Annotated in this window: 107 protein-coding genes, 1 tRNA gene and 6 pseudogenes; 35 read left to right on the top strand and 79 right to left on the bottom strand. The window is 58.6% G+C overall.

The genetic code is table 11. The features are described 5' to 3' along the window. Positions 1-135 precede the first annotated feature (135 nt). From VH599_11460 to VH599_11450, 3 genes are read left to right on the top strand one after another with little or no spacing between them, the layout of a single operon-like run. A complete protein-coding gene (locus tag VH599_11460) occupies positions 136-2274 on the top strand; it encodes a PQQ-binding-like beta-propeller repeat protein (protein HEY7348918.1) in 2139 nt (712 codons plus the stop codon). 52 nt (positions 2275-2326) lie between these two features. Then, positions 2327-4987, top strand: a complete 2661-nt coding sequence (locus VH599_11455; protein HEY7348917.1) for an SNF2-related protein — start codon at positions 2327-2329, stop codon at positions 4985-4987. Positions 4988-5002: 15 nt separating this feature from the next. Then, the gene (locus VH599_11450) at positions 5003-7327 is read left to right on the top strand and encodes a hypothetical protein (GenBank protein ID HEY7348916.1); all 2325 of its coding nucleotides are present in this window, start codon (positions 5003-5005) and stop codon (positions 7325-7327) included. Between the two features lie 23 nt (positions 7328-7350). Here VH599_11450 and VH599_11445 read toward each other — a convergent pair whose 3' ends face one another. Beyond that, positions 7351-7962: a molybdenum cofactor guanylyltransferase gene (locus VH599_11445; GenBank protein HEY7348915.1), complete on the bottom strand. Its 612-nt coding sequence runs from the start codon at positions 7960-7962 to the stop codon at positions 7351-7353. Between the two features lie 133 nt (positions 7963-8095). Between VH599_11445 and VH599_11440 the strand changes: the two genes are divergently transcribed. Beyond that, the gene (locus VH599_11440) at positions 8096-8884 is read left to right on the top strand and encodes an MBL fold metallo-hydrolase (protein HEY7348914.1); all 789 of its coding nucleotides are present in this window, start codon (positions 8096-8098) and stop codon (positions 8882-8884) included. A 13-nt stretch (positions 8885-8897) separates the two neighbouring features. Here the strand turns inward: VH599_11440 and VH599_11435 are convergent, their stop codons facing one another. Both VH599_11435 and VH599_11430 read right to left on the bottom strand, forming a co-directional pair. Next, on the bottom strand, positions 8898-10832 hold the full coding sequence (locus VH599_11435) for an LCP family protein (protein HEY7348913.1): 1935 nt from the start codon (positions 10830-10832) through the stop codon (positions 8898-8900). Between the two features lie 251 nt (positions 10833-11083). Next, positions 11084-11590, bottom strand: a complete 507-nt coding sequence (locus VH599_11430) for an HIT domain-containing protein (GenBank protein ID HEY7348912.1) — start codon at positions 11588-11590, stop codon at positions 11084-11086. 133 nt (positions 11591-11723) lie between these two features. Here VH599_11430 and VH599_11425 point away from each other — a divergent pair, with 133 nt between their 5' ends. Next, positions 11724-12578: a PHP domain-containing protein gene (locus VH599_11425; protein ID HEY7348911.1), complete on the top strand. Its 855-nt coding sequence runs from the start codon at positions 11724-11726 to the stop codon at positions 12576-12578. Between the two features lie 81 nt (positions 12579-12659). After that, positions 12660-14474, top strand: coding sequence for a protein kinase (locus VH599_11420; protein HEY7348910.1), 1815 nt, complete (start codon positions 12660-12662; stop codon positions 14472-14474). A 7-nt stretch (positions 14475-14481) separates the two neighbouring features. On the opposite strand, the gene VH599_11415 is transcribed toward VH599_11420, so the two are convergent. Together VH599_11415 and proS are read right to left on the bottom strand one after the other, a co-directional pair. Next, entirely contained in the window at positions 14482-17307 is a 2826-nt protein-coding gene (locus tag VH599_11415) for an FtsX-like permease family protein (GenBank protein HEY7348909.1), read from the bottom strand. Positions 17308-17875: 568 nt separating this feature from the next. Beyond that, a complete protein-coding gene (proS, locus tag VH599_11410; GenBank protein ID HEY7348908.1) occupies positions 17876-19333 on the bottom strand; it encodes a proline--tRNA ligase in 1458 nt (485 codons plus the stop codon). A gap of 242 nt (positions 19334-19575) precedes the next feature. On the opposite strand from proS, the gene VH599_11405 reads away from it, so the two are divergent. From VH599_11405 to VH599_11395, 3 genes are read left to right on the top strand one after another with little or no spacing between them, the layout of a single operon-like run. Then, complete coding sequence (locus tag VH599_11405; protein ID HEY7348907.1) at positions 19576-20160, top strand: hypothetical protein; 585 nt, start codon at positions 19576-19578, stop codon at positions 20158-20160. After that, the gene (locus VH599_11400) at positions 20157-20315 is read left to right on the top strand and encodes a hypothetical protein (protein HEY7348906.1); all 159 of its coding nucleotides are present in this window, start codon (positions 20157-20159) and stop codon (positions 20313-20315) included. Before VH599_11405 ends, VH599_11400 begins: the two co-directional genes overlap by 4 nt. Then, on the top strand, positions 20309-20443 hold the full coding sequence (locus VH599_11395; protein HEY7348905.1) for a hypothetical protein: 135 nt from the start codon (positions 20309-20311) through the stop codon (positions 20441-20443). The genes VH599_11400 and VH599_11395 overlap by 7 nt, the downstream gene beginning before the upstream one ends. On the opposite strand, the gene VH599_11390 is transcribed toward VH599_11395, so the two are convergent. The 11 genes from VH599_11390 to gyrA all read right to left on the bottom strand — a co-directional run bounded on the left by VH599_11390 (position 20440) and on the right by gyrA (position 35499). Next, positions 20440-21687, bottom strand: a complete 1248-nt coding sequence (locus VH599_11390) for a cation:proton antiporter (GenBank protein ID HEY7348904.1) — start codon at positions 21685-21687, stop codon at positions 20440-20442. The two genes, VH599_11395 and VH599_11390, sit on opposite strands and share 4 nt — an antisense overlap. 20 nt (positions 21688-21707) lie before the next feature. After that, the gene (locus VH599_11385) at positions 21708-23270 is read right to left on the bottom strand and encodes an NAD-binding protein (protein HEY7348903.1); all 1563 of its coding nucleotides are present in this window, start codon (positions 23268-23270) and stop codon (positions 21708-21710) included. Positions 23271-23287: 17 nt separating this feature from the next. Next, positions 23288-24097 carry a 4-hydroxy-tetrahydrodipicolinate reductase gene (gene dapB / locus VH599_11380; GenBank protein HEY7348902.1) on the bottom strand — a complete coding sequence of 270 codons (810 nt, stop codon included), beginning with the start codon at positions 24095-24097 and terminating at the stop codon, positions 23288-23290. Between the two features lie 102 nt (positions 24098-24199). After that, positions 24200-26188 carry a S9 family peptidase gene (locus tag VH599_11375; protein ID HEY7348901.1) on the bottom strand — a complete coding sequence of 663 codons (1989 nt, stop codon included), beginning with the start codon at positions 26186-26188 and terminating at the stop codon, positions 24200-24202. Between the two features lie 144 nt (positions 26189-26332). Beyond that, positions 26333-27493, bottom strand: a complete 1161-nt coding sequence (tsaD, locus tag VH599_11370) for a tRNA (adenosine(37)-N6)-threonylcarbamoyltransferase complex transferase subunit TsaD (protein ID HEY7348900.1) — start codon at positions 27491-27493, stop codon at positions 26333-26335. Positions 27494-27496: 3 nt separating this feature from the next. After that, on the bottom strand, positions 27497-28132 hold the full coding sequence (gene rimI, locus VH599_11365) for a ribosomal protein S18-alanine N-acetyltransferase (GenBank protein HEY7348899.1): 636 nt from the start codon (positions 28130-28132) through the stop codon (positions 27497-27499). A gap of 46 nt (positions 28133-28178) precedes the next feature. Then, on the bottom strand, positions 28179-29249 hold the full coding sequence (tsaB, locus tag VH599_11360; GenBank protein ID HEY7348898.1) for a tRNA (adenosine(37)-N6)-threonylcarbamoyltransferase complex dimerization subunit type 1 TsaB: 1071 nt from the start codon (positions 29247-29249) through the stop codon (positions 28179-28181). Positions 29250-29360: 111 nt separating this feature from the next. Further along, the gene (tsaE, locus tag VH599_11355; GenBank protein HEY7348897.1) at positions 29361-29948 is read right to left on the bottom strand and encodes a tRNA (adenosine(37)-N6)-threonylcarbamoyltransferase complex ATPase subunit type 1 TsaE; all 588 of its coding nucleotides are present in this window, start codon (positions 29946-29948) and stop codon (positions 29361-29363) included. 176 nt (positions 29949-30124) lie between these two features. Continuing rightward, positions 30125-30610: a zinc ribbon domain-containing protein gene (locus VH599_11350; GenBank protein HEY7348896.1), complete on the bottom strand. Its 486-nt coding sequence runs from the start codon at positions 30608-30610 to the stop codon at positions 30125-30127. A gap of 97 nt (positions 30611-30707) precedes the next feature. Then, positions 30708-31118: a YraN family protein gene (locus VH599_11345; protein HEY7348895.1), complete on the bottom strand. Its 411-nt coding sequence runs from the start codon at positions 31116-31118 to the stop codon at positions 30708-30710. A 289-nt stretch (positions 31119-31407) separates the two neighbouring features. Then, entirely contained in the window at positions 31408-35499 is a 4092-nt protein-coding gene (gene gyrA, locus VH599_11340) for a DNA gyrase subunit A (protein ID HEY7348894.1), read from the bottom strand. A 477-nt stretch (positions 35500-35976) separates the two neighbouring features. Here gyrA and VH599_11335 point away from each other — a divergent pair, with 477 nt between their 5' ends. Both VH599_11335 and VH599_11330 read left to right on the top strand, forming a co-directional pair. Next, positions 35977-36540, top strand: coding sequence for a hypothetical protein (locus VH599_11335; GenBank protein ID HEY7348893.1), 564 nt, complete (start codon positions 35977-35979; stop codon positions 36538-36540). Positions 36541-36591: 51 nt separating this feature from the next. Continuing rightward, a complete protein-coding gene (locus VH599_11330; protein HEY7348892.1) occupies positions 36592-38118 on the top strand; it encodes a PH domain-containing protein in 1527 nt (508 codons plus the stop codon). Positions 38119-38122: 4 nt separating this feature from the next. Here the strand turns inward: VH599_11330 and rlmD are convergent, their stop codons facing one another. From rlmD to uvrC, 12 genes are all read right to left on the bottom strand, one after another. Further along, positions 38123-39460, bottom strand: a complete 1338-nt coding sequence (gene rlmD / locus VH599_11325; GenBank protein ID HEY7348891.1) for a 23S rRNA (uracil(1939)-C(5))-methyltransferase RlmD — start codon at positions 39458-39460, stop codon at positions 38123-38125. Between the two features lie 266 nt (positions 39461-39726). Then, positions 39727-40722 carry a polymer-forming cytoskeletal protein gene (locus tag VH599_11320; GenBank protein HEY7348890.1) on the bottom strand — a complete coding sequence of 332 codons (996 nt, stop codon included), beginning with the start codon at positions 40720-40722 and terminating at the stop codon, positions 39727-39729. Then, positions 40719-41417 carry a zf-HC2 domain-containing protein gene (locus VH599_11315; GenBank protein ID HEY7348889.1) on the bottom strand — a complete coding sequence of 233 codons (699 nt, stop codon included), beginning with the start codon at positions 41415-41417 and terminating at the stop codon, positions 40719-40721. Before VH599_11315 ends, VH599_11320 begins: the two co-directional genes overlap by 4 nt. Then, positions 41389-42087, bottom strand: a complete 699-nt coding sequence (locus VH599_11310) for a sigma-70 family RNA polymerase sigma factor (GenBank protein ID HEY7348888.1) — start codon at positions 42085-42087, stop codon at positions 41389-41391. Before VH599_11310 ends, VH599_11315 begins: the two co-directional genes overlap by 29 nt. A 118-nt stretch (positions 42088-42205) precedes the next feature. Continuing rightward, positions 42206-44311 carry a thiamine pyrophosphate-dependent enzyme gene (locus VH599_11305; protein HEY7348887.1) on the bottom strand — a complete coding sequence of 702 codons (2106 nt, stop codon included), beginning with the start codon at positions 44309-44311 and terminating at the stop codon, positions 42206-42208. Positions 44312-44566: 255 nt separating this feature from the next. Further along, on the bottom strand, positions 44567-45526 hold the full coding sequence (locus VH599_11300; protein HEY7348886.1) for a Rieske 2Fe-2S domain-containing protein: 960 nt from the start codon (positions 45524-45526) through the stop codon (positions 44567-44569). Positions 45527-45885: 359 nt separating this feature from the next. Continuing rightward, the gene (leuS, locus tag VH599_11295; GenBank protein ID HEY7348885.1) at positions 45886-48351 is read right to left on the bottom strand and encodes a leucine--tRNA ligase; all 2466 of its coding nucleotides are present in this window, start codon (positions 48349-48351) and stop codon (positions 45886-45888) included. Positions 48352-48514: 163 nt separating this feature from the next. After that, positions 48515-48590 (bottom strand) — tRNA-Ala (locus tag VH599_11290). Between the two features lie 297 nt (positions 48591-48887). Beyond that, the gene (gene dtd / locus VH599_11285) at positions 48888-49379 is read right to left on the bottom strand and encodes a D-aminoacyl-tRNA deacylase (protein ID HEY7348884.1); all 492 of its coding nucleotides are present in this window, start codon (positions 49377-49379) and stop codon (positions 48888-48890) included. Between the two features lie 51 nt (positions 49380-49430). Then, positions 49431-49763 carry an FmdB family zinc ribbon protein gene (locus tag VH599_11280; protein HEY7348883.1) on the bottom strand — a complete coding sequence of 111 codons (333 nt, stop codon included), beginning with the start codon at positions 49761-49763 and terminating at the stop codon, positions 49431-49433. A gap of 202 nt (positions 49764-49965) precedes the next feature. Then, positions 49966-50496, bottom strand: a complete 531-nt coding sequence (locus VH599_11275) for a peroxiredoxin family protein (protein ID HEY7348882.1) — start codon at positions 50494-50496, stop codon at positions 49966-49968. A 46-nt stretch (positions 50497-50542) separates the two neighbouring features. Beyond that, a complete protein-coding gene (gene uvrC / locus VH599_11270) occupies positions 50543-52609 on the bottom strand; it encodes an excinuclease ABC subunit UvrC (GenBank protein ID HEY7348881.1) in 2067 nt (688 codons plus the stop codon). 191 nt (positions 52610-52800) lie between these two features. On the opposite strand from uvrC, the gene VH599_11265 reads away from it, so the two are divergent. Beyond that, entirely contained in the window at positions 52801-53766 is a 966-nt protein-coding gene (locus VH599_11265) for a peptidylprolyl isomerase (GenBank protein ID HEY7348880.1), read from the top strand. 61 nt (positions 53767-53827) lie between these two features. Further along, positions 53828-54340: a peptidylprolyl isomerase gene (locus VH599_11260; GenBank protein ID HEY7348879.1), complete on the top strand. Its 513-nt coding sequence runs from the start codon at positions 53828-53830 to the stop codon at positions 54338-54340. A 90-nt stretch (positions 54341-54430) separates the two neighbouring features. On the opposite strand, the gene VH599_11255 is transcribed toward VH599_11260, so the two are convergent. After that, positions 54431-55402, bottom strand: a complete 972-nt coding sequence (locus VH599_11255) for a ParB/RepB/Spo0J family partition protein (GenBank protein HEY7348878.1) — start codon at positions 55400-55402, stop codon at positions 54431-54433. After that, positions 55395-56159, bottom strand: coding sequence for an AAA family ATPase (locus VH599_11250; protein ID HEY7348877.1), 765 nt, complete (start codon positions 56157-56159; stop codon positions 55395-55397). The genes VH599_11255 and VH599_11250 overlap by 8 nt, the downstream gene beginning before the upstream one ends. Before the next feature lie 303 nt (positions 56160-56462). Between VH599_11250 and VH599_11245 the strand changes: the two genes are divergently transcribed. From VH599_11245 to selA, 6 genes are all read left to right on the top strand, one after another. Next, complete coding sequence (locus VH599_11245; GenBank protein HEY7348876.1) at positions 56463-57167, top strand: hypothetical protein; 705 nt, start codon at positions 56463-56465, stop codon at positions 57165-57167. 158 nt (positions 57168-57325) lie between these two features. Beyond that, the gene (locus VH599_11240) at positions 57326-59092 is read left to right on the top strand and encodes an ATP-binding protein (GenBank protein ID HEY7348875.1); all 1767 of its coding nucleotides are present in this window, start codon (positions 57326-57328) and stop codon (positions 59090-59092) included. 15 nt (positions 59093-59107) lie between these two features. Continuing rightward, positions 59108-59476 carry a hypothetical protein gene (locus VH599_11235; protein HEY7348874.1) on the top strand — a complete coding sequence of 123 codons (369 nt, stop codon included), beginning with the start codon at positions 59108-59110 and terminating at the stop codon, positions 59474-59476. A gap of 174 nt (positions 59477-59650) precedes the next feature. Further along, positions 59651-59854: a hypothetical protein gene (locus VH599_11230; GenBank protein ID HEY7348873.1), complete on the top strand. Its 204-nt coding sequence runs from the start codon at positions 59651-59653 to the stop codon at positions 59852-59854. Between the two features lie 14 nt (positions 59855-59868). Then, positions 59869-60306: a type II toxin-antitoxin system PemK/MazF family toxin gene (locus VH599_11225; GenBank protein HEY7348872.1), complete on the top strand. Its 438-nt coding sequence runs from the start codon at positions 59869-59871 to the stop codon at positions 60304-60306. 42 nt (positions 60307-60348) lie between these two features. Next, positions 60349-61800 carry an L-seryl-tRNA(Sec) selenium transferase gene (selA, locus tag VH599_11220; protein HEY7348871.1) on the top strand — a complete coding sequence of 484 codons (1452 nt, stop codon included), beginning with the start codon at positions 60349-60351 and terminating at the stop codon, positions 61798-61800. On the opposite strand, the gene VH599_11215 is transcribed toward selA, so the two are convergent. From VH599_11215 to VH599_11205, 3 genes are all read right to left on the bottom strand, one after another. Continuing rightward, entirely contained in the window at positions 61801-62820 is a 1020-nt protein-coding gene (locus tag VH599_11215; GenBank protein ID HEY7348870.1) for a DMT family transporter, read from the bottom strand. 214 nt (positions 62821-63034) lie between these two features. Next, entirely contained in the window at positions 63035-63472 is a 438-nt protein-coding gene (locus VH599_11210; protein ID HEY7348869.1) for a hypothetical protein, read from the bottom strand. A 195-nt stretch (positions 63473-63667) separates the two neighbouring features. Beyond that, on the bottom strand, positions 63668-64705 hold the full coding sequence (locus tag VH599_11205; protein ID HEY7348868.1) for an ROK family protein: 1038 nt from the start codon (positions 64703-64705) through the stop codon (positions 63668-63670). A 295-nt stretch (positions 64706-65000) separates the two neighbouring features. Here VH599_11205 and VH599_11200 point away from each other — a divergent pair, with 295 nt between their 5' ends. The 6 genes from VH599_11200 to VH599_11175 all read left to right on the top strand — a co-directional run bounded on the left by VH599_11200 (position 65001) and on the right by VH599_11175 (position 69661). Then, complete coding sequence (locus tag VH599_11200) at positions 65001-65924, top strand: DMT family transporter (protein ID HEY7348867.1); 924 nt, start codon at positions 65001-65003, stop codon at positions 65922-65924. A 101-nt stretch (positions 65925-66025) separates the two neighbouring features. Then, entirely contained in the window at positions 66026-66802 is a 777-nt protein-coding gene (locus tag VH599_11195) for a SurA N-terminal domain-containing protein (GenBank protein HEY7348866.1), read from the top strand. A gap of 43 nt (positions 66803-66845) precedes the next feature. Continuing rightward, positions 66846-67175, top strand: coding sequence for a hypothetical protein (locus VH599_11190; protein ID HEY7348865.1), 330 nt, complete (start codon positions 66846-66848; stop codon positions 67173-67175). A gap of 179 nt (positions 67176-67354) precedes the next feature. Further along, the gene (locus tag VH599_11185; GenBank protein ID HEY7348864.1) at positions 67355-67684 is read left to right on the top strand and encodes a response regulator transcription factor; all 330 of its coding nucleotides are present in this window, start codon (positions 67355-67357) and stop codon (positions 67682-67684) included. A gap of 107 nt (positions 67685-67791) precedes the next feature. Continuing rightward, positions 67792-68955, top strand: a complete 1164-nt coding sequence (locus tag VH599_11180) for a hypothetical protein (protein HEY7348863.1) — start codon at positions 67792-67794, stop codon at positions 68953-68955. A 91-nt stretch (positions 68956-69046) separates the two neighbouring features. After that, entirely contained in the window at positions 69047-69661 is a 615-nt protein-coding gene (locus VH599_11175; protein ID HEY7348862.1) for a hypothetical protein, read from the top strand. A gap of 3 nt (positions 69662-69664) precedes the next feature. Here VH599_11175 and VH599_11170 read toward each other — a convergent pair whose 3' ends face one another. From VH599_11170 to VH599_11155, 4 genes are all read right to left on the bottom strand, one after another. Beyond that, on the bottom strand, positions 69665-70480 hold the full coding sequence (locus VH599_11170; protein HEY7348861.1) for a ScpA family protein: 816 nt from the start codon (positions 70478-70480) through the stop codon (positions 69665-69667). Between the two features lie 25 nt (positions 70481-70505). Then, the gene (locus VH599_11165; GenBank protein HEY7348860.1) at positions 70506-70997 is read right to left on the bottom strand and encodes a hypothetical protein; all 492 of its coding nucleotides are present in this window, start codon (positions 70995-70997) and stop codon (positions 70506-70508) included. A gap of 11 nt (positions 70998-71008) precedes the next feature. After that, a complete protein-coding gene (locus VH599_11160; GenBank protein ID HEY7348859.1) occupies positions 71009-71800 on the bottom strand; it encodes a site-2 protease family protein in 792 nt (263 codons plus the stop codon). Positions 71801-72002: 202 nt separating this feature from the next. Next, entirely contained in the window at positions 72003-72998 is a 996-nt protein-coding gene (locus VH599_11155) for an MBL fold metallo-hydrolase (GenBank protein HEY7348858.1), read from the bottom strand. A gap of 376 nt (positions 72999-73374) precedes the next feature. Between VH599_11155 and VH599_11150 the strand changes: the two genes are divergently transcribed. Together VH599_11150 and VH599_11145 are read left to right on the top strand one after the other, a co-directional pair. Beyond that, a complete protein-coding gene (locus tag VH599_11150) occupies positions 73375-75234 on the top strand; it encodes a penicillin-binding transpeptidase domain-containing protein (GenBank protein ID HEY7348857.1) in 1860 nt (619 codons plus the stop codon). A 23-nt stretch (positions 75235-75257) separates the two neighbouring features. Next, entirely contained in the window at positions 75258-75914 is a 657-nt protein-coding gene (locus VH599_11145) for a CDP-alcohol phosphatidyltransferase family protein (protein ID HEY7348856.1), read from the top strand. 17 nt (positions 75915-75931) lie between these two features. On the opposite strand, the gene mtnP is transcribed toward VH599_11145, so the two are convergent. The 3 genes from mtnP to tyrS all read right to left on the bottom strand — a co-directional run bounded on the left by mtnP (position 75932) and on the right by tyrS (position 79829). Further along, positions 75932-76804, bottom strand: a complete 873-nt coding sequence (gene mtnP / locus VH599_11140; protein HEY7348855.1) for an S-methyl-5'-thioadenosine phosphorylase — start codon at positions 76802-76804, stop codon at positions 75932-75934. Positions 76805-76878: 74 nt separating this feature from the next. Continuing rightward, positions 76879-78447, bottom strand: coding sequence for a protein kinase (locus tag VH599_11135; GenBank protein ID HEY7348854.1), 1569 nt, complete (start codon positions 78445-78447; stop codon positions 76879-76881). 155 nt (positions 78448-78602) lie between these two features. After that, entirely contained in the window at positions 78603-79829 is a 1227-nt protein-coding gene (tyrS, locus tag VH599_11130; GenBank protein HEY7348853.1) for a tyrosine--tRNA ligase, read from the bottom strand. 302 nt (positions 79830-80131) lie between these two features. On the opposite strand from tyrS, the gene VH599_11125 reads away from it, so the two are divergent. Continuing rightward, positions 80132-81211: a gluconeogenesis factor YvcK family protein gene (locus VH599_11125; GenBank protein ID HEY7348852.1), complete on the top strand. Its 1080-nt coding sequence runs from the start codon at positions 80132-80134 to the stop codon at positions 81209-81211. A gap of 162 nt (positions 81212-81373) precedes the next feature. Here the strand turns inward: VH599_11125 and VH599_11120 are convergent, their stop codons facing one another. Next, a complete protein-coding gene (locus VH599_11120) occupies positions 81374-82084 on the bottom strand; it encodes a ribonuclease HII (protein HEY7348851.1) in 711 nt (236 codons plus the stop codon). A 12-nt stretch (positions 82085-82096) separates the two neighbouring features. Continuing rightward, positions 82097-82444 carry a 50S ribosomal protein L19 gene (gene rplS, locus VH599_11115; GenBank protein ID HEY7348850.1) on the bottom strand — a complete coding sequence of 116 codons (348 nt, stop codon included), beginning with the start codon at positions 82442-82444 and terminating at the stop codon, positions 82097-82099. 317 nt (positions 82445-82761) lie between these two features. On the opposite strand from rplS, the gene pyrR reads away from it, so the two are divergent. The 5 genes from pyrR to carB all read left to right on the top strand — a co-directional run bounded on the left by pyrR (position 82762) and on the right by carB (position 90496). Further along, entirely contained in the window at positions 82762-83322 is a 561-nt protein-coding gene (pyrR, locus tag VH599_11110; GenBank protein HEY7348849.1) for a bifunctional pyr operon transcriptional regulator/uracil phosphoribosyltransferase PyrR, read from the top strand. 88 nt (positions 83323-83410) lie between these two features. Continuing rightward, positions 83411-84484 (top strand): aspartate carbamoyltransferase catalytic subunit, encoded by a 1074-nt coding sequence (locus tag VH599_11105; GenBank protein HEY7348848.1) that lies wholly within the window; start codon positions 83411-83413, stop codon positions 84482-84484. 67 nt (positions 84485-84551) lie between these two features. Further along, positions 84552-85958, top strand: a complete 1407-nt coding sequence (locus VH599_11100) for a dihydroorotase (GenBank protein HEY7348847.1) — start codon at positions 84552-84554, stop codon at positions 85956-85958. Between the two features lie 47 nt (positions 85959-86005). Next, a complete protein-coding gene (carA, locus tag VH599_11095; GenBank protein HEY7348846.1) occupies positions 86006-87199 on the top strand; it encodes a glutamine-hydrolyzing carbamoyl-phosphate synthase small subunit in 1194 nt (397 codons plus the stop codon). A 21-nt stretch (positions 87200-87220) separates the two neighbouring features. Continuing rightward, positions 87221-90496, top strand: coding sequence for a carbamoyl-phosphate synthase large subunit (gene carB / locus VH599_11090; protein ID HEY7348845.1), 3276 nt, complete (start codon positions 87221-87223; stop codon positions 90494-90496). Here the strand turns inward: carB and VH599_11085 are convergent. Next, positions 90493-92184: a peptide ABC transporter substrate-binding protein gene (locus tag VH599_11085; protein HEY7348844.1), complete on the bottom strand. Its 1692-nt coding sequence runs from the start codon at positions 92182-92184 to the stop codon at positions 90493-90495. The two genes, carB and VH599_11085, sit on opposite strands and share 4 nt — an antisense overlap. 203 nt (positions 92185-92387) lie before the next feature. Here VH599_11085 and rocF point away from each other — a divergent pair, with 203 nt between their 5' ends. Beyond that, the gene (gene rocF, locus VH599_11080; protein HEY7348843.1) at positions 92388-93281 is read left to right on the top strand and encodes an arginase; all 894 of its coding nucleotides are present in this window, start codon (positions 92388-92390) and stop codon (positions 93279-93281) included. Positions 93282-93515: 234 nt separating this feature from the next. Then, entirely contained in the window at positions 93516-94493 is a 978-nt protein-coding gene (locus VH599_11075; protein HEY7348842.1) for a branched-chain amino acid transaminase, read from the top strand. Between the two features lie 62 nt (positions 94494-94555). Here the strand turns inward: VH599_11075 and rpsI are convergent, their stop codons facing one another. The 36 genes and pseudogenes from rpsI to rpsJ form a co-directional block, all read right to left on the bottom strand. Continuing rightward, entirely contained in the window at positions 94556-94951 is a 396-nt protein-coding gene (gene rpsI, locus VH599_11070; GenBank protein ID HEY7348841.1) for a 30S ribosomal protein S9, read from the bottom strand. Between the two features lie 68 nt (positions 94952-95019). Then, positions 95020-95493: a 50S ribosomal protein L13 gene (gene rplM / locus VH599_11065; protein HEY7348840.1), complete on the bottom strand. Its 474-nt coding sequence runs from the start codon at positions 95491-95493 to the stop codon at positions 95020-95022. Positions 95494-95539: 46 nt separating this feature from the next. After that, a complete protein-coding gene (truA, locus tag VH599_11060; GenBank protein HEY7348839.1) occupies positions 95540-96361 on the bottom strand; it encodes a tRNA pseudouridine(38-40) synthase TruA in 822 nt (273 codons plus the stop codon). 11 nt (positions 96362-96372) lie between these two features. Beyond that, positions 96373-96927, bottom strand: coding sequence for a 50S ribosomal protein L17 (rplQ, locus tag VH599_11055; protein HEY7348838.1), 555 nt, complete (start codon positions 96925-96927; stop codon positions 96373-96375). 131 nt (positions 96928-97058) lie between these two features. After that, a complete protein-coding gene (locus VH599_11050; GenBank protein HEY7348837.1) occupies positions 97059-98066 on the bottom strand; it encodes a DNA-directed RNA polymerase subunit alpha in 1008 nt (335 codons plus the stop codon). 12 nt (positions 98067-98078) lie between these two features. After that, the gene (gene rpsD / locus VH599_11045) at positions 98079-98708 is read right to left on the bottom strand and encodes a 30S ribosomal protein S4 (GenBank protein HEY7348836.1); all 630 of its coding nucleotides are present in this window, start codon (positions 98706-98708) and stop codon (positions 98079-98081) included. A gap of 45 nt (positions 98709-98753) precedes the next feature. Further along, positions 98754-99155, bottom strand: a complete 402-nt coding sequence (gene rpsK / locus VH599_11040; protein HEY7348835.1) for a 30S ribosomal protein S11 — start codon at positions 99153-99155, stop codon at positions 98754-98756. Between the two features lie 21 nt (positions 99156-99176). After that, positions 99177-99569: a 30S ribosomal protein S13 gene (rpsM, locus tag VH599_11035; GenBank protein HEY7348834.1), complete on the bottom strand. Its 393-nt coding sequence runs from the start codon at positions 99567-99569 to the stop codon at positions 99177-99179. A gap of 35 nt (positions 99570-99604) precedes the next feature. Further along, a complete protein-coding gene (gene rpmJ / locus VH599_11030; GenBank protein ID HEY7348833.1) occupies positions 99605-99721 on the bottom strand; it encodes a 50S ribosomal protein L36 in 117 nt (38 codons plus the stop codon). 306 nt (positions 99722-100027) lie between these two features. Then, positions 100028-100249 (bottom strand): translation initiation factor IF-1, encoded by a 222-nt coding sequence (infA, locus tag VH599_11025; GenBank protein ID HEY7348832.1) that lies wholly within the window; start codon positions 100247-100249, stop codon positions 100028-100030. 158 nt (positions 100250-100407) lie between these two features. Continuing rightward, positions 100408-101175 (bottom strand): type I methionyl aminopeptidase, encoded by a 768-nt coding sequence (gene map, locus VH599_11020; GenBank protein HEY7348831.1) that lies wholly within the window; start codon positions 101173-101175, stop codon positions 100408-100410. 18 nt (positions 101176-101193) lie between these two features. Next, on the bottom strand, positions 101194-101838 hold the full coding sequence (locus VH599_11015; protein HEY7348830.1) for an adenylate kinase: 645 nt from the start codon (positions 101836-101838) through the stop codon (positions 101194-101196). A gap of 197 nt (positions 101839-102035) precedes the next feature. Then, positions 102036-103370, bottom strand: a complete 1335-nt coding sequence (gene secY / locus VH599_11010; GenBank protein HEY7348829.1) for a preprotein translocase subunit SecY — start codon at positions 103368-103370, stop codon at positions 102036-102038. Between the two features lie 174 nt (positions 103371-103544). Further along, the gene (gene rplO, locus VH599_11005; protein ID HEY7348828.1) at positions 103545-104048 is read right to left on the bottom strand and encodes a 50S ribosomal protein L15; all 504 of its coding nucleotides are present in this window, start codon (positions 104046-104048) and stop codon (positions 103545-103547) included. Further along, entirely contained in the window at positions 104045-104230 is a 186-nt protein-coding gene (gene rpmD / locus VH599_11000; protein ID HEY7348827.1) for a 50S ribosomal protein L30, read from the bottom strand. The genes rplO and rpmD overlap by 4 nt, the downstream gene beginning before the upstream one ends. 407 nt (positions 104231-104637) lie before the next feature. Further along, positions 104638-105138, bottom strand: a pseudogene (gene rpsE, locus VH599_10995) (30S ribosomal protein S5). A gap of 11 nt (positions 105139-105149) precedes the next feature. Continuing rightward, positions 105150-105284 (bottom strand): annotated as a pseudogene (locus VH599_10990) (50S ribosomal protein L18). Positions 105285-105506: 222 nt separating this feature from the next. Further along, a pseudogene (locus tag VH599_10985) lies at positions 105507-105719 on the bottom strand (50S ribosomal protein L18). A gap of 52 nt (positions 105720-105771) precedes the next feature. Beyond that, the gene (gene rplF / locus VH599_10980; GenBank protein HEY7348826.1) at positions 105772-106329 is read right to left on the bottom strand and encodes a 50S ribosomal protein L6; all 558 of its coding nucleotides are present in this window, start codon (positions 106327-106329) and stop codon (positions 105772-105774) included. A gap of 79 nt (positions 106330-106408) precedes the next feature. Continuing rightward, on the bottom strand, positions 106409-106804 hold the full coding sequence (rpsH, locus tag VH599_10975) for a 30S ribosomal protein S8 (GenBank protein ID HEY7348825.1): 396 nt from the start codon (positions 106802-106804) through the stop codon (positions 106409-106411). 20 nt (positions 106805-106824) lie between these two features. Beyond that, positions 106825-107010: a type Z 30S ribosomal protein S14 gene (locus VH599_10970; protein HEY7348824.1), complete on the bottom strand. Its 186-nt coding sequence runs from the start codon at positions 107008-107010 to the stop codon at positions 106825-106827. Between the two features lie 4 nt (positions 107011-107014). After that, the gene (gene rplE / locus VH599_10965; protein HEY7348823.1) at positions 107015-107560 is read right to left on the bottom strand and encodes a 50S ribosomal protein L5; all 546 of its coding nucleotides are present in this window, start codon (positions 107558-107560) and stop codon (positions 107015-107017) included. 5 nt (positions 107561-107565) lie between these two features. Continuing rightward, the gene (rplX, locus tag VH599_10960; GenBank protein ID HEY7348822.1) at positions 107566-107952 is read right to left on the bottom strand and encodes a 50S ribosomal protein L24; all 387 of its coding nucleotides are present in this window, start codon (positions 107950-107952) and stop codon (positions 107566-107568) included. Positions 107953-108098: 146 nt separating this feature from the next. Continuing rightward, complete coding sequence (gene rplN / locus VH599_10955) at positions 108099-108467, bottom strand: 50S ribosomal protein L14 (protein ID HEY7348821.1); 369 nt, start codon at positions 108465-108467, stop codon at positions 108099-108101. A 101-nt stretch (positions 108468-108568) separates the two neighbouring features. Continuing rightward, positions 108569-108844: pseudogene (gene rpsQ / locus VH599_10950) on the bottom strand (30S ribosomal protein S17). A gap of 9 nt (positions 108845-108853) precedes the next feature. Next, the gene (gene rpmC / locus VH599_10945) at positions 108854-109300 is read right to left on the bottom strand and encodes a 50S ribosomal protein L29 (protein HEY7348820.1); all 447 of its coding nucleotides are present in this window, start codon (positions 109298-109300) and stop codon (positions 108854-108856) included. After that, positions 109287-109715, bottom strand: coding sequence for a 50S ribosomal protein L16 (gene rplP, locus VH599_10940; GenBank protein ID HEY7348819.1), 429 nt, complete (start codon positions 109713-109715; stop codon positions 109287-109289). The genes rpmC and rplP overlap by 14 nt, the downstream gene beginning before the upstream one ends. 502 nt (positions 109716-110217) lie before the next feature. Then, positions 110218-110853: pseudogene (gene rpsC, locus VH599_10935) on the bottom strand (30S ribosomal protein S3). A 63-nt stretch (positions 110854-110916) separates the two neighbouring features. Then, positions 110917-111279 (bottom strand): 50S ribosomal protein L22, encoded by a 363-nt coding sequence (rplV, locus tag VH599_10930; GenBank protein ID HEY7348818.1) that lies wholly within the window; start codon positions 111277-111279, stop codon positions 110917-110919. Positions 111280-111291: 12 nt separating this feature from the next. Beyond that, complete coding sequence (gene rpsS, locus VH599_10925; protein ID HEY7348817.1) at positions 111292-111579, bottom strand: 30S ribosomal protein S19; 288 nt, start codon at positions 111577-111579, stop codon at positions 111292-111294. Between the two features lie 6 nt (positions 111580-111585). Continuing rightward, positions 111586-112422, bottom strand: a complete 837-nt coding sequence (gene rplB, locus VH599_10920; GenBank protein HEY7348816.1) for a 50S ribosomal protein L2 — start codon at positions 112420-112422, stop codon at positions 111586-111588. Between the two features lie 23 nt (positions 112423-112445). After that, positions 112446-112751, bottom strand: a complete 306-nt coding sequence (gene rplW / locus VH599_10915) for a 50S ribosomal protein L23 (protein ID HEY7348815.1) — start codon at positions 112749-112751, stop codon at positions 112446-112448. Between the two features lie 4 nt (positions 112752-112755). Further along, on the bottom strand, positions 112756-113535 hold the full coding sequence (gene rplD / locus VH599_10910) for a 50S ribosomal protein L4 (protein ID HEY7348814.1): 780 nt from the start codon (positions 113533-113535) through the stop codon (positions 112756-112758). Positions 113536-113577: 42 nt separating this feature from the next. Beyond that, positions 113578-114168, bottom strand: coding sequence for a 50S ribosomal protein L3 (gene rplC, locus VH599_10905; GenBank protein HEY7348813.1), 591 nt, complete (start codon positions 114166-114168; stop codon positions 113578-113580). A 219-nt stretch (positions 114169-114387) separates the two neighbouring features. Then, a pseudogene (locus tag VH599_10900) lies at positions 114388-114582 on the bottom strand (50S ribosomal protein L3). Between the two features lie 310 nt (positions 114583-114892). Then, complete coding sequence (gene rpsJ, locus VH599_10895; GenBank protein ID HEY7348812.1) at positions 114893-115210, bottom strand: 30S ribosomal protein S10; 318 nt, start codon at positions 115208-115210, stop codon at positions 114893-114895. Between the last annotated feature and the right edge of the window lie 133 nt (positions 115211-115343).

The following is a 115343-nucleotide window of genomic DNA, read 5'->3' as shown; positions in this document are numbered from 1 at the left end:
CCCCAATAGTTCGTGGAACCCGCGCCTTTCTGGGGCTTTACAGCAAGCCGAGAGCCGCGATATACTGTAGCTGTGCTATTTTTGCGCAGGTATCTGCGGTTCCGGCCCAAGTGGGCCACAGTCTGGAATCCATCCATGCAAGCCTCGAATCGCTCCTATGTCTATTGCCCTGGCTGCGGCTACATTGCTCCATCAACCGCCCGCTTTTGTGTCAAATGCGGCGCGTCAGTCGTTGGCGCTCCACAGGCGAGCATTCCGGCCCCAGCCGCCGACACGAACGGACCCCTCATACAGGCGCCGCTGGCTCCAGCAATGGGTCTGTGCGGCGGACGCTATACCGATGTCTTGCCGCTCTCTGATCGCGGCGGCATGGGGCTGATCTTCCGCGCCTGTGATAGCCGTCGCGGGCAGCAGCCGTGTGTTATCAAGCAGCTTCGACCCGACCCGGACCTCGATGAAGCCCTCTTCCAGCGCGAAGCCGCGCTGCTCGCACAGCTTCGCCACCCGAGTCTTCCGGCGTGTTGGGACGCCTTCAGCGAGAACGGCGCGCATTATCTGGTATCGGACTTCATCGAAGGCGTCGCCCTTCAGGACTTGATTGAGCAGCAAGGCCAGGCTTCAGAGCGCGACGTAGCCCGCTGGGGGATCGATCTCTGCGACGCGCTGGTCTATATTCACAGCCAGCAGCCGCCCATCATTCACCGCGACATCAAGCCCGATAACGTGATTATCACACCGGAGGGCAGCGCCGTCCTCGTTGATTTCGGCATCGCCCGCCGCTATGAAGCTGGCCGACATGACACTACGAAGATGGGTACCTGGGGTTATCTGCCACCGGAGCAAAAGGCCGGGCGCACCGAGCCGCGCTCCGACCTCTACGCCCTGGGGGCCACGCTCTATTTTGCCCTGACCGCCAGTGACCCCCAACTGCTCAATATTTTCGACATCAATCTTCAATGGCGCAAAGGGGTGAGCTTCCCGCCCGCCCGCGACACGAATCCCCACGTATCAGCAGAGATGGAGGCGATCTTAGCGCAGGCCACGCGCGTGCTGGTTGAGGAGCGCTATCCTTCGGCTCGCGCGATGCTGGACGAGTTGCGCAATCTAGGCGCGGCTCAACAAACCCTGCCCTGCCCGCACTGCCAGGCAGCAAACCCATCCTCAGCCGCGCGCTGCCGGGCCTGCGGGAAGCCGCTCACACTCCAAACAGCGCCACAGCAGGCAGCGCCGCCGCGCCAACCTCAGAACTGGGGCAGTTTTCGCGGCAGCGCCGCCCGCGCAGGCGTCACGACAGACATCCTGCGTCCACCCCTGAAGCAGACCTGGAGCTTTCAGTTGCAGGGCGCGGTTGATGGCTCACCAATCATTCATAACGGGATGGTCTATGTCGGCTCACGCAATCACTACCTCTATGCTCTAGATGCCCAGAGCCAGCGCGAACTGTGGCGTTATAACGCTGGCGCGCCGCTGCGCAGCACGCCCACGCTGCATGGAGACACGCTCTTCTTTGGCGACGATAATGGAACGATGCACGCTGTACAAAGCGTTGGTGGGACAGCCCGCTGGCGTGTCCCGCTGCGCGGTAAAATCTTCGCCTCGGCAGCCGCGGGCGCTGGCCTTATCATCAGCGCCACCCAGGCCGGGCGCATCGTCGCCCTGAACCCTACGAGCGGCGAAATTATCTGGGAGCATGTGGATGGCAGCCCTTTCTACGCCTCGCCAGCACTATTGAACAATCTGGTGATTGTCGCCAATGGCCCCGGCCAGATCAAGGGGCTGGACATTGCCAGCGGCAAACTGCAATGGACCTTTCAGGCTTCCGGCCAGGTGCGCGCGACACCCGCCTGCCATGATGGGCTGGCGCTTGTCGCCGCCCTGGATGGCAGTGTCGCGCTGCTGGATATTCGCACCGGCGAGCGCCTTTGGCAGCGTTCCCTTGGCGTCCCGATCAGCGCGTCACCGATCCTGACCAGCGATAGAGCTTTCGCCGCCGGACAGGAGGGAGCTGTTTTTGCGCTCAGCCGCGATAATGGCAATCGCTTGTGGACCACCAGGACAATGGGGCAGCTTGCCGCATCTCCCATTCTCTGCGGCGCGGCGCTGCTGGTGATTGATACCGATGGCACTGTCTCGCTGATGGACGCCAATACCGGCAAGGTCGGCTTTCAGCTTGCGCTGAGCGCGCCGGTGTTCGCTTCGCCAGCCGTCTCTGGCGTCTGCTGCGTAGTTGGCACACGCCAGGGGAGTGTCTGTCTGCTGGAGGGCCAGCCATGAGCCGCCAGAGCGCCGCAGGCATGAGTCTATACGAAGAGGATGCGTGGACAGCGTGACAAGCGTACTAACCGTTGGACAATTGTTAGGCGGGCGCTATCAGGTGGAGCAGCAGCTTGCCACTGGAGGGCAGGCCGCCCTCTATCGGGCTATAGATCGCCGCATTACCGGCAAAGCCTGGGCGATTAAAGTCTATCCTGCCACGTCCGGTAATCAGGCCGAGGCCCGCGAGCAATGGAGCAGCGAGATCGAGGTCTTGCTCCGCCGCAAACATCGCGCGCTGCCGCGCCTGGGCGAACATTTCGAAGGCGACGGCTCGCTGTATCTGGTTCTCGATTACCTCGATGGACAAACCCTCGATACGCTGATCGGCGGAGGCGCGGCCTGCGCCTCCGAAAAAACGGCACTGGCCTGGGCGGCTGACCTCGCGGATGTCCTGGCCTATCTGCATCGCCCCGATGCCGACGGCGTGCGCTTCATCTACGCCGACCTCAAGCCACAGAACATTATGCGCACCACCGATGGCCGCCTGTTCCTGATAGACTTTGGCTCAGCGCGGGCGCTGCGCAACGGCGCCGCTGAGGCCCCATCCCTGCGGCTCGGCACGCCCGGCTTTGCCGCCCCTGAGCAAGCGCACGCGGTTAGCGAAAGTACCGATGTTTTCGGGCTGGGCGCTACCCTCACCTACCTGCTCACCGGACACACTATTGATAGTTTTCCGCCAGGAACGCCGCTGGCTGGGCCACAGGGGATGATCAGCCCGGCATTGGGGGCGCTCCTGCGCCGCGCCACCGCCTTCGACCCATCCAGACGCTACGCGGGCATTCCTCAGATGCTGGAAGCGCTTCAGACGCTCGATCAAGTTTGTACGACCTGCGGTACCCTCACCAGACCAGGGGCGCGCTTCTGCCCAATCTGCGGCGCCCGCCGCGATAGCCTGACGCCAGGACAGCGCGCGCAAAGCACTGTTACCTCGCATCGCTCCGTTGAACTGCGCCCAACCGAATTTGAGCAAGATCGCATCGAAAATCACCCTGTCCTGAGTCGTCTGCGCCTGCCAGCAACGGCTCCCCTGAAGCTTTTGCTGCTTCGCGCCGAAGGTGAACGGCTAGCCCTGGATCGCGGCTTTGAAGATGGCCTGATCGCCCTGGACGCGCTCAATATTGATACCTACGCGCACCAGCACAACGCGGTACTCAAGATGCTGCGTGAGATGCGCGGCAATGGCATCTTTGCCGACGAGGTAGGGCTGGGCAAGACTATCGAGGCCGGAATGGTCCTGAAAGAACTGGTCGTGCGCGGACTGGTGCGCAGCGTCCTCGTCCTGGTCCGTCCAGGCTCCACTGACCAATGGCAGCAAGAGATGCAGGAAAAGATCAACGAACATTTCACCGTCTACGACTCGAAGCGCAAGTGGCGTCCATCCGAGCGCGTCATCGTCAGTATGGACACCGCGCGCCAGCCCAAGCGCAGAAATCATTTTATCGGCAAAACCTTTGATCTCATCATCGTGGATGAAGCGCACCGGCTCTATAAGAAATCTGGCGAACCTAATGCCACCTGGCACTTCGTCAATGCTCTCCAGCGCAAATACATGCTGCTCCTGACGGCCACGCCTATTCGGGCACATCTGGGCGAACTCTTCTCGCTGGTGACGCTCGTTCGGCCCGGACAGTTCCGCAGCCGCCAGGACTTCTTGCAGCACTACGCCGACAGCCGTTCTCCCGACAAAACGCAGAAACGCCAGGAACTTAAAACGGTGCTGGCCGAGGTCATGATTCGCAACCGGCGGCGCGACAGCACCATCCGCTTCCCTCAGAAACGCGAGATAGCGCATCAGCCAATTGCCCTGCAAGGAGAGGAGTTGCGCTGCTATGCTCTGGTAGAGCAGGCGATCCGCTATGATTGCACCGGCGGCCATCTCTCGAACAACTGGGAGCGGATCAGCACCTATCGGCCCCTGTTGCAGGCGGCATGCGTCAGCCGCCAGGCCGTGCGCGATTTTTTGGAGGCCCGCCAGACGCTGCGCGAACAACCACACTGGCAGCACGTGTTGGAAGCAGTACGCAAGCCAGGCATTGACGCGAAAGAGGTTGCGCTGCGCGATCTCTTGCGGCGGCTGGATGATCGCGTGATCGTCTATGTCGAGCATCCCGCAACAGCCCAGCGCCTGCACAGTTTCTTGCTCCTTTCCAACCCGCCCATTGATGTGACGCTCTATCTTCAGGAGCGAGATCGGCGCGAGGCCCTCAAGCAGTTTCGCCAGGGCAAGCGCGGCGTTCTGTTGGCCGGGCGACCTGTAGAAGAAAGCCTGAACCTGCAATTTTGCCATCTGGTCATCAATTACGACATTCCTTGGGATCCCACGCGGCTGGAGCAGCGTATCGGGCGCGTCCATCGTCTCGGACAGCTTTATGATGTCTCTATCTATTCGCTCGTCTCCCAGGGAACCTATGCCGAACAACTGTTGCAGCTGTATCGCCACTATCTGCGGCTCTTCGAGTTGGAGGTAGGCGAACTCGGCATGGTGTTGGACGAGATGGATGAGAGCTTTAACTTTGAGCGCGAGCTATGGGAACTCTGGCTGAAATACCCCGACCCTCACGCGCAGGCCGACGCGCTCGCCAAAATCGGCAGCAAACTGGCCCAGGCCCGCAGCGACTTCGAGCAATCCATGCGCGGCGCAGCAGCCATTAACGACATATTTGAAGGGTAAGAGGCAACCGACGCTATGCCAATAAACCAGCTACAGCTTCGCAGTTTTGTTCTGGATGGGCTGCGCGCCATTGGCGCTTCGCCCGAAGAAATAAGCCGCGAGATTTATCAGGCTACCCTTCCCTCTGACGCCCAGCGCATCTTTGCCAATCAAAAGCAGTTGCTCTTCACCTTCCAGCGCGACGCCCAGGCCGACTATCCCGACGCCGAACTGGTTACAATCGGCGGCGCGCTCTTGAATCGGCTAACCGATGTTTTACGCAAACGCGCCCAGGCAGCCACCATCATGCTCATCAGCCGCGACCCGACGCCGCCAACCCAGTTCGCCTGCCCCTTGCCGATGCTCGGATGCCAGGCAGCCGGAGCCGAGGTCATCGCCGGTTACGCGCCGCTCACCCACTTTCTTATCAAGACCACCTATCTGACCGATGAAAAGATCGAACAAATTTTTGAGGTCAGCATTGACCAGGCTACCGGGAACCTTCAACTCGATAGCGATGACTTCAATAAACTGCTTCAGCGGCCCTTAAAGCCAGGGCGACCTGACGAGCATATCTTTGCGCAGATCGATGAAGTCAGCGCCTTGCGCCTGTCCTTCGACGCCATTCAGCCGCTGGTGCGCCAGCGCGCCCAGGCCATCGAATCAAGCGTTTCGCGGCACCTTGATGAAGAACTGGCGCGCGTTCGGGCCTTTTACACGGCGACGGCCTCCGCTGCACTGCCACCCTCCGATCCCACCAGCGCCGACATACTCAGCGCGGAAGAAGCCGCCCAGCTAAAAGCCGAACAAGAACGCCAGCAGCAGGAGCAGCAAGAACTGGAGGCTGAAAAAGAGCGCAAGCTGGATATGGCCCGCGAGCGTTATCGCCTCATCGTCCGCACCAGTCTGCTAGAGGCGATTACCATCTTCCGCCCACTGCATCGCTACACCTTCCACGTCAGCGCCGACCACGCAGCCCCCCAGAGCGCCTTGCTGCCGCTCGCCATTGACGTTGACCCGCTCAGCAGCACACATCAGTTGCCAGCCTGTGGCTCCTGTGGTGGCATCATGGCCCAGGTCTGTTACTGTGAGCGCACCCCACACCTGGTTTGTCAGGCGTGTATCCAGCTATGCACAAGCTGTGGACACGGGCGCTGCGGCGAGCATCCGCTGGGCGCTTGCGCTATTGACGGCGCGAGGATCTGTGATACCTGTCTGATCGAGGCCGAAGATTGCGGGCATCATGTCTGTTCCGACCATCGGATGCGCTGCGCTGTCTCTAACGGCGCGGTCTGCGTCACCTGCGCGCGTACCTGCTCCGCCTGCGGGCGCTCCAGTTGTCCGACTCATACCCTCGCCTGCCATATTGACCAGACACCGCTCTGCGTCAACTGCGCGGTGCGCTGCGCGCGCTGCAACGAAGTGACCTGCGCCAAAGATCAGGTTCTTTGTCGCACCTGTGGTGAAATCACTTGCAGCGCCTGCGCCTCGCGTTGCGCCGATCCCAATTGCCGACGCTACCACTGCAATATTCATCTTCAGAGCTGCGCAACCCCAGGCTGCGCTGATCGTTTTTGCTCAACCCATGTCAAAGCCTGCGCGCAATGTGGGCGATCTCATTGCCTGCCGCATACTACCACCTGCCACGAGTGCCAGCAGCCAGTAGGCTATGGGTGCGCGGCCCTCTGCGTCAGTCATGGACACCCGCTCTGCCGCAAGCACGCCCTGCCCTGCAACGTTTGCAACCAGCTAGCCTGCCCAAAGGGGCTGACCAACTGCCGATCCTGCGGGCGCGCCACCTGCCGCAACCATACCCTGGTGTGCAGCATTGACAGGCAGCCGTTCTGTCCTTCCTGCTCTGGCGCTTGCGCCACCTGCAATAGCATCCATTGTGTTGCCAGCCATCTCACCACATGCAGTGATTGCGGGCGACGGCATTGTCCCGCGCACATCGTTGCCTGTCATGTAGATGGGAAGTTCTTCTGTGCGCAGCACCAGGCCGCGTGCGCCATCTGCGGCCAGCGCCACTGCCAGCATCACACCGTCGCCTGCGCCATCTGTAACCAGCCAATCTGCTCAACATGTCGCGGCGCGAAAGGCGTCTGTCGTTTGTGCGCCTCGTTGCAGAGCATTCCAGCTACTGATCCACGCATCCAGCGAGCGTATCCCGCGATCAGCGCAGCAGGCGTGCGTCCAAAATCCGCATCCACCTGGTTTCTGGCCGAAACGCCAGAACGCCGCATCATCGTAGCCCGTATGCTGCTGCGTCATCATCTCTTTGTCTTCCGCCCGGCTGATGGCGCTCCGCTAGCACACCGCTCCTTCGGCTTCCTCCAGGGAGGTCTTTTCCCGCCCCCCTGATCGGGCAAAGATGAGGATGACGACTATTCCTTCTGCCTATCATGCTCTGCAAGCATCTGAAGCGCCTGTTCCCACTCCTGTGGGGTATTCGCGTTAAACATCGAGAGATGCCGGGGATCAAAACGATCAAGCTCAGCGCCTTCCACAAAACGAACCGCAAGCGTTGCCAGGAAACGCTGCACCCGGAGATCACCTGCCAGAAGCTGCGCTTCTATTACTGGCAAACAGCCTCGTTGATAGACGGCGTGTAATGGATGCGCTTTCCCATCAGCCCGCGCCAACACCGCATCATAGCCATCAGCCAGCGTAATCAAATAGCGCAACAGTTCGGGATTCAAGAAAGGCATATCACAGCCAACCACCAGCACAGCCTCTCCGGCCAGTGTGTGCAGGGCTGTGGCAATCCCGCCAAGCGGTCCCTGATTGGGCCAGCGATCAGGAATAATGGGAACGTCGGGGACCAGCGCCGCTCGCTCAGGCGATCCAATGATCGCTACCTCTGGTGTAATCGCGCGTATCAGCCGTGTCGTGCGCCGCAGCAAAGGCTCTCCCTGGATGAGCAGCGCCGCCTTATCGCTTCCCATGCGCCGACTCTGCCCACCGGCAAGAACAGCGCCGCTTACCTTCTGTAGCATGGGTTCAGTATCCCATTCTTCTTGCCCCAGCCAGGGCATCTATGATAGAGTTTTGGGAGAGCGCCTTCAGGGAAGCGCATATAAGGGACAACAACTAGAAAATAACAGGAGTATAGAGGGAAAAGCAAAGCATATGCCAGATGTCACATTCCTTGGCACCGCCGCCGCTGTGCCAACCGCTGATCGCGGCTATACCTCGCTTGTCATCTTTGACGGGCGCACCGGCATGTTGATTGACTGTGGCGCAATCGTCTTCCAGGGGCTGCTGCGGGCAAATATCCAGCCTGAGACGATCACCGACCTCTTCATTACGCATGCCCATATCGATCATATCGGCGGCCTGCCATCGCTGCTGGAATGCCTGCGCCTTTCAGGGCGGCGCGCCCCCTTGCGGGTCTGGGCGCTGCCTGAAACTCTGGAAGTGGTCGATCATCTGCTCCAGACGTTTGCCTTTGAGATCCCCTTGCCGCTTCCCTATGCCTTGAATATCCAGCGTCTTGAAGGAGACGGCGCTTGCCCGCCCTTCGGAGACAACGCTTTCTCCTTCATACCAGTGCAGCATAGCATCCCGACGGCTGGATTGCGACTAAGCTTCCCGCGCGACGATGGCAGCGCCTGGACGGTTGTCTACTCCAGCGACACCAGGCCAATCAAAGCCCTGGAAACATTCGCCCAGGGGTGTGATCTGTTAATTTTAGAATGCACCTATCTCGATAGCAAGAGTACGTCTGCCGAGCGCGTTGGGCATATGACGGCGGGACAGGCGGGGCAGCTTGCCCATAATGCCCACGCCGGGGCGCTGGCCCTCGTTCACCTGGGCCTCTATGATGGCTGGAACGTCGAGCAGGCCCGCAGCGAAGCCGCCAGGGTGTTCGCAGGCGATATTATCTTTCCCGCTGACGGGGACCGCCTGCATTTTTGACGCCAGATCAAGCCTACTGAATCTGCGGGGCGGTGTCGGAGCCAATAATGATGATAATATCTACCCCTTTTGGCGCAGGCTGGGTAGAAGCCTGATAAATCACGCCAAGCATCTTGCTGAGAACCTGGCATGTCCCATCAAACTGGGGCTTAAAATCCTCGATCTGGGTTGCCAGGTAGGTTCGGCTGGCATTCGTGGTCTGCACCACCTTAAACCCTTGATTTTTCAGGATCGTTGCGAGCTTAGCGGCAACCCCGCTCGTCTCGCTGCCGTTCTCGATCAGGATGCGCGCGCCCTCTGTCGCAACAGTCTGCGTATCTGCTGCTGTGAGGTTATGCAGATTCACAACTGGTGGGGCCGAATCAGTAAAGATTTGTTTGATCGTGGCGTTGATCGCTCCCCAATCTGGCTGAACCACAGACTTCCCATTCACCGTAGCATTATGCCCATAGGTTGGCGCGCTCAACACTTTCTGGATGAAATCTGTGGGCTTCAGCCCTCTGGCGAAGTTCGCCAGCGAAAGCACCTGGGGGATCGTCAGGCTCGTAATCACGCTGTCTTTCAGGTCGTTCGCCAATTCATCCAGATTGCTTAATATAGCTCCACTGTCCAATTTCTTCTTCAACGCCACCAGCACTGACTGCTGGCGCGCCGAACGCCCAAAATCGCCCGTCAGGTCGGAATGGCGCGAGCGCACATAATTCAGCGCCTCCGCGCCATTCAGGTGCTGCGGGCCAGCCGGAATATAGAGGCGCTGGTAGGCATAGGGATCACCATGAGGATCAAGGTCTTTGGGATAGGCATCGTCAACGATGGGATGCAGCACATCCACATCCACGCCGCCCAGCGTATCAATCACCTTCACAAAGCCATCCAGTCCGACCCAGGCATAGGCGCTGATGGGAATGCCGAAGTCATTCTCAATAGCGGCTGCGGTATGCGCAAAGCCGTTTAATTTCGGGGTTGAGGGGCCATAGGTTAAAGCGCCAGAGATTTCGTCGAGCTTCAGACAGCAGCTTCCCGTATCGCTTGGAATCCACATATCGCGGGGGATAGATACCATCGTCACTTTATGATGTTGTAGATCAATGCGCACCACAATATCGGTCTGAGTCAGCACCGCGCCGTTGCCAAACTTCGCATCGTTGTCGCTGCCCAGCAAAAGCAAATTGAACGCATTCACACCAGTGAGCGTATCGGGTAACGCCGTAGGTTGGACATTTTCTTTAGTAGTGCCGACATTGGGCAGCGCCTTCCCCGTCACACTTTGCGCAACCGTATATAACTGGTAGAACCTTGCCACCGCAAACGAAGTCGTCGAACAGGCGCCCAACAGGAAGACCGCCAGCACCACCTTGAGCGCCATCCTCCGCGAACGGCGGGGCGCTTCTTTGCTGGCTGGTACACCAGGCTTGCCAGGAGGAGGCATCCCGCCTGAGCTTCCGTCGCGGTCACGCCTTCTGCGCCTGGGGGCGTTCGGCCCATCATCGCTGTTACGCCCTCGTCGCGGCGGAAAAGCGAAGTCATCAGCCTCTTCGCCAGCATACACTCCCCGGTCGGCTGGGGGCTGTGAAATTGGACGCCGCGAACCCCTGGCATCAAAGCCAGCGTGATCAGCACGCTGACGCGACGGGGGCGGGAATAGCTCCGGTCCGGCGTGCGTCAACTCATCTTCAGAGGGCAAACGCTCCTGAACCCGGTGGTTGGCTGGAGCGTTGGGCGCTGCTGGAAAAGGACTCCTAAACAGTCCACCGCTGCGGGCAGCTTTCGGGCTGTCATCGCCATTCACAAAAGGCGGCGGTGCTGGCGGCCTTGAACGGGCCTGCCGTGACCCATCGGCTGGCCGGGAAGGGCGCTCAAAGTCGTGCCCGCCCCGCGCTGGCGAGCGATCTCCGCTCATTGGCCGCGAAGTCCGATCAGGCCGGGAATACTTTTCATGCTCATCCACTGCTTATTGCCCTTTGTACAACTATGCCCGCTTTGCCCGCGCACCCCTACCCTCACCCTCCGCGCCTGGCGCTTCGTATATGAGCCACCGAAAGGATGGGTCTGTCACGCTCGTCCGTGTCCTTGCTCTTAAATATACACGGTTGAGTTATGGCATTTGTAACATTGTACGAAAAACAGCCCAGGCGCGATGGATGAGTCATCTGGACAAAGGGAAGCGAACCAATCAGCAGCCTGATGTGATCTGGCTGATCAGCGAACCGGGGAATCGCCCTCAATAGCGGTAAACGCCTGACGCAGTTGCTGATAGGTATTGCGTAGATAATCGGGCATGACCTTGACATCAGCCAGCACCGGCATGAAATTGGTATCGCCATTCCAGCGAGGCACGATATGAAAATGCACATGATCGGCAATCCCTGCCCCGGCAACCCGCCCCTGGTTAATACCCATGTTAAAGCCATGTGGCTGCATAGCAACCCGGAAAGCGTGCAGGCAGCGTTGGGCAGTCGCCATCAGATCGGTGAGCGTCGCTGCATCTAACTCCTCAATGCTGGGGACATGTTGAAAAGGCGCAATCATCAGATGCCCGTTGTTATAGGGGTAGATATTCAGCATGACAAAACAATGCTCACTGCGATAAAGGATGTAGTAGTCCTCATCGCGCCCCTGAGCCGGTTGGGTACAGAAAATACACCCCTCAGTTTCGCCACTTGTGTTAATATAGGCCATGCGCCAGGGCGCCCATAAGTGTTCCATGACCCGATCATATCACATCGGCATGTTGGTAGAAAGGTTGGCTAGTATGCTATACTGTGCTATACCATCACACCAGACAATACCCATTTTCAACGAGCAAACAGCGATCTCTGAGAGCTTGAGGAGTACCTGATTGGAACCCATCTATATTACCCGCGACGCCCCTATTGACCTTCATATGCACACGACCTACAGCGACGGCCACTGGCGCCCCGAAGAACTCTTTGCTTATCTTGCCGAACATCATTTCGCGTTAGTCTCCGTGACCGACCATGATCGCATAGACCGTATCGAAGAAATGCAGGCGCTTGGCCGTCAGGTTGGCATTCCTGTGCTGGCGGGCGTAGAAGTGACCACCGAATGGGAAGGCAAAATGGGCCACGTCCTCTGTTATGGCATTGATTCTGCTAACGCAGAGTTCAAGTCTCTGCTGCAAAAAACAGTGCAGCGCCAGCTAGAGAACACCCAGGCGGTTTATCAGGAACTCCGGCGGCGCGGCTATGAATTTCCGCGTCAGGCTGAGGTACTGGCGGAGCAAAACGGCGATCTTGTGCGGCCTGTAGATAATGCTCGTCTCCTCCAGGCACATGGTCAGGCTCAACACTTTCAGGAGGCGCTGAAAATTATGACCGATGCCGGTTTTCGCTCCATCATGGCCGATATGGCCGAGGCCGTCGCTGCCGCGCACCAGGCCGGTGGGTTCGCGCTGATTGCCCACCCCGGACGCCGCGAAACCGGGTTCACTCTGTATACCACCGAGTTATTAGATCAGGTCTCAGAGCAAGTTCCCCTTGATGGGATCGAGGTCGTCCATCCCTCGCACTCGACTGAGCAAGTGGCTGACTTTCAAGCCTATGTCACGCGCCGGGGTTGGCTCACCAGCACCGGATCAGATTCTCATGGCCCACGCCATCGCTATCCTATCGCCCATCAGGCCAGCCTGAGCGCCGCTTTGCTCAACCGCTGTAATGTGCTGCTGGACCATTAGCTGATCCTATCCCGTCGTTACCGCTGCTGCTCGTGTACACGAGCAGCGTTGTATATCGTTTGATGGAGGCAAGCAGGGCGGATGAGCTACCAACCGTTGAATCCTGGCGCTCTGCTCCAGGGACGTTATCTCATCGAAGACCTGCTGGGAGAGGGCGGCTTCGGCGCGGTCTACCGCGCCCGCGACCTGCACCTTGCCAGACGGCTGTGCGCGGTGAAAGAAACCTTCGACACCTCCAGCGCGGCTGCGGTGCAATTTCGCCTCGAAGCCGAAATCCTCGCCGGCCTGGAACACCCCTATCTTCCTGAAGTCTGGGATTACTTCGAGGAGGAGCGCGGCCTGTATCTCGTCATGGAGTTTATCGAGGGCGAAGACCTGGAAACCCAGCTCAACCGTGACGGCCCACTCCCAGAATTGCTGGTGCGCCAGTGGATTTCGCAGCTTTGCGGCGCGCTTGCTCTGATGCACGCTCGCCAGCCTCCAGTGATTCATCGAGACATCAAGCCGGCCAATATTAAAATACGCACCAATGGACAGCCTGTGCTGGTAGATTTTGGGCTAGCCAAGGTCTACCACCCAACCCAGGAAACTGTGCTGGCCGCTCGTGCAGTCTCCGATGGCTTTTCGCCCATTGAGCAATACGGGCGTGGCCGGACTGATGCTCGTTCCGATATGTACGCCCTGGGGGCCACACTCTACAACCTGCTGACTGGCGTTGTGCCGCCAGATGCGCCCGCGCGCGCAGTCAATGACCCGCTTGTCCCTCCCCAGCAGGTCAATCCTGCCATCTCACCAGGCATGGACCGTATCATCCTGCGCTCGTTAAGCATGCACACCGAGGCGCGCTACCAATCGGCTCTGGACCTGCAACGCGAGCTAGAACGGGGTCACGCGGCTGCCGGACCATATTTTCGCGGGCCAACCTGCCCATCCTGCGCAGCACCCCGCAAAGTCGGCTTGGGTTTTTGTGATTGCTGCGGCGCTACCCTGCCAGTCCCTGGGATGACTGGCCCCATTCATGCCACGCCGACCCGGCCTATCTTCGCTTCCGCGCCGCCTGCGCGACGCCAGCATACCTGGGAAGTCATCCCCAGCCCAACCACTCATACACTCTATGCGCTGGGTGGAACAGCCGCCGAAGGGTTAGCGGCGTGTGGCGCGAATGGAACGATCCTGGTCAACGTGACCGGCAACTGGGTGGCGCTCGCCTCACCTACCGCCGACACCCTACACGCCATCGCCCTGCGTGGTCAGAATATCTGGGCCGCTGGCGCCCAGGGCGCTATCCTCCATTATGGCCTGGGACGCTGGAACTCGCTTCCTTCACCTGACGGCGATTCATACTACGCTCTGGCCCTGAGCGGCCCAAAAGAGGGCTGGCTCGCGGGAAGCTCCGGCGCTATGCTGGCGCTCAACAATGGAGCCATGACCCCTGCGGCCACACACACACGCCATGTCATCTATGGGCTGGCCGTCAACGCTCAGGGTCAGGGGTGGGCAGTTGGCAGCGAGGGCTTGATTCTACGCCTCCATGAAGGGTTCTGGCTGCACGAACCTTCCCCCGATTGGAACGATCTCTTTGGCGTGGCCTTCACTCCGAATGGAGACGCCTGGGCGGTTGGCGACGGCGGCGCTTTACTCTATTACACTGGCTCATCCTGGGTGCGCGGGCCGGACGTGAATGCCCCCGCCCTGCGCGCTATTGCCTTCAACAGCCAGGGCGAAGGCTGGGCTGTGGGCAGCCGAGGCGTTATCTTACGGTTCCTTAAGGGCCAGTGGGCGCCCTCCAGCAGCCCGGCGCCCACGACCCAAACGCTCTACAGCGTGGCTTTCCACCACGATCAGGAGGTCTGGGCCGTTGGTGAATCAGGGGTGCTGCTGCGCTGCCTGAGCTAAAGACTGGCTACTCATAGCGCAGGACTTCTAACGGCCTCACTCGCGTTGCTCGCCAGGCGACCAAGGACGCCATCACCATTGCCAGCATCGTCGTACCCATCACAATCGCCAAGGTAATCGGCACGCCGACCCCTAAATCAGTCTTAAAGACCAGCTTGCTCAGAACAAAGACCATCAGTGTCACCAGCGCCATTGCCAGCAGCCCTCCCAGGCCACCTATCAGGCCATTTTCGAGCAAGACCTGCCCCAGCACTGTGCGGCTGGTATAGCCCACCGATTTCAGAATACCTATCTCGCGCCGCCGCTCCAGCATCGCCAGCCCCACCGCGTTGGCGATAATGATGATGCCCGCCAGCAGCGCCAGAGCGGCAATCGAGGTCAGAGCGATCACGATGTCATCCAAAAACTGCTGAATGATGACGCCAACATCAGCAATATTCAGGATAAACGCTGCTGGCGCGGCGCGGCCAAGGGTGCGCACCGCTGCCCCCGTCTGATTGACATCAATCTTGAGGTAATAAACCGTTTGCGTCCCTGGCCCACCCAGCGCAGCGGCCAGATGCTCGCTCCCAAGCAGCGTTCCAACCTGGAGGTTCCGAAAGCTCGCGCTGTAGAAGCCAACAATAGTGAGCATTTGAGCGTTCTTTGCTGTTTGTAGTTGTGAGCAGTTGATCTTCCCTGCCTCGCCGCTCCCCTGCGACCCACCGAGCAGGGGATTGACCACCGTGACCTGATTTCCGACTCGCAAATGGAAAGGAGCCGCCGCCAGACGCGCATTCGCCAGAACATTGGTGGTTTCGCTGTCGCTGGCAGCGAGCGTGCGGCCCGTGGAGAGATCAGCGCCATCGCGGCCCTTCTTCGCCAGCGTAATTCCTGGCGGCCCTTCAGGATATTGACTCAGGTTATAGCCTTGCATACTGCTCAGCAGACCCGCTCGATCTGGATCGGTATCAGGCGTCAGGAAGCTGGGAAGCGGGCGGCCATTGATACACTCCGGCACAAACTGCGCGAAGTTCACCACCAGGCGCTTTTGCAGGCCAGGCAACGTGGGAAGCTGCGCGTCAATCTTCTGGCGCTGTGTCGAGGGCAATCCGGCAATCACATTATAGGGTAACTGCGTGGCGATGCCATTTTGCAGCTTCGCGCTAATATCCTGCCCCAGCACCAGAATCAGGCCGATGGCAAACACCCCGACAAATAAGGCGAGCAATGTAGTCACAGTTCGCGTCTTCTGTCGGCCCATGTTGCGGAACGACAGCTTGACATTCGCTTTCCAGGTGCGCGGCAAAAAGACGACCACATAGCCCAGCACAGTAGCCAGCAGAACCAACGCGCCAAAACCCGGCGCGAACACCACCAGCGCCACCGAAATCCCCACCGCCGCGCTCACCAGCAGGAGATAGGGCCACGAGAGCCGTTCCGGCACCGGCAGCAGGCTAATTGCCAGGACAACCAGAGCGAAGCCGAAGCTCAACAGGCCGAGCAAAATCAGCGTGCCATACACGACCTCCAGGCTCAAGAGGAGGTCGTTCATAATCACAAAGGCGAGCAAGAAGAAGAGCAGCGAAAGCAGCGCCAGCAGCCCAATGGTCAAGAGGAGGCTGCCAAGGCCGCGCCCCTCATCCAGTTCGCGCAGCACGTTCTGAGGGCGAATACCAGCAGCTTTGACAATCGGCAGCAAACCAAAAATAAGGGCCGTGACCAGTCCCACGACAACGCCTGAGACGACAGTCGGCCAGTCCAGCACATAGGTCAGTTGCAGGTGAAGCGCGTTTTCCACCACCCGCTTGATGGCATAGCTCAAGCCGATGCCTGCCAATGCCCCCGTCACTCCCCCGATAATTCCCAGCAGCCCGGCCTCCAACCCAAACAGCGTGTACAGATCACGACGCTGATAGCCCGTTGTTTTCAGCATCGCAATCTCAACCCGCCTGCGCCGCAAGATGACCTGCATCGTATTGACGATGCCAACTCCCCCAATCAGCAGCGCCATCAGACCCACGATCTCCAGAAACTTGCGAATGAAATCCACGCCCTGCTGATTTTGCTGGAGCGCCTCTTCCGCTGTCGTCGCGCTCGCCAGCGGGAAGCGGTCCTGTACCTCCTGCTTCACCTGAGTGGCTTGCGCCGCAGTGGTTGTGGTGACATTGACGGTATTATAGAGTTGGGGCTGATCTGGCGCTGCCGCGTGATAGGTATCGCGTGAAATAATCATCAGCGATTCCCCACCCGCGAAGGCTCCGGTTTCGGCCAGCACTCCCGCTATCCTGACGGTCACGACCACCGTATTTCCGGGGCTTAAAGCACTGGTCACGCGCACCGTATCGCCGAGGCTGCCGCCAAACTCATCAAAGAGCGTCCTGGTCACAATCGCATTTTTGGGATTGGCCCGCAGCACTTGCTGGAAATCAGCCCCATCGGGCAGGAGCATGGCAGGCGTTCCCAGCAGAGGATACGTCGCGCCTGCGGCGCTGCTGGCCGATGTATTCACCAGACGCAGGCCAATGGGCAGCGAACGCTCATCGGTAGTAAAAGTCGTCGCACGCTCATCGCTATAGGCGGTAAATCCCGTAATCTCTCCCCTGGTTTTCAGGTCCGTAAAAAAATGCAGATCGCTTTCGCTGAAATTGCCTGTTCCTGAGGAAATGGAAACGTCACCGCCGTTCAGTTCGCGGATATTGCCCGTCAGCGCGGTGTTGATCATCAATCCAACCAGTTGAAGGGCCACGATTGCCATCACGCCAACCGCAACGCAAAAGACCGCCAGAATGGTTCGGCTACCCCCGCGCAGCAGGGAGCGGCTGGTATAGCTGAGGTACAGCTTGAGTTTCATCGGGCTGACACCTTCTTCACCAAGGGCGAGCCAGGAGTCCCCTGCTGTTAAGCAGGGGGAGGAATGGCCGCCCGACACGCTTGCACACACGTTCCTCATCTGGTATACTCCGGCTGCGCTTAGACACTTGCCGTAGGTCCAGCATGGACGTGCCAGGTAGGCAAGAGAGACGGTTTGCGCAAGGCAACCACCCGATGATAGGAAGCGGGTTGGTTGGAGGACACCACGGCTGAGCGACGGACACTGCCATGCGCAGGAGCACAGGCGAAAGCGCAGGCTGCATAGAAGAACGCTCCTGACTCGGCATGCTGGGCCAGGACGGGCGCGTTGTCAGAGCGCCCAGTTGCACGGTTGCAGAACCATGTAGCGGTCTACGAAGTTGAAGCATCAGAACCCTCCTGGACGCTGGTGAATTGAGATGGAGGCTGGCTACAAACCCCTCGCTTGAGCGATAGGGTATCTGACATAAAACGAGGGGAAGTACTTTGCTCGTACTATCCCCTTTGCTTCTTCTGTACTCCCTGTACGCAAATCAGGCAGCAGAAGTTACATCGCCCCAGCAAGCAACCTAATAGGCTTTGGCAAAAATCGCCCAACGGCTCGCCTGGCGGCCACAATAGATGCACTTGCCTTCGCCGCCCGGCTGGGACAGCGGCAGATTGCGAATTGTCGCCTGGGTCTTCGCTTTCACCTCCGCTTCGCAGACGCCATCGCCACACCACCAGGCTTCCACAAACCCTAGATGCTCTCGATCAGCCATCAGCCGCTCCAGCGTCGCAAAATCGTCGGCGCGATAGGTACGGCTCTGCCTGAAGTCCAGCGCCCGCTGGTACAGGTTCTGCTGAATCTCCTCTAACAATTGCTGCGCCCGCCTGGCAATCTGGTCCTGCGTGATCATCTCTTTGGCGCGTGGTCGGCTATCGCGCCGCACCAGCACCGCCTGATGATTCTGCACATCTTTGGGGCCAACCTCCAGCCGCAGCGGCACGCCGCGCAGTTCCCAATCGTTGAACTTATAGCCCGGCGTCTCCTCGCGCCAATCGGTATGAATGCGCAGGCTAGCGCGGCGCAGTTGTTCCTCCAGGCCAGCGACAGCCTGCGCCACCGCCTCGCGCTCCGGCTCCTTGCGCCAGATAGGCACGATCACCACCTGAAATGGCGCGACCCTGGGCGGCATCTGCAACCCGGACTCGTCGCCATGCACCATAATCACCCCGCCAACCAGCCGCGTACTCGCGCCCCAACTGGTTGTCCAGACATATTTGCGCTCGGCGTCTATATCCTGAAACTGTATGCCAAAGCCTTTGGCGAAGTTCTGCCCCAGATTATGCGAAGTCCCCGCCTGAAGCGCCTTGCCGTCGCCCATCATCGCCTCAAGCGAGTAGGTGCGCGCCGCGCCAGCAAAACGCTCGGCGTCCGATTTCTGGCCCGTAATAACGGGTATCGCCAGTTCTTTCTCAATGAAATCCTGATACACATCAATCAGGATTTTCAGCGTCTCAGCCTCTGCCTCCTCCTCGGTGCGATGCGCGGTATGTCCTTCCTGCCAGAGAAATTCAGAGGTACGCAAAAAGGGGCGCGTGCGCCTCTCCCAGCGCACCACGTTGGCCCACTGATTATAGAGCAGCGGCAGATCACGATAGGATTGCACCCATTTCGCATACATATATCCAATGATGGCTTCGGAGGTCGGGCGAATCGCCAGCGGCTCCGTCAGTTCTTCGCCGCCGCCGCGTGTCACCCAGGCCACTTCGGGGGCGAAGCCCTCGACATGCTCAGCCTCTTTTTTCAGGAAGCTCTCAGGGATAAAGAGCGGGAAATAGGCGTTCTGGTGTCCCGTCGCCTTAATCCGATCATCCAGCAGGCGCTGCATATTCTCCCAGAGCGCGTAGCCATAAGGCCGGATAATCATACAGCCGCGCACAGGCGATTCATCGGCAAGCTGGGCTTTGCGAATCACATCCAGATACCACTGCGAAAAATCGTCTTTATCTGCCAGGTCTTCCACGTACCGTTCTTCAGTCATATCATCTCCTTGCTCAAGCTATACGGCTCGTATTGTATGGCGGGGCATGGCTCGCGTCAAGACCACATTGCCCCGAAAACCAGAGCGCATCTTCTCTCGTAACTCACCAGACCTCTCTGCCATGATCTTCTTCCTATCTGCTATGATCTTCTTTCAGAAAGCAGAAGAACACGCATGAAGGGGTGTTATCGGTGGAGCGCCAGGAGATCAGGAGAACACCTGGCAGGCGCCAGGGATGCATATTGGCAGCAGGCGGATTGCTGCTGTCCTGTGCGCTGCTGGTCATTGGCCCAACGGCGTATGCTTTTTATCGCTACCGCGCCGCGCAAATCTTTTCGGGCATTGTGGCTGCTTCCGGCCAGCGAATAACTCTGCCCACCCGGAGCGCCGATACCTACACGTTGACCCTCCAGCCACAGGTGAGCGCGCCCGGAGGCGTTACGCTTGGCTTCACGCTGCGCGACAGCTTTGGCCGCATACTCGCGGCCAACACCGATTTTTACACCACCGGCTGCCCGGCCAGCAGCGCAGCCAATGAAAACTGCCCTGCTCAGAGCCGCGCCTTCCAGTTCAATGACACGTTGGGCGGTCCGGTCCAGTTGACGCTTCAAGCTACACAGCCAGGCATACAGGTAGCGGTGCAGGTGCGCGACGAGAGCGCGGGCGGTATTTTCGCCAGTGGCTCGCTCTTCGTGTTTGGCGCATTTTTGGGCTGCGGTTCCCTCTTGTGGATCGTGTGCGCGGCGCTCATCGTTCTCTTCGCCCGCCGTCTTGAGCAGCGTCCCGCTTTCCAGAGACACGAAAACGCGAAGGGTCCAGCAGAGTGAGCGATACCACGCGCAGCCAATTCGTGCTGGCCCTCCTCAGCGACCTCCAGCAGCGAGGCTATAGCCCTGACGCCTGGCGCCGTTTTTTCGCCAACCTGACTTCAGCCACACGCTCTGGGGCCGCAGAGCCGGAGTCGCTCAATCGCTCTTGCTGATAAGCGTCCTCGCGCCTCAAACGCTGGCTCCTGTAATCGCGCCCATCTATCTTCCGCTGCTGCTGGTCACGGTGGCGCTGGCGCTGCTGGCCCCGGTCATAGCGATCAGGAAAACCTTCACCTGCTAATCCAGCGATCCAGAGGAAAAATGGGCCAGAGGAGGCGCTGCCGCTGGCGGGCCTGAAACAACTCTGGCTGATCCCGTTGGCTGGGTGAGAAGCCTGCGGGCTAAGGGGCGAAAAAGCGCCGGGAAAATGACCGCCCCAACCACAGAAGCGCCAAGCACACTCAGCGTGGAGCCTGCATCGAACACGCCCAGGCTTACCCCCACCTGCGCAACGGCTACCTGCATCGTCAGGGGGGCCGAAAGGAGCAATGCTCCGGCGCAGGCGGCCTTCCAACCTAAGCCGGTCAATTTGAGCAGGGGCATTGCCAGCGCCCGCACCAGCAATGACGCGGTAAGCAGTTCCAGCAGCAAGAGCAGCGTCCCCTGATTGCGCAAACCTGAAAGCTGCAACCCCAGCCCAACATTGATGAAGAAGATAGGCACAAAGAAGCCATGCGCCACCGCCGCCAGCTTATCGCTCAGCGACCCTTGATGACGAAAGACAAACGCGAAGATCGCCCCGGCAATAAAGGTCGCCAGCACCTCCTCTACTCCTAACAACACAGCCGCCGCGGCAAAGACCGTCATCAAGGCCAGCGCCGCCCGCACACCAAGCTCGGCGGGATCGTTAGAAGCCACAAGCCGTCGAAACTGATGAGGATGCCACCAGACCACCGTACCGAGGATTTGCAAGACCAGCCAGCCGAGCAAAAGAAGCAGCGCGAGCTTACCAACAGCAAGAAGGATTGGAAGCGAAAGCCCATAGCGGCGCAGCAAGCTATAAAGCGTGAGCGCCAGGATCGTCAGAAACTCGCCAATCGCTCCGCTAATGAGCACGATCTGGCCGAAACGCGAGCGGCTCAATTCCGTTTCGCGCAAAATAACCAGCACGACCCCAATCGAGATAGCTCCTACAAGCAGGCCAAAAATAGGGTCGTAGCCAAGCAGATACGCTCCGGCAACGCCTGCCCCCAGCACACCCACTGCAAAAGCCGCGCTGCGAAACACGCCGCGCGAACCCTCATGCTCCACCAGCACAAAATCAACTTCCAGCCCGGCCAGAAAGAGCAGCAGAATGAACCCGAAGTGCGCCAGCGCAGTAATAAACACATCCGGTTGAGCCATCATGGGCATCAGATTCCCCAGCAGCGCCCCGTACAGCATCTCGCACGCCGCCGCAGGCAACCCGATACGCTTACTCAGCAATGGAATGAGAAACGCGCCCGCCATAAAAAGAAGCAGGGAAATGGCCTGATTTTCAGACATACGCTCGCCCCCCGAACACATCACTCATCGGGAACCACCAGCACTGAACAAGAGGCGCGCAGCGCCAGATAGCGCCCGACATCGGGGCGAAAGAAGGACGCCCGCACACGACGAGGCACGCGAACCACCAGCAGATCGTGTGGATCGAGCCTGGCTTGCACCTCGCGGATAGGGTTGCCGGTCAGATGCTGGCGTTCGACACGCATATGATAGGTCGCCGCCAGTGTCAGCATAGCCTGATCGATCTCCTGGCGCGTGGTAGTAATCATCTCGCCCGCAATAAAGGCGGGCGCAGTCACCGCCAAAGCTCGCACCTCCAGCTTTAGCGCGCTGCCCACAGCAAGCGCCGCCCGCAAAGCGCGTAACGAGCCTGCCTCCCCAGTTTCTGCCCCATTGCCTTGTATCAAAGCCGCCACCTGCCGATAGGGGGCTGAACTCCGCGCAATCAACACTGGCTTGTGCGTATAGGCGAGCGCGTCATCCAGAAGAGTGCGCCGCCAGCCAAAACGACGGCTCCAGCCCGAACGCTGAGGCGGAACCACCAGGCACCCCCATTGCTGAGACAACACATCAGGCGAGCGATAAAAGAAGGGCTTGGACAGGCCCTCTTGCGGAACCTCCAGCAGCTTCACCAATCGTTCTTCCCATTGTTTCCAGCGTTTTTCGTCGCCCCAGACCAGAAAATCCATCTCCTCAGCAGCCGAGTGTTCAGCAAGCGCCCGCGCCTCATGAATCGCTGTATAGGCGGCCTGAGACGATTTCTCCAGCACAACAGCCAGCCGGGCGCCATACGGATAGGGGAACTGCGCACGACCAAGACGCAAATAATCGGCAACGCCGGGCAGAAGCAGAGGTGAGCCAACTAACAAAATATGATCATGCTCTTGCAGGCGCGTTTGCCCATGTGGAATAATCAGCCTCCCCTGCCGATAGACTGCCGCTATGAGCCAGTGGTCGGCGGCAAACGCTCGCAGCGGGCGGCCCAGCACAGGCGAAGATGCCGGAATCGTCAGTTCCATCAGTTCGCCATGCCCCAGCCCTAATTCTTCCGATACCTGGAAAGCTGGCTCGATCCGGTTCGCCAGGGCCACCGCCAGCGACGTATCCATCAGAACCGTCTGAACTCCAAGCGCCTGAAACTGCGGGAGCAGATCGGCCTCGCGCACCACAGCGGCTAATAGGGATACACTGAAATGGTCACGAGCAAGACGGCAGATTTCCAGATTGGTCACATCATCACTACAGGTGGCAACAAGGCAGTCAATATCCCCTGCCCCAGCGCGTTCCAGGGCTAAACGGCTCGTTGCATCACCTGTCACACAGATGAGACGGTCCAACCGATCAGCCACATCGGATAGAGAAGGGGGAGATGGCGAGGAAATAGGAGAGAGGGCAAGCGCCTGATGCGCAGCTTCCAGCCCTTCCTGTCGGGTATCCAGAAGAATGACCGACCAGTGTTCGATCAGACGCTCAGCCAGACGCCGCCCTGTGCGCCCCGCCCCAGCAATGAGAACGCGCCGCCGATGGTTCTCTCCGATGGCAGCAGAGTGGGTAACGGTTGCTAAGCGTTCAACATGACTCATACGCGCCCTTTTCCAAACTATAATTCTAGCAGAGCGTCCAGCCCACGTACCAGGCCGCGAAAGCTCATCACCCGCTTGATCGCAAGCAGCGTCCCGGCGACATAGGATTCAGCCGCAAACGAATCATGGCGAAGAGTTAACAGCTCGCCCGGTCGTCCAAACAAGATTTCCTGGTGCGAAACCAGTCCGGGCAGGCGCACGCTATGCACCTGAGCGCCAGCCAGTTCAATGCCGCGCGCGCCGGAAGCCTCTGGCGCTTCCTCGTGCGGAAGCGCCGATGGAGCGCCAGCTTGCGCTATACGACCAAGGCGCGCCGTCGTTTCAAGCGCCGTCCCTGAAGGCGCATCAAACTTATTTGCGCCATGATACTCGATAATTTCGCAATCAGGGATATAGCGCCGGGCTATCTCGGCAAACTTCATCATCAGCACCGCCGTCAAGGCAAAATTGCCCGCAACCAGCGCGCCCACGCCCTGCTCCTGCGCCAGCAGATCGATCTCCTGAAATTGCTCTTCTCGAATACCCGATGTCCCCACCACAACCGCGATACCACTTGAGAGCGCCGCGCGCACATGATCCATTACGACGAGCGGGCTGGTGAAGTCAACCAGCACCTGTGGTCTGCTGTGGGTGAGCGCATCGCCAAGAGCGTCATCAATCAACACGCCCAGCGGCCCAACACCCACTACCAGGCCAATGTCGCGCTGCGCCCCCCGCCGCGCGACAGCGCCTACCAATTCCAGTTCAGGATCACGCATAATTGCCGGAACAAGCGCCCGGCCAACCCAGCCAGTTGCTCCCGCAATGGCTACACGCAGGCGTGCCATATTTCTCTCGCTTAGATGCCCTGGAGCGGGCAAAGTATCAGGCTAATCAGCCAGATAGGGTATCACCTGAGCGCGTCCGGGTGCGCTTCGCGTCTTCTCTACTCATCTTCGCTCGTCTTCCCTGGCGCCTGCCGGAACATAACGCTCAATCCACTCGAAGACTTTCTCGCGCACATGGAGACGCTGGCGCGGACTGGCATTAATGGTATGGCTGGAGCGCGGCACGCGAATAAAATCAACGGGCGCTCGCCCCAGCTTCTTCAGCCAGACATAGAGTTGTTCACCCTGCTCTATGGGGCAGCGGTAATCGTTTTCAGCGTGAATAATACGTGTCGGCGTCGTAATAGTGGGCGCGTAGGTAATCGGCGAGCGCTCGCGGTAGACCGCCTCGGCCTCCCACGGCAAACCATACTGGCGCTCTGCGTAGGTAGAATCAATATCGCCTGTGCCAAAAGAACTGGTCAGGTTCGTCACGCTGTTCAGCGTAATCGCCGCCTTAAAGCGGTTCGTATGGCCGATAATCCAGTTGGTCATATACCCGCCATAGCTGCCGCCCGTCACCGCCAGGCGCTCAGGGTCAATGCCACCGCGCGCAATGGCAGCATCCACGCCCGCCATAATGTCTTCGTAATCCTTGCCGCCCCAATCGAAATCAACCGCCTGCGCAAAGGCTTCGCCAGAACCGCTGCTCCCGCGCGGATTGACATACAGCGCCGCGTAGCCGCGCGCCGCCAGCGCCTGTGCCCAGAGATAGAAGGTGCTGCCATACGAACTGAACGGGCCACCATGAATCCAGAGGACCAGTGGATACCGCTTGCCCGGCTCCGCGCTCTGTGGCCGATAGAGCCAGCCATCAATATCCCAATCATCCGGCCCCTTGAAGGTGAACCGCTCCGGCTGTGCAAGCGCAGCTTCTCCGAGCAGCGCCGCATTCATCGTCGTCAACCGCCGCTCAGGGGCAGTGGTCGGCGCAGTATCCAGGCGATAGTGATAGACATCCCAGATGTTTTGGGGATCGGCTTGCAGCGCCAGCAGAGAACGTCCATCGCTTGTCAGCGCAATCATACTGATATGATGTTCGCCCCCAGTAACCCGCTCTGAATCGCCGCCAGCGGTGGGGAAACGAAACACATTCGTGCTGCCATGCTCGGTGACAACCGCATACAGCCAGAGGCCATCGGCGGACCACTGCGGCGGCGACGAACCACCCCAATGCAGATCGGTTAGCATCGCCGGGTGGCAATCGAGATCATTCTGGTCGCTCACATCATGTGGCGCGCCGCCCTCGCGGGAGATAACCATCACATGCGTATTGGCGGCAGAATTACGCGGCAAAACCGGCGTCATGCAATAAGCGATCATCTGCCCATCCGGCGACCACGCGGGCGCGGAAACATCCGCACTGCCGTCTGTCAGCCGCAGGTCTGTTTTGGTTTCAGCGTCAATTAACCACAAGTCCTGGGTCAGATTGGCATCGCGGTCTTCGGCGCGATCAGAACAGACCACGATATACTTCCCATCCGGCGACCAGGCCGGTTCGCTGTGGTGATAATCGCCCTCGGTGAGCCGCGCCAGTTCACCGCTCTCGACCTTGATCTTGAACAGATGATTGCGCCCCTCCAGCAACCCGCGCCCATCCCAGCGAAATTGCAGACGCGTCACCTCACGCAATCGCTCCGCCTCATCACGCTCCTCGCGCTCTTTCGCCTTCGCATCTTGTGGTGGATCATCAGCGTTGGTAATCTTGCCGTCCAGGCGCACCTCGCTGGTAAAGGCGATCCACGCCCCATCAGGCGACCAACAGAACTCGCTTACCCCATGCTTCATATTGGTCAGCCTGCGCGCCTCGCCGCCATCGGCGGACATCACCCAGACCTGACTCTTCTCGCCCTCGCGGTCGCTCAGGAAAGCCAGAAAACGGCCATCTGCCGACCAGCGTGGCGACGAATCGTGCTTTGTTCCGCTGGTAAACTGATGGGGAGCGCCCGCACCCACATCTAGCAGCCAGATGGCCGAGCGTTTCTCATTGAGTTCTTTGTCTTGCGTTTCAAGCGTAAACGCCACGCGCCGTCCGTCCGGCGCAAGCCACATATCGGTAACAAGCCTGAAAGCCCAAGTATCCTCCAGGGTCAACATTCTCCGCTGGGACACAATACCCTCCAGAAACGTGCTACAGGGACAAAAAAGCGTAGCCGGAGTTGTTTTGCTGTTATCATAGCACGTAGCTCAAGGGGGTCAGGAGGCGAAAGGCAGTTGCAGCCCTGGCTTCACATCCAGGTCCAAGCCATCGCGCTCACCCAGGCGCAGATGGAAGTAGCCAGCGACGGCGATCATGGCGGCGTTGTCGGTGCAAAACTCGATAGGGGGATAGGAAAGCGGAATCCCCAGCGGCTTGAGTTCCAATTCCAGCCGCCAACGCAAGGAAGTGTTGGCCGCGACGCCACCGGCCAGCAAGACATGCGCTACACCATGTTCTTCTGCCGCCATGCGCGTCTTGGTTGCCAACACATCCACCACCGCCTCCTGAAAGCCAGCCGCCATATCAGGGATAGAAATGCCGCCCCAACCTGCCGCCTGCGCCCCCTGCCGCACATACTGATGCCCGCGCACATCGCTTCCCGTTGGCACAGCAGGAGAGCCGCCCTGCGCGCCCTGCACAATATGCAGCACAGCGGTCTTCAAGCCGCTGAAGCTAAAATCATAGGTTCCACGCAGCCACGCGCGCGGCAGCTTGTAATAGGGATGAGTGTTGGACCGGCGCTCGCCCGCAGCCTTCTGAATAGCAGGCCCGCCGGGGTAGCCCAGGCCGAGAATGCGCGCCACCTTATCAAACGCCTCGCCAGCGGCGTCATCGCGTGTGCGCCCCAGCAATTCGTAATGGCCGTGACGGCGTATCAACACCAGTTCGGTATGCGCGCCTGAAACAATCAAAGAGAGGGCAGGAAAACGAGGATCGCCCTCTTGATAGTCACCGCTCGCATCCTGCGCCGTTCTGGCTGCCAGATGAGGCGCAGGCGCAGTATCCCCTTTGCGCAGCCAGTTCGCGTAGATATGCGCCTCCAGATGATTGATGCCGATGAAGGGCAGGCTGCGCGCCAGGGCCAGCGTCTTGCCCGCCGTCAGCCCAATCAAGAGGGAGCCAGCCAGCCCAGGCCCATAGGTAGCGGCAATCCCATCCAGGTCGCTCCAGCGCGCGCCAGATTGCTCCAACGCCATCTCGATCACCGGGATGATGGTCGCAAGCTGCTGGCGAGAGGCCACTTCAGGCACGACCCCTCCATAGCGTTGGTGAATCTCCGCCTGAGAGGCCACCACATTGGAGAGGAGATAGCGCCCATCGCTGACCACAGCAGCGCCAGTTTCGTCACAAGAGCTTTCAATCCCAAGAATAAGCATCGCTTAACTCTCTGCTTCCAATCTCCGAAGCAGCGCGGACTTTAGATTCTGGAAACGTTCTTTATAAGCAGACGAGGCAAGTTCTTCTGTCCACATAATCAGTGCGTCTTCCTGGTTATCGCTGTAATAGCGATGGCGCATGCCTGCCTCGCGGAAGCCATATTTGCGATAGAGGTTCTGGGCAATATAATTCGAGACACGCACCTCAAGCGTCACCCATTTTGCGCCAATCTGGTTAGCAATATCAATCAAGCTTGCCAGTTCAAGCTCGCCCAACCCTTTGCCACGATAATCGGGGTGAACCGCAATCGTGGTAATATGCGCCTCATCAACCATCAACCACAGCCCGGCAAAGCCAATAATCGAGAGTTGATGAGGGGCCGCAAGCGTCGCAACTGACCTGGAAGGCAGCAGCGATAGGGGGAAAGGGCGACGCAGGCGCTCAGCAGGCTCCTGCATGACGCGCTCCTGGGGCTGGATCAAGGCGTTATCCCGCAGCACAATGTAATGCGCCCAACGGTTATCCTGTAATTCTTTCCGGTAGGCGCTGGGAGGCCAGGTTGCGGGATAAGACAGCTTTTCGATCTCGACGACTCGCGGCACATCGGCCATAGTCATTCGTTCAACGAGGTAACGCACCTGATCCCCTTTCTACATCTGGTCTAGCCTCGGAGCTTTACCTGATCTATGTTGGTGTCGCCCAAGAAAGCCCCCCAGACGGACCAGGGGCCTCATCGCCCGGCGTGAACCCCGATTGTCGCTTCAGACCCCTGGTCGGCTTCGTCCAACGCTCACCGCGCATAGCCTCTCTATCCTTTGCATCGCCCAGGCCATCTTCGCTTTGCAGCGCCAGATCGCGCCCGTTCGACTGACCTGGCGCATCCTCAGCGCCGACAGCAGGACGCCCACCTCCAGCGGAGGGATGAGCGGATGTCTTCCCCCGATCTCCACTTTGGCCCAGAAGCTGCGGACGCTGCCTGGCGCTGACGGTAATATGAGGTCGGCGCAGATAGAGCGGTTCAAGCGTCAGTGGATCGTCTACCTCGCCGCGCTCCAGGCGCTGAGACGCCAGATCGGCCAACAAGCCGGCCCGTCTGACACAAGTGAGCGGGGAAACAAAAAGGGCCAGCGGCCCCAGCGTCTCCGCCAGCTTTCGCCGCGCGCCCGCGCTGAGGTCGCCACAGAAGAGCGTAGGGTGTTTGATCTCCTGGGCCAAATCTTCAGCCGTCACGACCTGATACTCCCCCTGGCGCTGCCAGTAGAGTCCATCCCGGCGCAGCGAATTGCTGATGGGCAGCATGCGAGCAATCCAGGCTCCATCGCCTGGCGAACTCTCCTGGAGCGGCCTGGCCGTCGAGGCCGCATCAAGAGTTGCCTGTTGATAGAGCGCAGCATACAACTCGCCACGACCTGCATCCATGAGCGCGCAAACAGGAAAGGCTGCCGCCGCCTGACTATAGGCAATAACATCCAGCGTGCTGATGCCAAGCAAGGGTACGTTCAGGCTGAAAGCCAGCGTTTTCGCCACTGTCACCGCCACACGTACCCCCGTGAAGGAGCCAGGGCCGGTAGCGGCTGCCACCGCGCTTACCTGTGAGAGCGTCAGTCCTCGCTCCTTCAGCAGCCATTCCAGCCGACGCAGCAACTCGACGCTGTGGCTGGCGCCGACATCCCAGGTATATTCCGCCTGTATCTCGCCATTTTGGCAGAGGGCCAGACTGGCAAGGTGGGTTGAGGTATCGAGGGCAAGCAGCATGACACTTCCGTTGCTAGAACACTTATACGGAGCTATTCCCCTGGGCCGCGCGCTGAACCGCCAGCAGCACAGCGATAAGCGCCCACATACAGATATAGCAAAAGTAGGCGCTCAAGCGCCAATGCCAAACGCGCTTTTCCTGAACTCAAAGAGCATATTGACATATCGCGCGCCCTGCCCGCTGAGCAGGACACCGCGTTTGGTTTCACTAATCATCTTCAGGCGAATCCGCAGATGCTCGCTCGGCCAGAGATGCTCAGCCTTATTGGCCCACTCCACCACACAGACGCCATGACTCTCAAAATATTCCTCAAAGCCCAGATCAAGAATTTCACTGGCATCATCCAGGCGATAGAGGTCAAAATGGTACAGAGGGAGCCGCCCCTCATACTCTTTGAGCAGCGTAAAAGTAGGGCTGCTTACCACCTCACGCACCCCCAGGCCCTCAGCAATACCCTGTGTCAAACTGGTTTTGCCGGTCCCCAGGTCGCCATCCAGCAGAACCAGATCGCCGCCACACAGCAGTTCGCCCAGTCGAGCGCCGAGCCGCTGAGTCTGGGCCAGACCGTGACTCACAATATCAAGCACAACTGGCTGGTCTGCTGCCCCTCCCAAAGAAGCCATTTCCGAACGCAGGCTTTGTATGTCCTGGTCGGATGGTTCCCACGATTGTGAAGCATCCTGGCGCTTGGAAAGCATCGCACGTACCCTGCCGCCCAAAGTGGTATACGCTGTATTATAGCACACCCCTGGGCCATCTGACTGACCGACTCTCTTACGCAGAACAGCCTACAAGGACTCTACTTCCCCTTCTTCATTGCGATGGTGGGACAGGCTACCATTCGGGCAGCCTGTCCCACGCGATCTCTCAAAAGCTAGCGCAGCCTGGCCCCGCACTTATTACAATAGAGCGCCTTTGCGCGCACTGGCTCTCCACAAGTGGGACAGGGAGCCATTTCTGCCGCGCGGCCTGCGCCTGCCGAAGCCCCTGCCGCCCGATTGGCGGCCTTAGAGGTCGAGGCCGCGCTGGCGGCATCTCCCATACCCGGCCTGGCCTCCTGCGCTCCCTGGTACATCTCGGAGCGTATCTGCTCAAGTTCGGCGCTCTTGGTGGTCATCTCACGCTCAATTTCCAGGATGCGCTCGCAGTACTCTTGCAGCCGGGGGTCCGTCAGTGCTCCCTGACGATACATCATCAGGACCGTGTTGGAGAAATCAACAAGCACCTGCTCGCGGGATTGCTTGAGGGTGTTAATCTCGCCCTGCTTCGCTTGAGTACGTCGCAGCTTATCGGCTTCCCAACTTACCCGGCTGATCCCCTTCCCTATCTTCTGTTTGGCCGTTTCAATAAAATCGCTCATTATGGTTTGTCCTATCTCCCGGTTCCGCGAGCAGAAAATCTCAGGCGCTCCTGGAGCCGTTGGCGCTAGTCCAGATGCTTTCAGGAAGAAAGATGGATTACTCAGCACTGATCGCGTGGCGATACACACGCACTTCCTGCAACCTCCCCGCTGGAGTCAACGCGACCGCCACCACATCCACCCGCCAGGAGGCATCGGAACATTCCTCCGCAGCCAGATAGGTCTGCGCAGCGGCAATCAACTTACGCTGCTTGGCAGCCGTAATCGCCTCTTCTGGCAAACCATAAGCATCGCCTCGCCGCGTCTTCACCTCCACAAAAACAATATCTCCACCTTCTTCTGCGACAATATCAATCTCACCCGCCTGACAGCGATAGTTCAACGCCCGCACCAGATACCCGGCCTGCCGCAGCCGTTCGGCGGCTAGCCGCTCGCCAGCATTACCCAGACGCTTGCGGCTATCTCCTGTTTCTGCCTGGTGTGCGCCTGTCTGTCCCTGCCCAGCCATACTTCTGTTGCCCTCACATTGGCAGGCAGTCTGCATTCTGCCTACCATTCACAGCGCCCACCTCGCGGGGTGGGTGTCGCCGCACTGCTAACCGTCCTTCCATGCAGTATAACACGTGCGCGTCATCGTCAGCTATAGTACCAATAACGCTTGCAGGAGAGCGACGGTTGCATTGCTCTCCACTCTCTTAATATATACGACAGAGGCGCGCCAGGGTTTGGAAACCCGCGCCAAAAGACCAGGGCTGGCCTGCCAGCCCTGGTCTTACTGTTCAGAGATTCTCGAACAATTAGTTGCCGGAATCAGTCGGAAGCATCGCGTCGGCGGCATCAACCCACAGTCCGTCGCTATCGGCTACCCCATCCAGGCTATCATCCAGGCCATCTTCCTCGTCGCCATGCTTACCATTTGTCGTCGCAATGGCAACCACTTCATCCCCCTGAGCCAGATTCATCAGCCGAACGCCCTGCGTAGGCCGCCCCGCCTGAGCAATATTCTGCACATCCTGGCGAATGACCGTCCCGCCAGTCGAGATAATCATCAGATCGTTATCATCGCTGCTGATGACCCGCGCCGCCGCAATGGGGCCGGTCTTCCCCGTCAGGCGCATCGTGCGAACACCGCCGCCGCCGCGCCCCTGGGTAGGATATTCGGCGAGCGGAGTCCGCTTACCATAGCCATGCGCCGAAACCACCAGTAATTCAGCGTCATCACGAACGGTGTCAAGCGTGACCACACCATCCGCCTCATCCAGACGAATACCGCGCACTCCGCCACTTGTGCGCGATGCCGAGCGCAGCGTTTGCACTTCAAAGCGAATAGACTGCCCAAGCGCCGTCACCAGCACGACCTGATCTTTGGCTTCGGTGCGCTTGGCGCCAATCAACTCATCTCCCTCTTCCAGGTCCATCGCAATCAAGCCGGTACGCCGCACCACCGCAAACTCATCCAGGTTGGTCTTCTTGACCTCGCCACGCCTGGTTGCCATCACCAGAAAATCTCGTGCCTCGAACTTGGGCACACTCACCACCGCCGTCACCATCTCGCCCTGATCAATGCCAATCAGGTTGCGCAGGTGATCCCCCTTCGCCTGGCGTCCCACGTCGGGCAGTTCATGCGCCGTCAGTTGGAAGACCCGTCCCTTGTCGGTAAAGAAGAGCAGGCCATCATGGGTATGGGCCACCAGCAAATGGCGCACCGTATCATCTTCGTGCGTCACCATGCCCATCTTGCCCTTGCCGCCGCGCCGCTGCGCGCGATAGGTGTTGGTGGGCAAACGCTTGATATACCCCTTCTCCGTCAGCGTGACTACAATCTCCTCATTGGGAATCAGGTCTTCTTCGGTGAACTCGCCCGCCTCAGCGTCCTGAATCTCTGTGCGACGCGGATCGCCATACTTCTCTTTGAGATCGGTCAGGTCTTGCTTAATCAAGCCGCGCACTTCGCTGATATTCGCCAGCACCTTTTGGAAGTAGGTGATATTCTTCTTCACCTCGGCCAATTCCTCGGCAATCTTCCGCCGTTCCAGGGCGGCCAGTCGGGCCAGGCGCATATCCAGCACCGCTTTTGCCTGCTCCTCAGAAAGCTTGAACTTCGTTTGCAGGTTACGCGAAGCCGTCTCGGAAGACTGCGAGCGACGGATAGTCTCGATGATCTCATCAAGATGATCGAGGGCAATCTGCAAGCCTTCCAGAATATGTCGCCGCGCCTCAGCCTTCGCCAGATCGTGGCGCGTGCGGCGGGTGATGACTTGCTCGCGGTAGTGAATGTAGTGCTGAAGAATCGCCTTGAGCGTCAGCACACGCGGCTGGCCGTCCACCAGCGCCAGCACATTGGCCCCAAAAGCCGTTTGCATCGAGGTATATTTGAAAAGCTGGTTGAGAATATTGATATGCCTGGCATCACGCCGCAGTTCAATCACCACGCGAATGCCCTGGCGATCTGATTCATCGCGCACGTCTGAGATGCCGTCAATCTTCTTATCGCGGGCCAGTTCGCTGATCTTACGGACGAGATCAGCCTTATTGACCTGATAGGGCAACTCTGTGACGATGATGCTCACCTTGCCGCGCTCGGTTTCCTCCGTGTGCGCCCGCGCTCGAATCACAATGCGCCCTCGGCCACTGGCGTAGGCGTTGCGAATCCCCTCGCGCCCCTGGATGATGCCGCCCGTCGGAAAATCGGGGCCGCGAATGATGCGCCCCAGGTCTTCAACCGTCGCGTCGGGGTGGTCAATAAGGTACGTAATGCCGTCGCACAGTTCACGCAAGTTGTGTGGTGGAATATTCGTCGCCATTCCAACGGCGATGCCCGCCGCCCCGTTTAGCAGCAGGTTAGGCAGGCGGGCGGGCAAGACGACAGGTTCCGTCTCGTGTCCATCATAATTGGGGATAAAGTCTACCGTATCTTTACCAATATCCGCCAATAATTCATCAGCGATGGCGGCCATCTTCGCCTCAGTATAGCGCATGGCTGCTGGTGGATCATCATCAACCGAATTGTGAACGAACACGCCATCAGCAAGCAGGAAGTTGTGATGCCGCTCAACGGTAATGTCATACACATCTTCCTGCTCGACCAGCCGACGTATTGAGACAACCCGATGGTTGTAGCGCATTGCTCCCGCAAGCAATTCTTCCCAAGAGTCGAAGTAGGTAATCGCCTTCTTATAGGTTGGAATCCAGTTGGCATCGCGCCGAGCATCATAGATTTCTGGTGTTACCTGTCCATCTGAAGCTTCCTTCAGGAGCCGTGATACATACCCCGTAATCTTTTGCCGCATAACCTGGCGACGATATGCCGGGCTATTCCAGTTGACACGGAGAACCTCGGCAGCCTTTTGAGTTAGTTCCCCCATCATCAAAGGGTTCTCAGCAACACGTCGCTGATTGCTGGCCTGGACACCTGCACGCTGGGCTGCTCGAAACTCCGCTTGCATCCACTGGTGGGCAATTTTGGCCTGGTGCATCTCACGGGCATCTGAGTTGCTCCACATCACCTGCGCCATACGCGAAAAGTGCTGAGGCCCAAACTTCGCGCGATAAGCAGGATTGTCCCAGGCGGCCTTTACTCCAGCCGAAACCTTAGCGCGGACAGCTTCACTTGCCATCGCCCTGATAATAGCTGCGACAATTTCTCTACGCTTAGCGTCATCGCCCCACATTTCGCGGCTCTTCTCAGAAACAATGCGTGATACATTCGTGCGCTGCTCAGGTGTCAAAGGGCGCTTCTCAATCCCACGAAGCGCATTACTCATGCGTTCTCGATAGCCCTGATCTTGCCACAGCGCACGCATCCGCTCTGCCATTTGTATACGAAGCGCAGGCTCAGCAGCATATCGCTTCTGCAAGGCAGAACTCACCCGCAAGCCATTCGCCTGACGGAATACATGGAGCTTATTTTGACGAACCATAGGCTCGCGGCGCTGCTGACGGGCCTGCGGATTCTGTTCATAGTAGCGGCGAATTCCAGCCCGTTGCTCCACCCGAAATTGCGGATTGCTCCAGAGCGCGCCGACCTGCTCGGCATGTAAATGCAGATGCGCCAGGAAATCCATCCGCTCGATATTGGTAGGCCGATTATCGAAGCGGTTGAAGTTCTTATGATGGCGTACATAGGGGCCAGTGAACCACTGCACAGCGCCTTGCTCGGCATTGAAGGCATCGGCCAGATGATGTACGAACTCGTATGTCCCAGAGGCAGGCTGCATCACCCGTAGATACTTGCTCATGCCCTCTCGTACAGATGCCGTATCAAAATACCCAGGCATGAGGCTATCATCAGCCGTTAGATATTGCGCCTCTTTGTAGGCGCCGTCGCGCAGCATAAAGCGATGATCTGGCGTGCAGCGAATCCTGGCGCCATTATCCAGCGCCACCTCCACCAACTCAGCCTGCCGTCGCGTGACCCGCGCATTGTGTCCTGCACCAATAACAATGCGACCATGAGCATCTACAGAGTAGACGTAAAAAACCTCATCAGATGGCAATTCCGCAAGCTCGGCAAAACTCTTCTCGGTCCCATCAAGGAGCGAGATTTTGGTATCGCTGGTGAAACAGCCGAAATTGCCCTGCCCCAGCACCAGCGGATAGCGCATATTCCAGGGCTGCGCCAAGCGCACCAGCGTATCATAGACCGCCACATCACCATGAGGGTGATACGACTTCAGCACCTCGCCAACGATACCTGCGCATTTACGGAAGGACCGCGACGATTGCAGTCCCATCTGATCCATCGCATAGAGAACACGCCGATGCACCGGCTTCAGGCCATCGCGCACATCGGGGAGCGCGCGGCTGACAATCACACTCATTGAATAATCCAGATAGGCGCCCGTCATTTGTTCGACAATGCCTACTGGCTTTACAATACCAAGTTCCATACGCGAGCAACCCCTTCTTCACGCTCATAGCAAAAGCGAAGAAAATCAGAGAAGAGAAAGAAAAGTTCTCCACAGGCTGACAACAGGTACAGAGATTGCCTGTTTGTGGCGCGCCTTGTCCACGAAGATACATTCTGTAAGCGCCGCCCCAATGTGGTAATCGTCTCTTCATGAGCAGTCAAAAACCCGCTGCCTCTCATCATCCAGGCAAGGAAAGAACAGCGCCCAGAAGCCATATCATCCTACTTTATTATACCACAAACCCACTCACCACCAGGACAGAAAGGTGATTGCCTGATCGACTGTTACCCTACTCAGGCAGCCGATACATGCTAGAATCCCTTGATTGTCAGCGGCAGTATGGTATGATATTTGCAAAGGTACGTTCCGGCCTGTAGATGCACGCCGCCGATGTTCAAGTCGCCTGCCTTAAGGCATTGGAGCCACACGCGCTGGCAAGCGTGATGGGGGGCATCCGTGTATATCACATCCAGCGAATGTTTTTTCGTAATTATCCTCATAGCCGCCTTTATCGGCCTCTGGCGGGGCTGGATACGTGAAGTAATTACGACAGCTATTTTGCTGGGAGTCATCCTCTTCCTCATGCTGGGTGGCTCAGGGATACTGTATCAATTTATCTTTGTCAACCTGGTAAATGCCTTTCGCGCTTTGTTCAGCGGAGACAGCATCTCAGCAGCGAACTCCAATACCGTAGCGCCGCTCTCAACCCAGGGCGATTTTCTGTTTACTCTGTTGACCTTTGGTGGCCTCACCACCGTTGGTTATCTGGTTGGACATCGGGCAGGTAGGCCGCCAACCGCTGCCAGCCATCGGCTGGCCGGTGTGATACCGGGGATCGTCAACGGCGCTGCCGTCGTCTTCTATACCACTCGCAGCATTATCCCCAATGCCGATGTAAGTGTGCAAGGCCCAAACGCAGCCACCGCAAGTAATTATCTGCCCGTCATTTTTGGCATCGCCCTGCTGGCAGTCGTAGGAATACTCGTTGTATTAAGTACCAAAAGCAAAGCAAAGAAATAACCAAAGGCAAGACCGGCCATCTAACCAGGCGCTCACAGAGGACGTACAGTGATGAGCAGCGCTACACCAAACCCACCAGGCGCCGCTAACGCTCCCACAGCCAGGCGTGGACTACGCAGGGCGTTCTCCAGACAATCACAACAATCTCAGCAGCCTTCCAGACGGTTTTCGGGACAGCAGGCCGACGAGAGAGTGATCTTTCTCAAAAGGAAGCACTGGTGGTTCCTCATCAAACCAGGCTGGCCGGCTATTACGCTGCTGGCCCTGCTGATCGGCGTTATCATCGCGCACCTCGTCACCCCACCAACGTATGCGCCAATCTGGGTGCTGGTGGAAGCAGTGATCGGCGTCACTTTCCTCATCTTCTTGCTGCGTTGGGCCTTTACCGATGTCGCCGACTGGTGGTTTCATGTCTACATCTTGACCGATAAACGGATTATCCTCGCTCATGGTTTGCTGCAACCCCAGCGCAAAGAAGCGCCGCTTGATAAGATTCAACAGGTCTACGCCGACAGGCGCGGCTTGTGGCAGTACCTGCTCAACTATGGCGACATCATCCTTCCCACTTCTGCTGGCCCCCTTGAGGTGCGTGGGATCGCCGATACGCGCACCATCGTTGACACCATTTTGGAGAGCCAGAGTCAATATGCTGCTGGACACAAGGCGCCTGCCGAGGTACCTATCAAAGATGAGACCTTGCGCCAGGTCATCGAAGACCTGGCAAAACCCACCGTCATTGCTCCACCACCCTCACCGGACCCGCCCCCCAGGCCGGGCGTCGTGATCACTCCGGCGCGCACTTTCGGTGGGCCGCTGCGCCTGAGCAGCAAAGTCCGCTATCACCCCGATGAGCGCACCGTCCAGTATATTCAGCGTCACCCCTATGTCTTCTTCCGCAAAGCGGCGCCAGGGGGCATACTGATTGTACTGTTGCTTATACTGGTACTGGTCTTTCACTTCTTCTTCTGGCCGCTCTTGCTCATCGGCTCAGTGCTGGGCCTGGGCTGGATCGGCTTTTGTTACGTTGACTATGTTGACGACGTGTACATCCTCACGACACATCGCGTCATTGACATCGTGCGCGGCGCGGCCATCTTCTTCGAGGGCCGCGCGATTGTCGAATACAGCAAAGTACAGGATGTTATTGTGGAAGTCCCCTCAGTCGTCGCGCGCACCTTTGACTTCGGCAATGTGCGTGTGGAGACCGCCGGGCAGCAGCAAAAGGTGCGCATGAAAGATGTTCCCAATCCTTTTGGGGTTCAGGATGCCATCTTTCAGCGCATCAATGCCGTGAAAGAGCGCGATTCCATCAATGCCGCCAACAAGCAAAAGGCCGAGTTAAAAACCTGGTTTGCGGTCATGGCAAACGCCTTGTACGAGCGCCGCGCGCCAGATCTGATTGGCAAATCATTCGAGGAAGCCGCTGACATGCTCAGCAAGCAGCAGCTTGTGCTGCGCGTCATGGGGGAGCAGCGGTATATCGGTCTGCCGCCAGGCCACGTCCTTCAACAGACCCCTCCGCCCGGCGCTCTGCTCACTCACGAGGGGCAGGTACACATCATCCTGAGCAAGCTCTGACGCCTCAGATGCGTACCCGCTCTAACAATGAGACACTCTCGATATGGGCGGTCTGCGGAAACATATCTACCGGCTGGACCGCTGTAAGGCGGTAGGCGCCATTGGAGGTAAACAAGGCTATATCGCGCGCCAGGGTGCTGGGGTCGCACGAGACATAGACCAGCGCGCGCGGCGCCATTGCCGCCAATGTGGAGAGCGCGCGGGGATGGCAGCCTGCGCGAGGCGGATCGACCAACACGGCATCAAATCGTTCATTCTGGTGCTGAAGCTGCCCAAGCGCGCGCTCCAGAACCCCCTCCAGAACCGTCAGGTTGGTCAGATTATTCAGGGCGGCGCTGGCGCGCGCGTCAGCAACGGCGCTCGGCTGAGATTCTACCGCCACCACACGAGCAGCGCGTTCGGAGAGGAACACAGAAAAAAGTCCTACCCCACTATAGCCATCCAGCATCGTTTCGGTGCGCCTGGGATGGAGCAGCCCAATAGCCCTCTGCACCAGCATAGGCGTCTGGGTCGCGTTGACCTGAAAAAACGAGCCAGCCGAAATGCGGAATTGATGGCCCAGCACCTGTTCAATCAGGTGGTCCTGCCCAACAATCACGCGCCCGCGCCCTCCGGCCAGGCCCACAATCACAACCCCCGCCAGGCCAGGAACCGCAGCCATCAGCGCCTCAGCCAAGCCCTGTGGTCCATTCACCTCACTCAGATCAGCGGCTGGGCGCGCCTCCACACTCAACAGAGCCTGGGCGGCATCAGAGGTTGTCGGACTGGCCGCCACACGCACCGTAAACCGCTCGACCTGCTGACCAACACTTTCCCCCCATTGGGCAAGCAGCCAGGAACGTACACTCTGATAAATCTCATCCAACACCGGATGCACAATAGGACATTCGGTCATATCCAGCACATCATGGCTGGCAACCTTGCGAAAGCCGATAGCGCCATCCATTCCAACAGCAAACTGAGCGACAGTCCGATAGCGCCAGACATCCGAGCCAGCGGGCATTCCCTGGGTCGGCTGCACAGGCGGGTTCGGAGCCTTCCCCAGACGGATGAGGAGCTGGCGCAGAATGCGCGCTTTCCAGGTCAGTTGAGCCGGATAGGCCAGATGTTGCCACTGAAAGCCACCCGTCTCACTGAGGTCAGGATAGCGCGGAACCACGCGGTCTGGCGACGCCCGCAGAATCTCCACGATCTGGGCGCGCGCATAGGCGCGGCGCTCTTCCGTAATTTCAGCGCGCACCACTTCGCCAGGAATGCCTCCGGGAATGAAGACCGCGCGCCCCTCATAGCGACCTACCGCATCACCCCCGTGAGCCAAATCGGTTAGTTCAATCTCTATCATGCGTCCACTGCCAGCCTTGACGGCATCCGGCGCAGGTGGACTACCCCTCTTTCCACCAAACGCCACGGGCCGGGATAGGCGTCCCCCTGGTCAACCCAGGGGGGATGCCTTGTGCATTCTATCACACATTACCACGAGCTGTCTTGTGTTTTTTCAACAAATAGTCAAGAAGGGTACAGGAAGGAGGAGAAGAGTAGAAAAGAAGGGGTCGCCTCTCCCCTGACCATTGTCGCTTTCTCGCTGTTAGCGACAATCCTGGCCTGCGCTTACGCAGCCGGGCGGCGTAGTGAGGAGGGCCTCCAGCGCCTGGAGCCAAAGCGGCTCAGCAAGGTTGCCCCGACACCCAGGATGGCGATGAAGATGCTGAAGAGCAAGCCCACAAATGGGACCGATTCGATGAACGTCAGGATAGCAACACCAACCATTGCGGCCACAACAGGCGAATAGTCGCGCCGGGCAATCCGATGCAGTACCGCGCGCCCAATCAGCCAGCCAACCGCAACATTGCCCATAATAGCCCCTACAGCCAGCGCCAGAACTATGGCAAGCGTCACCGGGATACCAATAATGGTCAGCGCCAGAATGACCGCCAGGATCAGGCCCAGCACCCAACTGAGCGCGCCAACCGCCAGGCTGCGGGGCAGGCGGCTAAACATAATCTCGCCAACCCGCAAGGTGCGCTGGGGGAACCAATGAGCCAGTGCAGCGGCAATCAGCACCCAGACGATGGTACCCGCCACCGGAAAAGGAAAGCCAAACGGACTCAAAAAGGGCAGGTTGGTCAGACTAAAACTGTTGGGGTGATTACTGTCAATATCCCCCTCCACACGCGCGCCCGGCGCTTTGGTAATCGCGCCGCCATACGATTGCACATCACCACCGACATACGCCGTGTCATCAAGCTTCACCCCGCCGCCATAGCTGGCGACATCGCCTTCCACCAGACCAGCAATCTCCACATGACCACCATAGCTCTTGATGTCCCCATCCACTATCCCGGACGATGAGACGTTCACATTGCCACCATAAGTGGCAACATCACCTGTCACATGTCCAAGAATGACCACATTGCCCCCGCACGCTGTAATGTCTTCGGCAGTCTGGCCTGGGGAGACCGTGATGTTGGAGCTAGAGGTGTTGCTGGCGCCCCCACAGGGATGCCAGGAACCAAAGAAAGAGCTTGCCCCCGCGATCAACCCCACGCACAGACAGAGGAAGAGCAGCGCCCCACCCCCCAGCAGCACGAACCGATGGCGCCTCATGATTCAACCTCTTCGTACCCCTGATGGCGCTCATACTCCTGATGGCGCATGAGCCGGAACCAGAGGACCGCCAGCGCCACATAGCCAACGGCCACGCCCGCAAGCAGAAACTGGTTATCGGCAAAAACTGAGAGCATCGCCACCAGCGAAGCAAGCGCCGCAGCGAGACCTCCGAGAACCTGGGTTCCAGCAGCGAAGAGTTGGGCAGCCAGCGCGGGCTGTGTCAGCAAGACAGCAAGCGCAATAACCCCAACCATGACGGCGAAGACGGCAAGCAGTACTCCAGAAAGGACCACGCGCGGCGAAGTCCTCCACACACTCAGCATGCTCGCATTCCAGCCGACCCAGGGGCCAAACGGTAAAATCACGCCTGCTGGCCCTTCCTCGATCTGGGCGGTTTGCCCTTCACGCGCGTCTCCCTGAACGCTGTGATTAGCCGCACTTTTTTGCTGCTGCGTGGCAATCGCAGCCATCACCGAAGCCGTGAAATCAACCGAAGGTCCGCGCTTGAGTTGCGATTGCTCGGAGGCGCGTGTCAACCAGACTTCGGCGCGATACAGGTGTCGCCAGTGCGTGTGGCAAGAAGAGCAGGCGGCCAGGTGCGTCTCAAGGACGCGGCGGTCTCCCTCAGAAAGCTCTTTATTGAAATGAGCGGGCAGCATGCCCCTAACCTGCCGACAACGCATGATAACCATCCTCCTCCTTCTCATCTTCTTTGATGTGACGGGCCAGGAGTTCACGCGCGCGATGGAGCCGCGCCTTCACCAGAGCTGGCGTAAGGTTCAGCGCAGTGGCGATCTCCTCATACGAAAGATCTTGCCAGTAGCGCAAGACCACAACCGCGCGATACTTAGAAGGTAACTTCGCAATCAACTGCTGCATCTCATCTTGCTGCTCCCCCTCAAGCGCCGCTTCCTCCGGGCCGGTATCGTTATCGGCCAGCCAGTCGAGGAGCGGAACATCTTCCAACGGGAGCGCCAGAAAACGACGACGACGCAGTTGGTCAATCGCCAGATGCGAAGCGATAGAAAGCAGCCAGGTGCTAAAACGATGCTCGGACTTATACGTGCCTAGCTGCGTATAGGCGCGCACAAACGTTTCTTGCGCCACATCCTCAGCTTCAGCAGCATTGCTCAGCATCCGATAGGCGACATGATACACCGGGTCTTTATAGCGTTCCACTAGCTGGGCAAAAGCATCTTGTTCACCGGCGAGCGTGCGCCGCACCAACGCGGTATCCTCGACATGCTCTATCGTGCCGGTCATCGCAGCACTCCCTCGCCAGCGTTCGTCTTCAGCCTTGCGGTATGCCCCGCTGGGTCGCCCTGTGGCGAGCCGGGCAACCATCGCTCCTACGTGTGCCACCCTCGCGCCCTCCTGTCTTTTTGAGGGGTTTTGATTTGCATATACTGCCAGGTATACGCAGCGCGGGAGGCAAAGTTGCATATCGAATAATTTTTTTGCAAGAAACGCTCTCCGAAGATTACTCTCGCGCCAGGCGGATCATGGTTTCATAAATATCCTGCGCAGTTGGATAAAAAGCCATCTCCTCAGCCGCATTGTATGGCGCGGCAGGCGCGCGAACCGCAGCGATGACCTCTGGCGTGCAGTCCAACTCCCAGAACAGCTTTTGCGTAATCCACGAATGCACGTGCCGCGCAAACGGCGCCAGATCAGCTTCTTCCGTCACCACGATGACCCGGTTCGCCGCGCGCACCGCTCCCGCAATCGTCTCTTCGTCCAGCGGCATCAGCGTGCGCAGGTCTATGATCTCCACCGACTCGCCCGGATACTCCGAAAGATAGCGCGCCGCCGCAATCGCCGATTCCAACGTCATCGTCCCCCAGGAGATAATTGCCAGCGCCGACGGACCACTCCCCAGGCGAATGCGCCGCGCCTTGCCCAGCGGCTCGGTATAGTAGCCATCAGGCACTTCCCATAGTTCGGCAAGCTCAGGGATGAACTCGCCGTTGGGGTCTTTCGGCGGGTCTGAGCGATACAGACGCCCACGCTCCAGATACACCACTGGCGAGGGCGAACGCCCGGCCTCCAGCAGCAGCCCCTTGGCGTCATAAGGCGTGCTGGGGCAGACCGTAATCAAACCAGGAATATCGGTAAACCACTGCTCGCCCGCGTTGGAATGCCCAAAAGCGCCGCCGCCGCTGCCAGCATCAGAGATCGGGCCGCCGCCGCCGCTGCCAGACTTCATCCGCAGCAGCACCGGGCAGTTCCAGTCGCCGTTGCTTTGATAGAGGATGCGCGCGCCCAGCCGCAGCGTCTGCGCCGACGACTGGTGATAATCCACAAACTGCACTTCGCCGCAGCGCGGGCGACCGGCGGCCATGCTGGCCCCGGCAGCAATGCCAACGATGACCTGTTCGTTCAGGGGGCTGCTAATCGCCGTTCCGGGGAACTGCTTCACCATCTCCTGAGTCGCGCCAAAGACGCCGCCACGCGGGCTGCCAACATCCTGCCCATACACAAAGAAGCCGGGATCGCCCTGGCGCAGTTCAACCAGCGCCTCGTTGATCGCCCCCAGCATATTCATCTTGCGGCGATTGCCCGCAGGCGGATGCGCTTCAGGCGTTGGCAGCGTTAAAACGTGCTGTAGCACGCGATCAGCGCCGACATCCGGCTCCTTCAGCACTTCTGCCTCGGCCCGCCTCACCGCGTCCTTCGCCTCTTTCTGAATCTGCTCTATCTGCTCTTCGGAAAGATAGCCCCTCCGAATCAGCGCGCGCGCGGTGTTCTTCAGCGGATCTTTGTGGGCAAAGGTGTCCTCAATATCCTCAACAGTGCGATAGGCTTTAATATCGGTGCTGCTTGAATGCGGGTCCAGCAGGCCCGTATGCAGATGGATCAGCGCCGGGCCTTTGCCGCTGCGCAGTTCCTGAGCAATCTCGCGCGTCTTCTCATACGTCTCCAGCGCGTTCGTGCCATCAACATCAATAGCAATGGCTTCAGCCGCTCGCGCCCAGGCAACCAGGTCTCCGGCCCACTGCACCTGTTCTTTCTCATCATGATGGGTCGTAATCGCCCAGCCATTATTCTCCACCACCATCAGCACCGGCAGTTTATGCACCGTCGCCTGACGGAACAGGACATTAAAGTCATTGGTGGCAACTCCGCCATCGCCAGTGCAGAACAGCACGATGCGTTTGCTGCCATCGCGCTTGAACGCGAAACCAACCCCGCCTGCAAACGGCGCCAGCCCTGAGACTTCGCTGAAGGTCGGCAGAATATGGAATTGGCGGCTGCTGTAGTGGGAGGGCATATTGCGCCCCGCGCCCATCGGGCCGGTTGCCCGCGAATACGCCTCGCGCAAAGGGCCATAGAGGTCTTTGGTACGCTGAAGCCAGCCCGCCAGATCACGATAATAGAACGCCAGCCAGTCCTCATCATCGAGGGCGGCCACAAGCGCGGCCATACTTTCATGTCCAGCGCAGCCGATATAGAACGGGAATCTGCTCTGCGTCTTGCGAATCTTCAACAGTTCATTCATGGCGCGCGCCAGCGCCATTGTTCGATAGAGTTCAACCGGATCAAGGCCGCCTTTGATCTCTGCTGGGGCTTTTCTGCTAATCGCCATTCGCGCCTCCATGTCTACGCTGACACTATGAGATGCCGCTCCGAATCGCCTGATGGGTTTGGGGGGTGGAATGTTTGCTTCAAGAGACGTTGAGAGGCCACCGCCACTTTCTTTCTCAGGATAGCAGATACAGAGCCAGACTGCAAGAGAAAGAGCGGCGAGCAATGCGCTTACCCGCGTGTTGCTCGCCACTCGATACCTGGAGAAGAACAGAAAAAAAGCCTGAGATGGCGCTGTGGACAGCGCCGAAGAAGCTCACGCGCGGCGCACCTCAACCTGCCCATCGCGCACCCGCGTCTCGAAACGCGCCTGTGGGAAGGTCGCTGGCCCACCACGTACCTCGCCATCGCGCACGCGGAAGCGTGAGCCATGCCAGGGACACACCACCACATCCCCTTCCAACGTGCCCTCATCCAGCGGCCCGCCTGCGTGTGTGCAGGTGGCGGCAATGGCGTAGATCGTCCCCTGCAAGCGCACCAGCAGCACCGGCATGCCGTTGGCCTGCGCGCGTACCAGCTTCCCCTCCCCGACAGCAGCCTCTTGAGCCACCGCGACAAAATCTTCCGGGCTTTCCTGCCAGGCCGTATGATTGACCTGCGTTCCCTTCCCAAAAACCATCTCGCCGCCCAGATAAGCGCCCAGCAGCAGGATCACCAACCCGATAGTAGAAAGGATAAATCCTGAAAATTGATTACCAGTCAGCCGCAGCACCAGCGCAACCACATACACCAGGGTGGCAATGGTATTCACAATCCCATGCGCGATACCAACCCGCCGCTCGCTGCCATAGGTATCGTTCCAATCAATCGTGCCGCTCAGGACCGACAAGACAGCCCCAACCAGACCTACAATCAGCAGGATGTTAGAGGCCGTAGCCGTCCCGGAAGATCGGTTCGTGGCAAGCCAGATAATATCCAGCACCAATGTCCCCAGCCAGGCTCCAACTGGAATATCCGTTAGCGCCGGATGCAAGGGATGGCCGAGCGATGTGCCATGAGAAAGGTTCTTGAGCCAGCGCATTGGCGGCCCACCAACCCTCAAGGTCCAGCCAATAAACTTTTGCGTGCCATCGCCAAAGCCTTCGAGCCAGTTCTGGCTATCAATAGAACGTTCGATGACTCGCCGGAACATCGGTCCCTGATAGGTGGGCTTTCTTGGAGGCTCCGCCACCGCAGTGCTTTCAGCCGCCGTAGACTGTTCCTGGGAATCGGACATAAGATCGCTCCTTCTCTGCAAAATTTCTGGTGACGTTTTGAGGAGAATCGCAGCAAGCCTTCCCTGGCTGCTTGCGCCCTATCTTAACAAAAGCGGCCAACAGGCGCAAGGCGTCTGGCTCTTGCTATGCGCGCCCGCCCAGACAGAGCGTAGATGGACAGAGCATCCTTCATCAGCCAGGGTGTCGTCCCTGCTTTTCTGCTCTACATTCTTCTACGTTGGGCAGCTACATCCTGACCAGCTAACATCCTGACGCGATAGATGATGGCAAAAGGACTGGCCCGACGCCTTGTACGACGGGCCAGTTTTCTTCCTGTCCTTTTGGACAGGTTCCCTCTTGAATGAAGAAGAAGGAGCAGTTACCCAACCAGATTTATCAGCTTGCCGGGCACATAGATCACCTTCTCTGGTTCTTTGCCTCCCAGCAGCTTCTTGACACGCTCGCTCGCCAGCGCCAGCAAGCGCACTTCATCCTCGCTGGCCTCTGCGGCAACCTCCAGCTTGTCGCGCACCTTGCCATTGACCTGCACCACGACAGTGACGACCGCATCTTGCGTCAGCGCCTCGTCAAAGGACGGCCAGGGATGCGTATGGATGCTCCCACCATGCCCCATGCTCTGCCACAGTTCTTCCGTAATGTGCGGAGCCAGCGGGGCCAGCATCGTCAGCAGCAGTTGAACCGCCTGGCGATATTCAGCGGTGCGAACCGCTTCCGTCTCGCGGGCCTTCATCAGCGCGTTGGTGAACTCCATCAGCCCAGCCAGCGCGGTATTGAAGCGCAGCCCCTCGTACTCTGCCGTGATGCGCTTGATAAACTTGTGCGTCGTGCGCCTGATCTCGCGGCCAATCTCCGTATCCGGTATTGGCGCGCCGCTGAACGCCTCAGCAGCATCCTGCGCCAGATTCCAAACCCGGTTCAGATAGCGCCAGGTACCCTCGATGCCCTGAATATTCGAGGTACCGCCCTGGTCGAACGGCCCTATAAACATCAGGTAGCAGCGCAGCGCATCCGCACCATAGGTATCCACCACATCATCCGGCGCGATCACGTTGCCGCGTGATTTCGACATCTTCTGCCCATCCGGCCCCAATACCGTTCCCTGATGATACAGGCGCATAAACGGCTCGCTGAAATGCAGCAAGCCCATATCGCGCAGCGCCTTGACAAAGAAGCGCGCATACAGCAGGTGCATCACCGCATGCTCAGCGCCGCCAGTATACATATCCACCGGCAGCCATCTGGCAATCTTTTCCTGATCCCACGCCTCCCGATCATTGTTGGCGTCCATATAGCGCAGGAAATACCACGAGGAACACAGGAAGGTATCCAGCGTATCGGTTTCCCGCGTAGCGGGTCCGCCACAGATCGGACACGTTGTATTCAAGAACGCGCTGTCATAGCGCAGCGGCGACTCAGCAGATTGCCGATACTGAACCTCATCGGGCAGCAGCACCGGCAGGTCTTCCTCCGGCACAGGGACCATCCCATCCTGTGGACAGTAGATGATCGGAATGGGCGCGCCCCAGTAACGCTGACGGCCTACCAGCCAGTCGCGCAGCCGATAACTGACCGCGTACTTGCCGATGCCACGCTCCTCACAGGAGCGTGTGATCGCCCTGATCGCCTCTTCCGGCGGTGTGCCATCGAACGGCCCGGAGTTAATCATCACCCCGTAGTGTGATTTTGCCTCGTTCCAGGTGGCCGGGTCGCTCGGCTCCTCATCCGGCGGGCAGATGACCTGACGGATGGGCAAGCCAAACTTGCGCGCAAACTCAAAGTCGCGCTGGTCATGCGCAGGCACACCCATCACCGCGCCTGTGCCATAGCCCATCAGCACATAATCGGCGATCCAGACCGGCACGCGCTCGCCGCTGACTGGATTGATGATGTACGCGCCGGTGAAAACACCCGTTTTCTCCTTCTCCGTACTCATGCGTTCGATCTCGGTTTCGCGCCGCGCCTGATCGATGTATGTCTCAACTGCCACGCGCTGCTCTGGCGTCGTGATGCGCTCCACCAGCGGATGCTCCGGGGCCAGCACAAAGAAGGTCACGCCAAAGATCGTGTCTGGGCGCGTCGTGAAAACCGGAACCTCCACACGCTCACTGCCAATCTCGGCTACAAAACGGATTTCAGCGCCTTCGCTGCGGCCAATCCAGTTACGCTGCATCGTCACCGTTTTTTCCGGCCAATCCAGCGCGGAGAAATCCAGCAGTTCATCCGCATAGTTGGTGATGCGGAACAACCATTGATCGATCTCCTTGCGAATCACCGGCGTGCCGCAGCGCTCGCATGCCCCATTCACCACCTGCTCATTCGCCAGCGTCGTGTTACAGGAGGGACACCAGTTGGCCGGAGCCTTGGTCCGATAGGCCAGCCCAGCTTTATAAAATTGCAGGAACAGCCATTCGGTCCACTTGTAATAATCGGGCAGGCAGCTAATGATCTCGCGGGGCCAGTCCCATCCGGCTCCCATCCGTCGGAACTGCTTCTGCATCTTCGCAATGTTTTCCAGCGTCCAGATGCGCGGCTGGGTCTTGTTTTTGATCGCCGCGTTTTCGGCGGGCAGACCAAAGGCGTCAAAGCCCATTGGCTGCGAAACGTTCCAGCCGCGCATGCGCATAAAGCGCCCGTGTGTATCAGCGCCCGTATAATGATACCAGTGGCCGATATGCAGATCACCCGATGGATAGGGGAGCATCGCCAGATTATAATATTTCTCCTTTGGCGAATTATCGGGCGCATAATAGATGCCCTCAGTTTCCCATTGTTCCTGCCACTTCTTCTCAATCTCGGCAGGCTTGTACTTCGTGCGCGTAATCATCGTGGCCTCCTCTCCGCATAGAGATACAGCAGAAAAAACCGATTGGCCCGCTCCTACCCTCAAAACAAAAACCCTTCATCCCAGACACCGGGACGAAGGGTTGCTTCGTGGTACCACCCGCGTTGGCAGCGCTCGGCCACACCAGCCGACATTCAGCAAAAGATGGTGGACCTGAGGGGACTCGAACCCCTGACCTTCTCAATGCCATTGAGACGCGCTCCCAGCTGCGCCACAGGCCCCTATCGAACCCTGTGCTGCTTCGCTGCGCGTCGGCATCGGTTCCACCGAGCGGCTGCCCGCTCATCAGCCCGCTATCGGGGGCTATCCGGCGTGGCTACTTGGTTCACCAACACTGCTCCCAGGCGAGTTCGGTCAGATAGTGTGAGCCTTGCACCAACCGGCTCACTCTCTGAAAAGGTTTGACCTACTACTCCTGTTCGTCGCATCGCATCTTCTGCAATTGCCCACATGGTGAGTCCGTTCACGGGTATGTTATTGCGATTGCCATAAGACTATACCATATCTCCGCTGGTTTTTCAAGAGTTTGATGGCAGCCCGCTTGATGACGATCTTCTGCTGCGCTGCCAATCCTGGCTATCGAGCATGATCGTCACCGGGCCATCGTTGACCAGTTCAACCTCCATGTGCGCCCCAAAGCGCCCACCGGCAACCGTTACCCCGCTGGCGCGAACGGCGTCCATGAACCGCTCGACCAGCGGCGCGGCAAGCTCAGGAGGCGCGGCGTTGATGAAGCTAGGGCGACGCCCTCGGCGCGTATCTGCAAAGAGCGTAAATTGTGAGACGACCAGCACGCTTCCACCGACATCTCGTACCGAAAGATTGAACTTTCCCTCAGTGTCGCCGAAAATACGAAGCTGGACGATTTTCTCAGCCAGCAGCCGGGCTTCTTCAGGGCTATCATTCTGTCCTACACCAAGCAGCACCAGCAATCCTGGCCCAATGCTACCCACTGGCGCATCTTCTACACGCACCTCTGCCCGGCTGACACGTTGAATGACTACGCGCATGCTATTCAGCAACCACAACCAGAAGAAGAAAGAAGAAAAAACAAGGTTTCCTCAGTCGGCAGCCGCAGTCGTAGGCGAGGGCGTGCTGCCGGAGCTATCGCTCTTGCTCTTGCTGCTCTCTGCCGCAGGATTACTCTCGCCAGACGCGTTCTTATCCCCTGATTCGCTTTTGCTGGCTGGCGAACTGCTTTTTTCACTTTTGCCGCTGGAGCCATTATCGGTTTTATAGAACCCCGACCCCTTAAAGACAATACCGGCAGGATAGAGAACGCGATGAATCTCAGCGCCACACGCTGGACAGACGGTCAGAGGATCATCGGTCATATGTTGCCAGGCTTCAAAACGGTGTCCACAGTGGCGGCACAAATATTCATACGTCGGCATCTTCGATCAGCCTCCCTGATCAGGATTGAGCGTCACGGCAGATCGCTAAAGCGCCGCCTTAGCGCCTGCCAGCTTTTCTGGAACAGAACCAGAGGCGAACACGTAATCATCCCTCGTGTTCCCTGCCTGATATTATAGCACAACAGCAAGGCAGCAACCAGCAGGGCCGCTGCTCAAAGAGATTCTTAAAGCCCGCTCGATGCTACTCCTGGGCTGCTTCACCCTCTGAGACAATCTCTCGCTCTGCCTCACGCAGCCGCGCCAGTTCATCCGCCAGCAGTTGCGTGCGCGGCCAGTCCTTTTGATTTGAGGCCACAAAGGAATAGCGTATCTGTCCCTTCGGGTCAATCAAGAACGCGCTGGGATGGGCCAGGCGATAGGCGTCCCAATTGAGGCGATTGTAGACTTCGAACCGCTTCATCACCTGGCGATCTTCATCAATCAGCATCGGAAAGGGCAGCGGGTTTTGTTCCAGGTATGCTGCCATCGCTTTGCGCGTATCCCCGACCACGCCGAGAATGACAGCGCCCTGATCGGTGAGCTTTGTGGATTCGGAGCGCAACTGCGCCCAATGCCTGCGGCAATTGGGTCAGATCAAGCCCCGAAAGAAGAGCAGCACGACCCATTGGCCGCGATAGTCCGAAAGGCTGACCAACTCTTCACCCAGCGCCGGAAGCAAACGAAAATCGGGGGCGGGGACACCTGCCGCCAGCCCTTTCTTGGGATTTGGCATTCGCAAACTCCAATGCCTGTGCTAAGCACAGCTTGTTGAGGGGCGATCACTCAGCGCCGTGGCGCGCCCCGATAAACTCTTTTACGCGCTCGGCGGCATCGCGGGTCATCCCATCGAGCGCCGCCAGTTCATCAACGCTGGCCTGGCTGATCGCCCGCGCCGAACCATAATGGCGCAGCAAGATTTTCTTGCGCTTGGGACCGATGCCAGGCACCTCATCGAGCAGCGACTTGAACGTCTTGCCCGAACGCACCTGGCGATGATAGGTAATCGCAAAGCGGTGCGCCTCATCGCGGATACGCTGAATCAGATAGAGGCCCTGCGAGCCACGAGGCAGAATCAGCGGCTCGCCAGCAAAAGGCAGCCAGAGTTCCTCGTACTGGCTGATGCTGCTGTGGTCCTCTTTTGCTACCCCGGCCAGCGAAACATCAATCCCCAACTCCTGCAAGACCGCCATCGCAGCGCCCACATGCCCCTTACCCCCATCGATCAGCAGCAGATCAGGCATGGCGGCCCAGGAATCCAGGGCAGCGGGCTGAGTAGCGTCGGCGCTGATCATATCGGCAGCGCCTGCCTCAGCAACCTGCTCAGGCCGCTCCAGGCCATCCCCTCCATACTCTTGAGCCAGTTCGGCGGCCACAGCAGTTTCTGCCAGCGCGGCCTCTTCCGTGTCCTGAACTTGCCCGGCTTTCGGCAGCCCGCGCTTGAAGCGCCGACGCAGCAGCTCTTGATGGCTGGCGTAATCGTTAGCGCCCTCCACCGTCTTGATACGGAAGCGGCGGTAATCGCTGGTCTTGGGTCGCCCATTCTCAAAGACAATCATCGCCCCAACCGAAGACGCGCCCTGGATATTTGAGATGTCGTAGCATTCGATGCGATGCGGAGGCGCAGGCAGGTTGAGCGCCTGCTGAATCTCTTCCAGCGCCAGCGCCGTTTTCTGACTATCAGAAAGCCACTTGATGCGCTGCTGCTCCAAAATCTCCTGGGCGTTCTGAGCCACCATCTCCACCAGCCGCTTCTTATCCCCACGCCTGGGGGCAGTAATGGCAACTGCCGCGCCGCGTTTCTGGCGCAGCCAGTCATTCAGCGCAGCCAGATCGTCTGGCTCATGTTCCAGGATCAATTCGTGGGGCACATGCTGGGCGACATCATAAAACTGCTGGAGGAACGATGCCATCACCTCGCTCGCGCTCGTATCGCGGGTTCCCTGCAAGAGGTAATACTCGCGCCCCACCAGCTTGCCGCCCCGGAAAAAGAAGACCAGCGCGCACGTCTCGTCATCCGCCCCCGCCAACGCGACCACATCCTGATCGCCGGGGCCGGTAGTCGTAATAATTTTCTGCTTCTCCAGCACCTGTTCCACCGCGCGCACCCGATCACGCAGCGCCGCCGCCCGCTCGAACTCCAGGTTCTCGGCAGCCAATTCCATTTGCTTCTTCAGATCATCCAACACCTGCTCGTGCTTGCCTTCCAGAAAGAGCAGCACCTGGCGGATAACCCCATCGTACTCCTGGCGAGACACCTTGCCCACGCAGGGCGCGCCGCAGCGGTGAATATAATACTGGGTGCAGGGGCGCGCCAGATATTTTGGCTTCCAGCCCGCCGGAGGCTCCTGATTGCGCGGAGGCGCCCAGGTCGCAGCGTCATAACGGCAGGTGCGGTAGGCAAAGAGCTTATTCAGCAGGTCCAGCGTGGCATCAACGGCCCCCGCGCTGGGGTAGGGACCAAAATAGCGGTTGCCATCCTGATGAAACGCGCGCACCCGATAGACGCGCGGAAAATCCTCCGTCAGCGATACCTTGATATAGGGATAGTTTTTATCATCACGCAGCAGGACATTGTATTTGGGGCGATACTGCTTGATAAAGTTGCATTCAAGGATCAGCGCCTCGACCTCGCTGCCCACGACAATAAACTCGATGTCCGCAATCTTAGCCACCATACTGCGATTTTTAGGGCTGAGATCGGCGCTCTCGGCAAAGTACGAGCGCACGCGCTGATGCAGCGATGTTGCTTTGCCGACATAGAGCAGCTTTCCGGCCTCATCCTTAAAAAGATAGATGCCAGGGCGTGTCGGGAGCGAATTGAGCGTTGCCTGAATCTTCTCGTTCATATACTCTTGAAGCTATTTGTGGTATGTTGTTCGTTATATCTTTAATAAGAGGAGCCACAAGTCTCCCCATTGCCTTGACCGGCAGTATCCCAAAGGGTATTATATGGCATGCGCGCCGTGACCGCAAAACCTGCCGGGCGCGCCGAACGCATCACCCGCACGTTGGGAAGACGAGAGGAAATAGACGCTTCATGCCCAAAACAACCGATAAGCGCACCGCCGCGCGACGCGCGGCGCGGGTGCAGCGCGCCCATACAACGCAGCAGGAGGGGACCATCGTCCGACGACGCCCGGCCACCAGGCGTCGAACAACCCAAGAACACTCGAATATTTTTGCCAGGTACCCCGTAGCATTTATCCTCCTGTTCTTCATTATTCTTGGTACGACTGGCTACACACTCTATGCCAGGCAGGTCTGGATTTTTGCGCCTAAACCACCAGCCCCGCGCGTCTATCCGGCCCTTCCCGCCGAGGCAGCGGCATCTCCCTGCCAGGGCGTGGCCCAGTACCTGAACACCACCGCCGCGATCCCCGACAGCGCCAATATCAATCGGGCGTACAGCGCAGCGCCCAAAATGACTATTGACAAGAACAAGCTCTACTGTGTCGGTATCAGCACCACCAAAGGCTTTATGCTGCTGGAACTGGACCCCCGGCTAGCTCCCAACACCGTCAATAACTTCATCTACCTGGCAGACCATCATTACTATGATGGCCTCACCTTCCATCGTGTGTTACGCAAGGGCCAGACTCAACCAGACGGATCTGTTTCACAGATTGCCGTGATTCAGAGCGGCTCCCCAGACGCCAGCCCTGACGGTGGCCCTGGCTATCAATTCAACGACGAACTGAGCCAAAAAGAGGGCTACGTGCTTGGCACAGTCGCAATGGCAAATAGTGGCGCTAATACAAACGGCAGCCAGTTCTTCATTGACACCGCCGACAACTCCAAAGCGCTTTCTGAACACAAGTATAGCCTCTTTGGACATCTGGTGAAGGGCATTGATACCGCCATCAACATCAACGCGGGGGATAAGATGATTCGCGTGCTGACGATGGCCGTACCAATCCCACCAACACCGACGCCAACTCCCGGGCCGACAACGACACCATCACCCACGCCAGCGTTGACACCAACGCCAACGCCAAAGCCGTAGCAGGCCATAGAACCATCATATGGTTGATTGTACAGAGTATTGAAGCAGAAACGAGGTAGGTATGCCCAGGCAATATAACAAAGCGCCGGATTTGCAGATCGACCCCGCGAAAAAGTACCGGGCGATCATGCACACCGATAAAGGCGACATCCAGATCGATTTGTTTGCGGCCCAGGCGCCGCAGACGGTCAACAACTTTGTCTTCCTGGCGCGCGAAGGCTTCTACAACGGAACCACCTTTCACCGCGTTATCGGAGGGTTCATGGCCCAGGGCGGCGACCCCACCGGCACCGGAACTGGCGGCCCCGGCTACCGTTTTGCCGACGAGCCGGGCGGCCTGGCGCTCAAGCATGACAGCGAAGGCATCCTCTCAATGGCAAACGCCGGACCAAACACCAATGGTTCGCAGTTTTTCATCACCTACGGGCCGACCCCTCATCTGAACGGAAAGCACGCCGTCTTTGGGCGGGTCGTCGGTGGCATGAACGTCGCCAAGGCCCTCCGCGAGCGCGATCCACAGCGGGACCGCCAGCCAGGCGACAGGCTCACCTCGATTGATATTATCGAAGGCTAGTTCGCGGGATCGGTTCGGGCGCTGCCTGGTCAGGACAAAGCGGAGCGGGCGCATTTTTTCCGCGCCCGCTCCGCTCTTTGCTGTTTTCTCTTAGTGCGCATCCTGACGAGCAACCAGTATCTCGTAGAGTTTCTGAAGTTCTTCCTCATTATTGAAAAAAATTGTCAGCGATCCCCTATCCTTTGCGTTGCGCCTGAGTTGCACCTTGAGGGCCAGCGCGCGGATAAACTCTGTCTCCAGCGTGCGGGTCAGATTAAAATACTCTTCATTGGCCTGCGGCTGAGCCTGCGGCTGGGGCTGCGGCTGATGCTGGACAGATACCTCGATCAGCCGCCGCGCCAGGTCTTCAGCCTCACGGACGCTCATTCCTTGCGCCACAATTTGTTGAATGGCGTGCCGCTGGGCGTCTTCGTTTTCAATGCGCAGCACCGCTCGCGCGTGGCCCGCTGTAAACTCCTGGCTGCGGGTTGCCAACTTCTGGCGAGCCGCAACCGGCAAACCAAGCAGCCTGATCGCGTTAGCGATGGCTTCGCGGCTCTTGCCAACCTGCTTTCCCACCTCATCCTGGGTCAGTCCATAGTCATCCACCAGTGTTTGATAGGCCAGCGCCTCTTCGATAGGGTTCAGATCAGCGCGCTGGATATTTTCGATCAGCGCCAGTTCCAGCATTTGCTGGGGCGTGGCTTCCCTGATAATGACTGGTATCTTCGTCAAGCCAGCCAGCCTGGCCGCCCGCCAGCGGCGCTCACCGGCGATCAATTGATAGCGAATAACCTCCTCGGCGCCTCGCTGCGGAAAGTGTTCATCTGGCGAAAGCTCAGTCACCACCAGCGGTTGAATCACCCCATGCTCTCTGATGGAAGCAGCCAGCTCCTCAAGGGCTTCATCTGGTACGATCAAGCCGCGCGGCTGGGATGGATTGGGCCGAATGGAGTCAATCGGCGCTTCCAACGGGGCCGCCTGGGGGATCGGCGTGGGTGGAATGGACAACTCAGAATCAACGCTCGCCCCAGGAATCAGCGCATCGAGGCCGCGTCCCAATCCAAAGCGAGGCTTAGCCACGACTCATCACCTCCTCGGCCAGAGCGCGATACGCCAGCGCCCCTGGCGAGGTTGGATCATAATCCAGAATAGACTGACCATAGCTTGGCGCCTCACTGAGCCGGACATTCCGAGTAATGATCGTCTGGAAGACCTCTTTGGGAAAATGCGAGCGAACTTCCCGAACTACCTCTCCGGCCAGTTTCGTTCGCGCGTCGTACATCGTCAAGACCACGCCAGCAATATAGAGATTGGGGTTGAGCTTGGCACGCACCCGTTTGACCGTATTCAACAACTGGCTTAGCCCCTCCAGGGCCAGATACTCGCATTGCAAGGGAATCACCACGCCATCGGCTGCAACCAGCGCGTTAACGGTCAGCAGGCCAAGCGAAGGGGGGCAATCAATCAAGACATAATCATGGTGCTTGCGGGCGCTTTCCAGCGCCGTGCGCAAACGATACTCGCGCTCCGGCAGATCAACCAGTTCGATCTCAGCCGCCGCCAGGTCTTGCGTACTGGGGGCCAGGCGCAGGGCTGGCCGTGCAGTGTTGACGACCACATCATTCAGCGACACATCCTGCTTTACCAACACCTCATAGATCGAAGCCGTCTCGCGGTTCTTGCCCGCGCCGATACCGCTGGTCGTGCTGGACTGTGGATCAATGTCCACCAGCAAGACGCGCCGACCAGCCTCAGCCAGATAGGTAGCCAGATTAATGGCGGTAGTCGTCTTGCCGACCCCGCCTTTTTGGTTCACAATCGCATACACTCGTGACATTGCAGATCCCGTCCCCTTCGCAGAGCAGTCCGCAGGCGCCTGATGGTCCGGTAGTTTACCTCTCTCCTTCCATAATACGGGAGAATGGAAGAGATGGCAAGCCGCTTCTCTTTTAGCGACGCTGACTGGACCATTACCAGCCCCATTGTAACAAATGCAGCCAGAAGAGGCAATGGGTTTACCGCCTGCAAGCGAGGGCTTCTTACAGGACTCTTGAGAAACCAGATCAAGCAAAGCAACATGATATAATAGCAAACAAAGGAATTGCGCCTATCAGCCGGAGTCAGAAGGAGGAGGCGGGCCGTGATTATCGGCAAAGTCGTCAAGTCGGACTCACATATCACCTATGCCTGCCAGGTCTACAGCGCGGGGGAAGTGGAGGTCCAGCCTGGTCCCACCGATTGCGCCTTTGGGCAGTTTGTGCGCGCGGCGGTGCGCAATGGGTCAGCGGCCACGCAGGCAGCAGGCGCAAATGGTCGCGCCGCTGGAGGAAATCGTTCAACCGAACAGGCGGGCGAAATATGGGCCATCGGCATCATCTACGATACCATTTTGCTCAATCCAGCCTTCGGAACGTTGGGGCCACGCCTCTCCAACGCCGAGCAGATCGAAATCTTCTCGCCCGATTACCTTTCCGAGCGGGCCATGCTCGTCTATTTCAGCGTCCTGGGCTTGATGGAGCGCAGAGATCATGCCTCCGCACACTGGCGTGTTACTCACGGCGTACCCCCGGTGGCGCTTGAATTGGGCTGCGAGGTCGAGACTATCGAAGCTGGGCAGATTCGCGCCTTCCATTTCTTCGCCGATGGGGGCGAGCCTGGCGGCGCCGAACCCTATCTGCATATGGGCTATCTGCCCCATCTGATCGCGCAGCGCAACAGCCTGCTGCCCCAGGTTACGCTGCGCATTGTCGAGCAGCTTGAGCAGCTTTTCCCGCAAAACCGCGCCCTGCTGAATATTGTCAAGAGCAACTTTGCCTGGAAGCTGAAAGTAGAGACGACGGGATAAGCCGTCCCCGGATGCGCCTGCCCTGATCCATAGTGCTGAATCAGCGATCCCACTCTCCATCAGTTTGGAGCATGCACAGCATCCCAAACTGTATTATATGTGGCATCTTATCTAGCACCCATAGCATCTTAGATAGCATCTAAGGAAGGCAAGAAACCATGCCCGAACGCCTGGAAGGCTCTCGTTCAGTCTCCGCGCAGCCTGTTGCAGCGGGGAGTCATGCTCAGGAAACGCCAAGGCCCGTCGGCATCACCAAAGGCCCCGGCGAACAGATTCATCAATACACTTTTATCTCGCGTGACCGCGAGCAGGCTCTTAAAAACGGTGAGTATGTCTATTATGAACTCTCCCTGGGCAATGCCGAAAATGGAAGCAGCGCCAGCGCCAGCGCCACGCGCCAGATACTGGGGCGCATCCTCAAGCGCGTGCCGGTACAGTTATATCCAGACACCTTCCTGGCCGAGCCGGAGATTCCGCCCAGCCAGGTAGCCGCAATGGTCGGCTATGATGACGCCGCCAACGAACTCTTCGAGCTACACGTCGCTATTATGGGCTATTACGATGAAACGCTCGGCAGCTTTGTCAATCCCTGGATTCCCCCCCCATCGGGCCGTCCCATTTATCTTGCAGATAACGCGCTGCTCGCCCGCGTCCTCAGCAAGCGCCAGCCTGCTGCCATCGGCGCGGCGCGGATTGGGTCGCTGCTCACCCGTCAGGACGGCGCGGTACCCGTTGTGCTTGATGTCAAAGAACTGGTCAGCACCCACCTGGCAATCATCGCCAGCACCGGCTCAGGCAAAAGTTATCTTGCCAGCGTCATCATCGAAGAACTGATGCAGCCAAATAACAAAGCCTGCGTGCTGATTGTAGACCCTCACGGCGAATACAACACCCTCGACCAGATCGCTAACCTTCCAGAGTTTCGCGCGGGCAGCGGGCGCAACGCCTACCAGGCCAGGGTTCAGGTCTACCAACACGATCAGGTGAAAGTGCGCATCTCCTCGCTCATGCTCGGCGATCTGCGTTACCTCTTACCAGACCTCACCGAAAAGCAGCATTACCTCCTGGGTCGGGCCTACGGCAGAGTCACTCGCGGCAGCAAGGGCAAGCCGTGGACGGCTGAAGACTTGAAGCGCGCCGTCAGCGAGGCAGGCAAAGAAGACGCCGAAGAAGAGCAAGATAACTCCAGCACCATCGGCGCGCTGCGCTGGAAGATCACCAGCCGCTTGCAGGAAAACACCTTCGTGTTTGACGACTTCCAGCACCTGGACCTGGGCGAAATCTTCAGGCCAGGGCAATGCACCGTCCTGCAACTCAACGAAATTGATGACCGCGATCAGCAAGTTATCGTCGCCACGCTGCTGCGCCGTCTCAACAAAGCCCGCATGGATACCGAGCGCGGCAAAGTTCACGCTGGGGATGAGTCGCACCTGCCCTATCCGGTTTTTCTCTTGCTGGAGGAGGCACACCACTTCGCCCCGGCGGGCGGCGATGTCATCACCACCGGCATTCTCAAACAAATCCTGTCAGAAGGGCGCAAGTTTGGCATTGGGGTTGGCCTCATCAGCCAGCGCCCTGGCAAACTCGACGCCGATGTCCTCAGCCAGTGCCTTACCCAGTGCATCATGCGCATCGTCAACGAGGTCGATCAGCACAGTGTAGCCACTGCTATCGAGGGCGTCGGGCGCGATCTGCTCGGCAACCTGCCTGCGCTCTCCAAAGGGCAAGTCATCGTGGCAGGCGGCGCGGTCAATACCCCTGTGCTGTGCCGGGTGCGTTCCAGGCTGACGCCGCATGGCGGTGAGAGCAAAGACGCGCCTGATCTCTGGCAAAAACACTTCTCCGATGGCACCCAGGAGGCGCGCCGCCGCGACGCAGCCATCCTCTACACCGATGACAAGCCTTTCTCCATCTACAAGAGTTAAGCAGGAGGACGCGGGATGACAATCCGCCACCCAATACTGACCATGGCGGCGGTGGCGCTGGTCGCCTGGCTCGGCCTGGGACTGTTCGGAAAACTGGTATCTCCCGCTGGCGCCGCGCCGCGTCTCCTCTTCCTGCTTCTCTTGTTCATCGCCTTGACGGCAACCTTCACCCCAATAGCCCAGTTTCTAGGACGGCAGCTGGTACGCTCGAAATGGTATGCGCAGCACAGCTTGCGACACGCGCTCCGCCAGGGAGCGTTGGTAGCCCTCGCTATCATCGCAAATCTGGCGCTGAGAGCATTGGGAGCCTGGTTCTGGGCAGACATTATCCTGATTGCGCTGGCCGTGATCCTCGTGGAGATCATTGCGCTCGCTCGAAAGTGAGCGCGGTGTCCTGGCGCTTGATAACGCCCCGAACAACGACTATAATTGGGGCATATGGGAGAAGTTGGTTCAGCGTGGCAGGCGGGCAGAGAGAATGGCTTCAGGCGCTGGCACACTGATAACGGATCGGTGAACCCTGAAAGCCGCTCGTGTCCGATGCAAAGGAGGGAATTCATGAACGCTTACATTCAGTCAGATCGCCGAAGCCTTTTGCTGGAACGGCGCAAGCTCTATGAAGCGGAGGTGGTCGAAGCACTGCTCAACGAAGACCCGGAGGAGCGTGAAGAGCGCCTGCATCTGGTGCGAGCCTGCCAGCCAATGTTGGCGGCCACCCTCAACACGCTGGCTATCTTTGATCCCGAAGATTACAAGGAGTAGGCGATAGCTCGTCCATGCCACATCCCTTTTTAGAACCCGACGGACTCACCTTCCATAATCAGGTAGAGTTCGGTGGACTGTATTGGGTCAATTTCACGTATCCACCGCTCCCGCCTGGTGTTGAGGAGCGGCGGATTCTTGATTGGCACCCGGCGCTGGTGATCTCCAGTCCGCCGTTCTGCCGTCACTCCGGCGCGGTCAACGTGCTGGCCGTGACCAGCTACCGTGGCAAGCTGCGCCCCTATCACTACCTGCTGCTAAAACGCCATTATCCGCAGCTTGATACCGATAGCCTGATTAAGACCGAACTGGCCTATCCGGTCTTGCGCGCCGCGCTGCCCGATCAACATTTTATCTGCAAGCTCAGTGATGATGATCTGCAAGGCGTGCTGCATAAAGTCGCCGATGTGCTGGGTATTACCATCTTTCATGAAATAGACATCTCACTGTGAACGTCTCCTATTGCTTCACATGATGGGTGAGGTTGCTTCCGCGTGACACCATCTGAGACACAGCAGCAGTTACGCCAGCTTCCCTCTGTCGATGAGTTACTGCGCCAGAGCCAACTGGCCTCTATCGCTACCACCAGCGCACACTCGCTGCTCGTGGAGTGCGCCCGCGAGACGCTCTGGTCTATTCGTGAGCAGATTCGCTCCGGCCAGACCAGCCCACCTCTGGCAGACATTGCAGCGCGCGTCTACGCGCTGTTCCAGCAGCGCCAGCGCCCCAGCCTGCGCCCGGTGATAAACGCTACCGGCGTGATCATCAATACGAATCTGGGGCGCGCTCCGCTCAGCCAGGAAAGTCTCCAGGCTATAGGAAGTGTGGCCCTGGGCTACGCAAATCTTGAGTATGACCTGGGGCAAGGAGAACGCGGCTCGCGCCATACCCATGTGCGCGCGCTGCTCTGTGAACTGACCGGGGCCGAAGACGCGCTTGTGGCGAACAACAACGCCGCAGCCGTGCTCGTCGTCCTCAGCGCCCTGGCCGTCGGGCGCGAAGTGATTATCTCGCGCGGGCAGCTTGTAGAGATCGGCGGCGGATTTCGCGTCCCCGACGTGCTGCGCCAGAGCGGCGCGCGCCTGGTAGAAGTGGGAACCACCAATCGCACGCGCCTGCCCGATTATGAGACGGCCATCACCACAGAAACCGCTCTGCTGCTCCAGGTGCATCCCAGCAACTTTCTGATAACCGGCTTCACCGAGTCCGTCTCGCTGGAGGCGCTGGCAGAGTTAGCGCACAGCCGGGGCTTATTGGCGGTGGCAGACCTGGGAAGCGGTTGCCTGCTCGATAGCGCCCGCTTTGGCCTGGCCCATGAACCGACACCCCAGGAAAGCATTGCCGCCGGAGCCGATATCGTCTGTTTTTCGGGTGATAAGCTGCTCGGCGGCCCCCAGGCTGGCATCATCCTGGGAAAGCGCGAGCTTATCAGCCGTATCGCCAGACACCCGCTGATGCGCGCCATTCGCATTGATAAGCTGACCCTGGCCGGACTGGAAACTACGCTGCGCCACTATCAGCGGCATGAAGCGCCAGAGCGCATTCCCATCTGGCGCATGATCGCGGCGACCCCGGAAACGCTCGACCAGCGCGCTCGCCAGTGGATGGCGCAGCTTCGTAACTGGGGCATCCGCGCGGAAGTCGTGGAAGGCCAGTCAACCATTGGCGGCGGCTCTCTGCCTGACGAAACCCTGCCCACGGCACTGCTAGCAATCAACGCAAACAGCGCGAAAAGCGAGGAGAGCCGGAACAGCGCGGAAGGCCAGGAACACCCGCGCTCGCCTCTGGACGCGCTGGCATCCAGGCTGCGGGCTGGCGAACCGCCGGTTGTTGCCCGCATCTTACGGGACCGGCTGCTGCTGGACCCGCGCACCGTCCTGCCAGAGCAGGATCAGGCTTTGCTGGCTGCGCTCCGGTCGGCGCTTGCCAATAAACCAGCTTCCTAACTACTGCTGCTTCTCCTGGGCAGGCGCGCCCACTACCACAGCCTCCAGGCTCTCTGAAGGACCATTGGCGGCAGCCGCCTGTTCTTTCTTTGCCTCCGAGGCTATACCGCGCCGCGCCAGCAGCAGCCCTGCCAACACCACAGCGGCGCCCAGCAATTGACCCGCCGAGAACCCTTCACCAAGCAGCAAGAAAGCCACGGCGCCACCAAGCACAGGCGTAGGATAGTTATACAGCGTAACGTAGCCAACGCCGCGCCGGATAATAGCCCAGTTCCAGATGGAATAACTGACATAAACCGGGAAGACGACCCCATAGCCTACCACTGCCCAGGAGCGCCACGTTACCAGCGACCAATGTTGATGAAACAACGCTGGCACACCAACGGGGGCCAATGCCAGCGTTCCTACAACCAGCGTATAGCACATCAGTTCAGCCTGAGAAAAGCGCGTCCCCAGCTTTTTGTTAGTGATACCGTAGAATGCAAAGGAGAGCGCCGCCACCAGGGTCAACAGATCGCCAAGAATCATCGTGGTTGGGGTCACATGGCGATCCACCCCCTCGTGCTGAAGGTTCCCGCCAGCCGCCAGAAGAAAGAACGCTACACCGGCAAAAGCCAGCAGCACCCCGGACCATTGTACCAGACTCACTCGTTCGGTACGAAAAAGGGCCAGCAAAATCACCGAAAAAAGCGGAACGGTTGCCGTCAGCAAGATCGAGCCAAATGCAGTGGTCAGGCTCAATCCCACAAAATAGAAGAGTTGATAAATGCCATAGCCGGTCAGACCAGAGACCACCAGCGGGAGTATATCACGACGCTCGAAGCGCCAGGCGCGCCCGCCACGCCGCCCATGTCGCCAGAGCAGCAGCAGCGCCAGCGCAGTAATCAGCAGGAAGCGCGCATAGACAAAGGCAAACGGGTCCAGCTCCTCCAGAGCAATTTTGAAGAGCGCGGGGGAAACGGACCAGATAATCACAACAAAGCAGAGGGCAAGATCAACCGAATACTTGCGGAGAGCCAAGAGCAGCACATCCTTTCTGGCGCAAAAGTTGCTGGCAGCGCAGGCGCAGAGAAGGCTGTGCCATTGCTACCGACCAGCCAGAAAAGGGTCCAGAAACGAGGTATAGCGCGCTATCATGAACCGCGAGTGCTGGTCCATTGCATAGTATAGCGCGTTTGGTTAGAAACGACCAGCCGGGGAACCTGCGCGCGGAAGCCAAACGGCTGCGCAGCCGCTACTGCTGCGCCAGAGCATGCGTCAGGCGCAGCACAATCCGGCAGAAATGGAGAATGGCCGCAGCCGTCGCAAGCTGTGCCTCTTCCTCGCTCTCGCCTTCATCTGGCTGTGGGCGCGAGCGACAAAGCGCACGCAGGACAAAGAGCACATCGTCTTTAAGCACGCTATCCAGCCGCCCGCTGCGTACCATCCGCACCACACGCCCGATGGTTGCCTGCATCTCACGGCGCACGACGCTTACCTGATCGAGATCATCATCTTCCAACGTCTCCCAATCCTCATCCTCCAGATCAGCATCCATGAGCGGGTCCACCTCAGCAGTATCAGCCAGATCAGCTTCAGCCCCATCAACTCCTGGTTCATCGGGAGGCAGGGGTTCCCATCGCACACCCAGTCGGTTCAGGAGTGTCTCCAACTCTTGCTCCCAGTTGGACATGCGGGCCGCCCTCCCTCTGAAAATACAGCGACAGTAGCTGCTCAGTCTGAGCGCGTCCAGTCTAGCATAGTGATCCCCTCTTGTCGAGAGGTCATCCATAACACCATAACACCAAAAAGGCAGAGCGCCAGAGATACCCCTGGCGCTCTGCCTTCTCTGCTTCTATCTCTCTGTTTTTTGGGTGAGGCTTTCCCCTCAGACATCCTGAAGCGCCAGAGCCACCGCGCCTTTCAGCGAGGCATCGCTGCCAAGCGCAGACGGAACGATCCGCACCGGCTCGGTGGAAGCGCGCAGGCAAAGCGGAGGGACCATCTGGCGCAGCGGCTCAAATAACAGATCACCAGCCAGCGCCACCGCCCCACCAATGATAATCACGCCAGGGTCCAGCATATTCACGAGGTTAGCCAGGCTCAGGGAGAGGTAATGCAGCGCCTCGTCAATCACCTTTTGCGCTATCGAATCACCCTCAGCCGCAATCCGAAACACCTGATCGACGGTCATGGCTTCTGCCCGGCCTCCAGTGACCCGCCGAATCGCCTCTTCCGTCTGCGGATACTCCACCGAGATACCTATCATCGTGCGGACAATGGCCTGTGCCGAAGCAATGCCCTCCAGGTGTCCCCGCCGACCACACGGACAGAGCGGTCCATCCTCCTTCACAATCGTATGGCCGATCTCGCCCGCCATCGTCCCCGCGCCATGATAGATCGCCCCATTGATCACAATCCCCGCGCCGATGCCACGCCCCAGGCCCACGTAGACCAGATTTCGCTCGCCTATGCCCGCGCCAAAGCTCGCCTCGCCCAACGCAGCGGCGTTAGCGTCGTTATCCAAAATCGTCGGAATCCCACAGCGTTGCTCAATCAAATCTTTGAGTGGCAGATGGTCCCACCCCTCCGCGCGATACATGGTGCGCACCAGCCCACGAGCGGCATCCACCGGCGCGCCGACCGCTATCCCACAGCGCAGCACCCGATTGCCTTTCAGCCGCTCTGGCGAGCAAACCGCAGCAATCGTTTCTTGCAGCAGCGCGACGGCTTCCTGGCCCTCTGGCGGAGCACTGAGCCGCTTGCGCGTGTGATGAACCATCTGGCCCTGAAGATCAGCCAGAGCCACAGATACCTGCATCCCAGCGCTGCTAATCTCTACCCCCAGGACATAGCCCTGAGTAGCAAGGACCATTGAATGGGCATGGTTGGATACCAACTCATGTTCGTGCCAGGTCTGGTTCATGGGGCCTCCTTCGGGATGAGCGTCAGCGCCGCTCTCCGTCCTCAGGACCGCGCCAGCAAAGGCGCGTATCGCAAGACATACATCTGCATGCTGTGGGCCGAGAGTCGCACGGTTGGGGCCAGTCATTGAGGGACGCAAGACATCAAAGGACCAGGCAGGCTTGAGTTATCTCTTCCTGCCGCCTCTCAAGTATAGCATACCAGGCATCAGCCGCCTGGCGTCAGTCTGCCCATATGCCTCACTGAACACATGGGATGAAAAGAGGCGCCAATGCCTGGTATAGTTATGAGTAACTATGACCACTGAAAAGAGCGAAACCGCCCAGGCGTCCCAGGCCGTCCAACCCACCAGGTCTGTCTGGACCATCCAGACGGCCCTGGGCTTTGGCCTGATGACCTTGATCTGGGGGTCATTCTCGGTGGCAGTGAAGCTCGGTGTGAGCGGCATCCCGCCCTTTCTGTTGGCCGGGGCGCGTTTTTGCCTGGCTGGGGCGCTGCTCTTCGCGTTCCTGCTGATTCGCCAGGAGCGCCTGTTTCTTCCTCGTCAACGCTTTCCGGGCGTCTTGCTGCTGGCCTTTCTCATCATCGGGATTCCCAGCGCCTGCTTTTTCTGGGCGTCTCAATACGGACCAGCAGGCACACTTTCAACCATCTGGGCCATATCCCCTATTTTCACCGCGTTGATCAGCTTCCGCGCCCGCGACGAAGCGCGCGGTTGGCGCGTTCCCCTCAGTTTGGTGATCGGGCTGCTGGGGGTCATGTTGGTCTTCATTGACAAACTGAGTATCGGCGAAGGGCAGGCGCTGGCCGCCGAGGGCGCTGTTCTCTGCTCAGCAATCTTTTACGGGGCAGCAATGCGCGTCGCCAAAAGCACCGCCGATCTCCCCCTGCTGCCGCTCACCGCCTGGGAACTCCTGTTGGGCGGCCTCATCCTCTCAAGCGCCAGCCTGCTTTTCGAGCGCGGGCAGCCGGTGCATTGGACAGCACTTAATATCAGTATCTTGCTCTATCTGGCAATTATGGCTGGCTGCGTCACCTTCGCGCTCACCTTCTGGCTTATCAAGCGCATTGGCGCTATCCGCACCACCTATAATTCGTTCCTGATGCCCGGTATTTCCCTGGTACTGGCAAATCTCCTGCTGGAGGAACCGATTACCCTCCCCAAACTGGCGGGGATGGCGCTCGTCGTGGGCGGCCTGACGCTGGTTGTCAAGAGCTAGCAATCCTCTTACCTCCTTACTCTGGCGCTCTTAGTGCTCCCTAGCATATAATATCTGAGGAGGGCAGCGATAGACCTGCCCAAGGATGGAGGTACCTGGCAATGCAGATTCGGCTTTCATCGCTTCGTATTCGTCTTGCTGTTAGTACAGGCGTGCTGGTCTTGCTTCTGGTGAGCGGGATTCTCATCGCTCATCTAATTGCACCTGCTGAGGCAGCCAGTAATGGAGCCTGCGGTGACACAGCAGTAGTAGCTGCTTCTGCGATGGCGCCAGTGCTGGATCCTCACACTCGCGCGCAGACGACGGCCATCCCTGCCGGTGAACCAGCAATAGTAGCGACGGTCAATGGGCATCAGATCAGTGCTGTTGACTTAGAAACGCGGGTAAACATAGCTTTCAAGAGCCATCAGGCATCTTTGCAGCAACTTCCTGCCGATGCCCCAGCAAGCACGAGATCTGCGTTACAGAAAACACCTGCCCAACTGCGCAAGGATATGCTCGACAAACTCATTGACGCTGAGCTTTTTATGCAAGAAGCCCAGCGTCTAGGAATATCCGTTTCCCAAGCAGAAGCACAAGCCGAGGCCCAGCAGCAGTTGCAGCGTTTTCAGAGCGAACCAACTTCAAGCCCTGCACACACCACCTTCCAAGCATATCTGTGTGTGAACCGCCTTGATACCTCAAATTTCACAACAAACCCGCTGGTTCTGCGCGGCTATCACGATGCGCTCGTGCAACGAGCGATGATACAGCACATCATTGCATCATTGCCAGCAAGCGAACAGCAAAACCAGGAGGCGATCCAGCAGGCAATAGCAAACTACACACAGAAGCTTCGGCAAGCTGCAAGCATCCAAATCTTCATCTCGCTTCAGTAGAAAGCAGCTATAGCCTGGGAATCTAAGAGAGGCTGGTATTTTCATGCCGACGACAATCCCAGCTCAACCACCTGATACCTTGCTCATTATCTCTGCTATTGCTGTCATCTGTGTGGCCTTGCTCTTTGCAGAGAGGTACGCGATGCGCCGCCAGATGCGCGATGCAACCGTGTCCTGGCCGCAACGCATTGCCAATCTGCTGCGTGGCGTGGGTATCTGGTGGCTAGTATTAGGTAGCAGTGCCTTCCTCATCTTTCTGGTGGTTTACGTAGTCATGCGCTACCAAGAGAACGCTAATGGCGATCTCTCTACTCTTCTCTCCTCGCGTATTTTTCCCATCGCTGCCTGGCTGGCGCTGGTTGTCAAGAGCTAGCAATCCTCTTACCTCCTTACTAAAGAGCGCCAGTAAGAATACCTAGAAAAAACACTGGCGTTTTCCTCAAAGTTCAGCTATACTGTTCTCGGCTCGGTACCTTTCCACCGCTCGGCGAACCTCTGGCGCTTTAACGGACTCTGCACAGCCTATCCGCATGGACACGAAAGGATGCAGCGATGAAACAGGTTTTCCGTCCCCTCACAACACCAGCGAACACCATCCCCTTCATCACTCCAAGAGAACTTCAAGTCCTGCAATGGCTTGCCTGCGGCTTATCGAACAAAGAAATAGCCGCAGCGCTCTGCCTGAGCGACAAGACCGTCGCAACCCACATGAAATCGATCTTTGACAAGCTGGGTGTACACAATCGCCTCATGGCCGTCAGAGTTGGGCAAAAGCTGGGACTGATCGATCTCAATAATGAAGACCCAGAGAGAGAGAGAGAGAGAGAGAGAGAGAGAGCAAGCGGGCGTAAGAGAATGATTTGGGCAAAATACCCTATTTAGGGGAGACAAATACCCTATTTAGGGGAGGCGAATAGCCATTGGCCTGCTTATGCTTGGTATGGAACACCGATAGCAATCGCTTAGAGCAAACAAGGAGGATCATCTCAGTGCAACGATTGTGTATTCGCGCCATACGTCACCGGCTCTTGAGAGCAAGTATTATCGCAGCCTTGCTGCTCTTCCTGCCCCTCGCTTCGCTGACCGCAACTGCTCAGGCTGCAACAGCAATCTCTGCCATACCCGCCGGAAGCGACCCGCAGTTGGCGCAGATCATCGTTCAGGACCGCAATGGCAAACCAATGAAAGGGGCTATTGCCCAGGTTCTGGTTATCCCGCAAAACATGGCGGCCAGCGCCCAGACGACGGAGCCAGTCGTCGGCACAGGAACCATTGATGCCCAGGGGCGCGTCATCGTTTCGCTCACCCCTCCGGCAAGGACTGATGCCACCCTAGCCTCGAAGGATGGACACGTCAACTACGAACTGATGGTGACTGATGGACGTGGCAGCCTGCTCGCAGACTATTACTTCCCCCGCTATTACGGCAGTGATGCAAACATCGCCCGTGAAATGCCTGCGCTTTCCAATACTCATCTGACTGCTCCCACAGCGCTTGCAGGCGCCCTGCCCACTGCCAGCCCAACCATAGGTCAGATTCAGTATTGCACCTGGAATACCGTAAGCCAAACGGACGCCTACACCGTCGTGGGAGAACTGCACGTCGTCCAGGATCTTTCAGGAATCTTTACATATGGACGGACCTCAGATTCAACGATTGGGATAGCTATTAGCTCAAATGGGGGAGGTAACTGGTCGCTTAGTGGAAGCGTCTCTATTACCAACTCATCGGGCTACCTTATATCCCAACATGCTCAGGCTCCGAACTGGGGCCACCAAATAAAGACCGAGTTCCACTATCTCAAGCAGCAATCACGATGTTTATACGGTGGCTGGACGCAAAATTTCCGTATCATAGCTTCTCAATGGGATGGAGGCACAGTAATTGGCAACGACGTCTCCAGTTGGGATAACCACCCCAACCAGTGGAAATCACCCGTCCCAGTCGGAAACGGAGTTGAGCGTGTCTCTGGCGCAGCTTACAACTACGGTGGTGCGGTCTGCGTCTTTGGAGCTTGCCTGAACGCGACCAGCGGCTTCTCCACAACTGTAAAGCTTACCTGGTCGAATACCTCACAGACAACAACAAGGTATCTCTATGGGAATAATGGCTATCCAACAACAGCCACCATCATTTATGCCTCTCTGAACTGAGAAGCTGCCAGCCATGAGGCAATTGACCTCAAAGTCAATTGCCTCATGAGCCATTCCTGCATGACCTATAACCATCGCAAGGAGTTTTGTGGTGAATCCTACGCCCGTTCGCAGCTTGCCGTCTATCCTCTGCCTCTTGCTCCTCCTGGCTGCCTGTGCTGGCAACCGCCCTGGGCAAACCTACCCGGATGCGCCAGCGCCTTTCCAGGCCGATGATGGCACTATCTCTGCCAGGAACTACTATCAAACCCTGGAGCAGCCATTTACCCTTGGCCTGGGAGCGTTCAATGGAGGCGCGACGCCTATCACGCTCGACTCCCTCAAGCCCGTTGCCCTTCCTCCCGATGTCACCCTTGTAGCAACAGCCATCGAGCGCCCGGAGGAAAACAGCCACGAATTGCTCACCGCAGGACACCTGGGCTATCCGCCCATCATTGACGACCTACACCGGCCCTATGTCTTCCACCCGCTGGAACACGCCGTCATTCATCCACAAGAATACGTCGAGGCTGTCGTGGCCTTGCAAAGTTCCAAAGTCGGCGCTTTTATTGCCCAGGGCTTCCTGCTGACGTTGGAGATGAACGGGAAGACCTACCAGCACTATTATCCTGCTGCTATCGTGCTTTGTGTGGAAGTCGATGAAGCCACCTGCGACGCAGCGGTGAAAAAGGCGGATGAAGACTATGACAGCCAGCAAGGCCGATAAGCGTCAGGCAGCCGCAGCGGGCAGAATGAGAATAGCGGCAAAAAGACCGTCCTGCACGACCTGAATGCGTTCTTCGTGCCAGAGTTCCAGCACAGCCAGAAACGTCACCACAGCCTCAAGGCGCGATTGCGCGCCGCGCAGCAGCGCCTCAAAATCTACCCGGCCACGCGCAGCCAGCGCCGCCTCGATCTCCGCGATTCTATCGCTCACGCGCACCACCGGCAGCGGGAGCGGCTCCGGCTTGCTGCGACGGCGCTCCTCCAGCACACGACGAAAAGCCGCCGCCAGCGCCTCTACCTCCAGCCCCACCAGCCTGGGAGGCGCCCACGTCAGCAATTCACCGGCAGGCAGCACCGGGCCAGGGCGGGGGAAGCTCATCATCCCGGCTGCCTCGCGCTCGCGCAGCAGGCGGGCGATCTCCTTCGCCAATTTGTACTCCAGCAGATGGCGGCGCAGTTCCTCAGCCTCGGCCATCGCCTCATTCGCCTCAGAAGCCTCATCTTCTCGTGGCGCCTGCGGCAGCAGGCTGCGCGACTTAATAAAGAGCAGCTTGGCCCCAACCGTGATAAACTCCGCCAGCCGGGCCATCGGCGGCTCCTCTTCCTGCCAGTTGCGCACATACTCCAGAAATTGATCGGTCACAGCCACCAGCGAGATCGCCGTAATTTCCATCTGGCGGCGCTCAATCAGATGCAGGAGCAGGTCCAGCGGCCCCTCGAAGATAGAGAGATGGATAGTATAGGGAGAAGAGGCAAGCGTTGCAGCCTGTGTACCAGCAATCACAACCTTTGTTCCATTCACTCCATGAACCGTCGCCATCAAGCACTCCCCAGATCACTCTATGTTAAGATCGATCATCCACCGCATGCAGCAGCGCCGCCGGGCCAGCGGGATCATGGTGCGTGCGAATCAGCAGCGCCACCCGCTCTGAAAGTCCCGCCGCCGCCGCCAGATCGGCGCCGATGTCGGCATGATGCCAGGCAGCATAGAAAGGCCGACGCCAGAATGCGTCTGGCGATGCCGCCAGATAGTGTAGCAATCCAGGGGCCAACGCGCGCAGCAGCACCAGGACCGGACGCATCCAGAAACGCACCCGCCCGCCGCCCTTGCCAACATCATGCAGCAAAGCCGCAGCCAGCAAATCGCGGTCAGAGCAGCCCTGTTCTTTGAGCGCGTAACAAACATTCAGGCAATGGCGCTGATCGCCAACCGACATTGTGACAAACAATACGCGCGCAGCGGGAGGAAGCAGCATGTTAATAACCTGTTGCTCTTCCGGCTGCACGCGCGCCGTCAGTAAATGCCAGGCTTGAGAGACGCGATAAACAGCTCGCACCCTCGTCCCCATTACACAGAATAAAAGATGAGATACGATGGATCAACAATAACCTGCGCAAAGGCAATGGTACCCCGCATCACCCAGTAGAAAGGACTCAACAGGACCAGCGCGCGAGCGCCGCTCAAGGAGATGAGCATCGGCAGGAAAAAGAGAATCGCCAGCAGGATCAACTCCATATATGGCTCGGCGCGCCGGAATGAAACCGCCTGGCGGCTGGGCAGCAGCGCAAAGAGAATGCGATAGCCGTCCAGCGGATAGAGCGGAATGAAATTGACCAGGAACAGCCCGATATTGACGACCACAAAGGCAAACAACAGTTGCTCGCCGCGCAGCGCCCACCAGGGCAGCGCCCCACCAACGCATTGCAAATCTGTGCTACCTGGCAGGCAGTTAACAATATCTCGAAAGAACTGCGGAGATTGTGGAATTGCCTGGAGGATAAAAGCGAAGCCCACGCCCAGCGCGAGATTCGCCAGCGGGCCGGCCAGCGCCACCAGAATAGTTCCGAAGTTTGGCCCCGCTTTCAATTTCAGCGCATCGAAGCGCACCGGCTTGCCCCAGCCAAGCGCCAATCCCGCTGGCAGCGCAAAAGCCAGCGTCACCGTTGAAAGAAACGCCAGGACAATCGCCACAGCCGTACCCAGCGCCGTCATCTGCCGCAGCGGATTCATGCTCAGCCGCCCATCATTGCGCGGCCCTGGATCACCCAGGGCCAGCGCCATCAGGGCATGCGCCGATTCATGAACGCAGATGCTGACAACAAAAGCGACCAGCAGCATAACGATGAAAATCACGTTCATAGGTCATCATCCTTGCGCTTTCCCGCTCTTCTTCCCATCCTTCTTTGGCTTCTTTTTTTCCTTGGCGGGACGGTCTTTGTTCCCCATCGCTGTATCCCCCTTTTATCCCGCCCTGCTGGCGGGCGTGGTATTGACTATTATACCGACTCAAACAACGCTGCGCAAGCCGCCCTGACGGCTGCCTCATGAGCAGGCGCATCGGCTACGGCGCCTGAATGATTGGCGCCTCAAGGCCCTCGAAAGCCAGGCTGGTTGCAGGAAAGTCACGCTGCGCGTCGCGCTGCAACTGCTCAAGCAGAGCATCATCATGCTCCGGGTCATGGTGAAAGAGCAGCAGCCGCTTTACCCCGGCTGCCCTTGCCACCTCTGTCGCCATGCGCGGCGTGCTATGCCCAAATCCGCGCTTCGATGCCAGGTAATCTTCCTCGCTATATTGCGCGTCATGAATCAACAGATCAGCCCCTTCGGCAAAGTGAATCAATGACTGATTGCCAGCCTGCCCCCATTCAACATCGGTGGCATACACGACACTGCGCCCCTTATACTCAATACGCGAAATTAAGCAGCCATTACGCGGATGGGCAGGCGTATGCAGAAAAGTGACACGTACCTCATCGCCAGCAAGCGGTTTCCCGGCGCCATTAAGCTGCCCGCCTCGAAGCTGCGGCTGCGAATCATCAGGACGCCACTGGAAATAATCGCCAGGTTCCAGCGTATAAAACTGGCAGGTAGAAGGGACATCGCACAGGTCCACCGGAAAATATGGTGAGGTAATCGCCCCGCACAGGGTATCGGAAAAACTCTTGCCTGCCAGGCGAGGTCCGGCCAGATGAAGCGTCGCTCCTGGTTGATAGAGTGGATCGAAAAAGGGTAGGCCAAGAATATGATCGTAATGCAGATGGCTGAAGAGGATCGTGATCGTTGGTGGGGAAGCTTTCATACGCTCACGAAATAGCTGACCAAAAGGAATCAGGCCCGTGCCAGCATCCAGAATAATCTCGTGTCCGCCAACTCGCGCCTCCACACAGGAGGTACTCCCACCGACGCGCTGCGCAGCGCCCCCGGAGACTGGATAGCTGCCGCGCACCCCCCAGAAGCGCAACACAAACTCGCCTGCCATTGCACTGGCTTCTTCAGAGGGATGTTCACCGGCAAACATGCCAGAAGATTGCTGCTCTTCAGGATCAGTTTCACTCATCGCTGGTGTCCCCTCATGCTTCCCCAGGGCAGCGCATGGGCGCTCACGCCGACAGCAGGCGCCCACCGAACAAAGCCGACGCCTCAGACTTCATCCAACCAGATGCCTTCCTCGTCACTATATCGCGGCGTCTGATGAAAGTCAATTTTTGAGCAACTGCTTCTCAACATGGTAGATAGGGCAAAACTCTGTGAAATAGCTCACAGTACCTGCGCCGCCGTGACCAGTCCAAGCCATCCACTCGTTTTGACAACAGCGGGGAGGGCATGTTACACTGCCCACTAGAGTCTGATAGAAAGCAGGCTCATAACCCCACGGGTAGAAACCTTCGCCTGGGCTAATATAGAAGGCATAAGACAACGCGGGAGAAGCAGGAATGGCCGTAAACAGGAGCATCAGCCGATTAACCAATGTCTTTCTGGCACTCTTCATGCTGCTAAGCGTTGGCGTCGTCTACTGGCAGGTATTCCAGTCCAAGACGCTTGCCACCAGCAAATATAATCCCAGCCTCTGTGACATTGGCAATCAGCCGGTGCGCGGTAGCATTTATGATCGCAATGGCGTTTTGCTCGCCTATTCACAGGAGGACAAGAAGGCTCCCTGCAACTACCGGCGGTATTACTGCTTCCCCTCGCTCTCACCCATTATTGGCTACTTCAGCTATATCTATGGTGAAACCGGCATCGAGGAGGCCTACGAAGACATTCTGACTGGCAGGCAAGCCTCCGGCCAGGATGCCATCAACAATTTCTGGGACCAGACTCTGCATCGCGCCGTCAATGGTTCGGACATCTACCTGACCATTGACGCGAAAGTCCAGAACATCATTGACAAGCAGTACGATATTACCTATGACGAGCCTGGCGGCACCTTCCCAAGCGATCCCTTCCGTAAGGTTCCCAAGGGCAGCATTGGTGTCCCCAATGAACCCATCCCACCACTCTGCCAGCAGAAAGATGGCAGCCTGGTCCAGAAGCTCTATTACCAGCCTGCTGAGAATGCCCCGGGCCATCACCCCGGCTCCATTATCGTCCAAGACCCGCATACCGGCGAGGTTCTGGGCATGCTCAGCCGCCCCTACTTCAACGCCAACGAGATCGGCGACTACAACCCCTGCCGCCTCTACACCAGCGATACCCAAAATGCAGATTTGCCTGCCTGCCCAGGCGCGAAGAAGACTCCGCCAGAAGTGCCCCCAGGCGAAGACAAGCCCGTGCTTACCAGCACTATCGGCGCTGAATATTTCAAGCAACTAACCACTGACCCACATCTGCCGCTGCTCGTTCGCCCAACCAGCCTCTATACCCCTGGCTCAACCTTTAAGACCCTGACCTTGAGCGCCGCGCTGGATAACGGCAAATACCAATTAAAGACTCCCACATTTGGTGGCTCCAATTGTCTGGCCGATGGCTCCGAAGCGCGGCGCTACACGGTCAATGGGCATACTTTTCAGGACGTTGACCTGCCACAATATGGCATTCCGCCTGCCTGCCCAATTGATCCTGAGCATGGCTATATCTATAGCGACAATATCATCTTCGCGCGCATTGGCGTGGGTCTGGGAGCAAATACCTGGCTGAACTACTTCCAGCGCTTCGGCATGATTGATACTAACGCAGAGAACAAGCAGCCGTTCCCGTTCGATCTTCCAGCGCCAGCCAGTCGGGTTGATTTCAAGGAAGCAAAGGATGATGCGGTCGATCTGGCTGCCGATTCATTTGGGCAGGGAACACTACAGATTTCGCCGCTGGCGATGTCGTTTATCACCAGCACAGTGGCAAACAATGGAGTTGGCCTGCTGCCGCACCTGCTCTACAAAGTGGTCCCACATGGCTTCGATGCAAAATCCGTCGCGCCGGTAAGCTCAACCCCCTATACAGGGAACGGGGTCACGAATGGGCAGATCATCAGTTCACAGGCCGCTGCGGGGGTGCGCCAGTCAATGCGCGGCGTGGTGCTGCAAGGCTCGGCTGGCTACATCGGCGCGACACGCTCCAATGTGGGCGGCAAAACCGGCACAGCCCAGCTTAGTGTCCCCGACCCACACTCCTGGTTCATCTCGCTGGCCCCCGATAATCCGGGCCAGACACCAAAATATACCGTCGTCGTCATGAAAGAAAACGGCGATGAAGGGCTTTTGCAAGCCGCAGTAGCCGACTGTATCTATCTCACCCTCTTTAAGCAACCAAATGTCAATGAAGGACCATTTTACCCGCGCTACACGTGCGCGCCGTGATCGCCCCACCAGTGGATACGACCATGAGCACACCAGGAGAAACACGAGAAACTGAAACCGGGCAAACCGAACAGCCGCCACGACGTTTGCAGCCGAGCATCTACAGCGAGAGCGAGGGTCAATTGCTCTATCCCTGGCAGCGGCTGCGCCAGGCCCTTTTGCTCCCTTTAGCGGCGGCGCTCGATACGTTGCATATCACTCCAGATATGCTCTCGTGGGCCTCTGTGGTCCTGGGCGCAGGCTTCTTCTTTCTCGTCCGGCTCCGCTTCGACATCGCCTTCTGGCTGCTGGTCGGCTCGGTGTTTCTTGACGCGCTCGATGGCGTGCTGGCGCGCTACCACCGCGCGCCCTCGTCCAAAGGCTCCTTCACCGATACCTTTTGCGATGGAGCCGTCGTCGTTCTGACGGTAGGTGGCTTAGCCTGGCAAGGCGCTATTCATGCCGTCCTTGGCATTATCTTTGTCTATATCTACAGCAGCCTGGTTACGTTTCTGCTCATCCACCAGTTGCTGGCCGTCTCATCCCAGGGCATCATTCGCCCCAGCCGCATGCTCCTGTATGCGTTTGTCGGCATCTACTTCTTCTTCGGCGCGAACTGGCTCGATTATCTGCTCTGGGTCTATCTGCTGACCATCCCCATGCTGGGCCTGAGCTACTGGCGCATTCGCCGGGCGCTGTAAGCTCTGACGCGAGGTATTTAGAGGTATTTTCCTGCCAGCAGTTGGTACTTTTCTCGCGCTTCCGCCGGGATACGGCTGCGATCAGTGATGATCGCGGATGCCAGCGCGTGGGGACACTCGCAGCTATTTTCTGCCCGGTCTGCCGGAATGCGCCGGGCGACAGCGCGAATGATACGCTGGGCGTTGGTTACATTCCTCATCAGATTCCCAATCACCATCTCCACCGTGACCGATTCGGCGCTTTCATGCCAGACATCGTAATCAGTCGCGCAGGCAATGGTGGCATAACAGAGTTCGGCCTCGCGCGCCAGCTTTGCCTCCGGCAGCGCGGTCATGCCAATGACATCCACGCCCCACTGGCGGTAAATGCGCGATTCAGCCTTCGTTGAAAAGAGCGGCCCCTCGATGCAAACATATGTGCCGCCGCGATGAACCGTCACATCCCCCAACTCCTGCGCCGCCTCCCAGAGCATGCCCGCAAGCGTCGGGCAAAACGGCTCAGCGAAGGAGCAGTGAACCACCAGACCGCCCTCAAAAAAGGTGTTGACACGGCTTTTGGTGCGATCAAAAAGCTGATCGGGAATGAGCAAATCAAGCGGCGCGACATCTTCGCGCATGCTGCCCACGGCGCTCACCGAAATCACCCATTCAACCCCCAGGCTCTTCAGCGCATAGATATTCGCCCGGCTGGGCACTTCGGTAGGGTTCAAGCGATGGCCGCGCCCATGACGGGGCAAAAAAGCAATCGAAACGCCCTCCACCCGCCCAACAGTAATGACATCGCTGGGCGCGCCAAAGGGCGTGGATACCTGCGCCTCCTCCACATCCGTCATCCCCTCCATACGATACAAACCGCTGCCGCCAATAACCCCAATTTTTGCCTCTGCCATACGCGCTTCACACTCCTACAAAATCTACACGCCCAAAACTCTGTACGGCTAAACCCTGCCCCACGCACTTCGCTCTAGCGTATAAACGGTGGACCCATATGTCCGACATGGCCGAGCAGTTGGCTCAACAACCAGAGCAAACCCAACCCAATAGCAATAAGGCGCCCAGGACCCATCATAGCAACCTGCCGGTTCCGTGTTACAGGCGTCAGATCGCGGCTCGTCGCGCCCACGGAACGCGACACCGTAAACCAGACCTCACGCTGCTCTGTTCCACCATTGCTGGCAATCTCAATCTCGCTTACATAATGGCGGGCAGCCAGCGTAAAGGGCTTCAGCCAGACCGTAATGCGCGCCCGATGATCCTCAACCGCCTCGACATCCAGCAGCACCGCCGGACTGTCGCTGGTTATCGTCGCCTGAAGCGGCTCGCCTCCGTGGTTCTCCACGACAAAATGGCGTTGATGGGGCTGCCTCGCGCTCACCAGCCCGAAGCGAAGGGGCTGCTCTGGGTAGACACGCAAGACCGGCTTCTCTGCCACTGGAGCCAGCGCCACATCAAGGCTCACCGTCACCCGCTCCTGCCCGGCAGAAACACTGTAGGAGCCGCTGGACGGTACGGGCAGCGATGGCGAGGTCAGCGTCTTGAGCGCCGTAGAAGTGGGACGCTGAGTCAGCGTCCCTGGCGCAACCAGCGTCGTTGACGAGCGCCGCCCTATCCCTTCTAACGCCGTCTTCATCTCAGCGGCATCTGCATAGCGCTGCGTGGGGTGGACCTCCATTGCCCGCAAAATAACAGCCTCCACCGCGCCAGACAACGCGGGGTTCAATTGGCGCGGCGGCAGAAAACTGCCGACATCCGCCACGCGCGTTGGCGCGGCAGCGGGGACTTTATTGGTCAGCAGGTGATACAGCGTCGCCCCCAGGGCGTATATATCTGAAGATGGCTCAGTCTTACCGCTGTACTGCTCGATAGGCGCGTAGCCATCTGTACCCAGGCAAACCGTATCTTTACTCTGGTTCGTCTGCTGAAAGCGAGCGATGCCAAAGTCAATCAGTTTGACCGTCTGATCTGTCCGCACAATAATATTGGATGGCTTCAGGTCGCGGTAAATAATGGGAGGATCTTGCTGATGCAGATAGGCCAGCACATCGCAGAGCGCAATGCCCCAGGACACCACCTGCGCCTCCGCCAGAGGCTTGCCCGCCTCCGCCAGCGCCTCTTCCAGGTTGCGCCCGGCCACATACTCCATGACCATATAATGCTTGGCATCCTCAACAAACGTCGAGTAGACCTTTGCCAGCGCCGGATGATTGAGCAGCCGCAGCATATCGGCTTCGCGCTGAAAATCGGCCACAGCTTGTTTGCGCTCGGCCAGATTCAGTTCGGATTCGCTCATCTCCTTCAAGGCATAGTGCGCGCTGGCGCCCAACGTATCCGCCACCAGATAGACCGCGCTCTGCCCTCCCTGGGCCAGCTTCTGTAAGATCAAATAGCGGTCCTGAAGCAGACGGTTGGCCGGAAGCATCCCCGTCGCCTGCTTTATTAAAGCGCCTGTCAGCGTAGCGCCACACTCAGAACAAAAGCGCGTGCCACCCGGAAACGAAGTCCCGCAAGACGGGCACTCAATAATCTCAGCCATCAGTCGTTCCTCCCTGGATAACCCCCAGGCTGGCATTCAGATGTCACTACACGCTCTACGAATGCTCTACCTATCCAATACGTATCATGGGGACCAGGGTTGTACCTGTCAGGCCGTTCTGGCCTCTTCTTCATAGGGCTGCCATGCAATGAACATTAAAAAACCCGGATACGTCTAAAATCATGCTTCCCTACCTGCACAATCGCGCCATCTTTCGCCGGAGCCACAAAGCTGACATCGGTAATACGCTGCGCTGCGCTCTGCTCGCCTTCAGGGTAGAAATACACACCGCCCTGCTGGATGAGATCACGCGCCCGGCTCCGACTGGGAGCAAGACGCCATTGGTCAACAATCAAGGTCACGATATTGGTCGGCTCGGCCAGCCGGAAATCAGGAATCTGCTCAGGAAGCTGGTGGCGCTGGAACTGGCGCACAAAAGCTTCCTCGGCCTCCGCCGCAGCTTCCGCCGAGCGAAACTCAGTGACGATCTCTCGCGCCATGCGCATCTTCACATCGCGCGGATTGAGACTCCCCTCAGCCATCTGGCGCTGCACCTCCCGCAGCTCTGCGGTTGGCACAGTGGTGAGCGTCTCAAAGTAGGTCATCATCGCCTGATCGGGCAAAGACATCAGTTTGCCATACATGTCGTTGGCCGGAGCAGTCAGCGCAATATAATTGCCCAGGCTCTTGCCCATCTTCTGCACACCATCGAGGCCGACGATGAGATGACAGGTAAGGATTTGCTGCGGCGGCTGGCCGATGCGCCCCTGAAGCTCGCGCCCAACCAGCAGATTAAACGTCTGATCGGTCCCGCCCAGTTCTACATCAGCTTCCACCGCAATAGAGTCATAGCCTTGCAGCAAGGGATAGAGAAATTCGGAGATGTAAATCTCTGTCCCGGCCTGATAACGTTTGGAGAAGTCATCACGATCAAGCATCTGGGCAACGGTCTTATTGCCCGCCAGACGGATAGCATCAGCCAGTGTAAAGCGATCAAACCATTCGCTCTGCCAGCGCACCTCCGTCTGCTCTCGATCAACAACTTGATAAAACTGATCGAGATACTGCTCCGCATTCGCTTTGACCTGTTCGGCTGAAAGCGCCTCGCGGGCATCCGAGCGCCCGCTGGGATCGCCCAGCCTGGCGGTCCAGTCACCCACAATAACAACCGCCTTATGTCCAAGCTGCTGAAACTGGCGCAGCTTGCGCAGCACCACACCATGTCCCAGGGTCAGATCAGGGTTGCGGGGATCAAGCCCCAGCTTCACCCGCAGCGGACGCCTGCCGCGCCCGCCAGCTTCTAGCAAGCGGCGCAGGTCTGTTTCCTTCTCCACCTGGGCAACGCCGCGAGTCAGCAAAAAATCAATATCCACCGTCTCCATGCCTCCAATGGCGTCCTGTCTGCGTGAGAGTATGCTTGCAGCATAGAAACCCGGCCATAAGACCGTTCTTCTTCCGCCCGGTACGCCGTTGTTCTTTGCTCAAAATTGTAGCACACGCTGCTGAGGGGGGCAAAATAGTCCCCCTCGCGCTTCATCTATCGAAAACCAGGCAGCGTCATGGGCAGCCTCTCTACGAATGGCCCCGCAACCTGACGCCCAGGTAATAGCGTGTTATACAAGCCATGCCATAGGTTATAATAGGGCAGGTACAGCAGGGTCTACAGCACAGACAGGAGGCAGCGATGGATGCACCCCACCGATTCTGGTCACGATTAGCAGGAAAGCGCGTAGTGACCCTTGGAGGCGGCACTGGTCCGTTTCATGTCCTCTCCAACCTCAAAAAGTATCCCTTTTCGATCACCGCCGTCGTTTCGATGGCCGACAGCGGCGGCAGTTCACGCCGACTGATGGACGAATTCGGCCAGCTCCCCTTTGGCGATCTGCGGCAAGCTCTCGTCGCCCTTTCACGCAACGGCGTCCTCTGGCGCGACATCTTCAATTTTCGCTTCCCCCAGGGGGTACACGTAAACAATGGGGGGCAGAGCGAGGGAGGCAGCCGGGTCGAAGGCGTCGGCGGGCATAGCCTCGGTAATTTGATCATCTCCGCCCTGCAAGAAATCAACGGTGGCGATCTCCTCCTGGCCGTACAGGACGCGCAGGAACTTCTGGAAACGGCTGGAGCTGTCCTTCCCGTTACTCTGGCACACACCACCCTTTGCGCCGAACTGGCTGACGGCAGCACGCTCTGTGGGGAAACCAACATAGATACTCGTGGCTTTAAAGACCTCGGCCCCCTGCCAGCCATCAAGCGCATTTTCTTGAGCGACTCGACTCCCGCCTGCCCCCAGGCCATTCGCGCCCTGCGGCGGGCCGATGTCATCATCATTGGCCCTGGTGATCTCTATACCAGTATCCTTCCCAATTTGCTGGTTGAGGATGTCGCCCGCACGATTCGAGAATCGGAAGCCGAAAAAGTCTATGTCTGTAACCTGATGACCAAACACGGCGAGACGGACGAGTTCCAGGCGTCCGATTTCGTGCGTGAAATCCATCATTACCTGGGCGGGCGGGTTGATCGAGTGATTCTGCATGACGGCTCCTTCCCCGAACACCTGAGAGAGCTATATGCAGAGAAACAACAACATCCGGTGCCGCCTGATGTCGAACGAATCCAGGAGTTGGTGCCTGAGATGACGGTTGACCGGCTGATAGCCATTGGCGCCGACCATTACGTGCGCCATGACCCGGAACGCCTGGTGCGGGCCGTCCTGATGCCCGGTAATACGGAGACGCCGCCAGCCCACTGGCAATTAGAGGCTTAGAGCGCCTGACACAACCTCCGCACGAGCAGGGGCGGGGTTGTAGCGCCGTCCTTCCAGGCGGCAGGGGTGGGGCCACCCGTCGGTTGTGTGAGGCATTCTTAGGACGCGGCTAACCGCCAAAAGCAGGAATACCGGTTAGGGGTAATTTGCCTGTGGGGATCGTTAGAGGTCCAGCGAAAGCTGCCGCGTTTCTAAGAGCGCCCGTACCGGGGCAAAGGTGCGGCGATGCGCGGGCGAAGGCCCCAATGTGGCAAGCGCGCGCTGATGCTCAACCGTCCCATAGCCTTTATGCCGCGCAAACCCATAGCCCGGATACTGCTCATCCAGGCTCTGCATCAGCCGGTCGCGTGTAACCTTGGCAATAATCGAGGCCGCCGCAATCGAAAGGCAGCGCGTATCTCCCTTGATCAAGGCAAGCTGCGGCAGACGCACAGTGGGGAGCTTGAGGGCATCCAGCAGAAGATAGGTTGGGCGCACAGGCAGAGTCGCCAACGCCTGCTGCATTGCCAGCCGTGTCGCGCGCAAAATATTATAGCGATCAATCCATTCCACCGAAACCACGCCCACCCCCACGCCAACGGCGCGCTCCATTACTACCGCGAAGAGGCGTTCGCGCTGGACCGCGCTCAACTGCTTGGAGTCGCGCACCCCGGCAAAAAGACGCAAACAATCCTCTGCCAGCGGCAAGATGGCCGCGGCGGCCACCACTGGCCCGGCCAGACAGCCGCGCCCCGCCTCATCCAATCCGGCAATCAGCAGATGCCCCTGGACTCTGAGGCGCTCTTCTTCCTCAAGCGTGGGATCGCAGCGACCCAACGATACGGCAATCGCGGGTTCGCTGGTCGGAGCGGCATTCCGTCTGCGCGCTGGCATAGGCCGCGCCTCCTATGACTCGCGCCGCTCCCGCAAACGCGCCGCCTTGCCCGACAGCTTGCGCATATAATACAACTGCTTGCGCCGCACGACGGCATGCCGCACAACTTCTATATTCTCAACACGCGGCGAATGCAGCAGGAAGGTCCGCTCCACACCGACCCCATACCTGACCGCCCGCACAGTGAAACTGCGGTTGACCCCCTGTCCGTGCATGCGGATCACAATGCCCTCAAACACCTGTGGGCGACGGTTGCCCTCAACCATCTTCACATGAACACGCACCGTATCGCCCGACGCCAATTCGGGTACATCTTCCCGCAGATATTCTGCCTCTATTTGTTTGACCAGTTCCAGCATTTTCTTATCCTCCTTATTCGAGCGCCAACGGGCAGTATAGCATACACGGCCAGGACCGCGCAAGAACTTGCAATTCGCAGAAAGAGATGCTATAGTATGCCCTTGGGAAGTCCTTTAAATCCAGCCCCGTGAGGCTGGCAAGGAGTTCGCTTTGAGTGCTATCTGCGCGCAGCCCAGATGGCTGCTTCATTTGATATATCCTGGGCAATGTGCCCCTGGCCTTTGCGCCCACACAACGGTGGGTGTAAGGGTCTTTTTTTATGCCTCTTGCCAGATAGCAGCAGCGGCAGCCTGAAGCCGCAAAGGAGTGCTGATTGATGAGCCAGGCCACAGGCCACGAAGGAGCAGCCAAAATCCTCCTCAACGAGGAAGAAATCCGCCGGGCCATCTCACGCATGGCCCACGAGATCGTCGAGCGCAACGCGGGCGCGACAGAGCTTGTGCTGGTGGGCATCCGCTCGCGGGGCGTACCTCTGGCGCGGCGTCTGGCCGTCAGGATCAGCGCGCTGGAGCATACCGCTGTGCCGGTAGGCCAACTAGACGCGACACTTTACCGCGACGACCTGCGCTCACGCGGCGCGCAGCTCAAGGTACGGCCAACCGAACTGCCTACCGACATCACTGATCGTATCGTGGTGCTGGTTGATGATGTGCTCTATACCGGGCGCACCGCCCGCGCCGCGCTGGATGCCTTGCTCGATCATGGCCGCCCACGCAAAATACAGCTAGCCGTTTTGATTGACCGGGGACACCGCGAACTGCCCATCCGCGCCGATTACGTCGGTAAAAATGTCCCGACTGCACGCGAAGAAAGTATTCTTGTGCGCCTTTCGGAAGATGATGGGTTCGATACGGTCCTGCTGAGCCACAAACCATAAGCAAGCCTGAGCAAGAGGGCAACATAAAACCACAAGCATAAGATGACAGGCGCAAAACGATAAGCATAAAACGACAAGGAGCATGCATTTGGAGAACGCAGCGTTGTATACCAGCCCAGCCGAGCAGCTTCCGGGAACACGACCGACACCCCCTGCTGCTTCGGCTCATCAGCCCCCGATGCCAGATCGGGCGCGTATTCAATCGCTCTTTCAGCGCCGCCACCTGCTCGACCTGGATGACTTCAGCGCCGCCGAACTCCGGCTGCTGCTCCAGACGACGCAGGCCATGAAAGAAGTGCTGGCGCGCCCGGTGCGCAAGGTTCCCGCGCTTCAGGGCAGCACCGTCGTTAATCTCTTCTACGAAAATAGCACGCGCACGCGCATCTCTTTCGAGCTTGCGGCGAAGAATCTCTCCGCCGATGTAGTCAACATCACTGCTTCCGGCAGCAGCGTTACCAAAGGCGAATCTCTGATTGACACGGTGCGCACGCTCCAGGCGTTGGGCGCAGATTTCGTGATTATGCGCCACAGCCAGTCGGGCGCGCCTTATCTGGTGGCCCAGCAGATTCGCGGCTCCGTCATTAACGCTGGCGACGGCTGGCACGCGCATCCTACCCAGGCTCTGCTTGACCTCTTCACAATGGAGGAGCATCTGGGTTCGGTTGAGGGGCGCAAGATCGTGATCCTGGGCGACATCCTGCACAGCCGCGTCGCGCGCTCTAATATCTGGTCCCTGACCACGCTGGGCGCTGAGGTCGTTCTGTGTGGCCCGCCAACCCTGATGCCCCCTGGCATACTGGAAAGCATTGTTTCGTCGGATAGGGCAACTCCCCGACGCCTGCGCGTGGAATATCAGCTTGATCGCGCGCTGGAAGGCGCGGATGTGGTCATGGCCCTGCGCCTTCAGAAAGAGCGCCAGGACGCCGGGCTGCTGCCATCGCTGCGCGAGTACATCGCCCGCTTTGGGCTGACCTCGCGCCGTCTGACGGCAGCCAAACCTGACGCGCTGGTGATGCACCCCGGACCTATGAACGAAGGCGTCGAGATCGCTCACGATGTTGCCTACAGCGCCACCTCTGTGATTGAAGAGCAGGTCACAAACGGCCTGGCTGTGCGTATGGCCGTCCTTTATGCGCTTTCCCAGGCGCGGCAGGGCTGCTGAAGCCAACAGGCGCTTCAGAAAAGACAGAAATAGAGAAAGGGAACAGTGATAAAGAAAGGGTGAGAGGATGAAAGAGCGTGAGCAAACCAGCGCCTTGCTGCTGCGTGGCGGCCAGATCATTGACCCTTCCCAGGGCCGAGAAGTGGCTGGCGATCTGCTGATTGCCGATGGGCGTATCGTCGCCGCTGGTCCAGCCAGCGAGGTGCAGCAGCACACCGATAGGCTGCGGCAAAGCGGGCAGCCGCTTCAGACTCTGGACCTTCAGCCAGGGCTGATCGTTTCCCCTGGCTTCGTTGACCTGCATGTTCATTTGCGCGAGCCAGGCTACGAAGACAAAGAGACGATCCAGACCGGCGCACAAGCAGCAGCGCGCGGCGGATTCACGACTATCTGCTGTATGCCAAACACCAGACCCGTCCTTGATTCCCAGGCCGCGCTTGAATTCGTCGCTCGCGCCGCCAGTGGCGCTCCAGCGCGAGTGCGGCCCATTGCCGCCATCAGCAAAGGCGAAAAAGGCGCTGAACTCAGCGAGATGGCCGAACTCGCCGAAGCGGGCGCGGTGGCCTTCTCCGACGATGGCCGCCCCGTCAGCAGCAGCAAACTGATGCGCGCGGCGCTTGAATACGCTTCGATGCTGGACCGGCCAATCGTGGAGCACTGTGAGGATGAAGGGCTGGCGGCTGGCGGCGTGATGAATGAGGGCGCGGTAGCAACCAGGCTCGGACTCAAAGGCTGGCCCGCTGCGGCTGAAGAAATTATGCTGGCCCGTGATCTGGCGCTGGCTCGCCTCACTGGCGGACGCTATCACGCCGCGCATGTAAGCACCGCTGGCTCGGTTGAACTGATCCGACGGGCTAAAGCCGAAGGGCTGTCCGTCAGCGCCGAAGTTACGCCCCATCACCTGCTGCTGACCGATGAATGGGTGGCTGGACGCCGCGCCGGTCTCCTTGGCGACAATAGCCCTGACCAGGGGCTGCCCTATGACACGGCCACCAAGGTCAATCCGCCGCTGCGCACCCGGCGAGACGCTGAGGCGCTGCTGGAGGGATTGCTCGACGGGACCATTGATGCCATCGCTACCGACCACGCCCCCCATACCGTCGTTGACAAAGCCTGCGAATATGACGAGGCAGCGTTCGGCATCTCTGGCCTGGAAACGGCCCTTGGGGCACTTCTGGCGCTCGTCCACGCGGGGAAATTGCCGCTGGCGACCCTTCTGGCCGCGCTCACCATTCGCCCGGCACTGACCTTTTCTCTTCCCGCTGGTACGCTGCGGCCTGGCGCTGCCGCTGACATTACGATCTTTGACCCACAGGAGCGCTGGCTCGTAGACCCACAACGCTTCGCCTCCAAAGGCAAGAATACCCCCCTGGCAGGGTTGCTGCTGAAAGGTCGGGTGCGCTGCACTATCCTGGGCGGAACGCTGGTCTATGAGGCAGAGGCTGCCGATCAATCGTTGGTCGTCGCTCGCTAGCAACGTTGAGTGAGCGGCTGTTGAGCATAGAAAGCAATATGAGGTACATGGAGACACAGGCAGTGCTGGTATTGGAGGATGGCTCACGCTATGAGGGCCGCGCGTTTGGCGCGCTTGAACCCATCCTATCGAGCGAACGCAAGGGTGAGGTCGTCTTTGCGACTGGCATGACCGGCTACCAGGAGATTTGCACCGACCCCTCCTATCGCGGCCAGATGGTGGCGCTGACCTACCCGCTGATTGGCAACTATGGCGTGAACCCTGAAGACGTGGAGTCCCGCCGCCCCTGGCTCTCCGCGCTGATCGTGCGCGAATGCTGCGAAGAGTTTCATCACTGGCGGGGTCGTGAATCCCTGAGCGATTATCTCGCGCGGGCAGGCATCCCCGGCCTTCAAGGCATAGACACGCGCGCCCTCACCCGCCGATTGCGCGCCAGCGGCACGCTGCGCGGCGTCCTGCGCGCCTACCAGCCAGGGCAGAAACCCGATATACCGCGATTAGGCGCCGCCGCGCGCAGTGTCAAAACCGTCTCGGACCTCGATGTCGTAGAAGAAGTCTCGCTCGACGCTATCCGCCCCTGGAACGCTGCAAGCAGCCCCACTATCCAGCCGCTCAATCTGGCCTCAGCCAGCTCGCTGAGCCATTCCAGCGCCAGAGGGCGTGTAGTACTCATAGATACCGGCTACAAAGAGCAGATCGCCCGCTGCTTGAACGATTGCGGCCTGGAAACCATCCTGGCCCCCGCGCATATCGCCATCAATGAATTGCTGGCGCTTCAACCGGATGGCGTCCTGCTGGCGAATGGACCCGGCGACCCCGAAACCGTCGCAGCCCTCATTGATGTCTGCCGGGCGCTGCTTGCCACTGGCATGCCGCTCATGGGCATCTGCCTGGGCCATCAGATTTTGGGCCTCGCTGCCGGAGGGCGCACCAGCCGCCTGCCCTTCGGCCATCACGGAGCCAACCATCCTGTGCGCGAAGCGCGTACTGGCCGCGTCACCATCACCTCGCAAAACCATAACTTTCAGGTGGATGCCGCCTCGCTTCCGCCAGAAAGCGGTTTTTATGTCAGCCATATCAACCTTTCGGATGGTTCCGTGGAGGGGCTGGCCCACGAGAAATTGCCAGTCTTCTCAGTCCAATATCACCCGGAGGCATCCCCTGGCCCGCACGATAACCGCTATCTCTTTGAGCGTTTCGCCAGCCTCATCACTGAGCGAAAGCTAGTCGGCGCGGCCTGATCAGGAAGGTTATTAAAAGCTATGTCTGCCCCCACCACCATCAAAAAAGCGCTGGTCATTGGCTCCGGCCCCATCATCATCGGCCAGGCCGCCGAGTTTGACTATGCTGGCACACAGGCGTGCCGCGCCCTGCGTGAAGAAGGGATCACGTCGGTTCTGGTGAACTCCAATCCGGCCACCATCATGACCGACGAAGGGGTTGCAGACATCACCTATATCGAACCTCTGACTGTCGAAGTCCTTGAGCGCATCATCGCCCGCGAGCGTCCCGATGGCCTGCTGGCAACGTTAGGCGGCCAGACTGGCCTGAACCTGGCTATCGCCCTGGCTGATGCCGGAGTCCTCGAACGCTATCATGTCAGGCTGCTGGGTACACCGCTCAAAACCATTCGCCAGGCAGAAGACCGCGAAGAGTTCAAGCGGCTGCTTCAGCAGATCGGTGAACCTGTCCCCCCCAGCCTCACCGTCACCACCCTGTCTGACGCCAGAGCGTTCGCCAGCAGCAACGGCTATCCGGTAGTGATTCGCCCGGCCTTTACCCTCGGCGGCACAGGCGGCGGCATCGCCTTCACACCCGCTGAGTTAGAGCGCATCGTGCGCGGCGGGCTATCCGCCAGCCCCATCCATCAGGTCTTGATTGAGCAGTACCTGAAGGGCTGGAAAGAACTGGAATATGAGGTCATCCGCGACAGCGCCGATACCTGCATCGTCGTCTGCAACATGGAAAATATCGACCCGATGGGCATTCATACCGGCGACAGCATCGTAGTCGCTCCCAGCCAGACGCTTTCAGACAAAGACTATCAAATGCTGCGCGACGCCGCCATTCATATTATTCGCGCGCTGGGCATCGAAGGCGGCTGCAACGTGCAGTTCGCGCTTGACCCGCTCTCCGCGCAGTATTACGTGATCGAAGTCAATCCGCGTGTCAGCCGGTCCTCCGCTCTGGCCTCCAAAGCCACCGGCTACCCTATCGCGCGTGTGGCGACCAAAATCGCCATCGGGCGGCGGCTCGAAGAGATTCCCAATCCCATCACCGGCCAGACCTCGGCGGCTTTCGAGCCGACGCTGGATTATGTCGTCGTCAAGATTCCACGCTGGCCGTTCGATAAGTTTCCCGCAGCCGAACGACGCCTGGGTACACAGATGAAAGCCACTGGCGAAGTGATGGCGATTGATCGCAGCTTTGAGGCTGCTCTTCAGAAAGCCATCCGCTCGCTGGAGCTTGGCAGCCGCAGCTTCTGGGAGCAGCAGGGCGAGCGCCAGATCGAGTGGGATCTTGCTCATACGCTCGCGCCGACTGACACCCGGCTCTGGCAAATCATCAACCTGCTCCGGCGCGACGCCTCCGATGCCATGCTCCAGACGCTTCAGGAGCAGACCGGAATTGACATCTTTTTCCTGTACAAGTTCCGCAATCTGGTGCTGATGGAGCAGCGCCTCACAGCCGAAACGCTCAGCGAGCCACTCTTACGCGCAGCCAAACGCTTTGGTTTCAGCGATCAGCAGATCGGCGCGTGCGCGGGGCAATCTGCCGAAAGTATAGGCAGCCAGCGCAAAGCCTGGGACATTCGCCCCGTCTTCAAAATGGTTGACACCTGCGCGGCAGAGTTTGCGGCCCGGACGCCCTACTTCTACAGCGCCTACGAGCAGGAAAACGAAGCAGAGCCGCTTGGAGCGCAGCGCGCGCTCGTGCTGGGTTCTGGCCCCATCCGCATCGGCCAGGGCATTGAATTCGACTATTGCAGCGTTCGCTCGGCCACTGCCCTGAGCGATGCAGGTTTCCAGAGTATCCTGGTCAACAGCAACCCCGAAACAGTCAGCACCGACTTTGATCTCTCTGATCGCCTCTACTTCGAGCCACTGGACGCAGAGAGCGTGCTGGCCGTATTGGAAAACGAAGGGCAGCCCGCAGCGATTGCGCAGTTTGGCGGGCAAACGGCGATCAATCTGGCGGCCCCGCTCGCACAGCAGCACGTCTCCATCCTGGGTACTTCCGTTGAGGCCATCGATCTTGCCGAAGATCGGCGGCGCTTCGATGATCTGCTGGAACACCTGCATATCCCTCGCCCCCAGGGAAGCACAGTGACAACAGGAGCAGCAGCCTTAGAGGCCGCTGAGCGCATTGGCTACCCTGTCGTCGTCCGGCCCTCTTACGTCCTGGGAGGGCGGGCAATGGAGATTGTCTACACGCCCGACGAACTGGATCGCTACATCTCCCAGATAGGCGCCTATTACCGCGAGCGCCCCATCCTGATTGATCGCTACTTAAAGGGTAAAGAAGTGGAGGTAGACGCTATCTGCGATGGCGCTGAGGTGCTCATCCCCGGCATTATGGAGCATATCGAGCGCGCCGGCGTCCATTCTGGCGACAGCATTGCGGTCTATCCCGCGCGGCGTCTCTCCGCTCAGGAATCTGCCGCTATCGTTGACTATACGACGATCATCGCGCGCGCCCTCAAGATTCGCGGCCTGTTGAACGCGCAGTTTGTCATCACCGAACCGTCCGGCCAGGAGAGCGCCAGCCCATCCTCAGATCAGCCCGCCGCCAACGTCTTTGTGCTGGAGGTCAATCCGCGCAGTTCGCGCACCGTCCCTTTCCTCAGCAAAGCTACAGGCGTGCCAATGGTCACGCTGGCAACCAGGATCATGCTGGGCAGCAGCTTGCAGCAGGAGGGCTATCAGAGTGGGCTTTATCCCAATCAGCCACTTATTGCCATCAAAGCGCCGGTCTTTTCTATGGGCAAGCTGACCGGAGCCGAAACCGCGCTGGGGCCAGAGATGAAGTCAACCGGCGAGGTCATGGGCATTGACTTCTCCTACCATGCTGCCCTCACCAAAGCGTTGATCGCCGCAGGTGTTCGTCTGCCAGAGACAGGAGCCGCGCTCGTCTCCATCGCTGATCGTGATAAAAACGAGGCGCTGCCCATTATGCAAGCCCTGGCCGCAAGCGGCTATCAGCTTTATGCCACCGCCGGGACCGCTCACTTCCTCAAGCAGCGCGGCATGGACGCAGCAGTGGTCGGCAAAATCAGCGAAGGGGATACGTCCATCCCCTCCCTCATTCGCCAGCGCCAGGTCCATGCCGTGATCAACACCATAAGCGGGGGACATAGCCGCATCCGCGAGGGCGGCGAAATACAGGATGGTTTTGAGATTCGCCGCGCCGCCGCCGAAAGCCAGGTTCCCTGCTTCACATCGCTCGACACTGCCAGGGCCGTCGTGGATGTCCTTCAGCGCCAGGAAGCCTATGCGGTGCTTCCATTTGGAGATTATCGCTCGCCCGCGACCAGCTAATGTTTGCCCACCGTCACCTGCGCCCAATCAGACGGCATCAACCCCACTGGCGTGACCACCAGCCCATGCACATAGGGCGCAATAAACGCCGTGTATTTGGGGTGATCGAGTGGAATCCAGGCGGCATCGCTCAGCGCCAGTTGTTCCGCCTGCTGATAGAGCATGGCCCGCTGCGCCGGATCATTGAAAAGCAAGTCGGCCTGATCGACCCATTGATCGAACTGCGAGCTTTGCCAACCACCTACATTCTCAGGCGCTCCGCTGTGCAAACGCATGGTCAATAAGTCCCAGGGATCGGCCAGTTCAGGCGTCCAGTTCACCACCCCAAGTTGCAGATGGCCCGCCGCGAATTCGCGCTGATACGTAGAGGGTTCTACGGGCGCCAGCCCAACATGCACCCCCAATACCTGCTGCCACATCGCCTGCATAGCCTGGGCCTCTGCCTGGGGCAGCCCATTGGTTGGATAAGTCAGTGTCACAGCAGGCATGATACTGGCATCCGGGTAGACCGATCCCAGGAGCTTCCTGGCTTCTTGAGCATTAACCGCCAGCCCGTGTGCGGGCGAAGCGGCATAGCCAGGCATACCCGGCGGCACAATGGTAGTAGAAGCCGCCACACTATCGCCCATGACTTGATGGGCCAGTACCTTCGGATCAACCGCCTCTGCAAATGCCTGACGCACCTCCAGGTGATTAAAAGGCTCCATCGTCGTATTTGGTACCAGCGCATCTGTCCCCAGCAGGGGCATCTCGTGAAAGTTCTTTTCCGTGCGCGCTTGCGGATAGTCTGGCCCCTCGATGCCCCAGGTGAGATCGTACTGCCCAGCGCGATAAGACAGCAGCGCCGCATGCGCGTCCTGAATAAAGGGCATATCTATTTCGTCCAGAACAGGCTTATCCCCGTAATAGAACGTATTGGGCAAGAAGGTCATGCGAACGCCATGCGTCCAGCGCCCCAGGAGAAAAGGCCCGGTACCGAGCGCGTGATCCACCCACTTCTGCTCACCATACTTCTGAATAAGCTTTTGCGGCACGATAGACGCTTGCGGCGCGGCCAGATCGGCCAAAAAATAAGCGATAGGAGCATCCAACTGGATTTGCAGCGTGTGCGCATCAATGGCCTTGAGGCCACGCGCCGCGCTTGTCCGCCCAGCAGCCACGTCAGCCGCTCCTGGAATATGCCTCAGATAGAAGAGACCGCCATCTCCGCCTTCTTGAGCCGCTTTTGCGGTCATCTGTAAAGAGCGGTCTAATGAATACATCACATCCTGGCTTGTAACCGGCGTGCCATCGGCAAATTGCAGCTGAGCAGGCAAGTAGAAGGTATATGTCTTGCCATCTGGAGACACCTGCCAGGAATACGCGGCGGCTGGCACAATCTGCAACTGCGCATTCAGCTTCACCAGGCCACTGAAGATCAACTGCACCGCCTGCACCGAGTTGTTATCGCTGCTGAGGGCCGGATCGAGTTGAGGCAGATCGGTTACGCCGACATTCGGCCAGACCAGCACATGTTTCTGGCGCTGGGGCGGCTCATTCTGGTCGCAGCCGCTCACAACCAGCAGGACAGCCAATAAGAGCAGCAGCAAAAAGCCCATCTTCCCCCAATTAGAAGAAGCACAAGCGCCAGGGTACGAGACTTGCGTTTGTATGCTTGCCGGAGGATACGATACAGCGCAGTAGTGCATGATTAAGCCTTTAGAACAATACAAGATTTCAGCCCGCGCCAGGGATAGTATGAGATACTATATGCGGCAGACAGAGGGGGTGTCAAGAACAGCGCGCCGCCTGGAGCACTTCTCAGCTCGCTGGACACCCGGAGCCAGGCGACATATAATGCCGCCAGAAATCCCACTGTTCAATGGCGAACGGCGGAAATGAGGCAGGGCTTATGCACATTCATATTATTGGCGCTCCCATAGACCTGGGTTCTGGGCGGCGCGGCGTTGATATGGGGCCGAGCGCCATCCGCTATGCCGGACTCGGTGAGCGGCTGGGTCAGCTTGGCTATACCGTCAAAGACGAGGGCAATGTCGTCGCGCCTGAGCCAGAAACCTTTTCTATCGAGAACCCTCACCTTAAATACCTGGAACCCATCTTGGCCGCCTGCGAAAAACTCGCCGCCGTAGTCGAACGCTCCTCTGGACCCGACGATCTCCCCCTGGTCATTGGGGGCGACCACAGCATCGCCCTTGGCTCCATCACCGGAGCAGTCAAGGCGCGTGGCCGCGTCGGGGTGGTCTGGATCGACGCGCACGCCGATTTCAATACCGATCAAACGACCCCATCTGGCAACATTCACGGCATGCCCCTTGCAGCCCTGGCAGGTTTTGGGGATGAGCGCCTGGTCACTATTGGCGGCTTTCAGCCTAAAATCTCTCCGGCGCAGATTGCCATTGTCGCCGCGCGCGATCTTGATCCTGGTGAGCGCGACCTGCTCCATCGAGAGCAGGTCCACGTCTTCACCATGAAAGATATTGACCGCCTGGGGCTTTCCGAAACAATCGCGCGGGCGCTGGAGGTTGCCACCAGGGACACCAACGGCCTGCACGTCAGTTTTGATATGGACTCCATAGACCCACGCGAAGCCCCGGGGGTGGGTACGCCGGTGCGCGGCGGCATCACCTATCGTGAGGCCCATCTGGTGATGGAACTCATTGCCGACTCTGGCAAGCTCACCTCGCTTGATGTCGTCGAAGTCAATCCCATTCTCGATCAAGAAAACCGGACCGCCAACCTTGCTGTGGAGTTGATTCTCTCTGCGCTGGGCAAGCGCATTTTTTAGCCGTCGCCCCTGAGCCGCTAACCAGGAGGAGCAGCGATAGCCTGCTTAAAAGGCTGTACAATTCAGGACCAGCATGGTATCATGTAATTGCCAGGTCGTTTCCCAGGCGGAAACACTGTCGCAAGCTTGTGGACGGGACAATGGCGAAGGCTACGAAGGCCAGGTAGCGCCGGGTTTCTTCCCGGCAAAGTATCGCAAAGGAGGACCAGCAAAGGCGCTGGGTGAAACGGAGCGATGGATACAAAAGTCGTTTTCATGAATGGCGAGTTTATTCCCACCAACGAAGCAAAGGTCAGCGTCATGACTCACGGCCTGTCCTATGGCACCGGCTGCTTTGAGGGCATTCGTGGGTACATGGCCGATGACGCGCAGCAAGTGTACATTTTCCGCGCGCGGGAACATTATGAGCGCCTGCACCGTTCCTGTCGTATCTTAAGCATGCAGCTTCCTTACTCTGTAGATGAGTTGTTAGAGATTAGCGCGGAACTGGTTCGCCGTAACGGCCAGCACGAAGATGTCTATCTGCGGCCTTTCGTTTTTAAAGCCGATGAAGTGATCGGCGTCCGGCTGCACGGCTTGAAAGACCACTTCACCATCTATTCTGTGCCGATGGGCGCCTACATTGATGTGGATCGCGGCCTGCATTGTGGGGTTTCGTCCTGGCGACGGATTGACGATAACATGGTTCCGGCCCGCGCCAAAATTAGCGGCGGCTACATCAATTCAGCCTTTGCCAAATCTGAGGCGCTCCAAAATGGCTTTGACGAAGCCATCATGCTTACTGCCGATGGACATGTCTCTGAAGGCAGCGCCGAAAATATCTTCCTCGTCCTCAATGGCGAACTGGTCACTCCGCCGCCCTCCGAAAATATCCTCTTAGGCGTCACCCGCGATACAGTGATGAAGCTTGCCCAGCGCGAACTTGGCCGCATCACCCGCGAGCGCAGCATTGACCGCACCGAACTCTACTGCGCCGAAGAAATCTTCCTGTGCGGCACCGGCGCGCAGATCGCCCCCGTCACGATGATCGATCACCGCCCGATAGGCACAGGCGCCATCAGTCCGGTCAGCGCCGAAATCCAGCGTATCTATTTCGATGTCGTGCGTGGCCGCCGCCCCGAATACCGCGAAGAGTGGTGCATGCCAGCTTATCCCAGGCTGGCGTCGGCTTCCAAAGCCGCCTCGTCTCAGGTCGAGGCTCCCAGCGTCTAACGCCAGATGTTCTTGAATATTTGCAGATACTACGTGCGCTGCACGTGGTATCTGCAAACTTTTTAACGCTTGGTGTACTGCGGGGCTTTGCGCGCGCGCTTCAAGCCGTACTTCTTGCGTTCCTTCATGCGCGGATCGCGTGTCAAAAAGCCCGCCTTGCGCAGCGCAGGCTTCCAGCCTTCATCGGCACGCACCAGAGCGCGGGACAGGCCATGCCGGATGGCTCCAGCCTGGCCGCTGACTCCCCCGCCGACCACGCGCACTGTCGCATTAAACCGCCCGCCAACTTCCAACAGACGCAGCGGCGCGCGAATCGTCGCTGTCAGCGCCTCGCGCCCAAAATACTGATTAGAATCTTTGCCATTGACAATGATCGTGCCATCACCACCGGGAAAGAGCCGCACACGCGCTACCGCCGTCTTGCGCCGCCCGGTACCATAATAATAAGACCCTCGAATCTCAGCCAAGGTTTCGTTCCTCCTCAAAGCGCAGCAGCCCACTCACAGGCTGCCACAGGCAGCGTATGTCACGCTTCTGCGGTTTCTGTAGCCTCTACGCTGGCTGGCTCTGCTTCACCCCAGGGCACAGGCTTTTGCGCCTGATGCGGGTGATCTGGCCCTCCATAGACCTTCAGCCGATCCAGCATATCATCGCCCAGCCGATTATGCGGCAGCATCCCCTTCACCGCATGCCGGATCGCGCGATCTGGATGCTTCGCCAGCACCTGCCGCAGCGTCTCGCTCTTCAGGCCACCTGGATACTGACTGTGGCGATAATACATCTTTTGATCGAGCCGCTTGCCAGTGACACGAATCTTGCCAGCATTGATCACGATCACAAAATCGCCCGAATTCAGATGCGGCGTAAAGATCGGCTTATGCTTGCCGCGCAAGACCTGGGCAACCTGCGTTGCCAGCCGACCCAAAATCTGGCCTTCGGCGTCAATCACATACCAGCGTGGTTGTAACTCCGACGCCCTGGCGCTATAGGTTTTCATCACAACATGCCTCCGAATGCTCTATTCCTGCTCTATTCCCGCAGCAGCGTTACGCTTCGCTCCAGAGCAGCGTCTCTGGTGGGTAGGCCACATGTGTCAGACACAGCCCACAGGCCGGGACAGACGCTCCAGGATGCGCCTCATGCGCACTGGCGAGAATCTGCGCAAAGCCATCAACCTCCAGGTGTCCCTTGCCGACCAGGAGCAGCGTACCCACCAATCGCCGAATCATCCCCGTCAAAAAGCCATTGGCAGTAAAATCAAAAAAGATCAGGCCAGACCCCTCATCACCCCGACAGCCCGCCGCCAGCATCAGGCGCACACACGAATGCCCTCTAGCAGACCGGCTATCGCGCGGACTACGCCCGAAAGCCCGAAAATCATGTTCGCCCAGCAGCGCAGCGCACGCTCGATCAAGCGCCGCCACATCTAACGGCTCACTCACGCGATACATGTAGCGTTCGCGCAAGGGCGACGGCCAGCGATCATTCAGCACCGTATAGCGATAACTGCGCGAAAGGGCGCTGTAACGCGCATGAAAATCATCTCGAACCTGCGCCACCCGACGCACCGCAATATCGGCAGGCAAGACCGCATTGAGCGCCCGATGCCAATCTTCAGGCTTCAGAGGGCTATCCACCTGAAAATGCGCCACCTGCCCCGAAGCATGCGCCCCACTGTCTGTGCGCCCCGCCCCAATCACCGGCACATATCGCTGGCAGATACGAGTCACGGCTGCCTCCAGCATGCCCTGCACCGTTGGCTCGCGCTCAGGGGCCTGGCGCTGGAAGCCATGATAGCCTGTGCCATCGTATTCAACCAGCAAAGCAAGCTTCATCGTTGCAAGCGCCGGGCCAGACAGCAAACGCAAAGCGCAGCCGCCTAGACCAACTCGATCTGCGCCATCTCAGCCGCGTCACCCACGCGACGCCCAAGCTTCACAATGCGCGTATAGCCGCCCGGACGATCCATATAGCGAGGGACCAGCTCATCAAAGACTTTCTTCACCACCACCTCGTTCGGCAGGCGCTTCAGAATCTGGCGGCGCGCGTGCAGTTGAATCGCCATCGCCTCACGAGCCGCGTCCAGCGCCGCCTGCGCCTCATCACGATCCGCAATGATCTTCAGCAGTTCGGTCTGGCGCTCCTTGAGGCGCTGCTCGCGGAACTTGCGCCCTTCCGCAGAAAGAGGCAGCTTACCCTGGGCCTCGCGGTCCTCGTTGCTCGCCACTTCCTCATCCAGCGAAAAATAGCCCCTGCGCGCCAGCAGCCAGACATCTTCAGCCTGATGGTCATCCTGCACAACCGAGCGCAAATGCCCCCAGGCTGCCCGCGTCCCGTTGATAGCCGTTGTAATAAGCTGTTCCGTCTCTCCCCGAATGGCCTTCGCTCTGGCTTCCGTTGTCTTAATTCGCTCGTAGCGAATCAGGCCATCCATCAAATTGCGGAACGCCGCCCGGCGGCGCGCTTCGGGCATATTGACTCGATTTCCGGCAACACGATGCCGCATCGCTCAATCCTCCCACTATTGCTCTTGCCCCGACGCATCCCGGCGTCAAGGGCAAGCGTTTAGTTCAAGCCGTTGGTTGATGGGAAACTCTCATCGCCTTCCTCATCCGCATCGAGCGTCATCGTGCCGCCCCCTTTACGCGGATTGGGCAGGAAACGCTTCAGGACCAGGCGCTCGCGCAGTTCTTGCAGGCTCTTCTCCCCAAAGTTGCGCACCGCCAGCAGATCCTCCTCATTCATTGACAAGACCTGGCCGACCTTCGTAATATTGCTGCGCTTGAGACAGTTATACGCGCGCACCGACAGGTCCAATTCCTCGATAGGTGTATCGTACACCTGCGGCGGAATCGGATAGCTGGAGAGCGGCGGCTTGTCCGGCTCAGCAAGAACCGCGTGATAGTCCGCAATCTGGGTGAAATGGCGTACCAGAATCTGCGATGCCTGGCGCACCGCCTCATCTGGCGTAATCGTGCCATCCGTCCAGACTTGCAACACAATCTTATCGTAGTTCGTCATCTGGCCGACGCGCGTATGCTCAACAGCATAGTTGACCTTTTGTACCGGCGTAAAGATCGCGTCAACCGGAATAATCCCGATGGGCTGGCCTTCCTTCGACTCAGCCGGAACATAGCCCTTGCCGGTCTCCACAATCAGGTCCATATCCAGATGCGCCTCCGGGCTATCGAGCGTAGCGATGTGGAGGTCTTTGTTCACAATCTCCACCGTACTGGGCGCCAGAATATCCGCCGCCGTGATCTCGCGCTCGCCCGATACATCCAGGCGCATCATCACCTGATGATCAGAAAAGGACCGCATGCGCAGCCGCTTGACATTCAGCACAATATCCGTCACATCTTCCTTGACATGCGAAACATCCTGAAACTCATGCTGAACGCCTTCAATCTTGATGGAGGTCACTGCCGCTCCTGGCAGCGAAGAGAGCAACACGCGGCGCAGCGCGTTACCCAGGGTCATGCCATACCCTGCCTCCAACGGTTCAATATCGTAGCTGGCATAGTTCTCCGAGGATTGGGTACATTTTATACGAGGCAGAGCAATATCAAGCACAGGAACCTCCTCTTACCGCTGGTACAGTTCAACCACCAGCGCCTCGTCGAAGGGCAGCTCAAGTTCCGTGCGCGTTGGCAGCGCCATCACACGCCCAGACAATGCAGCCGTATCCAGCCGCAGCCAGTTGGGCACGCCCTTTTGGGCAAGCATGAGCGCCCGCGTCTTAAAGTATTCGAGGTTCTTACTGTGTTCACGCACCGCAATCACATCCCCAGGGCGGGCAATAAACGAGGGGATGTCCGTCTTGCGCCCATTAACCTCAAAATGACCATGCGAGACAAGCTGGCGCGCCTGCGAGCGGGAATCGCCGAACCCCAGGCGATACACCAGATTATCCAGGCGCATCTCAAGCAGTTGCAGCAGATTATCACTGGTTTTGCCAGGCTGGTGAGCCGCCGCCTGGAAGTGACGCCGGAACTGCCGCTCCAGAATACCATAGGTGCGGCGCACCTTCTGCTTCTCACGCAGTTGCAGCGCATAGCCCGATGCCTTGCGCACACGCCCGGCCCCATGTTGGCCTGGGCGGCCCCGGCCTCGCTCAATCGCGCACTTTTTACTCAGGCAGCGATCACCCTTCAGAAATAACTTCATGCCCTCACGCCTGCACAAACGGCAGACCGGGCCTGTATAGCGTGCCATGAAACTCCTTCTCCAGACCCCAAAAATGACAGACCCAACAAAACACTACACGCGGCGTCGCTTTGGCGGACGGCACCCGTTGTGCGGAATGGGCGTGACATCAGTAATGGAAATAACCGCAATACCAGCCGTCTGAAGCGAGCGAATCGCCGCTTCACGCCCGGAACCTGGCCCTCTAACATACACCTCAATCTGGCGCAGCCCATGCTCCATCGCCTTGCGGGCCGCCGTTTCCGCCGTCACCTGCGCGGCATACGGCGTACTCTTGCGCGAACCCTTAAAGTTGTGCATTCCGGCGCTGCCCCAGGAAATCACATTGCCATTTGGATCAGTAATGGTTACAAGTGTATTATTAAACGTAGATTGAATATGCGCCTGCCCGCGCGGAACGGATTTGCGCTCACGACGGCGAGGGCGACCAGCCGTCTTCTTCTTTGCATCAGCCATGCCTGGCGGTTCCTCCCAGCATTATTTCTTCGCAGTAGCCTTCTTGCGCCCGGCGACGGTCTTCTTCACCCCTCGCTTGGTTCGCGCATTCGTGCGTGTGCGCTGCCCATGTACCGGCAGATTGCGCCGGTGGCGCATCCCCCGATAGCTGCCAATCTCGATCAGCCGCCTGATATTCATGTCCACTTCGCGGCGTAAATCGCCCTCAACCTTGACGTTGCGGTCAATATACTCACGCAAGCGGTTGACCTCTTCTTCCGTTAAATCCTTCACGCGAGTATCCGGGTTGACGCGGGTATGCTCCAGCACCTTTTTGCTGGTGGTCAGGCCAACGCCAAACACGTAGGTCAGCGCAATCTCCACACGCTTATCGCGCGGAATATCTACGCCAGCAATTCTTGCGCTACCGGCCATTCGCAAGCCCCTCCTTCATCAATGGTTGAAATCAGTTATCCCTGCTTTTGTTTATGCTTGGGGTTCTTACTACAGATCACCATAACCACACGGCGCCGACGAATCACTTTGCAATCCGGGCAGCGTGGTTTTACCGAAGCACGCACTTTCATCGATCTACCCACCTTCCTCTATGCTGCGATGAAGCGCAGCACAGGTTTTTTTGCGAGAGCGCGACTGTCCTGGCATCCAGCCCAACCACATCAGACGCCCAACAAGTAAGCATTTCTCTCGTCTCTTCCCGTCAGCGCCGGGCAAAAGCGAGAGAAAACAAGCCAGAGTAAAAAGGAGATAATACCTGTTCCTGTTGGCGTCCTGGCGTCTGAAAGCAAAGAGGCTCATGATAGGATGCAAAACGCCCTGCCTCACCTTTGTCATACTCAGGCAGGGCTGCGCCACTATTCCTCCCGCGCCTCTTCCTATCCCCGATTGCGCCAGACGATGCGCCCTTGATCCAGGTCATATTCTGAAAGAACTACCTTCACCTTATCGCCCGGGACCACGCGCACAAAATTGGTGCGCATCTTGCCCGACAAATAAGCCAGCACCTTATGCCCGTTGCTTAACTCCACCCGGAACTGCGCGTTCGGCAGCGCTTCCATGATGACCCCTTCGTATTCCAGGGCATCCTTTTTTGGCATAGCACCTCTTCCCTATAGACTAACGCTCAAGGCGCAGCAGCAGCCTTAGAAAAAAAGCCGCAGCCAACTTCAAATTATAGCATAGAGGTTTTCACTTCGCAAGTCTTCCAAAGCGGAATAACAAAACGAAGCGCCCCCTGACAAACACCGAGTTCATCTCACATGCGCGGCAGCGTCAAAATATCCGGCTCGCCCTCCGTAATCGCCACCGTATGCTCGAAGTGCGCGGAAAGGCTGCCATCAGCAGTAACCACCGTCCACCTATCATCCAGCACCCTGGTCGCGGCGCCGCCCGCGTTCACCATCGGCTCGATAGCAATCACCATGCCGGGGAGCAGTTGTGGATTGCGCTGATGTTCATCCACATAATTCGGCACCTGCGGCTCCTCGTGCATCTCGCGGCCAATGCCATGCCCAACATACTGCCGTACCACCGAGAAGCCAGACGCCTCTACATACTGCTGCACAGCCCGCCCAATGTCCTGCACCCGATTGCCAGCACGCGCCTTTGCTATACCTTGCTGCAAGGCTTCGCGCGTCACCCGCAGCAGCCGCTCAGCTTCCGGCGAAACCTGACCCACCGGCACCGTCGTAGCCGAATCGCCATTCCAGCCGTTATAGACCGCGCCGAAGTCAATGCTGATAATATCGCCTTCTCTCAAGACACGCTTGCCTGGAATGCCATGCACCACTTCCTCATTCACCGACGCGCAGATCGTGCCAGGAAAGTAGAGGCCGCCGTGATAGCCCTTGAAGTTCGAGGTCGCCCTATACTGCTTCAATTCGCGCGCCGCCAGCTCGTTCAATTTCGCCGTTGTCACCCCTGGCCGCACCGCGCGCGTAAGCGTCTCTAAAATCTCGGCCACCAGCGCGCCAGCGGCGCGCATCTCTTCCCGCTCAGTTTTCGACTTGGTAATAATCGCCATACCCGGATCGCCCGTTTCTTACGTACCCAGCGCCTGTAAGATGTCCCTGGTGACAGCCTGAATAGGCTGCTCCGCGTCAATCTCACGAACCTTCCCCTGGGCGCCGTAGTAATCAAGAAGCCTGACCGTCTCGCTGTAAAAGATTTCTAACCTGCGCCGCACAGCCCCCTCAGTGTCATCGCTGCGTTGATATAATTCACTGCCATCAATATCACAGATGCCAGGTCGCTTTGGCGGATTCGTCACCAGATTATAAGGGTGTTGGTGCGCCCGGCAGATATAGCGATTTGCCAGGCGTTTTACCAACACATTCGGATCAGCCTTGAGATAAATTACATGATCGACACCCCGGCGCAGCGCAGCCAGCGCCTTATCCAACTCTTCAGCCTGAGCAATCGTGCGCGGAAAGCCGTCCAGAATGACCCCTTTGGCGCAATCCGGTTCTTCCAGACGCTCCAGAAACATCGCTACCATGATCTCGTCGGGAACCAGATCCCCACGATCATAATAGGACCGCGCGCTCTGGCCTACCGGCGTATTCTGGCTGATCACCGCGCGAAGCAAATCTCCACTAGCGACATGCGGAATACCCAGCTTTGCTTCCAAAGCATCAGCCTGGGTTCCCTTGCCAGATCCCTGAGCGCCCAACAGAAGAATATCCACATTGCCACCTTTGCTCAACGCTGAGGAGGAGAGACCCGGCGCCGCCTATCAGTCCGCCACAACGATCACCCCATCCCAGGCAGCCTGGCTTTCCATCCTCGCCCTCAACCGCCCCCACGCGCTCCAGTGGGCGCAGAGGCTATCAAACTGCCGCCATTGGCAGCCAGGTCAAAGGCTGCGCTCGTTGCCCCAGGCATCTAGCGCAGAAAACCAGAGTAGTTCCGCATCACCATTTGCGCTTCTAACTGCTTCACCGTATCCAGCACCACACCAACAGCGATGAGCAAAGCCGCCGCGCTGAGCAACTGCGTGCCATTCACCAGGAAGAAGGCCGGCACCACCGCAATGATGCCCAGGAAGACCGCGCCAGCCAGCGTTATGCGCCGCAGCACCGCATCCAGGTACTGCTGGGTCTTGGGTCCGGGCCGGATGCCTGGAATAATGGCTCCTTGTTTTTGCAGGTTTTCAGGCAAGTTCTGCTGCTGCCAGAGAACCATCGCATAGAAGAAGGTAAAGGCCACCACTAACACAAAGAAGATCACCCAGTACCACCAGTGCGTTTGATCGACCCAGGCGCGCACAGCGTTCGCCGCATTGGCAATGAATTTGTTTGAGCTAAAGGCCAGATAGGACGACAGAATGACCGGGAAGATCAGCATAGACTGGGCAAAGATCAGGGGAATCATGCCAGCCATATTGATCTGCATCGGAATGTAGGACATCTGGCTCGAACCCGCGTAGCGATCACGCCCAACCATCCGCTTCGTGGGGTATTGCACTGGCACACGTCGCTGGGCCTGATAGATAAAGACAATCGAAAGGACAATCAGCGCCACCACCGCGATGAAGACCACAATTTGTACAATATTCGTCGTATTCGTGACCCCACCAGCACTCGTGCTAATCAGCAGCGTGCCAACATCTGAAGGCAGGCGGCTGACAATTCCAGCAAAGATAATCAGTGAGATGCCGTTGCCGATCCCATTTTCGGTGATGACCTCGCCCAGCCAGACCAGGAAAACCGTCCCGGCGGTCAGCGTCACCAGCGTGGCAAACGTGGGCAGGAAGGTCGAGGCTTGGAAGAGGCTAAACTGGCCTTGAGAGATAGCGCCCAACTGCACAAAGATCGCGCTCTGCCCAAACGCCTGAAGGAACGCCAGCGGAACCGTCAGCACGCGCGTATACTGGCTGATGCGCGTGCGCCCGGCCTCGCCGCCCTCGCGCTGGAGGGCTTCCAGGCGCGGGAAGATCGGCACAATCAACTGCATCACAATCGAGGCCGTGATATAAGGATAAACCCCCAGGGCCGCCACCGAAAAAGTTTGCAGCGAACCACCTGAAAACACATCCAGCAGACCGAAGAGCTGGTTATACTGCTGGTTATTGCCCAGCGCATTTTGCAGGCTGGCGGGATCAATACCCGGAACTGGCACATGCGCCACCAGCCGGAACACCAGCAGCATGCCTAGCGTAAAGAGAATCTTGTTACGCAGGTCTGGAATGGTCCAGATGCTGCGTAGACGTTCCCACATAGATGCCTCCGATCAGCCAATCCAGGTGCGCTGCCCTGACAACCTGGGGGATCACCAGGAAAGAGAAAAATTGCTCATTACCAATAACGAACCAAATACTGAGACGGGGGAGCGGGCTACTGTTGGCTCCCCCACGCTGAGATGATCACGGAAGAATAGCCTGTTTTACCCTGGTCACGCCTGCGCTGTGGGTTTCTTCGCCCGCTTTGTCTTGGCAGGAGCATTGATAACAATCTCTTCGACCGCGCCGCCAGCCCCCTCGATCTTCGCCCGCGCGCTCGCCGAAAACTTATGCGCCCGCACGTTCAGTGGTCGATCCAGATCGCCATCGCCCAGAATCTTAATCAGCCCCTTCGCCGCCGAGGCTTTGATGATGCCCGACGCGACCAGCGCCTCGGCATCTACCTGGCTGGAAGGCTCAAATACCTGAAGCTGAGCGACATTGATCACCGCATATTCTTTTTTAGAGTGATTGGTGAACCCCTTGATAAAGGGCAGACGACGCGACAGCCGCAGTTGGCCGCCCTCAAACCACGAAGGCACACTTCCGCCGGTGCGCGCCTTCTGGCCTTTGGTGCCACGCCCGGCTGTCTTCATACGGCCAGAGCCGTGACCACGCCCCAGGCGGCGCTTTTCCTTACGCGCGCCCGGCGCCGCTTGCAAATCCGATAGCCTCATTGGGCAACCTCCTCCACACGCACAAGATGGTTCACTTTCTGAACCATCCCGCGCACGCTGGGATTATCTTCATGCTCCACCACCTGATGAAGCCGATGGAAGCCCAGCGCCCGAATCGTCCGTTTCTGGGGTACGGGATAACCAATCGCGCTCTTCACCCAGGTTATTCGCAACTTGCTCATAATTTTTTACGCTCCAGGGATACGGCTCAGGGGACGCCGGGAGAGAGGTCGTCCATATCATACCATCTCACAGCCGTTTCATCTAGCAAACAGAGCCGCTCACCGCAAAGATTCCCATCCACACCTGCCAGAAAAAGCCTGGCCAGAGAGATCAACCTGCCGCGACCCGCCTTCCTCTAAACGCCCTAACAGCCCTTCCCTCTACTCTATCAGCGGCGCCGACCGCCTGGCCCTCCTGGGCCACGACCTCCGCGATCACCGCCACGATCACCACCGCGATCACCGCGTTCGCCACGAGAGCCACGCTCAGGGCGGTCCCCACGAGGGTTGCGCTCCTCGCGCTCAATCACCGGCGTCTCAAGCGCGGCCATGCTGGCCTGCTCGGCAAGCTGGGCAGCGCGGCGAGCGCCAACCAGATCGGCCACCGTTCGGTTGCGGCGGGCAGCCTCAACCTCCGGTGTACGCATCTCACGCAAAGCGCCTAACGTGGCGGCTACGGTATTGAGGGCTGTCGAACTCCCCAGCGATTTCGTCAGAATATCGCGGATACCAGCCGCCTCCACCACCGCGCGCACCGCACCACCGGCGATCACACCCGTTCCAGGCGCCGCAGGCTTCAGCAGCACCTCAGAAGCGCCAAACCGATGTTTAACCAGATAGGGAATCGTCGTTCCCAACAAAGGCGCCTTAATTAAATGCTTTTTGGCATCCTCCACACCCTTGCGAATCGCCTCTGGCACTTCACCGGCCTTGCCAAGACCGGCGCCGACATGCCCATTGCGATCCCCTACCACGACCAATGCGCGAAAACTGAAGCGCCGACCACCCTTGACCACCTTGGCAACGCGGCTGACCTGCACCACAGTTTCCTCAAGATTCCCCAGCTTTGAAGCGTCTATCCTCGCCATCGTATTCCTCGCTAGAAGTCCAGGCCGCCTTCACGCGCGCCAGCGGCCAGGGCAGCCACGCGGCCATGATAAATATAGCCGCCACGATCAAAAACGACCCTGGTGATACCGCGCTCCCTGGCGCGCTCCGCAATCAAACGCCCGATGGATTGGGCTACGGCTACCTTATGGTTGGCGGCAATGCCCTTGAGGCCAGCAGGCGCGCGCTCAGCCTCAGATGGCTCAGCCGCTGCTGGCGGAGGCGCTGCTTGCTCGCCCTTGCTGCCCTTCCCAGCCTTGCCAGCCGCAGGCTCCGCTTTGGCAGCTTGAGCCGCTCTGGCCCCCTTGCGCGCCTGCTGTGGCGCTGCCGCGCCGCTTGCAGACGCTTTGCCACCTGCCCCCGCTGCGCCGCGCCCGGCTTTCTCCAGGGAAGAAGCCGCTACCAGCGTTTGCCCACGCTCGTCGTCAATAATCTGCGCATAGATATGCTCCGCGCTGCGGAAGACAGAAAGCCTGGGGCGTTCTGACGTACCCTGCACGCGCTTGCGCACGCGCCGGTGCCGCCGCAGTCGCGCCTTGTTCGCGTTGAAACTCTTAATCATCGCTTTCACCTGTTCACTCTGGTTCTTGCGCAGCCGCTAGAGGGTGTATTCCCTACTTCTTCTTGCCGCCGACTTTGCCCGCCTTGCCGGCCTTGCGGCGGATCACTTCCGTAGTGTACTTAATACCCTTGCCCTTATACGGTTCGGGCTTGCGGATGCTGCGAATCTGCGCCGCCACCTGGCCGACCATATACTTATCAATGCCCGACACACTCAGCTTGGTCGTACCCTCGACAGCAAACTGGATGCCCGGCGGTGGATCAAACTCCACCGGATGGGAGTAACCAACCTGGAAGACCAGATTATTGCCCACCTTCGCTACACGATAGCCTACCCCATTAATTTCCAGGCTCTTCGTAAACCCCTGTGTAACCCCCGTCACCATATTCGCCACCAGGGTACGCGTCAGCCCATGCAGCGATTTATGCTGTTTGCTCTCGTCGGGCCGGTCCACCACCAGCTTGCCATCCTCCAGCGCGATCTTTATATCTGGATGGAACGAGTTGGTCAGCGAGCCTTTTGGCCCGGTCACGGTGACGCTGTTCCCCTCACCAAGCTGCACCTTCACCCCCTGCGGCACAGTGATCGGCGCCTTCCCAATACGCGACATCTTCTTTTCCTTTCTGCAAGCTGAAGAGGCTCAGCACAGGATACGCAACACGCCTGTTACGTTCTCCGCCTCTCTTCGGCTACCAGATATAGCAAACGACCTCGCCGCCAAGGCCAAGCTGATAGGCGCGCCGACCAGTCATCAGCCCCTGGGGGGTCGAGATAATGGCTGTGCCGATGCCACCGCGCACACGCGGAATATCATCCCGCTTGGTATACACGCGCAGCCCTGGTCGGCTGACACGCTTGAGTTGTGTCAGCACAGGTCGCTTATCCACATACTTTAAGGAAATGCGCAGTGTACCCTGTGGATTATCCTTCAGAAAATCAAAATCCTTAATATATCCCTCTTCTTTGAGGATGCGTGCGATAGCAAGCTTCATCTTCGAGGCAGGGATCAAGACACGGGTGTGCCGCGCCATGATCGCATTGCGGATGCGTGTCAGCATATCCGCGATGGGATCAGTCATATTCATCAGTAATTCCTCCTCGCAGCCTACCAGCTAGACTTGGTGACGCCGGGCAGTTCACCACGCAGCGCCAACTGCCGAAAACAGATGCGACAGAGGCCAAACTTGCGCATATACCCACGCGGGCGGCCACAGAGACCGCAGCGATTATGCTGCTGCACCTTAAACTTGGGCTTGCGCTTGGACTTAACGATCATCGAAATTTTTGCCATCGTGCTAACTCCTGAACGGCATGCCCATTAACTTGAGCAGCCGCCGCCCTTCCTCATCGGTACGCGCCGTCGTCACAATCGTGATCTCCATCCCGCGTACCTTGTCCACCTTATCGTAGTCCACTTCGGGAAAGACAAGCTGCTCACGGATGCCTAGCGTATAGTTTCCCCGGCCATCAAACGCATCCGGGGAAATCCCCTGAAAGTCGCGCAGGCGCGGCAAAGCCACGTTCATCAACTTATCCAGAAAGAAATACATCCGATCACCGCGCAGCGTCACCATGCACCCAATCGAGTTGCCCTCGCGCAGCTTGAAGGCGGCTACCGAACGCTTGGCCTTGGTCACAACGGGCCTCTGGCCGGTAATATCCGTCAGGTCGCGCACCGCGTTATCCATCGCCTTCGCGTTCTGAAGCGCCTCGCCCAGACCAATATTGATGACCACTTTATGGATGCCTGGCGCCTGCATAATATTGGAGTAGTTGAACTCTTTTTGCAGCGCCGGAATCACTTCCTGGCGATACTTCTCTTTCAATCTCGGTGTCGCCACGGCGCTTAACTCCTTGTCTGATCTTGAATCGCTTTACCACAATGTTTGCAGATGCGCACCACGCGCTCTTTTTGATCTGCGCCCATCGGACGCCGCTCGTGTGCGATGCGCGTCGGCTCACCACATTCAGTGCAGATCACCATCGCATTGGACACATGCAGCGGCATGGCTTTATCCACAATGCCCGGCTGGCGCATCGGCCCACCCGCCCGAACGTGGTGCTTCACCACATTCAGACCTTCCACCACAATCTTGCTCTGGCGCGGCATCGTCTTCGAGACCGTCCCGCGCTTGCCGCGATCTTTGCCCGCCAGCAAAAGGACCGTATCGCCCTTCTTCACGTGTAACTGCGCCAGATGCAGTGGACGCTGCTCTTTCTCTTTAATCGCCATAACCTTACCTTGCTCCCTCTACCAAATGGCGCGCGAAGCCACTCCTAAGAGTACCTAACAAAACCTCCGCATGAGCAGGGGCGGGGGTGTAGCGCCGTCCTTCCAGGCGGCAGGGGTGGGGCCAACCATCGGTTTTGTGAGGCATTCTAAAGCACCTCTTGAGCCAGGGAAATGATCTTCATAAAGTTGCGGTCGCGCAGTTCACGCGCAACGGGGCCAAAAATACGGGTGCCGCGTGGATTGTTCCCCGCCACCAGAATCACCGCAGCGTTCTCATCGAAGCGGATATATGACCCATCTGCCCGACCATATTCTTTGGCAACCCTCACAACTACCGCCGTGACCACTTCACCTTTTTTCACCGCGCTATTTGGGGCCGCCTGCTTCACAGAAGCCTTGATAATATCGCCAACTCCGGCATATTGCTTGGCCGAACCTCCCAGGATGCGAATGCACATGATCTCCTTCGCCCCGCTGTTATCGGCCACTTTCAAGCGCGTTTGTACCTGAATCACGGCTGGTCCTCCTCTTCTTCCTCTTCCGCGATACCAAGCACTTCCTCATCCACATCAGCCGCCGCGACCTCTGCAACAGGAGGCGTCTGGGCGCTGGCCGTCAATATCTCCACCAGCTTCCAGCGTTTCTCCTTGCTGAGTGGGCGCGTCTCCTCGATGCGCACAATGTCGCCCATCTGAGCGGCATTGGTTTCATCGTGCGCCTTAAACTTCCGCGTGACCTTATAGGTCTTCTTGTAAATACGATGCTTCTTCAGCGACTCAACGGCGACAACAATCGTTTTTTGCATCTTGTTACTGACGACGCGCCCTACCTTCTGCTGGCGGCGGCCTGTGGCGCCAGCAGGGGCAGGAGCGGCGCCAACGGGACTCTGCATGCTCATAAGCTATGCTTTCTCCTTCCTGGCTGGCGCCCCTGTATCAGGCTCCTCAGCCTCGCTGGCGGTCTCTTCTTCTTCCTGCTCCTCCTCAGCCTCTTCCTCGGCTTCCTCCTCCTCAGCCTCTTCTTCGGCTTCCTCCTCTTCCTTCGCTTCTTCTGCCTCTCCCTCTTCTTCCTCTTCTTCCTCTTCAGCAGCCTCTTCCTCCTCCTCCAGCAGTTCCTCCTCCTCAGCCAGAGCCTCTTCCTCCTCGGCAAGCGCGAGCAGGTCCAGTTGATACATCAGGCGAGCAATATCGGTGCGCACCTGCGTGAACTGGCGATTGTTCTTCACCTCGCCACGCTGCTGCTGAATGCGCAAATCAAAATGCTGGCGGCGCAGCCGCTGCAATTCCTGTTCGGCCTGATCTATGGTATATTCGCGGATTTCCTTGCGCCGATCATTAAGCTTCGACACTCTCCACCCCTCCTTTGACCACAAACCTCGTTTGTATCGGCAGCTTATTCGCGGCCAGGCGCATCGCTTCCTTCGCCAGCTCTTCTCTCACACCACCCAGCTCGAAAATAATGCGGCCAGGCTTCACGACAGCGACCCAGTGATCCGGCGCGCCCTTCCCACTGCCCATCCGGGTTTCGGCGGGTTTGGAGGACACCGGCTTATCCGGGAACACGCGAATCCACACTTTTCCACCGCGCTTGATATGGCGTGTCAGCGCAATACGCGCAGCCTCAATCTGGCGAGCCTCTAACCAGCACGGCTCCAGCGCCTGCAAGCCAAACTCACCAAAAGCAAGTTCGCTCCCACGGTGCGCTTCGCCGCCCATCCGCCCGCGATGCTGCTTGCGGTGTTTACTTCTCGACGGTGACAACAGCATTTCTCTGCTCCTCAACGGAAAGGGAAGAGAGCCTCCCCCTTTCTCAGCTTCCTGGCTCTTCCTCTGGGCTGGGCGTCTGGGCTTCTGCCGGAGGAGAAACAGGACTGGTATCAGCAGGCTCAGGTGGCGTCGGCTGCTCTTCAGCAGTCGGGCGCGCGGGCTGCTCTTCAGCAGGCTCAGGCGGAGCCGATGGCTCTTCAGTCGCCGGGCGCGGCGCACGCTCAGCGCGCGGCGCACGCGGCGCACGCTCACCTGCGGACCGAGGCGGTCGCTCACCAGCAGGCGCGCCCTCACCACGCGGCGCGTGGGCGCCAGCCGGGCGCGGCGGTCGCTCGCCAGCCGGGCGCGGCGGTCGCTCACCGCGCGGGCCGCCAAATCCGCCACGCTCGCCACGCGGCCCGCCAGGGCCACGCTCTCTCCGGGGCCGCTCGCCACGCCGGTCCTCACGAGCGCCCGGCATTGCCGGAACTGCCTCCGGCAGCGCACTGACTTCCATGCGCCGCTTATCAGGCAACACATCGCCCCGATAAATCCAGACCTTGATCCCAATCACGCCAAAGGTCGTATGCGCCTCAGCGTAATCATAATCAATATCGGCGCGCAGCGTTTGCAGGGGAACTTTCCCATCAACTTCCTTCTCTGTGCGCGCGATCTCCGCTCCACCCAGCCGTCCACCAACTACCACCTTAATACCCTTTGCGCCCGACCGCATCGCCTTCTGCACCGCCTGTTTCATGGCGCGGCGGAAGGAGATACGCTTCTCAAGCTGCTCGGCAATACTCCTGGCGACCAGAAACGCATCGGTCTCCGGCTGCCGAATCTCCACAATATTCAGCCGGACTTTCTTCTTCGTGTCATCCTCAAGCTGTCTGCGCAGATCCTCAACCTTCTGGCCGCTCTTACCAATCACAATGCCTGGCTTAGCTGTGTGAATCGTCACCGAGATCTGGCGGGCGGCAGGGCGCTCGATCTCGATGCGCGAGACGCCTGCCAAAGCCAGGTCTTTGCGAATGACCCGGCGCAGACGCAGGTCTTCGGCCAGCAAATCTTTATAGGTTTTTTCCGCAAACCAGCGCGATTGCCAGCCCTTGATGACACCAAGCCTGAAGCCAATCGGGTGTACTTTATGCCCCAAGACTTACCCCTCCTTAGAGTACCTTGAAGTACTTTGCTACTATGCTTTACTTCACCCTCGGCGCTAATAGCGCGCGCTCTTCGGGATCATCGTCACATCATCCGACACCACCACCGTGATATGGCTGGAGCGTCGAAGGATATAGGACGCGCGCCCGTGTGGCCGAGGGCGAACCCGCTCGGTAATCCGCGCCGGATCAGCCACAATATGAACGATATAGAGTTCATTCGGATCAAGACTATAATTATTCTCGGCATTAGCTGCCGCCGACGCCACCACTTTGCTCACCGGACGCGCGGCGGCATTGGGCAGAAACTTCAGAATTGCCAGCGCCTCGTTGACTTTGCGCCCCTTCACGGCATCCGTCACCAGACGCACCTTACGCGGCGGGATGCCAATGTCTCTGGCAATCGCTCGAACTTCCATTGCTTTCCTCCGCTACCGTACAGATGAGGTTCTCTCGCTCCTGCCGCCCGCATGGCCGCGAAAATGGCGTGTCGGAGCAAACTCACCCAGCTTATGGCCCACCATATTTTCGGTGATATAGATGGGTACATGGGTCTTTCCATTGTGAACGCCAATCGTCAGGCCCACCATCTGCGGAATCACCGTCGAGGCCCGCGACCACGTTTTGATCAAGCGTTTTTCCCCGCCTCGGCTCATCGCCAGCACCTTTTTTTGCAGGGATGGGTGAATAAATGGACCCTTCTTCGTAGAACGCGACACCTTGTCTTACCTCCCGCGCCCAACATTACGACGGCGCACAATGAACCGATCCGTCTGCTTATTCTTGCGCGTCTTAAAGCCAAGCGCAGGCTTGCCCCAGGGCGTTTGGGGCTGTCCACCGATGGGCGAGCGGCCTTCGCCGCCGCCATGCGGATGATCCACCGGATTCATCACCGATCCGCGCACCGCCGGACGTTTGCCCATATGCCGCGAGCGGCCAGCCTTGCCAAGGGAGATATTCTCGTGATCGAGATTGCCCACCTGGCCGATGGTTGCCATGCAGGTGATGTAGACCAGGCGCTGTTCGCCCGACGGCAAACGCACCTGCGCGTAATCGCCTTCTTTCGCCATAAGCTGCGCCGCGCCGCCCGCGCTGCGAACCATCTGGCCGCCCTTGCCAGGGCGAAGCTCGATATTATGAATCACAGTGCCGGTTGGAATATTGCGCAGCGGCAGCGCATTGCCCACCCGAATCTCGGCATCTGGCCCCGACATCAGGCGATCACCCACCTTCAAGCCGTGGGGCGCCAGAATATAGCGTTTCTCGCCATCCATATATTGCAGCAGCGAAATATTCGACGAGCGGTTGGGGTCATACTCAACCGAAACAACCCTGGCCGGAATGCCGTGCTTGTCGCGCTTGAAATCAATGATGCGATACTGCCGCTTGGCGCCGCCGCCACGATGGCGCGTGGTGATGCGGCCCTGATTGTTGCGGCCTGCTGCCTTGGGAAGCGACACCAGCAGCGAGCGCTCTGGTTTGCTGCGGGTAATCTCCTCAAACTTCGAGACCGACATCCCGCGTCGCCCCGGCGAAGTCGGACGATATTGACGAACTGGCATCTTCCTTCCTTCTTCCTGAGCGGCTACGCCTGTAGCTCCGCGATGATTTGCCCTTCAGCCAGGGTCACAATAGCCTTCTTCCAGGGGCGAGCCTCTGAAACCTGGGGCGCGCGGCGACGTCGCAGTGTATAGACACGCCGCGACTTGCCAGGCATCCGCACCGTATTCACATTCAGCACCGTGACATTGAACATCGCCTCAACCGCCCGCTTGATCTCAATCTTGTTCGCCGTCAGCGCCACCTTGAAGGTGTACTGGTTATTATTCTGCTGAAGGTTGACACTCTTTTCCGTCACGATGCCGTGACGGATCACTTCCGTCAGTTCCACAACCTTACTCCTCTTCCTCTTCGTCGCTCTCGGATGGCTCCTGCTCCCATTCCTCACCGGCTGCCTCGGTCTCTTCCTCCTCTTCGGCTTCAACAGCCTCTTCCTCTTCCTCCTCTTCGGCCTCGGCAATCTCCAGAAACTCCGGCAGAGTAGTCGATCCATCACCAAACGCTTGCTCAAGGCGGCGGAGCGTCTCAAACGGCATAATCAGATACTCATGCTTGAGCAGTTCAACCACATTGATAGAGGAAATATGCTGGACTTTTGCCGTGGGAATGTTGCGCACCGAGCGCACCAGATTCTCATCGCGCTCTGGCACCATAAACAGAACGTTGCGCTCCACCGGCAGCATGTCCAGCAGATCGACGATGGCCCGCGTGCGCGGCTCATCCAGAGTAATCTCATCCAACACGATAATCTGCTCATTGGCAGCTTTATCGGAGAGCGCAGACCGGATCGCCAGACGGCGCACCTTTCGCGGAACCGACGCATGATAGGGGTGTGGATGGGGGCCAAAGACCACTCCCCCCCCCCGGCGATGCGGCGCGCGAATGCTCCCCTGGCGGGCGCGCCCCGTTCCTTTTTGGCGATACAGCTTCTTGGTGCTGCCGCTGACCTGCGAGCGAGTTTTGGTCGAAGCGTTGCCTTGCCGCCGATTCAACAACTGGGCCGTCACCACCTGATGCAGCACCGCTGTGTTGACCGGCGTCCCAAAGACACTGGGGTTCAACTCCACTTCTGCCACAACCTCGCCTTCCATGTTATACACACTTGCTGAGGGCATAATCTTCTCCACTCCTCATCGCCAGCCTGGCTGGCTATCTGGCTACTGCGCTTGCTGTTGCTCCAGCCGCTCAGCCAGCGTGATACTCTCCGCCACCTTGCGAATCATCAGCATTCCACCAGTCGGACCAGGGATCGAGCCTTTTACCAGCAGCACGCCGCGTTCGGCATCGGAGGCAACCACCTCAAGCCGCTTGACCGTCACACGGCTGGCGCCCATATGCCCCGCCATCTGGGTACTCTTCAGAACACGACCAGGAGTATTGCCAGCGCCGATGGAACCTGGCGCACGCGGGCGGTCCGACTGCCCATGTGTACGCTGGCCGCCGCCAAAGCCGTGTCGCTTCATCACGCCCTGGAAGCCTTTGCCCTTCGACGTACCCACCACATCAACGAGTTCGCCAACCTTGAACATCGTGGCATCGAATTGTTGGCCTACCTGAAGGGGATCTTTGCCAAATGGCCGGACTTCGCGCAGCACCTTAAATGGCCCCAACCCACCTCCCGCGCGCTTGCGTTGCAGGTCACGCTGCGCAGTGCGAGCCTGCCCAGCAGCCCCGGTTGGCCTGGTTTCCGCAGCGCCACGCGCCTCGGCTTCCTCCGCCTCCGCTTCCAGCGTCGCCTCTTCAGCCACCTCAGCCTCCGCCCCCTCTTCGCCCTCTTCTTCACCCTCCTCTTCGTCCTCCTCCTCAACCGCCTCTTCCGCTTCCTCTTCTTCCGCTTCCGCCGCCTCTTCCTCCTCACTGGCCGTTTTTGCCTCGGCAGCTTTGCTCCGCGCCTCGGCCCGCGCTTTCGCCTGGGCCTGCTGCTGCTTGCGACGCTGCGCCGGAAGCTGAGCCAGCGTATGCCCCAGATGCCCCAGTTCAGGGCGGGTAGCGCGCTTCGTCTTGCCAAAACCGATCTGCACCGCCTCGTAGCCATCGGTGGCAACCGTCTTGATCTGGGTAACGGTGCAAGGGCCAGCCTCAATAACCGTGACCGGAATAGCCGCGCCCTGGGGGCCAAACACCTGGGTCATCCCCACTTTCTTACCCAACAGTCCACTCAGCATAGTTCTCTCTCCTCAGCAGCGCCAGACACTAGACGCCAGAGATCGGTTACTTCACTCAGCAGTGCTTGCGCTCTGCTTGCGCTTATCCAGACAGTAACGAGTGAAGGACGTATCGCGCTGGTTCCAAAGGACACTTCTTCAGCAGATACGCGATCTAACCAGACCTTCCCCACATCTGGTATCTAGTAGCTGGCCCCGTCCCTAGAGTAAAATCAATTGGCCTTTTCAGCCAGCCCCGGTAGAATCATCCCAGGGCTGGCCTGGCGAGACACTCGCTTCATAACGATCCGCTTTGAGGATACTGAAACTAGAGCTTGATCTCAATATCTACCCCGGAAGGCAAGTTCAGCCGGGTCAGCGCCTCGACCGTTTTCGGCGTTGGCTCGACAATATCGATCAAACGCTTATGCGTCCGCATCTCAAATTGCTCGCGCGAATCCTTATCAATAAAAGGCGAGCGGAGTACCGTGTACTTCGCAATCTCCGTTGGCAGCGGGACCGGCCCTGCCACGCGCGCTCCGGTATTCTGGGCCGTCTCGACGATCTGCGCCGCCGACTGGTCCAGGATACGGTGGTCAAAAGCCTTCAGCCGGATGCGAATCCGCTGCTTGGTTGTGGTAGCCATAATTTCTCCCCAAACGAAAAGATGAAGCGCCGAAGGATACGGGGTAAAGAGCTATGCTTTACCCCGTATCGAATCTTTACCCCTGGACCTGAACGACCACACCAGCCCCCACCGTGCGTCCTCCCTCACGAAT

The organism is Ktedonobacterales bacterium (genome assembly GCA_036557285.1).
Lineage (GTDB): Bacteria > Chloroflexota > Ktedonobacteria > Ktedonobacterales > DATBGS01 > DATBHW01.
Note: the sequence above shows the minus strand (reverse complement) of the source record. Positions and strands in the feature narration are given on the sequence as shown.

Coding starts and splice junctions, on each gene's coding strand:
- VH599_11460 (HEY7348918.1), top strand. CDS start 136: ATGCAAGCCTCGAATCGCTCCTATGTCTATTGCCCTGGCTGCGGCTAC.
- VH599_11450 (HEY7348916.1), top strand. CDS start 5,003: ATGCCAATAAACCAGCTACAGCTTCGCAGTTTTGTTCTGGATGGGCTG.
- VH599_11445 (HEY7348915.1), bottom strand. CDS start 7,962: ATGCTACAGAAGGTAAGCGGCGCTGTTCTTGCCGGTGGGCAGAGTCGG.
- VH599_11440 (HEY7348914.1), top strand. CDS start 8,096: ATGCCAGATGTCACATTCCTTGGCACCGCCGCCGCTGTGCCAACCGCT.
- VH599_11430 (HEY7348912.1), bottom strand. CDS start 11,590: ATGGAACACTTATGGGCGCCCTGGCGCATGGCCTATATTAACACAAGT.
- VH599_11420 (HEY7348910.1), top strand. CDS start 12,660: ATGAGCTACCAACCGTTGAATCCTGGCGCTCTGCTCCAGGGACGTTAT.
- VH599_11415 (HEY7348909.1), bottom strand. CDS start 17,307: ATGAAACTCAAGCTGTACCTCAGCTATACCAGCCGCTCCCTGCTGCGC.
- proS (HEY7348908.1), bottom strand. CDS start 19,333: ATGACTGAAGAACGGTACGTGGAAGACCTGGCAGATAAAGACGATTTT.
- VH599_11390 (HEY7348904.1), bottom strand. CDS start 21,687: ATGTCTGAAAATCAGGCCATTTCCCTGCTTCTTTTTATGGCGGGCGCG.
- VH599_11385 (HEY7348903.1), bottom strand. CDS start 23,270: ATGAGTCATGTTGAACGCTTAGCAACCGTTACCCACTCTGCTGCCATC.
- dapB (HEY7348902.1), bottom strand. CDS start 24,097: ATGGCACGCCTGCGTGTAGCCATTGCGGGAGCAACTGGCTGGGTTGGC.
- VH599_11375 (HEY7348901.1), bottom strand. CDS start 26,188: ATGTGGCTTGCGCCGGACGGACGGCGCGTGGCGTTTACGCTTGAAACG.
- tsaD (HEY7348900.1), bottom strand. CDS start 27,493: ATGCTTATTCTTGGGATTGAAAGCTCTTGTGACGAAACTGGCGCTGCT.
- tsaB (HEY7348898.1), bottom strand. CDS start 29,249: ATGCTGCTTGCCCTCGATACCTCAACCCACCTTGCCAGTCTGGCCCTC.
- tsaE (HEY7348897.1), bottom strand. CDS start 29,948: ATGCTTTCCAAGCGCCAGGATGCTTCACAATCGTGGGAACCATCCGAC.
- VH599_11350 (HEY7348896.1), bottom strand. CDS start 30,610: ATGAGCGATTTTATTGAAACGGCCAAACAGAAGATAGGGAAGGGGATC.
- VH599_11345 (HEY7348895.1), bottom strand. CDS start 31,118: ATGGCTGGGCAGGGACAGACAGGCGCACACCAGGCAGAAACAGGAGAT.
- gyrA (HEY7348894.1), bottom strand. CDS start 35,499: ATGGAACTTGGTATTGTAAAGCCAGTAGGCATTGTCGAACAAATGACG.
- VH599_11330 (HEY7348892.1), top strand. CDS start 36,592: ATGAGCAGCGCTACACCAAACCCACCAGGCGCCGCTAACGCTCCCACA.
- rlmD (HEY7348891.1), bottom strand. CDS start 39,460: ATGATAGAGATTGAACTAACCGATTTGGCTCACGGGGGTGATGCGGTA.
- VH599_11320 (HEY7348890.1), bottom strand. CDS start 40,722: ATGAGGCGCCATCGGTTCGTGCTGCTGGGGGGTGGGGCGCTGCTCTTC.
- VH599_11315 (HEY7348889.1), bottom strand. CDS start 41,417: ATGGTTATCATGCGTTGTCGGCAGGTTAGGGGCATGCTGCCCGCTCAT.
- VH599_11305 (HEY7348887.1), bottom strand. CDS start 44,311: ATGGCGATTAGCAGAAAAGCCCCAGCAGAGATCAAAGGCGGCCTTGAT.
- VH599_11300 (HEY7348886.1), bottom strand. CDS start 45,526: ATGTCCGATTCCCAGGAACAGTCTACGGCGGCTGAAAGCACTGCGGTG.
- leuS (HEY7348885.1), bottom strand. CDS start 48,351: ATGATTACGCGCACGAAGTACAAGCCTGCCGAGATTGAGAAGAAGTGG.
- dtd (HEY7348884.1), bottom strand. CDS start 49,379: ATGCGCGTAGTCATTCAACGTGTCAGCCGGGCAGAGGTGCGTGTAGAA.
- VH599_11280 (HEY7348883.1), bottom strand. CDS start 49,763: ATGCCGACGTATGAATATTTGTGCCGCCACTGTGGACACCGTTTTGAA.
- uvrC (HEY7348881.1), bottom strand. CDS start 52,609: ATGAACGAGAAGATTCAGGCAACGCTCAATTCGCTCCCGACACGCCCT.
- VH599_11265 (HEY7348880.1), top strand. CDS start 52,801: ATGCCCAAAACAACCGATAAGCGCACCGCCGCGCGACGCGCGGCGCGG.
- VH599_11260 (HEY7348879.1), top strand. CDS start 53,828: ATGCCCAGGCAATATAACAAAGCGCCGGATTTGCAGATCGACCCCGCG.
- VH599_11250 (HEY7348877.1), bottom strand. CDS start 56,159: ATGTCACGAGTGTATGCGATTGTGAACCAAAAAGGCGGGGTCGGCAAG.
- VH599_11240 (HEY7348875.1), top strand. CDS start 57,326: ATGCCCGAACGCCTGGAAGGCTCTCGTTCAGTCTCCGCGCAGCCTGTT.
- VH599_11235 (HEY7348874.1), top strand. CDS start 59,108: ATGACAATCCGCCACCCAATACTGACCATGGCGGCGGTGGCGCTGGTC.
- VH599_11230 (HEY7348873.1), top strand. CDS start 59,651: ATGAACGCTTACATTCAGTCAGATCGCCGAAGCCTTTTGCTGGAACGG.
- VH599_11225 (HEY7348872.1), top strand. CDS start 59,869: ATGCCACATCCCTTTTTAGAACCCGACGGACTCACCTTCCATAATCAG.
- VH599_11210 (HEY7348869.1), bottom strand. CDS start 63,472: ATGTCCAACTGGGAGCAAGAGTTGGAGACACTCCTGAACCGACTGGGT.
- VH599_11205 (HEY7348868.1), bottom strand. CDS start 64,705: ATGAACCAGACCTGGCACGAACATGAGTTGGTATCCAACCATGCCCAT.
- VH599_11200 (HEY7348867.1), top strand. CDS start 65,001: ATGACCACTGAAAAGAGCGAAACCGCCCAGGCGTCCCAGGCCGTCCAA.
- VH599_11195 (HEY7348866.1), top strand. CDS start 66,026: ATGCAGATTCGGCTTTCATCGCTTCGTATTCGTCTTGCTGTTAGTACA.
- VH599_11190 (HEY7348865.1), top strand. CDS start 66,846: ATGCCGACGACAATCCCAGCTCAACCACCTGATACCTTGCTCATTATC.
- VH599_11185 (HEY7348864.1), top strand. CDS start 67,355: ATGAAACAGGTTTTCCGTCCCCTCACAACACCAGCGAACACCATCCCC.
- VH599_11170 (HEY7348861.1), bottom strand. CDS start 70,480: ATGGCGACGGTTCATGGAGTGAATGGAACAAAGGTTGTGATTGCTGGT.
- VH599_11160 (HEY7348859.1), bottom strand. CDS start 71,800: ATGAACGTGATTTTCATCGTTATGCTGCTGGTCGCTTTTGTTGTCAGC.
- VH599_11155 (HEY7348858.1), bottom strand. CDS start 72,998: ATGAGTGAAACTGATCCTGAAGAGCAGCAATCTTCTGGCATGTTTGCC.
- VH599_11150 (HEY7348857.1), top strand. CDS start 73,375: ATGGCCGTAAACAGGAGCATCAGCCGATTAACCAATGTCTTTCTGGCA.
- VH599_11145 (HEY7348856.1), top strand. CDS start 75,258: ATGAGCACACCAGGAGAAACACGAGAAACTGAAACCGGGCAAACCGAA.
- mtnP (HEY7348855.1), bottom strand. CDS start 76,804: ATGGCAGAGGCAAAAATTGGGGTTATTGGCGGCAGCGGTTTGTATCGT.
- VH599_11135 (HEY7348854.1), bottom strand. CDS start 78,447: ATGGCTGAGATTATTGAGTGCCCGTCTTGCGGGACTTCGTTTCCGGGT.
- tyrS (HEY7348853.1), bottom strand. CDS start 79,829: ATGGAGACGGTGGATATTGATTTTTTGCTGACTCGCGGCGTTGCCCAG.
- VH599_11125 (HEY7348852.1), top strand. CDS start 80,132: ATGGATGCACCCCACCGATTCTGGTCACGATTAGCAGGAAAGCGCGTA.
- VH599_11120 (HEY7348851.1), bottom strand. CDS start 82,084: ATGCCAGCGCGCAGACGGAATGCCGCTCCGACCAGCGAACCCGCGATT.
- rplS (HEY7348850.1), bottom strand. CDS start 82,444: ATGCTGGAACTGGTCAAACAAATAGAGGCAGAATATCTGCGGGAAGAT.
- pyrR (HEY7348849.1), top strand. CDS start 82,762: ATGAGCCAGGCCACAGGCCACGAAGGAGCAGCCAAAATCCTCCTCAAC.
- VH599_11100 (HEY7348847.1), top strand. CDS start 84,552: ATGAAAGAGCGTGAGCAAACCAGCGCCTTGCTGCTGCGTGGCGGCCAG.
- carA (HEY7348846.1), top strand. CDS start 86,006: ATGGAGACACAGGCAGTGCTGGTATTGGAGGATGGCTCACGCTATGAG.
- carB (HEY7348845.1), top strand. CDS start 87,221: ATGTCTGCCCCCACCACCATCAAAAAAGCGCTGGTCATTGGCTCCGGC.
- VH599_11085 (HEY7348844.1), bottom strand. CDS start 92,184: ATGCACTACTGCGCTGTATCGTATCCTCCGGCAAGCATACAAACGCAA.
- rocF (HEY7348843.1), top strand. CDS start 92,388: ATGCACATTCATATTATTGGCGCTCCCATAGACCTGGGTTCTGGGCGG.
- VH599_11075 (HEY7348842.1), top strand. CDS start 93,516: ATGGATACAAAAGTCGTTTTCATGAATGGCGAGTTTATTCCCACCAAC.
- rplQ (HEY7348838.1), bottom strand. CDS start 96,927: ATGGATGGCCTGATTCGCTACGAGCGAATTAAGACAACGGAAGCCAGA.
- rpsD (HEY7348836.1), bottom strand. CDS start 98,708: ATGGCACGCTATACAGGCCCGGTCTGCCGTTTGTGCAGGCGTGAGGGC.
- rpsK (HEY7348835.1), bottom strand. CDS start 99,155: ATGGCTGATGCAAAGAAGAAGACGGCTGGTCGCCCTCGCCGTCGTGAG.
- rpsM (HEY7348834.1), bottom strand. CDS start 99,569: ATGGCCGGTAGCGCAAGAATTGCTGGCGTAGATATTCCGCGCGATAAG.
- rpmJ (HEY7348833.1), bottom strand. CDS start 99,721: ATGAAAGTGCGTGCTTCGGTAAAACCACGCTGCCCGGATTGCAAAGTG.
- infA (HEY7348832.1), bottom strand. CDS start 100,249: ATGCCAAAAAAGGATGCCCTGGAATACGAAGGGGTCATCATGGAAGCG.
- map (HEY7348831.1), bottom strand. CDS start 101,175: ATGGCGATTATTACCAAGTCGAAAACTGAGCGGGAAGAGATGCGCGCC.
- secY (HEY7348829.1), bottom strand. CDS start 103,370: ATGTGGGAACGTCTACGCAGCATCTGGACCATTCCAGACCTGCGTAAC.
- rplO (HEY7348828.1), bottom strand. CDS start 104,048: ATGAGGCTATCGGATTTGCAAGCGGCGCCGGGCGCGCGTAAGGAAAAG.
- rpmD (HEY7348827.1), bottom strand. CDS start 104,230: ATGAGCAAGTTGCGAATAACCTGGGTGAAGAGCGCGATTGGTTATCCC.
- rplF (HEY7348826.1), bottom strand. CDS start 106,329: ATGTCGCGTATTGGGAAGGCGCCGATCACTGTGCCGCAGGGGGTGAAG.
- rpsH (HEY7348825.1), bottom strand. CDS start 106,804: ATGAATATGACTGATCCCATCGCGGATATGCTGACACGCATCCGCAAT.
- VH599_10970 (HEY7348824.1), bottom strand. CDS start 107,010: ATGGCAAAAATTTCGATGATCGTTAAGTCCAAGCGCAAGCCCAAGTTT.
- rplX (HEY7348822.1), bottom strand. CDS start 107,952: ATGGCGATTAAAGAGAAAGAGCAGCGTCCACTGCATCTGGCGCAGTTA.
- rplV (HEY7348818.1), bottom strand. CDS start 111,279: ATGGAAGTTCGAGCGATTGCCAGAGACATTGGCATCCCGCCGCGTAAG.
- rplB (HEY7348816.1), bottom strand. CDS start 112,422: ATGCCAGTTCGTCAATATCGTCCGACTTCGCCGGGGCGACGCGGGATG.
- rplD (HEY7348814.1), bottom strand. CDS start 113,535: ATGCCCTCAGCAAGTGTGTATAACATGGAAGGCGAGGTTGTGGCAGAA.
- rpsJ (HEY7348812.1), bottom strand. CDS start 115,210: ATGGCTACCACAACCAAGCAGCGGATTCGCATCCGGCTGAAGGCTTTT.